This is a genomic window from Bifidobacterium tibiigranuli (assembly GCF_022655035.1).
GTDB classification, from domain to species: Bacteria; Actinomycetota; Actinomycetes; order Actinomycetales; family Bifidobacteriaceae; genus Bifidobacterium; species Bifidobacterium tibiigranuli_A.
Genome location: NZ_JALCUA010000001.1, coordinates 114,348 through 229,690 on the forward strand (window position 1 = coordinate 114,348; position 115,343 = coordinate 229,690).

The window sequence follows — 115,343 nt, forward strand, 5'->3', positions numbered from 1 at the left end:
TTCGAATCCTGTCTGGCGCACAGCACGTAAGCCCTACAGCCACAATGACTGCGGGGCTTTTGCATATCTGCTTCAGGCGGCGAAAATCCTGAGCATGTACACCAAATGCATATCGGGATGCAATTCTAAAGAATTCCCAAGCACTGACCAGCAACACCATGATGTACGACACGCCGCGCCTTGCCTTCGAGCGCACTCGAAGCTTTACGCTCGGCAGCATGAACGAACACGCACCAAACTCAACAATCTGGCTCATCACTGGCGCTTCATCCGGATTTGGACGCGCACTCACCGTAGCGGCACTGCGTCGCGGCGAGAAGGTCGCGGGAACAGCGCGGCATCTCGAACGTTTCGCCGATCTCGTCAACGAATATGGTGATCAATTCCTCCCGATCGAGCATGACATCCGTAATCGAGACGTGGCTGCATCCGTGGTCGACCAAACGATTAGGCAATTCGGCGGACTCGATGTGCTCGTCAACAACGCGGGTGTCGGCCAGGTCGGCACAGCGGAAGAGGTCACCGATGCGCAGCTGCTGGGCATGCTCGCGCAGCATATTCTTGGACCCGCAGCGATGGTGCGCGCGGCATTGCCGACCATGCGAGCGAATGGCCACGGGGCAATCGTTCAGATGAGCAGCCAAGGCGGGCGGCGCTCATTCCCGGCTGTCGGCAGCTACTCTGCCGGAAAGTTCGCACTCGAAGGCTGGTCCGAGGCGCTCGCTGGCGAGGTGGCGCCGTTCGGAATCAGAGTCCTTATCGTCGAGCCAAGCCGATTCCGGACAGGGTTCAACCGCTCGGACGTGCTGCAGCTCGCCGAGGAAAACGCAACGTATGACGCTGTCGTGGGCAGCGTACGCGCCGATATGACAACATCCGACGGGCAGCAGGAAGGCGATCCCGCCCGCGCCGCCGAAATCATTCGCCGCGTCCTTACTGCCGATAATATGCCTTTGCGGCTGCCACTCGGCACGGAAGCGGCGCACAGCCTCGCAACGCTCTACGAAACGCAGCTGACGAACACGCGGGCAATCGCCGAGCTTTCCGCCTCGGCTGATTTTCCCGACGCGTCACACTCCGGACGCGGGTTCTGACGGCGATTTGGCGGTCAATCTCCCTCTTGTACACTCATTGATATGCCGACTCACGAACTCATCACTAGACTGCTCGACGCCGCCGATGCAACTCCTGCAACGGATACTATCGAGGTGCTCCACGAGCTGCTTGACGATTCTACGATCGAAGCGGTCGGTGCGCCTGTCCGCATTTCGGATGCGGCCGCGCTGACCGGCCTCTCTGCATACACGCTGCGCTACTACGAGTCGAAGGGACTTGTGCACCCTCGCCACAACATGGCTGGATATCGCGAGTATTCGGCGTTCGATCTGCGCAGGATCGTGTTCATCGCACGGATGCGGCTGTCCGGCATGACAATGGCGGATTTGCAGCGTTACATTGGCCTCGTCGAGCAGGGTGACACGACGATGCCACAACGCCGAGCGCTGATGATTGCCCAACGCGAACGAATTGAACGCCAGATGCGGGAGCTCTCATTGGCGCTCGAAACGACAAACTACAAGATTAAGACCTATACGCCGGAAATGACCTCGGACTAGACAGAGTAACGATAAGCGCGTCACAACACTTGAGCGCCACCGACTGTTGTGCAACCTAAGCGGAAGCATTTTGGCGTAAAACCATCAATAGCCACACTAGGCGTATAACTTCCCCTTTCCCCGCTCCGGCGCAGCTTCCCAACGCCTTCTTATCAGACAAGCCACACCGGCTATCGGGTGTCTGCGATACATATTGTCGCGATATGCATTGTATATTCGACAGCGCGTATGCATCGCAACGCATTCCATGAGATCGACATCTGCCGATACCGATATTTCGCAAACGAGGTAGCCATATTGAAGGCAGACACTGTGAAGGACGACACTGTGGAAGCAGCCACGGCGCACGAGGAAACCCGCGTCTCCGCCAGAACCAAACTCTCTATCGGGGCGACGGCACTGCTCTCGTTCGTCGGCGTGCTGACCGAGACCTCGCTCAATGTCACCTTCCCGACCATGACCAAGGAGTTCGGGCTGCCCCTGTCGACGATTCAGCTGCTGACCTCCGGCTATCTGCTCATGGTGACACTGGTGATGAGCACCTCGTCATTCCTACTCAAGCGCTTCGACGCCCGGCTGCTGTTCCGGCTCGCGATCGCCACCAGCCTGGCGGGAACCGTGCTGTGCAGCATTCCGGCGGACTACTGGGTGCTGCTCGTAGGCCGACTGCTGCAAGCTGCGGCCACCGGAGTCTCGACACCGCTGATGATGCATGTGATTCTTTCGCTTATCCCCCAGCGCCGACGCGGAACCTACATGGGCATCGCAGGCATGGTAATCTCCCTCGCTCCCACCCTAGGGCCAACATATGGCGGACTGATCAACTATTACTGGTCATGGCATATCATCTTCGTGCTGACCGTGCCCTTGCTGCTGCTGTCCTACGTTCTGGGCGAACTCTATCTGCGTCTTTCGCCGCGCAGCAAAGCGGCGCAGCATTTCGATGCGCTCGGGCTCGTATTGCTGACGTTTGCCTTGGTCTCTTTGACCCAGATATTCGACCGGCTCGGCGCCAGCGGCACCTTCAACGCCCCGGTGCTCATCGCCATCGCGGCAACCGTGGTCGCATTCGCTCTGCTGATATGGCACAGCATATCCAGCCACGCACCGCTGCTGAACGGCAGGCTGCTCAAAACGCCGACCGTGGGCTTACGTGCCATCAATTTCTTCATCCTGCAGTTCATCAATATCGGCAGCTCATTCCTTATCCCCGTATTCGCCGAGCTCTTTTTGGGCGCGAACTCCATGCACGCCGGCCTGCTGCTGCTTCCCGGCTCGCTGCTGGGGGCGCTCATCACGCCGTTCGCCGGATCATTGTACGACCGGCATGGAGCCGCGCTGCCGCTGCTCGTCTCGAACATTTCGATGCTGATAGGCGTCGGCGCTTTCTGGTGGCTCACCGGCAACCTGACCCTGCCACTGATCACCGGACTCTATCTATTCCTGAAGCTGGGATTCAACCTCGGTTACAGCAACACGATGAGCGATGGAAGCAAATATGTCACCGCTGAGCAGCAGACCGATTTCAACTCGATGTTCAATACTTTCCAGCAGTACGCCGGATCTCTGGGCACCAGCGTCCTAGCCTGCTCGCTGGCCATCAGCCAGATCGCGCTGCCTGGCGACCCCAAGCACGCGGCAGTCGAAGGCACCAGCCACGGCTTCATGCTGCTTATCGCCTTGGCATTTGTGGCGCTGGTCGCAACACTCGTCTCGGTCGTATTACGCCATAAGCCACCGATTCGCCTCACGCCCGTCAAGGTGTGAGGGTGTTGACCGCGTGACCGCTATGGGCCGCGAGGCCGCCATGAGACACGGGGACAGCGGAAACTGCTACGCGAGCTGAATCTCGCCGACGATGGTGGCGGGGCCGGTGAGCGTGACGGTGTTGTCATCACGCACGATGACGCGCAGACGGCCGCCGCGCACGGCTATCGTCCACTGGTGGATGCCAGTGAGGGCCTGCAGAACCACGCCCGAGGCGCACAGACCGGTGCCGCAGGACAAGGTCTCGCCCACGCCACGCTCGTTGACGCGCATGAACGCCGAACCTTGATCCTGCTGCGAGTCCAACGCGCGAATCGCAAGAAACTCAACGTTCTGGTCGCTTTCGATCGCCGGATTGACCACCGGCTTAGTCACCAAATCAAGCATCTCCACATCCGGCAGGCTTGCAGCAGCCAGTTCACTATTCAAAGCGGCGAATTCCGGCCCGTCAAGCTCCTCACCAGCGCTAGCCGTGACGCCAAGAACCGCGGCGACATGCGGATTGCCCATATCCACGAAGGTGCCGTTGGCCTGACCTGGCGTTCCCGGAATCGTCACGCGGTATTCGCCAATGGCCCCGCGTGAAAAAGCGCCCATCTCCACTTGGAACACGTCTTGGCCCAGCTCAGGCACATCGCCCAGCGACGTCAGCGTTTTCACTCCGGCGCGGGTCGCAAGCGCGAATGGGCTTCCTGCGGCGGCAAGGCCGAGTTTCTGCGCAAATAGAGTGATTGCCCGGGTCCCGTTGCCACACATCTCAGCAATGCTGCCGTCAGCGTTGCGATAGTCCATGAACCATTCGGCTCCAGCGGCTTTGCAGGCTTCAACCAGAGCGCTGTCCAATCCGCGCATATCCTCGGTACGTGCGAGCCGCAGCAGGCCGTCGCCACCGATGCCGAAATGACGGTCGCACAGCCAGCGCGTTTCCTTCTCGCTCGGCTCGTACGCACCGTCCGGGTCCCAGTACATGACGAAATCGTTGCCGGTGGCGTGGCCCTTGGTGACTTGCGTAGGAAGTGTCATACGCCATAGCCTACTCGCTGGCCCGCACCCTGCCCCTTCCCTGCTTAACTTCCCGGCAGCAGCACATGAGCAGTGGCGATAGCGTCTGATTAATCTGATTAAATGGGAATGACTGCTTTGGGTGGGAAGAATCGAAAGAAAGGGCATTCCATTGAGTGACGACATCGAACAGCAGCCGACGTCCGAAGTCGTGCTGTACCAAGCCAAGGGCAGAAACGTGCCAGTGCAGGTCACGTATGCAGATGAGACGTTTTGGCTTTCGCAAAAGAATATCGCTGATCTCTTTGCCGTGGATGTCAGGACGATCAGCGAGCACCTGAGGAACATCTACGAAACTGAAGAATTGCAGGAAGAGGCAACTATCCGGAATTTCCGGATAGTTCGCAACGAAGGCAGCAGAACGGTTCGCCGCGAAATCGCGTTCTACAATCTCGACGCGGCTGAATTCGCGAAGTTCGAACGGACGCAGCTCTCCGACTTTGATCGGCAGGTCAGAGGCATCACCCATGGTGTCGATTCATCGATGGGCATGGGCGGGAGGCGTTAGTCGCACTGCGCACTACGCGCGTGGCATTCTGCGTAGTGCGTACGAATCGAACATGGCGGGGCAGGTGCTCAATTGGCGAATCGCTGCAATGGCGCGGTTTCGGCACGAATCATGCGATGCGCGCATGTTCGATTCGTGCGCACTATGGAAATCGTCTGGCGCGTAGTGCGCACGCCGCCAAGCATGCGAGTATGGTATTGCCCGTATGTCTAGGCAGGTTGGCAGCAAGTCTTCAGGAGGTTCGGTCCATGGTTTCGCGTGCAGCGATCGGCGTGTTCGATTCGGGGCTCGGCGGCATCTCCGTCGTGCGGCAGCTGCGGCGCGACCTGCCGAATGAGCACGTGCTGTATTTCGGCGACTCAGCCAACGCCCCCTATGGCCGCAAAACCCCGGAGCAGGTGCGCGAATTGTCCTTCGACATTGTCGACCGTTTCGTGAGGCAAGGGGTCAAGGCGGTCGTCATCGCCTGCAACACTGCGACTTCCGCTGCCGTAGATGCGCTGCGCGAGGCGTACGACATTCCCATCATCGGCATGGAGCCGGCGCTCAAACCGGCCTGCGATCGCGGGCATGGAACAGCACAGCGCATCATTGTCGCTGCCACTCCCCTGACGCTGCACGAGCCGAAATTCAAGCGCCTTATGACCCGATTTTCGGATCAGCACACCATTTTTTCGCAGCCCTGCCCCGACCTCGTCGAAATTCTCGAACATGGTCAGCTAGAAGACCGCGACCGCGTCATCCGCACCTTGCATGGCTATCTCGATCAGTATGACCTCGATGCCATCGATTCCGTAGTGCTAGGCTGCACGCATTTCCCGTTCTTCCGCAGCTATTTCCGCGAGTTGCTGCCCGAAACGACAGCAATCATCGACGGCAATGCCGGAACGATCCGGCACTTGCAGGTCATACTCGAATCGCTGGGCAAGCTCGCCCCCGAGGACGCGGCAGGCGGTGCCGAGCTACGTAACTCGGACCCCAGCGAGCGCGTCGCCGCGTTGGAGCGCAGTCTACTCGAACGATAAAGGGCATATAGCTGTCAGCGTACGTTTTATGACATGGTCACGGAGCCTGTATCGGAAAACGTACGATAACTGCAGCTCAGCGTACGCTTTCCGATACGGGCCCGTGCCAGAATTTCAGCGCATAGGAGGTTGCCCGTCTTCATCCCTGCCCAATGTCCCGACACGACGGGTAAGCTCGGGCGCATTAGTAGGAAAGAGGCGCATTATGACTGCAAGCGCACTGATTGACGTCGGCGGAGGATTCCGTTCCATATTCGGCGCGGGGATCATGGATCGATGCCAAGAGCTGGGCATTGATTTCGACCACTGCTACGGGGTGTCAGCGGGGGCGGCGAATATGACCTCGTTCATCGCCCGGCAGCACGGCCGCAACCACCGCTTCTACACCGAGTACGCCTTCCGCAAGGAATACGCGAGCGCCACGAACTTCATCAAGGACCGCAACTTCGTGCACCTCGATTACGTGTACGGCGATCTGTCGAATCACGACGGCGAGTTCCCCGTCGATTACGCCGCATTCGAGGCCAATCCGACCGAATTTACTGTGGTCGCCTGCAACGCGTTGGATGGCTCCACCAAATACTTCGACAAGTCCGACATCGGCTTCGACCAGATGGATCCAGTCAAGGCTTCGAGCGCCGTTCCAGTTGCTTGCAAACCGTACGTCATCGACGATGTGCCGTATTATGACGGCGGCATCGCCGACCCGGTGCCGGTGCAAAAAGCGCTTGACGACGGCTATGAGCGCGTAGTGCTCATCCTCACCCGGCTCAAGGACGTGCTGCGCGAGCAGCGCAAGGACATCGCGCCCGCGCGCATCCTCAAGCGCACCTATCCGGCAGCGGCCGAACGCTTGCTTAACCGCTACCAGACCTACAACGACGAGGTAGCCTTCGCCAAGGAATGCGAGCAGGACGGCCGTGTGCTCATCCTCGCGCCCGAAAGCCTCTACGGCCTCTCCACCCTCACCAAGACCTACGAAGGCCTGGAACGTATGTACCGCGCCGGCTACGCGCAGACCGAGCGGATCGCCGATTTCCTCGCGTCGTGAGCGCTGTTTGCGCGGATACACTGCGCTAACTATGACTTAATGGAACGAAAGGGCCACTGACTCCAAGCGCAGTGGCCCTTTCGTTCCATTATCTGCAGTCTGACGCTACAAAACGGTCGTTGAAACAGTCCACGAATCCCGGTACCCGCTAGCCGACTTTGAGCCGGTTATCATTTTTTGCAATCACCACGCCCGAACCAGCGCATGAACACCGTGATAAGTTCGTGTCGTCAAGGCCGGATTCTTTCCGGCAACCTTGTATTACTGGCGGGAAGACTAGTGCGCGATTATATTCAGGTTTCCATCAATGAATTAAACGCCTTCCTTACCGGCATATTCGAACAATACGGTTTCGGCCATGCCGATGCCGGCTTCATCACCTCGACCCTGATTGATGCCGATCAGCGCGGCATCGCATCGCACGGAGTGCAGCGCATGAGCATGTACGATCATAAGCTTCGCCATCATATGATCACGCCGCAAGCCCACGCCGTTGTGATAAGCGACGTCAAAGCCTGCGCCGTAGTCGACGGCAACAGCGGCATGGGTCAGCTCATCTCGCGCGATGCCATGAACCTTGCCATAGCCAAGGCACGCACGCACGGCGTCGGCATCGTGTCAGTGCGCAATTCCAATCACTTCGGCACAGCAGGGTTCTACGCGAGAATGGCGGCCGATCAAGGATTCATTGGTGTGGCCAGCACCAACAGCAACCCGCTGACGGTGCCCACGCATGCCCAGTCTCCCGCAATCGGCAGCAATCCCATCGCCTTCGCGGTCGGCTCGGGCAGCGATCAGATAGTCTACGACGCCGCGACAAGCACCGTTTCATTGGGCAAGATCGAACTCCTTGCCAAACTCGATAAACCCATCGAAGGCGAATGGGCACTCAGTGAGAACGGTTCCGTCGAGCACAGTGCGGACGCTGTGATGGAGCGTATGCACGCCGAGCCTCGCACCGGCGGACTCACACCGCTTGGCGGCGCTGGCGAACTCAACGCCGGATACAAGGGATACGGTCTGGGACTCATCGTCGAGATACTTACCGCGATACTGTCTTCCGGCACGCTTTCGCTGAATATGCACGGCCAGCACATCTGCCATTGCTTCGCTGCCATCAACGCCGAGGCTTTCGGTGGGGGCGCGGCGATTAACGAACGAGTCGCCGACCTCGCCCATCGATTGCGCACGCTGCCATCATCGGATGGCCATGACGTGCTGGTGCCCGGAGACAAGGAACGCATCGCCGAGCAGCACAACAGCGAGAGCGTTTCCGTCGATGCCGCAACATGCAGGCAATTGGCTCGCATCGGCAGTCGCGCAGCAATCGCTGTGCCGCGCTGCATCAATGATGCCGTCACGGCAGATGCACACAATGACGCAAGAAATGACGTCACCCAGTCCTCAGAGTCAGAGCAAAACTCAGAGAAAGAGAGCGCACGATGAGCACAAGCACACCGTCCCATAGTCAAGCTGCGCAAACTGCAGCGGCAGCGGCCGATTCCATCTTTCGCCCCGAAGACGCCGTCCTTCCACAGCTGCATACGCTCGCCACGTCGATTATTCGCTCGTTTGACACGGAGGCGTCAGCGATTGAGGGCATGCTCAAGCTCACTCTGGGCGAACCTGATTTCGCTACGCCCGATTTCATCAAAGAGGCAGCCCTGCGCAGCCTTGCCAACAATCGCACGCATTACGCTCCGAATGCGGGGACGCCAGGGTTGCGGCAGGCGATTTCGGATTATCTCGCACGACGCCGCAGCCTACACTTCCCCGCCGAAGACATCATCGTCACCGAGGGGGCGAGCGAGGCGATCAGCAGCGTGCTCACCGCATTGCTGCATCCCGGCGCGGTTCTGCTGTATGCGACGCCAGCATTCGGGCTGTATGCCAATGTCGCCAAACTAATCGGCGTCGAATCGATAGCAATCGACACCGAATCCACTGATTTCATACTCACCCCAGATGCCCTTGATGCTGCGCTGCGCTCGATTCGCGGGCGCGATGCGGTGCTTGTGCTCAATTCGCCGAACAACCCCACCGGCGTGACGCTCAATGAGGCGCAGCTGCAAGGCTTGGCCGAGGTCGTGGAACGTCACGCTGTGACGGTGCTCAGCGACGAAGTATATGCGGAGATCAGCTATGACGAACGTCCAGCCCCGTCAATCGCCCAGTTCGCCCCCGACCGCACCATCGTTGTGGACAGCGCATCGAAAAGCTACGCGATGACCGGGTGGCGGCTCGGTTTCTTCGCGGCGCCGCACAATCTGGCGGCTCAACTGGCTAAAGTGCATCAGATTCACGTCTCCACTGCAGCCATGTTCACCATGGATGCGGCTCAGACCGCCTACGAACAAGGAGATGCCTCCATCGACCTGATGGTCGAGACCTACCGCAATCGTCGTGATTATCTGGTGGATTCGCTTGTCGGCCTCGGTTACGACATAGTCCGCCCCACCGGTGCCTTCTACACATACGTTCACGTGCCAGACGAGTTCGATGGAAGCAGCTTCGATTACGCGCGGCTCATGGCACGCGAAGCCAAAGTCGCCGGAGTGCCCGGGGAGGCATTCGTCGACGGCCCTTCGCGGTATTTCCGTTTCAGCTACGCGGCCAGCTCGGACGATCTGCATGAGGCGGTAGCACGATTGCGTCGTTTCCGTAATCGTTGAAATTACGGCGATGCCGAACCATTCCTGCTTTGCCACGCCCATCGCACGCCATCATCAGTATCCACAAGAAAGACAAGCTATGACATCGATCGCTTTTTACCACACCATTGACGAAGAGGAGCCGTTCGCCCAGCAATGGGCGCACGACCATAACGTCCACGTCGAATGCTTTCCCTTCGAGCTGCACGAGGACACGCTCCACACCATTCAGGGATTCGACGGCATATCGTACAAACAACGCAGCGCGCCCAGCGATAATCCGGATTTCTATCGTCGGCTGGCTGAATACGGCATCCGCCAGATCGCGATTCGCTCGGCCGGGTACGACACCATTGATCTGCATGCGGCGCACCAGAATAATATTCGCATCACAAACGTGCCTTCGTACTCCCCCAGCGCGGTGGCCGAGCTCACGCTGACGCATATCATGCGGCTCATCCGGCACATACCGCAATTCGACGATCAAGGCTCACGGCACGATTTTTCGGTGCGGGGCCTCATCTCCCGCGAAATCAGCGAACTGACCATCGGCATCATCGGCGTAGGCCGTATCGGCTCCACGGTGGCACGCATCTTCCATGCGCTCGGCGCACGGGTGCTGGGCAACGATATCACAGAGAATCATGAGCTTGATTCCATCCTCACCTGGGTCAGCAAGGACGATCTGCTCGCGCAGGCCGATGTCGTCACGATGCACACCTATCTGGACAGCACCACGCGGCATCTCATCGATGCGCATCGACTCGCGCAGATGAAGCCAAGCGCCTATTTCGTCAATGCCTCACGCGGACCAGTGGTCGACACCCCGGCGCTTATCGAAGCACTGCAGCATCACCGCATCGCCGGTGCCGCCATCGACGTACTCGAAGGCGAAGCGACGCTGTTCGGCAACACTTTCGACGCGGACAAGCCTCTTGCCAATGAGGCCTACAACACGCTCTACGCGATGCCGAACGTCATCATCACTCCGCATATCGCATTCTTCACCGACATCGCTATCAAGAACATGACCTGCCAATCGCTTGATGACGCTCTGGCAATCATCAATGGCGGCACCAGCCCGCATGAGATCAAGGAAAGGAACTGATTCACCATGAGCGACCAGCCGAACAACGCTCGCATTCACCGCATGCTTCCCGAGGACTACGAGGAGGCATATGCGCTCTGGCAGCGCACACCGGGCATGCATCTGCATTCGCTGAACAATACGTACGGCGGCATCACGCTGCTGATTTCGAAGAATCCCGAAAGCTGCTTCGTAGCAGTCGATGACGAAGGTCATGTCATCGCCACGGCGCTTGGCGCCACGGATGGACGCAAAGGATACCTGTATCATGTGGCCGTCGACGAGCAATGGCGCAGCCAAGGCATCGGCACCCGGCTGATTCAGCGCATCATGGACGTATTCAAAGCCTTCGGCATCGTGAAAATAGGCATTCTCGTCGTAGCAGACAATGCCGCAGGCCAGGAATTCTGGAAGAAGCAGGGCTGGAATACGCGCCCGGACGTCGTCTACTTCGACCACGACCTATGAGCCCAGTGGTTATCAGAAGACGGTAGGCGGCTGGCGGCCAGATGCATAACGGCCGCCAGCCCCTTACGGAATCAACACGTACCTGATTTGGGTTATTGAATCGTTGCCATCGTTGCCATCACATCATCTGCGAGCAGTGTCCTCACGCCTTACCGCTGCGCGACGATTGCGACGTAATTGCCCGCCGTATACCCCTCAATCGGGTCTTCAGCACGGTCGTTCTGGTAGGGAGGATTCGCCAGCACGGTCTGGAAGTATTGCAGATCGTGGAATCCGATGCCCTCAAGCAGCTTCGCATACCACGCGATCTGATGCCAGTTCGGCTTGTAGGCGTGGGTATCGAGATTGAAGAACGAGGTGCCGACGAGCAGATCGTCCACATCCTCTCGCGCGATGTCGTACTTCTGCGCCAGCCGCAGCACGGTGCCCAGCGCGCTTTCCCTAGGCACATCGGTCAGGACCAGCCGGCCCCCTTCGGCGAGGACATCGCGGTTGCGCGCGAAGGTCGCTTCGATTTCGTCGTCAGGGATGAAACCGAAGCTTGACCCGTTGTACACGATGGTGTCGTAGGGCGCTCCCGAGTAGTCGTAGTCCTGCGCCGTGCTTTGCACGACGTGGATGCCTTTCTCGCGCGCCTCGGCGCCTAGGCTCGCGGATGGCTCCACGGCCTCGGCAACCTCGATGTCGTATCGGTCGCGCAGCAGCGTTTCGAAAATGCCCGACCCGATGCCTATGGACAGTATCTTCCCGGGATCCTTGGTCGTGAGCGCCCGATGCAGCAGACGCAGCCGCGATTCGTAGATGTTCTCACGCGCGTGCCAGGTGTCGTCCAGTACGCGGCCGTTGCCTTGGTATCGGTCGATGAATTGCTCTGCCATGATAGTCCTTCTTTATGTTGTTGTGCTCTACAGTGCTGTGTCGCGTGACGCGTGATGTATGACATGCGGCACAGCCCGTATGCCGGCGCCGCGCATAGCAATCGGCACGCTGGCCAGTGCTGGTCTGGCGCTACTTTCTTGCCACCAGCGCGACGTAGCTGCCTTCCTGGTATCCTTCGACAGCCCGCTCGGGGGCGTCATTGTGATAAATGAGATGCCTGCGCAGCGTCTGCCATGTAGCGAACGAAGTGAATCCGGCCGCCGCAAGCAGTGAGCGGTATTGCTCGGTCGTACGCCAGTAGGTCTTGCGTGGCGTATCGGCCGCATACCAGCTTTGGCTGAGCACATCCGAGACGTAGCTTTCGCCAGAGAGACTGAATGAAGCCTGCACGGCAAGTCCCAGCGCACTGGCCGGCGGGACGTCCAGCAACGCAATCACTCCGGAGGGTTTGAGCTGCTGATAATGCTGGCGAAATACAGTTGCGAGCGTCGTTTCGTCGATGAAGCCGAATGCGCTGCCGTTATAGAACACGGTGTCGATAGATTCGTCTTCGAAGACGACATCCTGAATCAGCCCCTCGGTCACGTTGAACCCGCGGCGCCTCGATTCAGCTGCAAGATTCGCGGAAGGCTCGACGATCCGCTGCACGTCCAAGCCTTCCTCGCGTAATGCGGCCTCATAGGATCCTGTGCCTGCACCGACAGATATGGCGTAGCCGATGTCGCGCGTGTCATCAAGCGTGATGGCGGTTTTCAGCAGTGCAAGCTTCGAGGCAAAGATATTGGGATGTTCGCGCTCGAAATCGTCGAAGTACTCGTGATTGAAGATATCAGTCATTTCACGTTCCTCGCCAGCTCGTCCGCCTTGTCGGTGCGCTCCCATGTGAAATCGGCGTCATTCCGGCCGAAGTGGCCGTATGCCGCGGTCTTGCGATAGATCGGCCGACGCAGATCGAGCTCGTCGATGATGGCGAGCTGGCGGAAGTCGAAGGTGCGCGCAACCGCCTGCTGGATTTTCTCGCGGTCGATGGTTTCAGTGCCGAAGGTCTCCACGTCGATGGTGATCGGCTTGGCGACGCGGTTGAAGTAGCCCAGCTGCACCTGGGCGCGGCGTGCGAGCCCTGCGGCCACGATGTTCTTGGCAGCCCAGCGCGCGGCGTAGGCGGCGGAGCGGTCGGGCTTGCGCGGGTCCTTGCCGGAGAATGCGCCGCCGCCGTGGCCGGCGATGCCGCCGTATGTGTCGACGATGATCTTGCGTCCGGTCAGTCCGGCGTCGGCTTTCGGCCCGCCGTTGTTGAATGGGGCCCGGTTGATGACGATCTGCGCGTCGGACGCATCGACAGGCAGCGTTTCGAGTACTGGGTTGAGCACGTTTTCACGCACCTGTTCGCGCACCTCATCCAAAGACAGTTCCGGAGAGTGCTGTGTGGAGATGAGTATATGCCGAATCGCCTGCGGATCAGTGACATTGTCGTTGGCGTATTCGACCGACACCAAGGTCTTGCCATCCGGTCGGAGCAGCGGGATGATGCCGTTCTTGCGCACGTAGGCGAGGCGTTCGGCGAGTCTGCTGGCCGCATAGATCGGCAGCGGCAGCAGGGCTTCGGTATCGTCAGAGGCATAGCCGACCATGAGCCCCTGATCGCCGCCGAAGGTATTATAAGCGTCTTCGCGGCTAATCGAAGTGTTATCGCCGTAATTGCCGTATGATCCGCCATCGTTGCTGTCGAACTCGCGCGGTCGGATGTTGTTGATCACGCCGGCGCCTTGCGCGTCAAGCCCGCTGGCCGCATCGGTGTAGCCGATGTCCGCAATGGCCTTGCGCACGATTTCGACATGATCGAGCGTTTTGGGAGCCGACACCTCGCCCTCTACGACTACGAGTCCGTCCTTGGCGGAGGTTTCGACGGCGACGCGGGAATCCGGGTCCAATGCGAGATATGCGTCGAGTATGGAATCGGAGATGATGTCGCATACCTTGTCGGGATGCCCCTCGGTTACGGATTCCGAAGTGAGAAGTCTGGTCATGATATTGCCTTTCTTGAAATTGCCTATGGTGGTTGGTCGAAATAATGGTTGGTTGGAAATGGTGGTTGAGCAGCGCTATGTGATCGGCCTTGTGCATCCAGCACATAAAATCGGTGCGGGATATGACCGTTTTTAGAATGTTGCGATGAAGCGCTCCAGCGTCCGCTCACCGAAGCGCAGTGCGTCAACAGGCACGTGCTCGTCGATGCCGTGGAAGTTGGCGATGTAGTTGAATCCTTCCGGTATCTGCAAGGGAATGAAACCGCACACCTCGATATCAGGATTCAGCGAGAGAACCGCTTTGCTGTCGGTGCCTCCCGAGGAGAGGAAAGGCAGGACCTTCGTCTGTGGGTCAACCTCATGCAGCACCGATTCGATTGCGGTGAACAGCGTCCCGCCCGGGTCGCACAGGTAGCCTTTGCTGCGGTGAATCACGTTGACGTGCGAGCTCCCTGCGGTCAGTCGCTGCAGCGTGTCCATCAAGGCGTCTTCCCGGCCGGGAAGCGCACGACCATCCACGAGAGCGCTGGCATTGGCCGGGATAATGTTCACCGTGCTGCCGGCGTCGATGGAGGTGACATTGAAGGTGTTGCGCACGGAAGATGCAATCCATGCCCCGGCGAACCCGGTGGCGTCGATCAGCCGCTGCACGGCGTTTGCTGAATCGAGGGCGATGCCGGTGATGTCGGAGAGACGGCTCAGCAGTAGCTCGGTCACGGGATTGAGGTCGACCGGCCACTGGTATTCGGCAATGCTGACGGCGCTGCGCGCGACGCTTACCACCGCATTGTCCGGATTGATCTGCGAGCCATGCGACTGCGTACCTTCCGCCTGCAGAGAGAACCACTGCGTGCCTTTTTCGCCGGTCTGCACGTAGTAGACGCGTTGGCCGTTGACATAGTCGGAGAATCCGCCCGTTTCGCTGATGATGAAGCCGACGTCCTCGAAAATCTCAGGATGGCTGACCACAAGCCACTCCGATCCTTTGAAGCCGCCCGCCTCCTCATCTGCGAACAGCACCAGTTTGATTGTGCGATGCGGGCGCGTTCCCGAACGCGACAGCGAGCGCACGGCGGCGAGCAGCATCGCCACCATGTCTTTCATGTCAACTGCGCCACGACCCCACACGCATGGCAGCACGTATGGCAATGCGTCGTCATTGTGGATATCGCCGCCCAGCGGGTCGACGCTCCAATCGTCCTCGTTGGCCGGCACCGTGTCGAGATGGCCATGCACCAGCAGCGCGGGTAGCGAGGGGTCTTCCCCCTCGATTTGCGCCACCAGATTCGCACGTCCTAGTTCGCTCTCGATGATGGACGAAGAGATGCCGACCTGAGCCAGCTGCTCGGCTGCCCATTCGGCAGCTGGTCGTTCGTTGCATGTGCCGTCGCCGTTGTTGCGCGTATCGAAGCGAATCAGACGCTGCGTGAAGGCAACCGCCTCCTGTTCGGCATCGACCGTCGCGGCATCGGCTGTTGCCCGATGCGCCGTTTCCAAGTCTTGCGCTGTGCTGCCTGCCATTGCGCCCCCTGTCGTCTGCGAATCACCTATTCCCAGCTGGGAATATGCCTGAATGCAACGAATACTATGGGGTGCATTCCCGCTCGTCAATCGCTGAAAACCTTGCGTTTCCAATGTTTTAGGGCATAAGCGCAAGCTTGAACGAAGTACGGTTCCTTGCCATTGCTGGCGTGCGCGATGCCTCTGCACTGCACGCTATAGACTGAAGTATCTCCCGAGTATAAGCAATAGGTATAGTCTCTTTCGGCATCATAATTCTTAGGTTGATGTCATCATAAGTTTTCGCGATTACGCAGTCGGAACGGCCAGTCTGCAAGCATGTTAGATTGTGTGGCACGCGGCGGGAACGGGGAATATCCGCAAAGCTTCGCATCATTCATACCCCATATCCATGCGGCCGTAGTTCAAGCGACTACGGCGCAGAAAGACCGGAAGATCATGCCTATTGAGCAATTCGACACCACGCAAGTACACGCCGGCTTCGACCCGGCAGCCAACGCCGATTCAGTGGCGCCCGTCATTTACCCGAATGCCGCGTTCTGGCTGGAAAACTCCCAGCGAGGCCATAACGTCGCCAATGGCGATGAGCCCGGATATCTGTATTCGCGGGTGGCCAACCCCACGCTTACCGTACTTGAGCAACGCATCGCGCAACTGGACGGGGCGGCGGAGGCCGTGGCTGTAGCCTCCGGCATGGCAGCGATCACTTACGCGCTGCTCAACGCCGCCGAGGGAGGCGGCCGCATCATCGCGCCGTATGACGTGTATGGCGGCACCTTCGATTCGCTGCGCACGCTGCTGCCCAAATTCGGCGTGACCACGACATTCGTGGAGGACATCAACGACCTGTCCCACGTGGAATCGCTGATTCGCGACGATGGCAGCGTAAAGGCAATCTTCGCAGAATCGGTATCCAATCCGACCACGCACGTCACCGATGTCGATGCTCTCGCTGCGCTGTCACACCGCCATGGCGTCCCTCTCATCGTTGACAACACGCTTCCCACGCCATACCTGTACCGCCCCATCGAACACGGCGCCGACATCGTGGTGTACTCGGCCACGAAGGCGATCAGCGGGCACGGCAACGCGATAGGCGGCCTGGTGACATCCGGAGACAGCTTCGACTGGTCCGCACAGCGCTACCCGCAGTTCAGCGAACCGGAATGGGTGCTCGGCGAAGCCGCCGGGCGCGCACCTCGCAACTTCATCGAAGCGGCCGGGCCGCTCGCCTTCATCAAACGGCTACGGCTGAAATATCTTCGGCTGACCGGTGCCGTGCTCGGACCATTCGAGGCGTATCTGCAATTGCTTGGTCTGGAAACGCTGCAGGAGCGCGTATCCAAGGAAACCGCCTCGGCCCTCGAAGTGGCCAAGTTCCTCGCCGCGCAGCCGCATGTGGCCGCCGTCCACTATGCCGGGCTCCCAGACGGCGCGCAGCACGAACTCGTGTCACGCGACTACCCGCGCGGCGTGGGCTCCGTCCTGTCCTTCGACCTCGAAGGAGGCGCCGAGCAGACTGCCGCATTCATCAACCATGTGCGGCTGTTCCGCTATCTGGCGAATATCGGGGACGTGCGCTCGCTGATCGTCGACCCGGCGAACACCACCCACCGCGAATTCACCCAGGAAGCCCGTGCCATCGTCGGCGTGAACGCCTCGACCGTCCGCCTTTCCATCGGGCTGGAAAGCCCCAAGGACCTGATTGCGGATCTCTCCCAGGCATTCGAGGCGGTGTATCTGCGCTAGCCAGGCAATCGCGGCAGTTGCCGCAGAGGCAGCAATCGTTAGTCATCAAACAAATAGTGCGGTGGCTTGCCCAGGATTCGTAGCAAAATTCTTGGGCAAGCCACCGCACTATTGTTGCGTTTATTTACCGCTCTTTATCGTTCTTCGGCACTCGTTTGCGGTTCGAAGTGCAGTTTGGTCAGCAGCAGCTTGCGGTATGCCGCGAAATCGTCGGACACACGGTCGCGGTGCGCAAGATCGATGGACACGATTTCCTTGATTCGCCCGGGCCGCGGCGTCATGATCACCACGCGATTGCCGAGATAGATCGCCTCGTCGACATCATGGGTGACCAGGATCATCGTCATATGGTACAGTTCCCACAAATCCAGCAGCGTATCCTGCAAATCGGCTCGGGTGAACGAATCCAAGGCACCCATCGGCTCATCGAGCAGCAGCACTTCCGGGCGGTCAATCAGAGCGCGGGCGATGGCCACGCGCTGCGCCATGCCTCCGGAGATCTGATGCGGGTAGGACTGCTCGAATCCCGTTAGACCGACTTTGTCAAGGTACTCGGCGACTTCTCCCTTGCGCCCGCTGTAGACGCCCTGCGCCTTGAGCCCAAAAGCCACGTTCTCCTCGACGGTCAGCCAAGGGAACAGGCTGCCTTGCTGGAAGACGTATCCGCGTTCGGGATTCGGACCTTCGATGGGACGCCCCTTGAAGGTGACTGAGCCTCGCTGCGGCGCATCCAAACCGGAAATCAGCCGCAGCAGCGTCGTCTTTCCGCAGCCCGAGGGGCCTATCACCGAGATCAGCTCCCCGGGGCGAATCTCAAGATTGATGTCGGATAGCGCCGTAACGGCCACGCCGTCAGGACCGATGAAGTCGCGCCCGACGTGGTTGATGCCGATCAGCGACTGCTCATGCACGGAATCATGCGCCCGTATGTCACGTTCAACGCTCATTTCACCAGCCCCTTCTGCCAGCGCAGCACACGGCCACGCACCAGTTCGATCAGTTTCATAATCAGCGAGAACAGCACGGCCATGACTACGATTGCCGCCAGAATCTTGTTGTATGCTGACCAGACTTTCGCCTGTTCGATGTAGTATCCAAGCCCGCCAGGCTGCCCCATCATCTCCGAGATCACCAACGTCAGAAACGACAGGCTGTTGGCCATGCCGATGCCCGTGAAGATGCTGGGCATTGCATGCGGCACGGCGACATGGAAGAGAATGTACGGCGTACGCGCGCCGAGGGTACGCGATGCCTCGATCAGCATTTTCGGCGTGCTCTGGATGCCTTGCGCGGTCAGGAACGCGACCGGGAACCATGAGCAGATCACCAGCAGGAACACAGCTGCGATAAACGGCGTGGGCATCAGCGTCAGGGCGAAGGGCATCCACGCCACAGCGGGGATGACCCCGGTGATCTTCAGCAACGGAAAGACCCAGTAATAGGCTCTGGCGAACCATCCGATCAGCACGCCAGTCGCCACTCCCAGGATGACGCCAACTATGAACCCTGTGCAGAAGAGCCGCAGCGAATAGAACGTGTTGATGGCTATGTAACCGCCTTCGGTCAGAAATGCTTCGAGCACTTGCGCAGGGCCGGGAAAGAACGGTTGCGGCAGCACTTGCAGCTTGGTACCCGCGATATCCCAGAGGGCAAGCGCCAAGCCCATGGCGAAGCGGAACTGCGCCCGGCTGCGGAAGCGACGCGCGGTCCCAGGCTTTCTGCCATCGAGAATGCCTGCGATGGCGTATGCAGCAGCCAGCACGACGAGAAGCATGCGATACGCCTCTTCGCCGTTCAGCAGGACAATCCACAGCCTGCCCTCTTCGAAGGTGACGGCTGCCCGCTGCGGAAAGGCTGCATTGACTGCTAAGGCAATGATGAAACCGGCGATAGTGAACAGTACCACCAGCGGGTATGGCGGCGCAGCACTGAACCGGGGCACTGCATCAGCGCGCGCCCTGCTCTTGGAGCTGATTTCATCACCCGTCTCAGGGCTGATCGCCAATTCAGGATACGCCGCTGGTGTCGATGCGCTCCTGTCGGAAAACTTATCCATGAAACTCTTTTCCTATAAAGGGCGCGAACGAAAAGCATCTTCAGTCTGCCGTCTTTGCCCCTGAATGATTATGAACGAGAATGCGTTTCCCGGTCTCTTTGAGGTTTCCTTTGGAACTCAACCGCACCGGGCGGCAAGGCGTTTACCTTCGTCTCGCCGCCCGGCAACCGGCCTGCTCATGAATCGATGTGTCGATATATTTTCTTGGAGAACGCCGCAGGGTCGTCGGTTTTGAGGAAGCCGATTTTCTTCAGACCGTCGGAGAAATAGCTGACATCGCTTTGAATACGCTGATCCTCATTCGGCTGCACTGCGTAGTCGTAGTCCTTGAACAGTTGCACGGCCAGCTTCTGATCGGTTATCGTCGAATATTTCTTTTCGGTGATAATCTTGGCGGCTTCCTGCGGATGCTGCGCTATGAAATTGCGCGCATTGTTCAACGCGCGCAAGATGGCGCTCATCTTCTGCGGATCATCAGCGATGACCTTGTCGGAACCATACAGGAAGCAGCAGAAGCGCTTCGCGAATTTCGGATCCGTGCCAAGATCGAAGATGATGTCGACGGTGCCCTTCTGTTCCTGGATGGTCGGCAGCGGATCCCACAGGGCGGCAGCATCGATCTGGCCGTTCTGCAGAGCCTGGAATTCAAGATTCGCGTCATCGAATGGCAGATATTTCACGTCTCCGTTCTTCTGATCGACATTGAGTCCGGCATCGCCTAGCCACAGATTCGCAGCCATGTACGGCGTGCCGCCTATCTGGTCAACGCCTATGGTTTTGCCCTTGAGATCCTGCGGCTTCTTGATTGAGGAACCCTTTTTCACCGCGATCTTGATGCAGCCCTTGTGCAACGCGCCCACGACGCTGGTTTTCACGCCTTGCTCGATGGACGGGAAGAACTGGAAATCGCCGTTGGTCACTGGGAAACGCCCGGTGTCCAAGCCGATTTTGCGTGTTTCGTCATCCGCGGTCACGAGTTTGGGATTGATCCCCTCTTTCTGGAAGTATCCCTTTTCAACAGCGATGGCGATAGGCGAACTGCATAACGACCCGGACTTCGGAAACTCCACGGTGCCGTATTTGTATGTGGTCGTCTTCGCGGATGCCGACTTGTCATCGGACGCCCCGGAGACTCCGGTCTGCTCGGTGCTGATGCTGCATCCGGCGGCAGGCATGAGCGCAAGCAGCGTGCCAAGAATCGCAGCTCCTTGCATAATGCGTCGGTATTTGGTTAACATATTTTCCCCTTCCCTCAGTACGACTAGTTTGCGCGAATATGCAACGCATCTGAACCGGCCGGCCGATGGCGATGAATGATTGATTCCCTCTGTTATGTCAAGACCGGAATGATTGGCTTTCGCATTGCTTGTGCATTGTTCCGTTGAAGTTGTGCAAGCCGATCCCCCGAACTTGCTGCCAGCATAGCGACTGTTTCGCGCTCGCATGACGACGTTGCTATAGCAGTTGCTTATGAACGGATATCAACCTGCGGCTCCGCCCGCGTTCGGCTGCGTTGACATACGACAAAAAGGCGGCTGCATCGTTGGATGCAGCCGCCTTGGAATCAGAGCCTATAAGAGGAACCGCTCTACTTCGCTTGCGTCTCGTTGGCCGTGAGCATGGCGCTAGTGACCTGGTCATACATGTTCTGGTAACCGGCCGGTGTGGAGGCGGGCAGCACGACGGTTTTCGCGTTGTTCGACTCGCTTAGGGTGCGCAGCACGTCGAGGTACTGGTTGAAGAGCACCACGTTGTTCACGTCGGAGATGTTCATGCCGACGGCCTGCAGGCTCTTGATCTGGTCGACGATGCCGTTGGCGATCTCGCGGCGGTAATTGGCCTGGCCCTCGCCCTGCAGCCGGGTCTTCTCAGCCTCGGCGGCAGCCTGCGTCTCGATCTGGATGCGCTGCGCGTCGGCGCGGTTACGCGTGGCTTCCTTCTCGCGCTGGGCGGCGTTGATCGAGTCCATAGCGGCCTTCACCGCATTGCTCGGGTCGATGGCGGTAATCAGCGTCTTCACCACAGTGAAGCCGTAGCGCACCATCTCGGAGCCTACGGTCTTCTGCACATCGGCGGCGATGTCGTCCTTGCGCGCGAAGGCGTCGTCAAGCGTCAACGCCGGAATGGCGGAACGCAGCGCATCCTCCATATAGGAGCGCAGCTGACCCGAGGGGTCGCGCAGCTCGTAGTAGGCCGTCGCCACGTTTTCGGGGTTCACGCGGAACTGCGTGGATGCCACGACCGTGACGAAGACGTTGTCGAGCGTCTTGGTCTCGAGCTTCACGTTGAGCTGGTTAACGCGCATATTCGTCTTCATGACGATGCGGTCCACCAGCGGAATCTTGACATGGATGCCGGCGAACTGCACCTTGTGCAGCTTGCCGAAACGCTCGATGATATACGCCTGCTGCTGCGGAACGACATACAGCGCCGATACCAGCAACGCGACAACAAGCACCAGAATGACAACGAAGAACACAACGGACCCGATCATGACAACCCCCTTTGGGCTATGTCGCAGAACGGCCATCGTCCGGCGGCTTTATTCCATCGTATCAGCCGGGTGGCATGTTATCTGAACGCCTAGAAGCCAGCCATAGGATAACCCACCATTATTTATATGTATATCAACAGGGATGTCGTGGCGCGTAAGCGAACTTACACTGGGTGACCACCAGCTTCAGTCAATTGACAGCAAAGGTCGGGGTTATGACTTTCACCTATTACACGCCAAGCGAACTCGTTTTCGGGCCCGATGCGCAGGCGCAGCTCGAACGGCTGCTTGCCAAGCATCATGCGACCTCCATCCTGTTCGTGTACAGCGGCGACTATGTCTTCGAACTCGGCATCCACGACATCGTCGAATCTGCCGCACGATCGATCGGCGCGCAACTCATCGAGAACGGCGACGTAGTACCCAATCCTCGCATCGATCTGGTCCGCAGCCTCGTCACGCAGGCCAGGGAGCACCAGGTGGACTTCGTGCTTGCCGCAGGAGGCGCCAGCTCCTTCGACACGGCCAAAGCCGTGGGAGTCGGAGTTCCTTATCATGGCGACGTCTGGGATCTGTTCGATGGCACAGCCACGCCATCAGACACCCTGCCCGTCGGCGTGATTTCGACGCTGCCCGGCAGCGGCTCCGAGGTGTCGGACTGCGCTGTGCTGCAACAGGAGCACGACAAGCGGGCTTTGGAAACTAGGCTCATCATTCCGCGCTTCGCTATCGTCAATCCGGAATACTCACGCACCGCTCCGTACCATTACCAGGCTGCCGCAGTAGCCGATCTTGCCGTTGGATTCCTCGAACCGTATTTCACCGCCAAGCCACATATCGAGGCAGCGGACCGATTGTTGGAAGGAGGTTTGATCGCAGCAATCGCCCAAGGCAGGCGGTTCGCCGAAGACCCGCAGAGTCTCACGACGCGCACGGAATTGCACTGGCTGTCAGCCACGATGTTCAATCACTGTTTTCTGGCGACCGGATCAGACAACGATTGGACGACACATCGTATCGAGCACGAGATCGGTGGGGAATTTGACGTGATCCACGGCGAAGGCATCGCGGCGATTCTGCCTTTCATCATCCGATATGTGGCTCGTCGCAGACCTGAACGTTACGCGCAGCTTGCCGTCCGAGCATTCGGAGTCGACCCCTACGACGTCGATGAATACCATGCAGCGAACATACTGGCCGATGAGCTGGAGCGGTATTTCAAGCTCCTTGGACTCGCCACGAGCCTGCATGAGCTAAGCGTCGGCGCGGAATCGTTCGCTCACATAGCCGATCGACTGACCCATAACGGCGCAACGAGCGTAGGCAATTATTCCCCGCTAAACCGCGCGGACGTGCTTGCCATCCTCGAACTCGCCCGCTGATTCAAACCACGCTACACCAACCAATGCACCCGGTAAGGAGACGACATCGATATGCCTGCAACGATTGATACTGCGACAATTGCCATAAGCAATCTCGTCAAACGATACAAAACCGAAGATGGAGAGAAAACCGCCCTCGACGGCATCAACCTCAGCATCGAGCAAGGCGACATCTATGGCATCATCGGCTTGTCCGGAGCAGGCAAAAGCACGCTGGTCCGATGCATCAACGGCCTCGAACGCTACCAGGAAGGCTCTCTTCACGTGCTGGGCAAAGACGTACGCCAACTTAGACGGCAAGAGCTGCGCGAACTTCGACGCGAGGTAGGCATGATCTTCCAATCGTTTAATCTTATGCCTTCGCGCACTGCCGCAGGCAATGTGGAGCTGGCCTTTCGCGGCAAGGATGACAGAGCTGAACGCAGCAAACGTGCTGTCGAGCTGCTCGATCTGGTCGGGCTTGCCGATAAAGCCGACAGCTACCCCAGTGAGCTTTCCGGAGGCCAGCAGCAGCGCGTCGCCATTGCAAGGGCGCTGGTCAACAACCCGAAAATCCTGCTCAGCGACGAGGCCACCAGCGCTTTGGACCCGAGCACCACGAAATCGATTCTTGCCTTACTGCGCCATCTGCATGATGCGCTGGGCCTGACCATCGTCATCATCACCCATCAGATGTCGGTTATCAAGCAGATCTGCAACAAGGTGGCAGTCATCGACTCCGGCTCAATCGTAGAAGAGGGCAATGTGTTCGACATCTTCGTCAATCCGAAGGCGCCGCTGACCCGGGCCTTCGTGAAAACCACTTCCAATCTCGGCAAGGTCCAGGACCTGATCGAGGCCAAATCGCCGTTAGTCGAGATTCAGCCGGGTCAGGAGCTGCTGCGCATGCGCTATGTCTCCAAGCAGGTGTCCGAAGCGCTAATCTCGCATATTTCGCGCGATTTCAACATCGATGCGAATATCATCTTCGGCGATGTCGATATCATCGACGACGCCCCATTAGGAGGGCTTGTCGTTGCACTCAAAGGAGACCCTCACGATATCACCAATGCAAACGCATATCTGCAAGGCCGCGGCATAGGAATCGAGGTGCTTAACCATGATTGATCTATTCGCGCGGTGGTTTCCCAATGTAGCGTCGAGACTCCCTGAATTCTTCGACAGTTTCGTGCAGACTTTGATCATGCTCGGGATTGCAGGCGTTATCTCATTCGTCTTCGCTGTGCTGTTTGGCGTGATTCTGACCGTCACACAGCCTCACGGGCTGACTGAGAATGCACTCGTATTCAACGTAGTCGACAAACTTGTCAATCTCTTCCGTTCCATACCGTTCATCATTCTCGCCACTGCGTTGGTTCCCGTGACCCGTGCTGTGATTGGCACGGCAATCGGCACCGTAGGCGCAATCTTCCCGCTGATCATCGGCATCGTCCCGTTTTTCAGTCGACAGATACAATCGGCTCTGGCCAGCGTCGATCCGGGTTTCATTGAGGCGGGGCAGGCCATGGGACTCGGCACCTTCGAAATCATCATCAAGATCTATCTGCGCGAGGCCATTCCGCAAATCATCCGAGTCAGCGTCATCACTCTGGTCAGTCTCGTCGGCCTGACAGCGATTGTGGGCGTAGTGGGCGGCGGCGGACTGGGAGACTTCGCGATTCGCTATGGATATCAGCGATACATGCTTGACGCGACCTATGCGACGATCATCGTGCTTGTTCTGCTCATAGGGCTTATCGAGTTCATCGGACGGCTGCTGGTCGAAGTTACAGAACATTAGCAGCTGCCTTCATCCATTCACCACAACAATCAATCCAACACACCGATCACCGCAAACACCATCAATAGGAAAACCAACAAGAAAGAAGACACTATCATGGCAACTCGTTCGCGCAACAAGGCGAAGCGCACGCTCATCATCGTTCTCGTCGCAGTCATCGTGGTTGTCGCCGCAATCGCGGGGACATTTATTTACCAAAACTCGAGATCCTCGGGAGAAACGGTCGTCAGACTCGGACTCGTGGGCAATTCCGAGGAGAATATATGGGACGCCGTACAGCAGCAGCTTGATAATGAACATGCCAACATCAAACTGGAATACAAGACATTCCAAGACGGCATTCCCGCCAATCAGGCCCTTTCCAATGGAGATCTCGACATCACCGCCTTCCAGCATTACGCATTCCTCAATCAGGAGATCAAGGACAAGGGATACAAGTTCACCGTCATCGGTGAAACCTTTCTGTCTCCACTCAATCTGTACTCCGATAAGTACAAGAGCGTGAAGGACTTCAAACCAGGAGACAAAGTCGCCATCCCCAACAATGCCACGAATCTTGGGCGAGCACTGAAAGTCCTTGATTCAGCCGGTCTGATCACGCTCAAGGACAACACGACCGCCAACCCGACCACCGACGACATCGCATCCAATCCGAGCGGCATCGTCATCGTCCCGAACGATGCCCCCTCGATTGTCAGCCTGCTGCCCGACTATGCAGGAGGCATCGTAAACACGAACTTCATCACCGATGCCGGCAAAAGCCCTGAAGACGCCCTGTACGCGCCCCTGGTCAAGGCCGGAGATAAGACGTTCCAGCCGTACATCAACGTGATTGTCGCAAACACCGATCAGAAGGACAATCCGACTTTCAAGAAGATCGTAGATGCCTATCACACCAAGCCTGTGGCTGTGCAAGTGGAAAAAGACCATAACATCCCAGTCTTCAAATACTAAAAAATCGTCGATAGTGAAAGGATTTACAATGAGTTCACCTACTATAACGCCGCGAGCACGGACCACGACAGACCTCTACGTGCAGCAATGGCATATCTGGCACCAGCAGCGACTTGAGACGCTCACTGCGCCCCATGGCTACCTCGCCCCCACATCCATAACCTGGGTATCGAATGGCGAATCAAAAGGGATCGAGGCAATTCCCGGCACGTGGAGCGCCGATGGCGACGTGCTGACGTATACGCCGGATCCGCAGAACATCTCCTTCGATCATCCTGTGCTTAACACGGACGAACCAGTGAATGGTCCGCTTTCCTTTGCCCCTACCGCATTCGGCGAGCAAGCCCTAGGATATCTGCAATATGGCGACATCCTCGTGGAAATCAACTCCCAGACCGATCTGGTCAGGCAGGACACGCACCGCTTCTGGCTGCGGGTCAAAGACCCCAAGGCGCGAAGCCGACGCGATTTTCGTGGCATCGATTACTATCCCGTAGACCGGAAATGGCGCATACCTGCCACTTTCAGACGACCTGAGACGAATGAACTCGACATCCATGACTCAGTGGTGACGACGGTTCTGCAATCCTACCCGGTTGTCGGGTTCGTGGAATTCACTTATGGAAGCACTCCATATTCGCTCGTCGTCTCGAATGTCTTCGGCCACGCCAGTATCTTCTTCTCAGATGAGACGACTGGCAAGGAGACCTACGGAATCGGCCGCGTTCTGCAGCTGGACGCGCTCACCTTGGACAGTCTGAACGCCATCGATTTCAATTACGCGATCAACTACCCGTGCGCATTCTCCACATTCTGCACCTGCCCGATTCCTTCGAAACGCAACCATCTGCCCTTCGCCATATCGGCCGGGGAAAAGACACCTGCGGAAAACGCACAATATCTGTAAGGCGCAAAGGCAAACACGAACTATGAGCACCATATTCGACGACGATATTCGCAGCGGTCCCGACCGTTATATCAGCGAACCGGGGGTAGCCAAGAGACTGCCTGAATACTTGCGCGAATATCGCAACCCTCTCATCATTACCGGACGCAAGTCAGAATCTGCATTCTTTCGCTACACGAAATTCTCGGATTTTCCTGCGCCGGTATTGCATTATGACGGCAGCGCAACACTCCAAAACGCGCACGACTTGGCTCGGGAGGCCGACGGAGCCGATGCAATCGTAGCTATCGGGGCAGGCAAATTATCCGATACGGTGAAAAATGTCGCCGAGGAAATAGGCTGCCACCTGATCATAATTCCCACGCTGGCAGCTACCTGCTCCGCCTATTCCGCTCTTTCGGTCAATTATGACGGTGAGCACCGTTATGTCGAATCGCATCTGCATGAACACAATAGCGATCTTGTGCTGGTTGATGCCGGACTGATATCTACGGGGCCAATCGAATATCTGGTTGGCGGCATCGGAGACACCCTCGCCAAATGGTACGAATCCGACCCGGTATTCGCCAGAGCGAATGCATTACGTGCATTCGATAGACTTTCGCAGCGTTCAGCGGCATTGATCCGCGATATATTACTTGAACATAGCGAGTCCGCCCTGCACTCGGTGCATGCGGGCCAGACGAGTGAGTCTCTGAGACTAGTGATTGATACCATCATCGGGCTTGGCGGCACAGTTGGAGGTTTTGGCGGGACACGAGCCCGAGCGTCCGGCGCCCATGCCATACATGATGCACTCACCCTGCTGCCCGGTTCATCGCATACGGTGCACGGGGCGAAAGTAGCCTATGGCATCATCATTCAGCTGCTTGCGCAGGATGATGCCGCAGAAGCTTTAACCTTGCTGCCTTTTTACCGGTCCATAGGGCTCCCCCACACGTTTGCTGCCATGCACTTGGAGCCTACGCATAAGGCATTCGCAACGGTAGCCACGTTTGCGGCAAGTCCTCAAGCCGCGTTCGGTCTGGCAGTGCCGGAAATAACCCCGGAACGAATCGTAAAAGCGATGGAACAGGCCGAGACACTATAAACGTCACAATCAAAAGCACTCGGTTTCCGCCATTCCGCCCAACGACAGTGACCCCATTCGAGCAATCGGTGCTGGATGCCGCTGCGGAGACTCCAATGTATGTCAACAATCTGGATGAAATGAAGGAAATAATCCGCAATGCTTAGGCTGGCCTATTCACCTGCGTTTCTGCGCGATGTACGCTTCCTCACCTCACCCAATCACAAAGCCCAACAAGGTTGCGGCCAAGCTGAGCACGAGCATGCCACCGGTGTGCTGCAGCGCGCGCAGAGGTTCATGCGCCTTGATGAGGCGCACGCCTTCGACGCTTGCGGTGCTGAAGGTCGAGTAGCCGCCCAGGAATCCAGAGCCGAGTAGCAGGCGCACGGTGTCGGAGCCGATGTGCGAGGTCACCCAGCCGGTGAGGATGCCCATGAGCAGGCAGGCGGTGATGTTGACGACGATGGTGCCCAAGGGGATGGTCAAGCGGTTGCGCTTGTTGACCCACGTATCGACGAGGAAGCGGCTGGCAGCGCCAAGGCCACCAAGCAATGCAGCAAGAATGAGCATCATGACTGGTCTCCTTTCTGCGCGTCCGCACGGGCAGTTGCATTAGCTTCGCCAGCCTCAGCAGTCCCGTCAACTTCGACGATTGGCTGTGCTACGAAGTCAGCAGAGCCAGCGGAGTTTGTTGACGCAGCAAGCTTCGTTTCGTCTGCGCCCTCTGTGGCAACGGTTTTGCGACGATGCCCGAGCCATTCTCCCGCACCGATTCCCAAGCCGGCGCACATCAAGCCCACCACCACGCTGATAGCGAGATATGCCAACGCCAAGGCGACGGCGTGGCCGGTTATGCGGGTATCGGTTTCCAGAATGAATGTGCTGTAGGTGGTGTATCCGCCGATAGTGCCAGTACCCAGGCCGAGTCGCCAGATTCGCCTTGCGCCGACGTCTTCGCCCGTAGTGGCCAGATATTCCAACAGGCAGCCGAGAATGAACGACCCGGTCAAGTTGATGAGCAAGGTCATCCACGGCCACGACGCGTCCGGGGCCTGCAATTTGCTCAATGAGATGCGGATGAGGGAGCCGACGCTGCCGCCTGCGAAAACAGCGGCGACGGATTGCAGCAGTACTCTGGTGCGCGAGTTCACTCGTCCTCCTCGCTTTGCTGCTTGCCTTCGCTGCCGGTTTGCGCGAAGATTCCCGCAACGACGCCATTAGCGTCAGCGCCGCCAGCACTAGCAGCATCGTCATATTTTCCCAGCGGAATCACCACGACCGGGACGCTCTGACTATGTTCAAGACGCACCGAAATCGAGCCGCGCAGCCACTCCTCGACTGCGGCGACGGGACCGTGCTCGCGCGTCCCCACGATAATCGCCTTGGCATCCGCACGCTTCGCCTCATCAGACAGCCGACGCATGGGGTCGCCACCGAGACGTCTGAAGGTCACAGGGAACCCGGAACGCCGCGCCATGCGGTCAATGCGCTGCCCCAGCTCAAAGGCCTGCACGCGCTGCTCCTCGTCCAAACTGTCGGGGTCGAGCGGTTCCCAATGCCCATCGACCTGTATCAAGGTGGGATCGACGTAGACGGCGATCAGCCTGTCAAACAGGCCGGTCTTGGCCCAGCGCAATGCCGTCTGCATAACCAAATCGGGCTGGTCAGGCGCGATGCCGACAATCGCTACGCGATGAGATGCCGCGCCACGAAGAGCACCAGCTTCAACTCCCCGCTCCCCTTGCGGCTGCCCCTGTTGAGACGCCGCACCGGACGGCTCACGCGCAGTCGAATTCTGAGAACTACCAATAGCTTCCGCCATGCCAAAGCTCCTTTCAGCAATATGCCTAGCGGCATGGCACAACGTCACGCCGCTACACGACAGATTGAGTAGGAACCATCAGCATGATTGGTTATGAATGCAATGTTCATAAACATTGTGTTCATAACAAACCGTGCGGTTCGGACATACGTCCAGGCGGGGCCCATCACCGTTCTGCCCGACAGCCTACCACTTCTGCGCCCGTATTGCATTCGGGTGCATACGATTCAGGCAGATGCACGCCGACAAACCCCGAGCCACACCCCACTAGTCTGCTCAGTATGCGCCGGCAATCGCCTGATCGAGGTCAGCGATGAGATCGGCCGGGTCTTCAAGGCCGATGGAGAGGCGCAGCAGGTTGTCGTTGACGCCGGCCGCCAGGCGGTAGCGCTCCGGGACCTCGCGGTGCGTGATGCGGGCCGGGTTGACGATCAGCGAGCGCGAATCGCCGATGTTGGGCACATAGGAGAACAGTTTGACGCCGTCGACGATGCGGTTCACATGCGATTCGTCGCCCTCGACCTCGAAGGAGAGCACGGTTCCCACGCCCTGCGGCAGGTATTGCGCGACCAGTTCGCGCTGCGGGGCGTCGTCCAAGCCAGAGTAGTTGACGCGGACGATATGGTCCACGCCGCGCAGATACTGGGCGATGAGCTTTGCCGTGGCGACCTCCTGGCGCACACGCTGCGGCAAGGTTTCCAAGCCGACCATCTGCAGGTAGGCATTGAAGGGCGAAAGCACCGCGCCGAAAGTGCGCACGTATTTGGTTCGGATGCGCCTGATGAAGGCCGCGTTGCCGAAGGCTTCGGCGAAGCTATGCCATACGCCGTTGCGTTCGTCGCTGATCACCAGCTCCTTGCGGGTGAGATGCGGGAAGCGGCCATTGGTCCAATCGAAGTTGCCTGCGTCCACGATGACGCCGCCCAGCGCATTGCCATGCCCGGAGATGCCTTTCGTGGTGGAATGCACGACGATGTCGGCACCGAATTCGATGGGGCGCAGCAAGTAGGGCGTCGGCACGGTGTTGTCGACGATCAGCGCGATGCCATACCGGTGCGCCAAGTCGGCCAGCGGCTTCAAGTCGGTGATTTCAGTCGAGGGGTTAGCAACGGTTTCGGCGAAGATGGCCCGCGTATCCGGACCGATCTTCGATTCGACTTCGGCCAGATCGTTGATATCGTCCACGAAATCCGTGTGGATGCCGAACTGCGGGAAGAAGGTATCCATCGCATCCACCGAAGCGCCGTACAGATCGGTCGGTGAAATAATGCGCCCGCCGCCTTCGGCCGCGCACAGCAGCGCGAAGGAGACCGCGGCCATGCCAGAGCCGACGGCGACTGCGCCGATGCCGCCTTCCAGCTGCGCGATGCGCTGCTCCAACGCATCCACGGTGGGATTGGCGACGCGGGAGTAGGAGAAGCCGCGTTTCTCGCCGCCGGCAAGCGCATTGCCATGCTCGGCGGAACGCAAGGCATAGGCGACGCTGGGATAAATCGGCGCGCTGGCTGAATCGTGATTCGCGGAAGGGGCATACCCGCTGTGGATACTGCGCGTCGCAAACCCGAATTCACTGTCCGGAGCATTCGCTCCTGCCTGAGCGTTCTCTCGAACGTCTTCGCGGCATCCGTCCTCCGGCGTCCTGTTCTGCGACATAATATCCACTCCTACTTCCTCAATCTTCGCGACGCTTAGCAACTGGCGACTAGGCAACCAGCATCTGAGGCCTCGCGCTACAGCAGCACGCTACATAGCTACATAGGCATGCAGCACATTCGCACCATAATGCCCGCACATTGCATCCATATGACTTCATAGCATACGTATCACTACGAAGCTAACGTCTTCGAAGGCTGCAGCCACGCAGCGCCCTATATCAAAAACTTATATGCGGTTCACAACCTCAAGCAAATAGCGTAGTCTCGCAGCGGTTCTAACTTCTATGTATAGGCCTGCCGATGCGTCGTGCAGGGCAGTTTTCTACCATATAAGTTCATCACCGTGCAGAAAGGCAGATCCCTCTGCACAGAAAGACACCACGAGGAGACACTATGAATTCCATGCTACGAAAGGCCGCAGGCGCAGCGGCGATCGTTCTCTCGGTCGCACTCGTCGCCGGATGCGGTTCAGCGCCAAGCTCGACATCCTCCAACACGAAGTCCATCAGGGTGGGCACCTCGCCGGGGCCGTACAGCGAATTGTTCAAGAAGGGTGCCGCTCCGGTTCTGCAAAAAGAGGGCTATACGATCAAATACACGAGCTTCAGCGACCTGCAGACCGCTGACGTCGCCTTGAACGAAGGCAGCGTCGACCTCAATGTGGACCAGCACACGGCTTATATCAACGCCTTCAACAAGAACAAGGGCGGCGATCTGGTGCCGCTGCAGGCGATTCCGACTGTGCCGGCCGGCCTGTATTCGCAGCGCCACAAGTCACTCAAGGATGTGGCTAGCGGCGATCTGGTCGCCATCTCGCAGGATCCCTCGAACGAATCGCGCGGGCTACGCTTGCTCGAAAAGATCGGCTGGATCACGTTGAAGCCCGACGCGGACCCGGTGACGGTCACGCCCAACGACATCGCGACGAACCCGAAGAACCTGCAGATCAAGCCGATGGATTCGGCCACGATTCCGCGCTCGCTGGGCGATCTCGATTACGCGGTGATTCCTGGCAGCGTCTCCTATAGCTCGAAGGTCGATCCGAAGCTGCAGCTGGCTCAGGAGAAGCTGAAAGACGAGTATCTGCTGCAGGTCACGGTCAAAAAGGCCAACAAGGATGCCACTTGGGCCAAGGATGTCGTCAAGGCTTACAAGTCCAAGGAATTCCTTGACTATCTTGGCAAGAACAACACCAACAACTACTGGTTCGTCCCCGAAAGCCTGAAGCAGTGAGCGAGCTGGAAGACCCGGTCGTGCGCTTCGAGCACGTCTCGAAGACCTATCATGCGGACGGACAGGATCAGCATGCGCTCCACGACGTATCCTTCGATGTACCGGCGCACTCGTTCTTCGGCGTCATCGGCTCCTCAGGTGCAGGCAAAAGCACGCTGATTCGTACGGTGAATGGGCTGGAACGCCCGACCAGCGGCACGGTTACCGCGCTGGGCAAGAATCCCGCAGCCATCACGAAAACGGAGCTTTCCTCGCTGCGACGCGAAATCGGCATGATCTTCCAGCACTACAATCTGCTGCAATCGAAAACGGTCGCCGAGAATGTGGCAATTCCGCTGCTGCTCGCGCACACCGCGAAGGACACCATCGGGCAGCGCGTGCAGGAATCCCTGCGCATGGTCGGGCTGAGCGAGCATGCGCAGTCGTATCCCTCGCAGCTTTCCGGCGGGCAGTGCCAGCGCGTGGGCATCGCTCGGGCGCTGGTCACCAATCCCGCGATTCTGCTCTCCGACGAGGCGACCAGTGCACTCGACCCGGTGACCACGCGGCAGATTCTCGATCTGCTCAACGATATCAACAGCCAATACGGCATCAGCGTGCTGCTCATTACGCATCAGATGAGCGTGATTGCGCGCTCCTGCCAGCAGGTCGCCGTGCTCGATCACGGTGATGTCGTGGAGCGGGGCGCGGTCAGCCAGGTCTTCTCGCATCCCAGCAACCCGCTGACCCGGCAGTTCGTGGAGACCGTGGTGCCGCGCCAGCTTCCCGAAGCGCTCGCCGCCCGCATCGCCCAAGGCGAGGAAGGCACAACCGTGCTGATTCGCTACCGTGACGACGCCGCCAAGCATGTGCTTGCGGCTTTGCAATCGAGCACTGGCGCGCATGAAGTCGCACTGCTGCATGCCAATGAGAATGCGCTGCGCGATGTCTCCATCGGCCAGCTTGTCATCTCATTGCAAGGCGCTGATGGTGCGACCCTGGGGCCGAAGCTCGGCGAACTCGCCACCGACGATTTGGAATTCGAGGTGCTTCATGAGTAACTTTCTCGATAGCACGGTCACTTTCGACCAGTATGTGACCGCCTTCCGCGAGACGCTGTACATGGTCGGCATCGCGCTGGGCATCGGCGCACTGATCGGCATTCCGCTCGGCGTGGCGCTGGCTTTTACGCGACCAGCAGGGCTGACCCGCAACCGCCCGGTCTACGCGGTGCTCAATGCCGTGGTGAACATCATCCGCTCGGTGCCGTTCATCATCCTGATGGTGGCGATTATGCCGTTCACGCGTCTGATCGTACATACCTCAATCGGCACCAATGCAGCGCTCGTGCCGCTGGTCGTCTATGTCGCGCCGTACATCGGCAGGCTTATCGAAAGCGCGATCCTGGAAGTCGATTCCGGCATCTACGAGTCGGCAGCCGCCATGGGCGCTTCCACGCTGCAGACGATTCGCTATTTCATCCTGCCCGAAGCCAAGGGCTCCATCGTGCTGGCACTGACGACCGCCACAATCGGACTGATTGGCGCGACCGCAATGGCTGGCACCATCGGTGGCGGCGGCGTGGGCGATCTCGCGATCTCCTATGGCTATCAGCAGTTCGATACGATTGTCATCTTCATCACGGTGGTCATTCTGGTCATCGTCGTGCAGGCCGTGCAGTCCTTCGGCAATTGGTACGCGCGGCGCTCGCGCCATGTCGCTGAGCGGTAGGGTAGCTAACTCCTACGGTGCCAAGAGGGCCGGGGCAATTCTCAATGAATGGGAATCGCTCCGGCCCTCTTGCGTTCGTTCACAACACTCTGCTCTACAGCTCTTTCAACGTGCGCAACGCCACCGTGGCCAGCAGATCCGCGCCGCTCGCCAGCGCATCGAGCTTGGGGAAGAAGGTCGGGCCGTGCATGGGGCGGTCGGCGTTGCCGACGCCGATGTGAATGAATGCGCCGGGTGCCTGCTGCAGGTAGTACGAGAAATCCTCGCCGCCTAGGGAAGGATGCGGGGCGGCAACCGTGAAGCCTACATCGGTCGCGGTCGATGCGGCGAGCGCCGACCAGTGCGGGTCGTTCATCACCGACGGCGAACCGTATTCCCACTCGAAATCAGCTGTGACGCCGTACGCGGCGGCGACGCCATCGACTACTGCCTGCAGCCGGTCGTGGATTACTGTCCGGTCTTCGGGGAACGCAGTGCGTGCAGTGCCTTCGAGGAAAGCCTGCGCCGGAACGACGTTCCATGTGCTTCCCGCCTCGACGTGAGTGACGGTGACTACACGCGGATGCGCCGGATCCACATCCTGCCCGGCGATGGACTGAATGCCTTCGATGATGGCGACGGCCGGGCGAATCGGGTTGAGACCACCCTGTGGATGCGCGGCATGCGTGCCTCGACCGTGCACGGTGACGTGGAACTTGTCGACCGCGCCGCTGTCCGGCCCCGAGCCGATGATGACGGTTCCCGGCTCAGCCTCGTTGGTGTCATGCGTACCGTAGAACGCCTCAACATCAGCGAGCACGCCGGTGTTGAGCACGGCGACGGAGCCGGTGGGCGTATCCTTATCGGCCGCGACCTCCTCGGCCGGCTGCAGAATCACCTTGATAGTGCCCGCGAAGTCCTTGCGCCGCTCGTTGATGATGAGCGCCGCGCCGATTGCGGTCGTCATGTTGTAGTCGTGTCCGCATCCGTGCAGATAGCCTTCATTGAACGAAGCGTATGGCAAGCCGGTTTGCTCGGTGATCGGCAGGGCGTCGATGTCGCCGCGCACGGCCACGACATGCCCCTCCCCAGCACCCGTTCCTTCGCCGTGAATCACAGCAACCAGACCGGTTTTCAGTCCGGAATCCAAGATCTCGATGCCGTGCTCATCGAATATCTGCCGTATCCGCTTGGTGGTCTCGAACTCCCGATACGAGGGTTCAGGATGCTGATGGAACCATTTCGCATACGTTTCCAGTTCCTGCTGCAGATCGCGCTGAGGCATATGATTATTCCCTTCGATTATCGTGATTCTTTTTCTCAACCCAAGCACATACGCGACGCTCCCGCGCCGAGAACACATACAGAAAATCTATATCGCATGAAAAGCGCCATGCATAGCCACGAACAGCAATATGCATAGTCGACTTTCATACGCCCGCTACCGGAGCGTGCGATATCGCGGATGGCTTGCCGGAATGGAGCTGAGCAGCTGCTTGGTATAAGGGTCTTTCGGATGGTTGAACACCGTATCCGCCGACCCGGATTCAACGATTTTGCCGTTATGCATCACCAGAATCGATGAACAGATGTGCTCCACCACGCTGAGGTCATGCGAAATGAACAGGAAGGATACGTTGCTCTTGCGTTGCAAATCCGCAAACAAGTTGATGATCTCAGCCTGAATCGAGACGTCCAAAGCCGAAACCGGCTCATCGGCCACAACGAGCTGCGGGTGCAATGCCATGGCGCGCGCTATCACGATGCGTTGGCGCTGGCCGCCGGAAAACTCATGTGGATAGCGGTTGACGCAGGAGGAATCCATGCCGCACAGCTCCAAAGTCGCCACAACCTGATCCATTACATTCTTTTTGGATGCAAGCTTGTGCCGCAGCAGTGCCTCGCCTACGGCCATGCCGACTTTGAGCCGGGGATTGAGCGCGCTGTATGGATCTTGGAACACATACTGCATGCGAGGGCGCAGCCGCGCAAGTCTCGTCTTGTTCAACGCATATACATCCGTGCCGTCGAATTCGACTTCGCCAGATGTTTTGGGCAGCAGCCGCAGCACCGTCTGCCCGGTAGTGGTTTTGCCGGAACCGGATTCTCCGACCAAGCCGACGGTTTCGCCCCGAGGCACGTCAAAGCTCACATCGTCGACCGCTTTCTTTTCGCTGCCGGCATGACCGATTCCGCCCGCCCGCTCGAAGTACTTGCTCAGGTGACGCACGCGAAGGATGCAATCCGAACCAGCTTGTGAAGCGTCATTGTGCTGCGTGTTGCCGTCCGAAGATTTTTCATGTACGCCGCTAGGCGCTGCAATATCCGCAACAGCCGCAATATCCGAAGCCTGGCGATTCGGCACCTGCAACTCGGTGCCCTCTCCCCGCACCTTGCCCATGACGTCCTGCACTGTCGGCAGCCGATCAAGACGCTGCCCAATGATAGGGCGGGTCATCAGCAGTGCCTTGGTGTACGGGTGCTGCGGGCGATCGAAGATATCCTCGACCAGACCACGTTCCACAATATGACCGCGATACATGACCAGCACATCATCAGCGGTTTCCGCTACGACGCCTAAATCGTGCGTAATGAGCAGAATCGAAAGGCCGACCTCATTCTTGAGCTTGATCAGCAAACGCAGGATCTGCGCCTGCACTGTGACATCAAGGGCTGTGGTCGGCTCATCGGCAATCAACAGCTGCGGCCCGCATGACAGCGCAATGGCAATCATCACCCGTTGCAGCATGCCGCCACTGAGCTCATAGGGATACGCCGTCATAATCGCTTCCGGATCGGCGAGCTCGACACGTTCGAGCCAGGAAAGAGCAGCCTGCTGAGCTTCGTGACGTGAGGTATCGCCATGGGCGAGAATCGTCTCGATCAATTGCTCGCCGATGGTGAAAACCGGGTCGAGCGAGTGCATTGGCTCCTGAAAGATCATGCCGATCTGCGCGCCTCGCACCTTTCTGAGTTGCTTGGCGTCCAACGAGAGAAGATCCTGTCCGTTGAATATGACGCTGCCCTGGACGACACGACCGGGGTGGTCCACCAGATTGATCAGCGACATCGCAGTAGCGCTTTTACCGCTTCCCGATTCGCCGATCAGGCAGCAGACCCGTCCCTGTCGCACCTCGAAGCTCACATCGTCCACCGCCTTGCGCACGGAGTCGTCATTCATGAAAAAGTGCGTTGATATGTGCTGGGCACTGATTACAGCATCATCATGCACAACCTCACCGATCTGCTCTCCAACAGGCTGGGCAGGCTGGGCAGGCGTTGTTGTTGCTTCGGGTTGCCCTTGATCCACGCGGGATGTGCGTTCACTCATGCGATTGTTCCTTACAGAATCCATGTCTCATCGAATCCGATTTCGTTATGCCATTCACGTGTATTGCTTAGGGTCAAAGGCGTCGCGCAAGCGGTCGCCAATGGTGTTGATGGCGATTACCGTAATGAACACGGCGAGGCCCGGAGACACCCACAGCCACCAATGCATCTGAAAATCGATGAGATTATTGGCGGCGGAAATCATGTTGCCCCACGAGGGCGTAGGCTGCGTTACACCCAGTCCAAGAAAGCTCAGCGCCGATTCGTTCATGATGCCGTTCGCAGTGGCGAGCGTGGCCTCGACGATGAGTATGGGGTATGCATTAGGCAGAATATGCCGGAAGAGCTTGGACCCCAAGCCCAAGCCGAGCACGTCGGTGGCGCGTATATACATGCGTTCACGAATGGACAGCACCTGCCCTCGAATCATGCGGGCGATGCTCGGCCAGCCGACGAACCCAAGCATGATGATAACAAAATAGACCTTGGCGTCGCTCGAAACCTTGAATGCGCTCAGGAGCGCCGCGATAATGAACATCAGCGGCATGCTCGGCACCGACATGACGATATCGGCCACCCGCATGATGACTCCGTCCACCCAGCCGCCGAAGTATCCCGACAGGACGCCAAGCACTGCGCCGAACAGCACAGAAACGACCATGGAAATCAGTCCGATGGCGATGGAGATGCGGCCTGCGTACATGACGCGGGTCAGGACGTCGCGCCCGTAGCTATCAGTGCCCAGCAGATGGCTGAGCGACGGAGCAGCTTTGATGTTCATCACGTCATAGTCCTCGAAGCCATACGGGGAAAGCAGCGGCCCGACGTAGCTCAGCAGCACGATGAAGACCAGAATCGCAAGGGCGGCGACCGCCGTTTTCCTGCGGATGAAGGAATGCATCGCGTCGCGCCAGAGCGAACCGCCCTGCCGTGACGCGAGGGATGCGAAGAGGCGCTCATCGCGCTGAATTTTGGCCTTGCGCGTGGGAAGTCTCAGTTTCATATGCATATGATCATGCCTTCGATCGAGTCAGGCGAACACGCGGATCGGCCATGGTGTACAGCACGTCCGCAATGAAGTTTCCAACAACCGTCAGCACGGCTAGCAGCAGAGTGATCGCCATGAGCAGGGAATAGTCCCTGGTCGTCACCGATTCATACTGTATGCGTCCTATGCCCGGCCAACTGAATATCTGTTCAGTGATGATGGCTCCGGAGAAGAGCGCCGGAAGCCGGAATCCCAGAAGCGTGATGGCCGGCAGCATGGCGTTCTTCAATGCATGCTTGTAGACCACGCTCGATTCGGGCAACCCCTTGGCTCGCGCGGTGCGAATGAAATCCATGCCCAAGGTGTCGATCATACTGACACGGAAATAGCGCGTCAACGGACCGAAATTGACGAATACGATGACCATCATCGGCAGAATGGCATGGTGGATCACATCGAACCAGTACTGCGCTCCCGTGTAGTTCGAGCCGGTGTCAATCAGGCCGCCAACCGGCATAATGCCGAGATTGATGGCGAAGACCTTGATCAGTACCAGACCGATGAAGAACGAAGGCAATGACATCAGCGCGAACACAACGAAGGTCAGCGTGCGATCGAATGGTGAATACTGATGTCGTGCGGAATATATGCTGGCGAGAATGGCCGCGATCCACGCGATCAGGAACGCTCCGAACGAGATGATGAAGGAGTTCCAGATATAGGTGCCGATGACCTTGGACACGGGCTGATTGTACTGCAGGGAAAATCCCCAGTCCCCGTGCAATAGCTGCCCGAGCCACAGGAAGTACCTCGTCATGACGGGCTTGTTGAGCCCATATGACTCGCGCAGCTGTTCAAGTCGCATAGGAGTGAGCTTGGTGTCTCCGGAGAAGAAGTCGCCCGGCATCATGGCGAACAGCGCGAACACCAGAATCGAAACGCCCAGCAGCGTGACGATCATCAGGAGAAAACGACGTAATGTATATCGCAACATGGCAATGCACAGCCTTATCGGACACGCATCGGATTCACAGACACTGCGGATCGGCTTTCACCGAACCCCGCGATGGTCTGCGCGCCGAGGCAACCTGACACGCAGACCATCATTTATGCTCATATCCGATACGAAATCGTTGTTATTTCTTGATCGAGAGCTTGGCCATCTGTATAGCGCTGTCTCCGGTGCCGCGGAAGAAGTTCTCGCCTCCCTGAATGCGTGCATTCCACGCGTTGAAGCCCTTAACATAGCCGATGAGGAGGTATGGCGGATCATTGCTCAGCTCTTGGTAGAGATTCTGATAGACCGGTTTGCGCTGCGCCCGATCAGACAGGGAAATTCCCTGCTTGATCAGCGAGCGAACCTTGGCATTGTCATAGCCAGAGAAATTGATGGCCGGATCAGTCGTGCCGAAAGCCTTGACAGCTTCGTTGGGATCATTGATCACCGGGGTGCGGAACGTGATCATATCGTAATCGCCATCCTGTTCTCGGGTCGTTTCGGTGTTCTGATCGGTGACCTCGGCCTGCAGATCGATACCGATCTGCTTGTATTGCTCCTTGCCGATACTAATGATCGGGTCGGTCTGGTCCTTGGTGACATACGTCAGCGTGAGCTTCTTGCCATCCTTCTCTCGTATGCCATCGCTGCCCTTCTTCCAGCCCGCATCGTCAAGCAGCTTGTTCGCCTTGTCGGGATTGTATGAATACTCGTTCACACCCTGCGTGCTGTATGCCCAGTTCGTTGGCGGGACATACGCATTGGCGACTTGCCCATACCCCTTGTACCAGGCAGCTACTATCTGCTTGCGATCAAGACCGTAGTACAGCGCCTGGCGAACGGCCTTGGTGAGGTATGGCTTCTTCGTATTGAACATGGAATAGGAGAAGTACGAATTAGTGCGGATATTGACGTTCGACCAGCCGAAATCCTTGAGCTGCGAGAGCACGTCTGGATCCGGATTGAACACATCGGCGTCGGTATCGCCATTCTGATAAGACTGCAAAGCGGTATCATCGGTCACGACTTTGAGAATCAGATGCTCGATCTTCGGCTTGCCGCCATAGTAGTTCGCATTGGCCGTATAACGCACTTCCTGGCCAGGGATGTACTTGTCAAGCACGTACGGACCCGCGCCAAGCGGCTTGTCGTACAGTTGCTGCAGATAATCAAGATGCCCACGGCGATAATCCTTGCCGTAATACGCTTTGGGCAGCACGTAACTGCCTAGAGTGGTCAGCGCTATCGGGTTGACCTTCTCAGTGGTGATGGAAATAGTCTTGCTATCGATGACCTTGATGCCCGAGATGGAATCGGCCTTGCCTGCCTTATAGTCCTCAGCGCCCTTGATCCCGATATCGGTGAAGTCAGCGAGGCCGAAGTTGTAGGCGGGATCGTTTTCAAGCGTCAGCGTGAACGCGACATCATCAGCCGTCACCTCAGACCCGTCAGAGAATTTCGCGTTGTCCCGCAGATGATATGTATAGGTGAGATTGTCCTTGGAAATATCCCAGGATTTCGCCAGATCCCCCACTGGATTGCTGTCTTTGTCATAGACGACAAGTGACGCGAAAATAGGTGCATTGATGTTGGAATCCCAGGCATTGCGATAGAAATACGGCAGGAACACCCCGCCAGGATTCTTAATCGTGCCAATGAATGTATCCGTGCGCTTGCTCGCATTAGCCGGGCTCTTCGAAGGATCGGACGCCTTTACCAACTCGTTGGAAATGGCCTGCACATTGCCCGAGGATTGCTCTTTCTTATTGGCTGCAGCCGTGCCGCAGCCTGCAAGCATCGTCGCCATAAGCGCAACCACCGCCAGCGGTTTGACGCTGCGCTTGAATGTATGCAGCGCAGTTACGCGTGTATTGGATTTTGCCATTATTGTTCCTTCTTCTCTCTGGATTGTGTGATGTTGCTGCGTCGATGCTCTGCCGAATTTTTGTGCGCCCCCTACGCCCGAAGATTCGGCAGGTTCTCATGGTTACTGCCGCACAGCATTTCGCTGCCGCAGCTGCCACCGTGCCTCAGCATTGCATGAGTCCTGCCGCACAACGGCTAGCGGCTGGACGCTTTGTTTACGCGTTTTCCCCTTTACGCAAACGCGCCGGAGCGCAGCTGGCTTTCGACCTCTTCGGCCGGAAGCTCCTCATACGCCTTGTCCAAGGCCTGCCCTAGGTCTTCGACGAGATCGTTGACATCTTCGATGCCGACGGACAGGCGAATCAGCTCGTCGGTGATGCCGACTTTGAGGCGTTCCTCGCGCGGCAGCTCGAAATGCGTCATGCGACAGGGCAGCTCGGCGAGGCTTTCGACCGCGCCCAGGCTGACGGCGAGTCGGAAGACGTGCAGGCTGTCGAGCACGGTCGACGGGTTGACGCCCGGCGCCACCTCGAAGGAGAGCACGCCGCCGAAGCCGCGCAGTCCTTTGGCTGCCGCGTTCTCCCCGCTGCTGGGAAGGCCTGGATAGTTGACTTTGCGCACCAGCGGATGGGCCAGCAGATACTGCGCGATGGCCAGGGCATTGTCCTGCTGACGCTCCATGCGCAGCGACAGGGTCTGCATGCCGCGACGCACCGCGTCGCATTCAGCCGGGGCAAGCACGCCACCGATGCGGTTCTGCGCAAAGTAGATGCGCTGCGCGAAGTCCTCGTCCCGAGCGACAACAAGCCCGGCGATCACATCGGAATGGCCTGCGAGGTACTTGGTCGCCGAATGAATCACGACATCCGCGCCCAGATCCAGCGGCTGCTGCAAATACGGCGTGACGAAGGTGTTGTCCACAATCACGCGAGTGCCGTAGCGCTGCGCAATCCGCGCGATAGCCTGCACGTCGTTGACCTGCAGCAGCGGGTTGGTCAGCGTCTCGAAGTACACGGCCTTCGCCGGCGCGGCTTGTTTGTCGCCATCACTGCCATCACCGCCATCGCTGTCATTCCCTGCGATAATCCGCTCCAACGACTCAAGATCGGCGGTGTCAGCTGCCTCGATGCGCAATCCCCAACGACTGAAAAACTCATTGAACAGCGAGTAGCTTCCGCCATAGATGTTTTTGCCTACAACGATGCGATCCCCCGGCGAAAAAGTTGAAAGCACCGCGTGAATCGCCGCCAGCCCGGAGGCGAAGGCGAAGCCGCGCACCCCGTGCTCAAGCTGCGCGATCTGGCCTTCGAGAAAATCACGGGTCGGATTGCCGCTGCGGGCGTAGTCCCAGCGGGGCATGGCGTCAACCGATTCGAAAGCATAGGTTGATGAGTTGTAGATAGGCGGGTTCACGGCGCCGGTGGTGTTGTCATGCACCGGCAGCCCGTGGACCAGTTGCGTATTGAACCTCGTCATAGGCACCTCCTGGGACTTGTTCATGCGGAATCCTGTCTGGATATGACCGCGACTTCAGCAACGCTAGGTCTCATAAGCCGCATGCGGCAAGCTGGGAGGCATACACGTTATTTATAGGATGCTCAAAATCGTTGGAAATACTTGGATATGCTGCTCTCTAGCCGGCTGGTTCAGTGCCCGGCAAGAGCCCCGCGACACGCCAGAAGCGCACGCACGGAACACAGCACGCGGGAAGATGGGCGTACGACTGCGAAGGGCAGGGGGAAATCTTGAACAGAGACGGCATGCTTGGCGCGGCAGCGGTGACGCTTACTTCAATCCTGTGGGGCACGACGGGGACTGCGGCCAGCTTCGCACCAACTGTCGGCCCTCTCGCCATCGGCGCGGCGGCGCTTGGCATCGGCGGCATGCTTCAGGGCGTCATCGCCATCCCCAGCCTTATCAGCCAGCGCGAACTGTTGCGTGCCAACTGGAAGACGGTGGTTCTCGGCGCGCTCGCAGTCGGCCTCTATCCGTTGGCTTTCTACAGCTCCATGAGGCTCGCCGGCGTGGCCGTGGGGTCGGTGATCTCGTTGGCGACCGCTCCCCTATTCTCGGGCATGCTTGAACGCATCATCGAACGACGCCCGCTGAGCAGCACTTGGATGCTGGCGGCGGCGCTTGGCATCCTAGGAAGTGTGCTGCTGTGCGTCTCCGATCTCGCCAGCGGCGCGCACAATGCGCACAGTGCGCACGGTGCCGGCTCGGCAGTCATTCCCGGCATTCTTCTCGCCCTCGTCGCAGGAGCGACCTACGCCAGCTATTCATGGGCGGTCAAGCATCTGCTTACCCAAGGATTGCCTCGTCCGGCCGCGATGGGTTCAGTATTCGCGCTCGGCGGAGTACTGCTTATGCCGGTGCTGGTCCTGACCGGCGGCCCTATTCTGGCGAGTCGCAATTCACTGCTGGTGGCTGTGTACATGGCGCTCATCCCCATGTTCCTCGGCTATCTGCTGTTCGGCTATGGGCTTGCCCGGCTGGAAGCCAGCACCGCCACCACCATCACGTTGCTCGAACCCGCCGTAGCCGCCGTCCTCGCGGTTCTGGTCGTCGGCGAGCGACTCTCGATTCTTGGCTGGGTGGGAGTGTCATTGTTCGCAGTGGTGCTGATTCTGATCATGCGAGGCTCGAGTACGCAACGCCTGCCTTCCTGAGGATGCCGCTCATGCCTTCGCGCATGGCCGAAAACTTATGCGAACGCTGACGTCCCATGTGATGCGGGCTAGGATGGGGTGAACTCGAACGCAGCGGGCTTGACTGTGGCATAATGCGGCAATGAACAAGGGACTTGAGAGCTTGAGTTCCTGCGTTACACGACCAATCACAACAAACTTGCTGCACGAATCAACTACTCAGCTGTGTAAACCAACAACGCGAGCCAACAACACAATCACACAAAGGGAGCATGACATGACCGCAATCGCTGTTATCGGAGCCAATGGGCGCGCCGGAAGCCGCATCGTCGACGAGGCACTGAACCGGGGCTTTGACGTCACTGCCATAGTGCGCGGCGAGAATCGCACACGCGCCGGCAAAGCCATCGTCAAGGACCTCTTCGACCTTGAGGCTGAGGATCTTGCCGGCTTCGACGCGGTCGTGGACGCCTTTGGCGTGTTCGACCCGAATAAACTATCCGAGCACTCCACCTCGCTCGCCCATCTTGCCGATATCCTGTCCGGCTCGCCGGTCCGGCTGCTTGTCGTGGGCGGCGCGGGCAGCCTGTACACCAATGCCGAGCACACCGCGCAGCTCAGCGACGGCTTCCCCGAGGATATCAAGCCGGTGCCGCTCGCTATGGGCAAGTCGCTGGATGAACTGCGGCAGCGCAACGACGTGCGCTGGACCTACATCAGCCCGGCCGCCGATTTCCAGGCCAACGGCGAGCGCACTGGCGCGTACGCCCTCGCGGGCGAGGATTACAGCACCGATGCGAACGGCGTCAGCGCAATCAGCTACGCGGACTACGCCATCGCCGTGGTTGACGAGATCGAGCACGGTTCGCATATCGGCGAGCGCATCTCTGTGCGCTGGTGAAGTATCGCGTTTATGGCTCACACTTTTTTTAGCCACGTCTGAAAAGTGTGAGTCGCAAACTTATGAATCGGACTTTTGCGTATCATCCGCCTGAGTCTCAGCGGCGTCTTGGCCTTCGGCACCGCCCGACTTATCCGGCCGAAACGCATCCTTCGCCGCTGCCATATGCTCGGCCTCTCCTGCGATCATCGTACGCATATCCTCGTTGATGCGAGCGAACAGCCGTATGCCGCTGCGCGTCTTGAACCCATACTGATGACGGGCCTGAGCAATGAAGGCCGCGCAATACATGATCACCTGCGCCATAAGATTGAACCAGAGCAGCACGCCGATGATGGCCGCGAACGGTGCCAGCAGCGGATTCGTAGCCGCCCCGGCGATGAGTCGGCCGCCGAGCAGCTGCATCACCGAAAAGGCGAGCGCGCCGACCATAGAGCCCAGCAAGATGAAGCGTCCACGGCTGATGTGGGCCACCACGCGCATCAGCACGACGAACAGCATGAGATTGAGCACGAAACCGCTCAGGAAGCCGACCAGATCAAGCAGCAGCCAGCTCGCAAAGGAATCCGTGGGCGCACCGACGAGCTGCAGGCCAGCGCGGACTACCCCGCCGGAGACCGCGCCAGCGACGGTTGACATGATCAGCAGCAGAAACACGAGCAGCATACCTAGGCTGTCGCGCAGCTTCGTCCTGATGACATCTGAGGAGCTATCCTCTCCGTCGAACATGGCATGCACGGCGCTGCGCAGCGAGTCCATCCACCCGGTGATGCTCCACCAGAATGATGCAAGCGTCACCAGGCCTGTCCAAGTCAGGGTGCCGGAGATCTTGCCGAGTGCATTCGTCGATTCCAGCGTATGCGCCAACCCGGGCACCAGATTGCCGACGACGGCAATCACCTTGCCTTGCAAGCCGCTGCTGCCCGACACCACAAGACCGAGCAGGCTGAACAGAGTCCACAGGCCGGCAAAGAACGCGAACAGCAGCCCGTATGCCAAGCCGTTGGCGAGCAGCCCGCCCCGGCGCGAGGAGTAGCGCCCGATCATGCCGCCAAGCAGCGAACGGTTCCACACGCCAAGCAGGGCATCGATGAGTTCTCTGATTCGCTTCATATACCGACTATACGCGGGCGGCAAAGCGCAAGCTTGATTCGCTCACCACTAGCCGAATGGCACAGTCGTGCAGCACAGTCAGTTGTGCGGCACAGCCGTGCAACACAGTCGTGCAAGTAGTGAAATCATGCGGCAACCAATCAGGCTTCCTGAATCTGCTGAACCTGCTGAACCTGCGACGGCACCGGCTCGGCATCCTGCGCCTGCCGCAACCGGGTCTGCAAACGTCGGTCATACAGCCGTGCAGAGGGGACGGCGAACATCAGGATGGCCGCGAAAATCGAGCCGATGCCCGAAATCGTGAACAGCCATTGCACGCCGACCGCGTCCGCCAGCGGGCCTGCGAACAGCAGCCCGACCGGGCCGGCAAGCCCCGAGAAGGCCATCGTGACGCCGAAGACGCGCCCTAGCTCCTGTGGAGGGAAGGACTGCTGAATCATCGCCATCGACAGCGCCATAGGGAACGCGACAGCCAGGCCGGCGAAGGCGTTGAGCACTGTGAACATGACGAATCCGGCCATAGTAGGCGGCAGAAAACCGCATACCGCGAATGCCACGCCAAGCACGGCTATCGAAGCGATAATGGCCGGCATGCGGTCCTTCCACACGCCGAATATGCCGATGAGCGCGCCGCCAATCAGCGAGCCGGCCGACCAGACCATCTCGACGATGCCCGCCTGGAATACGGTGCCTTTGAAATACCCCAGGGTCATGAGCGGGTACAGGCTTCCGGCCGGCATGAACATAAGCGTGAACAACGAGCTGATGAGCAGCACCGACCACAGGCCACGCACCGTGCCGATGCGCTTGAAGGCGAACACCACATCGGCGACTATCTGCGGCTTCTCATCCACCTGCGCGATGTTGGAAGGAATCGCGATGAACATAAGCAGGCCGATGCCGAGCGCCGCGCCGAGCACATCCACCAGAATCAGCATATTGATGGGGATAAAGGCGTACAGCATCGCCCCCAGCGCGGGTGAGACGATCATCGTGGCCGATTGCACCATGCCGAGCTGACCGTTGATCTTGGTGATTTCCTCGTCCGGCACGATGGTCGGCAGAATCGATTGGATCGTGGGCATTTGGAAGGCCTGCGCAAGCGAGCGTACCAGCAGCGACACGAATACGAGCCACAGCGGGAAGCCGTGATTCAGCGTGCCGACCACCGAGAGCACCACGGCGAAGGCCGCCGCCACGACGTCCGGCACGATAAGCAGCGCCTTCTTGTTCCAGCGGTCGATGAAGGTGCCGATGAACGGGCTGACCAGAATCATCGGCAGCATCGCCAACAGCGTGGCCATGCTCAGGATGGTCGCCGAGCCGGACTTCTGGGTGAGATACCAGATGATCGCGTACTGCACGATCATGGAGGTGATGCCCGTAGCGAACTGGCTGAACAAGAACAAGTAGCTGTTTCGTCGCCAGTTCAGGCCGATGGCCGGAGTGTTCCCTGTCATGGTGGGGCCTTTGCGATGTCGAAGGGGCAGTAGAACCATGATACGTGACGGCAGGCGACGAACTGATCAGCTGCGGGAATCCGCATGCCTCACATCGCCATTGGCGTAACACGACAGGTCAGGCCCGAAAGTCTTCAGCATTCACAGGTTCACGAATTCATTCCGCTGCTGATATTCGCACCATCGATATACGCACCGCCGTCAACATGCATACTGTCAATATGCATAAAATCCTCAACCCGGTTCCATTTGACCGTATATCCGGCTCCGTGTGCGCAGAATACGGAATCCGGCGTGTTGTCGAGGTCGCTTTCCGGATCGTAGCCCGCTTGCGCGATGACTTCGGCCTCGTTATGACATGGCCGATAGCCCGCGAATACGCAGGTAATGCTGCCCTGCCCGTGACTGTAGGCATTGAACTGGGCCGTGTAGTCGCGCATCTCGCTGACCGGTGCCTCGCCTTCCAGCACGGCGTAGTCGCCATCGGCCTGTGGCTCCTCGAAACTGCCGCTCATGCGCTGGATGTCGGCCATCGCGCGTCCCAGCAGGTCCTGCGGCAATTCGAGCCGGAAACGATACCACGGTTCGAGCAAGCGGCACTGCTGTCTGCTGTTGGCTTTCATCAGGCCCTGGCGCACGGCGCGGTAGGTGGCCTGGCGGAAATCGCCGCCCTCAGTGTGCTTGAGATGGCCGCGCCCGGTCAGGAGCGTAATGCGCATGTCAGCAATCGGCGAGCCGGTCAACACGCCCAGATGCTCACGTTCGCGCAGATGGGTCAGAATCAGCCGCTGCCAATTGCGGTCGAGCACGTCCTCACTGCATGAAGAGGCGAATTGCAGCCCACTGCCACGCGGCGCGGGTTCGAGCAGCAAATGTACTTCGGCATAATGGCGCAGTGGCTCGAAATGCCCCACGCCTTCCACAGGCTGAGTGATGGTTTCGCGGTAGAGAATGCTGCCCGGGCCAAAGCTGACGTCAAGCCCGAAGCGGGCGTGCATGAGCTGCTGCACGACTTCGAGCTGCACCGTGCCCATGAGCTGCAACTGAATCTCCTGCAGCCGCTCCTGCCAGCGCACATGCAGCATCGGGTCCTCGTCTTCGAGCGTGCGCAGGGCGACGAGCGCCTTATGCGTATCCGTTTCGCCGGGAATCACGGTGTACGTCAGCACGGGTTCGAGCACGGGAGCTTCAGCGTCCGGTTCGCAGCCCAGGCCTTCGCCAGAGAAGGTCTGCGTCAGCCCGGTGACCGCGCATATCGAGCCAGCTTGCGCCACGTCGCTCAGCTCAAATTTGGCACCGGAATACATGCGTATCTGGTCGGCCTTCTCATGCCACGGCTCGGCTTCAGGCGTCTGATTCATGCGCTTGGCAGTAGCTTCGGGAGACGTGCGAGCGTTCGTCAGCGTCGTCTTCACCGGCAGCACTCCCCCGGTCACCTTGAGCCAGGTGAGCCGGTTGCCTTGGCTGTCATGCGATATCTTATAGACTTTGGCACCGAAATCCTGCGGATAATCAGGCTGCCACGTGTAGCGCTGCAGCCCATTGAGCAGCGTATCAATGCCGTCGAGTTGCAGGGCCGAGCCGAAATAGCACGGAACCAGCAGCCGACGTGCGATCAGCGATTGCACCGTGGCGTCGTTCAGCGTCTCGCGGTCCAAGTACTCGTCCATCGCATGCTCGTCAAGTGTGGCGATGTCCTCGTATTGTGCGGCGAGTTCGTCCGAATCATCGAAGGCCATGCAGCCATCGCTGCAATGCCGTCTGAGCTGGGCAAGCATGGCGGCACGGTCAGCGCCCGCAGCATCCATCTTGTTGACGAAGATAAAAGTCGGCACCTGGTAGCGTTCCAAAAGCCGCCATAAGGTCTGCGTATAACCCTGCACACCATCGGTGGCGCTGACGACGAGAATCGCGTAGTCCAGCACGCCAAGCGTGCGCTCCATTTCGGCGGAGAAATCGACATGCCCGGGCGTGTCCAGCACGGTTATTGCAACATCATCATGCTGGATAATGGCCTGCTTCGAGAAGATCGTGATACCGCGGCGCTTCTCCATCGCATCGGTGTCGAGGAAGGCGTCGCCGTGATCGACTCGTCCCAGCGAGCGCAGCTGGCCGGAGCGATACAGCAATCCCTCGCACAGCGTGGTCTTGCCAGCATCGACATGCGCCAGCACCCCTACTATCACATGTTTCATGCCAAGCCTGTCATTATCGTTGTCTTTCAGATTGATGGTGGGATGCGCACTACGCAAGTCGCGATTCGCGTAGTGCGCACGAAACGAACATTATAGACTCTGGCGGTTCTGCCCAAAATGGCGCAATCGCAAGGCTCGTGGAAAGGTCTGCGTCACTAGATATGTGCGATTCGTGCGCACTACGCAACAGGAGCAGCGCGTAGTGCGCAGTAGCGATAGCGTTCTTACGCCGCGCGACGCCGGGAGGCGGCCACGAGCTTGGGTTCGCTTACGCCTTTGACCGAAGCAGCGTCGACGATGGCTTGCTCGACGTCGTCCAGCTGGGGCAGGCGGAACATCGTGGATTCGAGGGTCTTCTCGATAATCGAGCGCAGCCCGCGCGCGCCAGTCCCCTGACTCATCGCCGTCTGAGCGATGGCTGTGATCGCCTCGTCGGTGAACGCCAAGTCCACCGAGTCCTGCGCGAAGAGCTTGCGGTACTGCTTGGTCAGGGCGTTGGCCGGCTTGACGAGGATATCCTCAAGATCCTGCTCGGTCAGCTCTTCCAGCACACTGACTACGGGCAGGCGCCCGATGAACTCAGGCAATAGTCCGAATTCGGACAGGTCGTCCGGCCCGGCCTGTGCGAGCAGCTCGCGCCGCGATATTTCGCGCGCACGCCACGAGGCGGAGAAGCCGCTTTCGTGCGTACCTAGGCGCTGCTCCACGATGTCGTCAAGTCCGACGAATGCGCCGCCGCAGATGAACAATATGCCGCTGGTGTCTAGCTGCACCGTGTCCTGATCGCGGTGCTTGCGCGTGCCCTCCAACGGCACCGAAGCGATGGTGCCTTCGAGGATTTTCAAGAGCGCCTGCTGCACGCCTTCGCCGCTCACATCGCGAGTAATTGAGGTGTTCTCGCCGCTTTTGCGCGCGATCTTGTCGATTTCGTCAATGTATACGATGCCATGCTGCGCGCGGTCCACGTCGCCGTCGGCCGCCTGCAAAAGCCGCTGCAGCACCGTTTCGACGTCATCGCCGACGTAGCCAGCCTCGGTCAGCGTCGTGGCATCGGTGATGACGAAGGGCACGTTCATCACGCGCGCCAAAGTCTGCGCCAAGTAGGTCTTGCCTACGCCTGTGGGTCCCATAAGCAGGATGTTGGATTTCGCCACCTTGACGTCGCGCAGCGGATCGATGGCATCCGCATTCGAGCGTGCATTGCGATCGGAGAGCTGGTTCGCGGCTTCGCGTAGCTCCATGTTGACGCGCTTGTAATGATTGTAGACCGCGACCGATAGCGTGCGCTTGGCCGCAGCCTGCCCGATGACGTATGTATCGAGATAATCGTAGATCTGCGCGGGCTTGGGCAGTTTCAGCACGCTGACATCGGCGTCGCGCTGTCGCTCCTCAGAGATGATGTCGACACACAGCGCGATGCACTCGTCGCAGATGGCCGCGCTGGGGCCGGTCACGAGCTTGCGCACCTGGCGTTCCGTCTTGCCGCAGAAGGTGCAGCGAGGCGCATCCTCGTTGTAGCTGATCACGCGTCCCATACGTCGCTCCTTGAACCTTATTCCCTCGGTCGCATTCGCCCGTCCGCCTGCGTCATGCGCATGACGTACCACATCACATATCGCATACGCACATCTGCATCACACGGCAGAGAGCCACTTACGACGATACCCCCGGCAGCAGCCTGTCGGGGGTATCGGATTGTGGAGATTGCTGGGATACTGGGCGGAGTGGCGGATTGCTAGGCGATGATACGCGCCGAAACCCTGCCGCGCCCGCTCTCCCCGAACTACTGCTTGCGCTACCTACTGCTTGCGCGAAGCAAGCACTTCGTCGACGATCCCATATTCCTTGGCTTCCGGAGCCGTGAGGAAGGTGTCCACTTCGATGTCTCGGCGGATCTTCTCGACCTCCTGGCCGGTGTGCTTGGCAAGCGTGTCTTCCAGCCATTCGCGCATGCGCAGCATCTCCTTGGCCTGAATCTCGATCTCGGTGGCCTTGCCGAAGCCCTGATCGATGGCCGGCTGATGGATCAGCACACGGGCGTTGGGCAGGATGAGCCGCTTGCCCTTGGTGCCGGCCGCGAGCAGGATGGCGGCTGCGGAGGCGGCCTGCCCCAGGCACACGGTCTGCACGTCGGGCTGAATGTATTGCATGGTGTCGTAAATCGCAGTCATCGCAGTCATGGAGCCGCCGGGCGAGTTGATGTACATCATCACGTCGCGGTTCGGATCCTGGCTTTCCAGCACGAGCAGCTGCGCCATGATGTCGTCGCATGAGGTGTCGTCCACCTGCACGCCCATGAAGATGATGCGATCTTCGAACAGCTTGGTGTACGGGTCCTGCGTCTTCATGCCGTACGGCGTCTTCTCGCTGAACTGCGGCAGGATGTAGCGATCCTGCGCCTGCAATCCGCTTATTCCACGCGGCCCGGCCAAACGCTCGGCGCGGGATATGAATTGTGCCTCCTGTGAAGCCATGTCACTCCCCTTCCTTGCCGGACTTGTCGGCGCTCATGGTCTCCGACGTGGTCACCAGCTTGTCGATGAAGCCATATTCCAGCGCTTCCTGCGCGGTGAACCAGTGGTCGTACTCGTTGTCGCGGTAGATCTCCTCGATTGTATGCCCGGTCTGCTCCGCGGTGAGCTCGGCCATGGTCTTCTTCATATCCATGATGAGCTCGGCGTTGATGCGCACATCGGTAGCGGTGCCGCCAATGCCGCCCGAAGGCTGGTGCATGAGCACGCGCGCATGCGATGTGAGGAAGCGCTTGCCTTTGGTGCCGGAGCTCAGGAGGAACTGCCCCATCGAGGCGCACATGCCCAAGCCTACGGTCGCCACATCCGGCGCTATGAGCTGCATGGTGTCGTAGACGGCCATGCCTGCGGTGATGGAGCCGCCAGGCGAGTTGATGTACAGCCAGATATCCCGCTTGGGGTCCTCGGCGGCGAGCATGAGCATCTGCGCGCAGATGACGTTCGCGTTCTCATCCTTGACCTCGTCACCAAGCCAGATAATGCGTTCTCTGAGCAGTCTGTTGAAAATCGGGTCCGTGATGGACGGCGCATCGCCCTCTTGCATTGCGGGCGATGATGTCAGAAAATCTGCCACCAATATCTCCTTGATCGTGCGTTTTCGTATATAACGCGTTTCGTACCGTTAGAACAATACCGCCTTTAAGCGACGGCCTGCTTCGTTTTGCGCTCACTGCGAGAAAAGGCGGCATTGCAACGTTTCAGCACCCAGCGCGAGACGACCACAGCAGCAGACGAAGCCAGCCCAACCGGCACGAAATACGATATCGGGGCCGCGCACAGCTCCATCACCAGGCACATCGCCATCAGCGGAGCCTGCTGCGAGGCCGAAAGCAGCGCAGCAGCGCCGACCAGCGCGCATGCCGCAATAGGAATCGAAGCCCCGGGGAATACAAGCATCCACAGCAGGCCAAGCATCGCGCCGGCTATGGCACCCAGCGCGATGCCCGGCTGCAGCACGCCGCCCGACGCGCCGGAACGTATCGTAATCAGCGTGACCAGCGCCTTGGCAATCAGCGACACGGTCAGCACAACGAGCGCCACGACGAGCGGCTGGCCTGCTGAAGTGCCGAATAGCGACAGCCCTTGGCCCTTGGCAAGATTGGAAATAAGCGAAATATCGAAGGACAACTGCGCCGAGGCGCGGCCGTTGCCCATCACCTGCGGAATCCAGATCGCCACGACGCCGGTGAGCAGCGCCGCCGCAGGCATCTTCCACAGAATGCCGGCGTCGTTGCGCGGCCCCTTCTCGGCCCACTGCGATCCCAAGCGGAACAAAGCTCCAAGCGCCCCGAAGACCACGCCGCCCACCAGCGCGAACAGCATCAGGGTCGGCGTGTTCTCATGCAAGAGCCCTGGAAGATGGTAGAAGACCTTCTGCCCCTTGATGAGCGAAGCTACGTAAGCCGCCGTCGCCGACATGCCGAGCGAAACCGCGACCTTTTCCAGCGTGACATCGGCGAGCAGAATCTCGACGGTGAAGAACAGCCCGGCGAGCGGCGCATCATAGACGCCGGCCAGACCTGCGCCCGCGCACACCGCCACCAGCATGCGCTTATCGGCACCGGTGAAGCCGATCACACCACTGAAGCGCTGGCCGAGCATCGCGCCGAATTCGCGCGGGGCGACCTCGCGGCCTATCGACGAGCCGGAGCCGACAATGAGAATCTGCAGCAGCACATGCACCGTGGTCTGCCACACCGGCATCGGCTCGCCGTTCACAGCCTTCTTCACCGAAGGCACGCGCGCGCTTTTCGTGCGCAGCAGCCACCAGATGATAGCCGCGATAAGCGAACCGCCGACGACGCCCGCTATGCGCCTCAGCGCCGGAACCGTGAACGGCCCTGGCAGCGAGCTGCTTTCGGTGTAGCCGAACGCGAGGTATTCCACGCCGTAGAGCATCTGCGAAAGCAGACCGGCAGCTATGCCAATCGCTATGCCGAGCGTCAGCACCGCCACGATGAGTCTGGCGGTTCTCGTGCGCGTGGAATTGGCGTCTGCCATCATCGCTCCTTGACGTAGGGATTCAAGTGTTATCAGTATGTTGTGCTGTAAGTACCCTGTGTTGGCAGTGTCGTACATGCCTCAGGAATAGCGGTTTCGACACTGCCGCCGTTCTGCCCAGCAATCAGCATGCCCGGCGATCGGCATGGGCATAAGAATACGGCCCGAAACCCTACGCAAGGTTTCGGACCGTAGCATTCACGATGTGCGGGATGCCTGGCGCCTCAGCCGTGCATCAGCGCCGCAAACCGCATATCAACGTGGGGACACTCACTCGCTGTCTGCGGCGGCGTCGATGTTGGAGAGCTCGTCGGCGACGGCTGCGGCTGCGGAAGCCGCCTCGACGCTTTCAGATTCCTCTTCCTGCGCCTCTTCGCCGAGGAAGGCGCTCAGGTCGAGCGTCTCGCCTTCGGAGGTGAAGGTGACGGCGCGCATGCCGGCAAGCAGGCCCTTGGAGCGGCCGACTTCCTGCACGGCGGAGCCGAGCTGGCCATTGTTGACGATCGCGTTGATGAACTCGCTGGGATCCATGCCGTACTGCTGGGCGATGGAGGCCAGGAAATTGGTCACATCGGCCTGGGAGACCTGGACCTCAAGCTTCTCGGCGAGCGCATCGAGCACCATCTGATCGCGCAGTTCCTTCTCGGCGCTCTCTTCGGCTTCCTTCTTCTGCTCGTCGGTGGCCTTCTCAGGGTCGCCGGACACGCCCTTGAGATGCTCTTCGACCGTCTGCGCCTTGACGCCCTTGGGCACCGGAATCTCGGCGCCTTCTTCGAGCTTGGCGATGAACGCGTCGCGCGCCTCGGTGGCCTGGCGGCCTTCGGCGTCCTTCTCGCTGGTCTTGCGGATGTCGGCCTTGAGCTCGTCAAGCGTGTCGAATTCGGAGGCATCCTGCGCGAAGTCGTCATCAAGCTCGGGCAGCTCCTCGGTCTTGACCGAGTTGACCTTGACCTTGACCTGCGCCTTCTCGCCTTCGTGGTCGCCCGCTTCAAGCGTGCCTTCGAAAGTGGTCTCCTCGCCAGCCGACAGGCCGTCGAGTGCCTCGTCAAGCCCGTCGAGCATGGTGTTGGAGCCCAGCTCGTAGCTCACGCCCTCCTGGGAATCGGCGACTTCGCCATCGATCGTCGCTTCGAGATCGATGTTCGCGTAATCGCCCTTGGCCGCCGGGCGGTCCACGCCCACGAGCGTGCCGAAGCGCTGACGCAACGCCTCAAGGCGCTTGTCGATGTCCTCGTCGGTGATTTCCGGCTTGGCGACCTCAAGTTCCAGGCCTTCCAGCTCGGGCAGCTCGATGTCGGGGCGACGCTCCACGGTGGCGACGAACTTGAGCTTGGTCTCGTCCTTCGCGGAGGCCGGAACCTCCTGCACGTCGAACTCAGGCTGGGCCATCGGGCGAATCTTCTTCTCCTCAAGCGCCTTGGAGTACAGATCGGGAACGGCGGCATTCACCGCTTCCCCGGCCACCGAGGCGAAGCCGATGCGCTGGTCGATGATTTTGCCGGGAACGTGTCCCTTGCGGAAGCCAGGCACGTTGACCTGCTTGGCGATTTCCTTGCGGGCATCATCAAGATAGGGGTCGAACTCTTCCTGGTCGACGGTGACGGTGAGCTTCACCTTGGTGGGCTCGAGATTCCTGACGCTGATTTTCACGCTTGCGCTCCTGAACTACGGTATGCAACTATTTCTGCCATAAGGCAACCGTTATATGATAACGCGACTCAGGGACTCGGCCACAAGCCTGATCTGCCACCCTCTGGCACCTTGCTCCGCGAGGAATTGCGCCACATCGCGGCGCTGCGGCTCATCGGTCCAGCACAGGTTGCGCACGATCTGCGGCTTCAAGATCATTTCGGCGGGCGTGCGCGTGTCTTCGGCGATGGAGTTCAGCGTCTTGCGCGCGGCCTGCAGATGACGGAAGCGCTCGGGGTGGCGCGTGGACCATAGCTTCATCGATCTTGGCGCGTTGCCCTGCGTGTCCGGCGACGGGACCGGCATAGTCGGCCACTGCTCCTCGGGCAGCTCAAGCGCCTGCTGGATGACGCCCTTCCATACGGATGGCTTCACTTCGCGCTGAATCGGCGCATAGCGTTCGAACATCTTGTCCTGCTCGCCGCCGGTATGCACGCGCACACGCTCGTTGAGCGCACGCACGGCTCTGAATTCCTTGGCATTATGCGGCTTGCGCCGTGCGGCTTCGATAATCGCCGAGTCGGACAGCAGCAGCGTTGGCGCGATGTCGTAGTATCTGGCAAGTCTGTCGCGTTCCTCCCATAGCGCTTTCGCCACCGCCTGACCCTGCCCGTCATGGTTCAGCGCGGTGATATGCGAGATGCGCAGCCACGGCACTGGATGCGGCTTGCGCGGCGTCATGCCTTTGGCTAGCGCATGAGCGAATTCCTCTTCGGCCCATTCGACTTTGCCCTGCCGCTGCAGATCCTTGCGTATCGCTGCTTCCAGCTCGATGAGCAGCTCGACGTCGAGCGCCGCGTAGTTGCGCCAATCCCTCGGCAGCGGGCGGTATGACCAGTCCGCAGCGGAATGCTCCTTCGCCAGCGTCAGCCCTAGATAATGCTCGGTGACTGCAGCCAGACCGAAATGGCGCATGTTCAGCAGCCGCGCCGCTATCTCCGTATCGAACAGGCGCTGGGGGCGCATGCCCAAATCGGCGAATCCGGGAAGATCCTGCAGCGAATCATGCAGAATCCACGTCACGTTGCCGACAGCGCTATTGAACTCGTTCCAATCAGCGCTGCTGTGGCCTAAAGCAATCGGGTCGAACAGCGCGATGCCAGCACCCGCGCGCTTGAACTGCACCAGCCAGTCCTCATGGCCGTAGCGAAATCCGGATGCGCGTTCCGCGTCGGCCGCCACAGACCCGTCGGCCGCGGCGAAACGCTCGCAGGCCTCGTGAAATCCCTTAAGCGTGTCGATGACGTCAGGAACTCCCCCGCGCGGTTCCGCCTGCAATCGTGGTTCGTCATCCAAGCGCGATTTCCTCCTCATTGCTGCTATTCCCAGTCTCCGCCGTGGACATGGAATGCAGGAGACCGGCCCACGCCTCGATATGCGTGCCGATCTCGTCGGCGATTTCCACGCCCGGCGCGCTGGCAGGCGACCACGATACACGCAGCTCACAACCAACCGCAGTGCGCTCAAGCATCTGCTCCGGAATTTGCTCAGACATTTGCTCCGGTCTGCTCGCTTCATTTGATTCAGCGGCTGCATTCAGTTCAGTCGGCTCAGTCGGTTCAGTCGACTCAGTCGGTTGAGTCGACCCAGTCGGTTCAATTAGCTCAATTGACTCATGCAGACCGAAGGACCGGTCCCGCGTCACACTGACGGTGCCCGACGGCAGGCCAGTCGCCAGCGGCCCCAAGGCCATGCGCATCTCGTCCCAAACGATCTGCGCCGCCAGTTCGTCATTCACGCAGTCGTCATAGGGCACACGGGCGTACGCCGTGCAGCGCCAGTGCGATTCCCATTGCGCATTCGGGTGTTGCGCGTACAACGCCATAATCCATCCCGAGGCACCAAGCGAGTCTTCAGAACGATCTTCGGAAGAATCTTCGGAGCAGCGCAGCGAAACGCCGATGCCGAAATCCGCCAACGAGCGCGGCACTTCGATCTCCCGGTATGCAATGCCGTCAAGGCGCCGCATCGCCATCACCGACAGCACCGCCGACCACACCGCATCGGGCACGCCGGCAGGACGGAGCAGATCAGTTTTTTCACCAGCGTGCCGCATGCCATTCATACGCCTGATGCCACCCGCGCGCTCACAATCCTCGATACGCCCAATGTCCTCGATACGCGGGGCATCGGGGAACGCGTAAATATGATTCATGTCTCTAGGCTACGAAACCGCAACGCCGCAACCCAGCATCGCCACGCCCAAAAGCCAGCGAATTATGCCGCACCGCCGGTTTTCACACCGTGAATTTAATACACCGTGAATCCGTGCGCCTCGAACTGCTTGACGACGCGGTCCTTCAGCGCCGCCGAAGGACCCTTCTGGTTCTCAAGCGGGTACGGGATGCGCAGCTCGTGCCACTTCGGGCGGCCGAGCTGGTGGAAGGGCAGCACATCAATATGCTCCACTGCGTCGCCAAAGGTCTCGACGATGTTGGCGATGTTCTCGATGTTGTCTTCCGGGTCGGTCAAGCCGGGAATCAGCACGAAGCGCACCCAGATCTTCTTGCCGCGCGCGGCCAGGCGCTGGCCGAACTTGATGGTCGGGGCCAGCGTGCCGCCGGTCAGCACCTTGTAGCGTTCCTCGTCGCCGGCTTTGACGTCGAGCAGACACAGGTCGATGTCGTCAATCATCTCGTCCGTGTAGTTCTTATTGAGGAAGCCTGCGGTGTCCAGGCAAGTGTGCACGCCCATCTCCTTGGCCGCGCGGAAGACGCGCGAGACGAAGGCCGGCTGCATCATCGATTCGCCGCCGGAGAAGGTGATGCCTCCGCCTGTCGCCTTGAACAGGTCTGCGTAGCGCGCCACTTTGTTGATCATCGCATCAAGATAGACCGGCTGGCCGTCGCGCATTTTCCAGGTATCGGGATTCTGGCAGAACTGGCAGCGCAGCGGGCACCCGCTCATGAACACGGTCATTCTGGTGCCCGGGCCGTCCACGGAAGTGTTGATATCCCAGGAATGCACGAAGCCGATGTCGCCGGTTTTCAGAGCTGCGATGCGGTCGTGGCGATCAAGCCCGATAGGCGATTCGAACCCGGAGAGCCCGCCCATCAGCGTCTGGCGCGCATACTCGCGCGAGCCTTTGAGCATATGCGGCTTGGTGGTATGGAACGCGGTGTGGATTGCCTCATGGAATGTCGCTGTGTCAGACATCGTCGTCCTCCTTTGGATTCCCTGCGGATTGTAGCTCTGCTTCCATGATACTGAAAGCAGGTGCGTCAACAGACCGCAGCCGGTGTGCCGTCGGCAAAACATGACGTAGGTCACGCTTGTACAGGCCACTAAGCCAATGTCCCGTGCAAGTGACGGAAGTGAGGCCAGAATTATGGAACCTGTTGTGCCCGACGCCCGGGCAGCATACGGCTATGGCCATGAATAAGGGGCGCGGCCAGCAGCCACGCCCCTTACCTTGTGTTCGTTCAATTCCGCCGTTTACTCAATTCCGTTTCAGGCGGAATATGGCATCAGTCGACGACGGAACCTTGGTGGAAGGTACGCGAGATCACGTCGAGCTGCTGCTCGCGGGTGAGCTTGACGAAGTTCACCGCGTAGCCGGAGACGCGCACGGTCAGGTGCGGGTACTTGTCCGGATGCTCGACAGCGTCTTCCAGCTGCTCCTTGCGCAGGACGTTGATGTTCGCGTGGTACAGGCCGTGCCCGTTGCCGGCGTCGAGGATGCCGACCAGGTTGTTCACGCGCTCATCTTCGTCGCGGCCAAGGCCATCGGGGGTGATGGTGTTGGTCAGCGAGATGCCGTCCAACGCGTCGTTGTAGTCGATCTTGCCGACCGAGAACATCGAGGGCAGCATGCCGTGGGCGTCCATGCCGTTCTCCGGGTTCGCGCCCGGGGCGTACGGCGTGCCCTTCTTGTGCCCGGACGGGAAGGAACCGGTGTTGGTGCCGTATTCCACGTTCGAGGTGATGGTCAGGATGGACTGCGTCGGCACCGCGTCGCGGTACACCGGCAGGCGCTTGATCTGGCCCATGACGGTGCTCACGACCCAGGTCGCCAGCTTGTCGGCGCGATCGTCGTCGTTGCCGTAGATCGGGAAGCCGCCTTCGGTGCGGTAGCCGACCACCAGATCGTCTTCGGCGCCTTCGACGTACTCGGCCTCGTGGCCTTCGAGATTCTTCGCGTCCTTGTTGTAGATCGGGTAGACCTTCGCATACTTCAGCGCTGCGAGCGAGTCGGCGGCAATCGACAGGCCGGACATGCCGCAGCCTAGAGTGCGGTAGATCTCCTTGTCGTGCAGCGCCATCTCGATGGACTCGTAGGCGTACTTATCGTGCATGTAATGGATGATGTTCAGCGCTTCGACGTAGGTCTCCGAGAGCCACTGCAGGGCCTTCTCGTAGTTGTTCTTGACCTTCTCGAAGTCCAGCGTGCCGTCGGCTTCGGGTGCGATCGGCTCGATCACGCCCTTGTCGATGACCTGCATGCCGGTCATCTCGTCGCGGCCGCCGTTGATGGCGTACAGGAACGCCTTGGCGGAGTTGACGCGAGCGCCGAAGAACTGCATCTGCTTGCCCACGCGCATCGGCGAGACGCAGCATGCGATGGCGGCGTCATCGCCCCAATGGGCGCGAATCTCCTTGTCGGACTCATACTGGATGGCCGAGGTGTCGATGGAGATGCGGGCGCAGAAGCGCTTGTAGCCTTCTGGCAGCTTCGGATCCCAGAAGATCGTGATGTTCGGCTCGGGGCCAGGTCCAAGATGCTCGAGCGTCAGCGTGTTAAGCAGACGGAACGAGGTCTTGGTGACCATCGAGCGGCCGTCGTCGCCGAAGCCCGCGTCGGACCAGGTGGCCCAGTACGGATCGCCGGAGAAGATCTTGTCGTAGTCCTTGGTGCGCAGGAAGCGCACGATGCGCAGCTTCATGACGATCTGATCGATGATCTCCTGCGCGCCGGTCTCGTCAAGCGTGCCATTCTTCAGGTCGCGCTCGAAGTAGGCGTCGAAGAAGGCGGAGTTGCGGCCGAAGCTCATGGCCGCGCCATCCTGGCTCTTGACGGAGGCAAGGTAGCCCATGTAGGTCCACTGCACGGCTTCCTGCGCGTTCTGCGCGGGGCGGGTCAGATCCAGGCCATACTCGTTGCCGAGGTTGACCAGTTGCTTGAGCGCCTTGAGCTGATCGGCATGCTCCTCGCGGAAGCGAATCCAATGCTCGATCTCCGGCTCGGTGAAGTCGTTGCGATACGGCACGGACTCCTTGTCGCGCTTCTTGAACGCGATGAGCTTGTTGACACCATAGAGCGCCACGCGACGGTAATCGCCGATGATGCGGCCGCGGCCGTAGGCATCCGGCAGGCCGGTGAGAATCTTGTTGTGGCGGGCGATCTTGATGTTCTTGGTGTAGACGCCGAACACGCCGTCGTTGTGGGTCTTGCGGTAAGTAGTGAAGATCTTCCTGATCTCGGGGTCAGGCTCCTTGCCCGCTTCCATGATGGCCTGCTCGACCATACGCCAGCCGCCATTCGGCATCATCGCGCGCTTGCACGGCACATCGGTCTGCAGACCGACAATCACATTGTCGCTCTCAGGGCCCTCGATGTAGCCGGCCGGGAACGCATCAATGCCGGCCGGGGTGTGCGTGTCCACGTCGTAGACGCGCTGCTTGCGCTCGACGGCAAGGTAGTTGTCGTCGAGGTACTTCCACAGATGCTTGGTCTTCTCCGTAGCGTCAGCCAGGAAGGACTCATCGCCGTCGTAGGGCGTGTAGTTCTTCTGGATGAAGTCGCGGACGTCAATGTCCTTCTGCCAGTTTCCGCCTGTAAAGCCATCCCAAGCCTTCGCTTGGAGTTCCTCAGGGGAGAGAGCGGTTTCGTCAACTGCTGTCATGGTCACTCCTTCGTGTTTTACTGCAACGCGATTGCACAGCTGTGCATCTGCGTTTTCCTTCATTGTATGCGCAGGGTATTAAGACCCGTCCGCGTTTCAACGTGAGCTATATCACATTCATTGAGTGTCCACAAGGGGGCATTGCCGCGAATTTCTAACAGTCTCGAAAAACCACTATTTTCTGCGGATTGAGCGTTGATGTTCAGCATGGAGCCAGCTTCCCTTTACGCCGATAAAAGAAAAACAATACAAGCTCTTGACGAAACGGACACTATGTCGCAAAAGAGCCCTACGGCCTACAGCCGTTGGATCAGTTCGAAGCGCTCGCACACGACCACGGTGTCGTCGTCAAGACGAAAATCAGGGTCGTCAAGTTCGGCGATGAATTCAGGACTCGACCAGAAGCTTTCGTGCGCTTTGCGCCACTGCGCAACTGTACGATACCCTTCTCCTTCGTTGATTGCATGTTCGAGAGTCACATCGGCCAACCGGCATGTATACGCCGCCTCTTGGCGCAGCACGCAGACGGGTTTACCTTGCGAATCAATGGGGACGCAAAGCGCACCGACTGTCGAAGGCTCGTCGCCATCCTTGAGATATTCGGCGAGCAGACTGGTCGTCGTGGTTTTGGAGCCGTCGAGAATCGACGCAATAAGTTTGTCGCGCAGCGGACCAGGATAGGCGAATTCGTCGCGCGGCAGCGCATCGACGTCGATGGTGCCGAGAGCGATGCGTGCCCGTACGGCAACGGCTTGTGTAGTCTGCGATAGTTTCTCGCGGCGTTTCACAGGCGTCATGGCAGCAGCGTCATTTTTTCTCATCCCACTGATTCCACTGCCTGTCCTCGCTGTCCCATTCCCTGTTGCGCCGCCTGACGATATCCCAGGCGTGCAGCGCGTCCTCGCGCGAAGCGTAAGGGCCCATGCGATGCGATGAGGGCGAAATCATGCCCTGCTCGGGTTGCCCGGTGACCGTATTGAAATACCACTGCTGCTCGTCTGCCACGGCAGGCCTCCTTCGTGTCGATTCCTCTGCTGTATTGCTGTATTGCCTATGCGATTGTGCTGTGTGCGTTGCACTGCGAACTCTGCGCCGCATGCCCGCGGCACCTGCTTTCGCCCGCCTGTACCTGCTACTCCCGGAAGGCGTTGGTAATCGGCAGTCGGCGGTCGCGGCCGAAGGCGAGCGCCGTGACCTTGGGACCCAACGGGTATTGCCGACGCTTCCATTCCGCTCGGTCGACCAAGCGCATCACCGTATCCACCGTCGTCTCATCGAAGCCGTCCGCCAGCAGGTCGGCGCGACCATGCGCATGCTCGATGTAAGCCGCAAGCACCTGATCGAGCAGCGCGTACTGCGGCAAAGAGTCGGAATCCTTCTGACCGGGGCGCAGCTCGGCGCTCGGCTCCTTCTCGATGCTGCTCACCGGGATGAGCACGCTCGATACCGCCTTGGCAGACGCCACAGCCTCATTGCCCACAATCGGCAGCATCCCAAGGCCAAGCCCATCCTGTGCCGCCTTGTTGCGCCAGCGCGAAAGATCCCACACCCGGGTTTTGAGCAGATCCTTGATCGGCGCATATCCGCCGACTGCATCGCCATAAATCGTGGAATATCCGCAGGCGAGCTCCGATTTGTTGCCAGTGGCCAGGGCGAGCAGATTCCTGCTGTTCGAGTACGCCATGACGATGACGCCGCGAATGCGCGCTTGCAGATTCTCCGCCGCGACACCGCCCAAGGTGAGCTGCTGCTGGAAGGACTGGAACAATGGTTCGATGGCCTGCACTTCGTAATGGGCACCGAGATTCTCGGCCAAATCGGCAGCATCATCCTTGGAGCCGTCGGACGAGTACTGGCTCGGCATGGAGATGCCGCACACATTCTCGCCCCCGCAGGCGTCAGCGGCCATGGTGGCGACCAGCGCCGAGTCGATGCCGCCTGACAATCCGAGGCACACGCCGGTGAAGTGGTTCTTGGCCATGTAGTCTTTCAGACCCAGCACGCAGGCGCAGTAGACTTCCTCGTCGCGCTCCATTTCGGCAGCTATGGTGCCAATCTGCTGATGCTCTGCTTGCTTGTCGAAATCGAAATAGCTCAGATTCTCAACGAACATCGGCGAGCGCTCGAGCAGCGTGCCGTCCGCGTCGACCACGAAGCTGCCGCCGTCGAAGACCAGATCATCCTGACCACCGACCTGATTGAGGTAGATCATCGGGGCCTTGACTTCATGCGCTCGCCTGACTGCCAGATCGTAGCGCGTATGGGTTTTGCCCTCCTCGTAGGGTGAGCCGTTGATGGTCAGCAGCACGTCGATACGCTGCCCGGCAAGTTCATCGACCGGGCCGCCGTCCTGCCAGATATCCTCGCATATCGCTAGTCCGACGCGCGTGCCATCGATGTCGAGCACGACGGAGCGCTGTCCGGAGGAGAAAATGCGGAATTCGTCGAACACGCCGTAATTGGGCAGGAAATGCTTGTCATAGCCGGACCAGACCACGCCGTCGTGCAGCACCACGAGTCGGTTGCGCGGCTTGTCGGACTCCGTATCAGTGCCGACTGTGCCCGCCACAACATATAAGCCGCCCAAATCATCCGTCGCGAGCTGCTTGGCCATAGCGTTCGCCTTGTCCCATGCGGCCTTGCGGAAGGTGGCGCGGAAGGCGAGATCCTCGATCGGGTACCCGGTCAGCGACATCTCGGGGAATACCACGACTTGGGCATGGTGTGCGGCAGCACGGCGCGAGTAGGCCATAATCGCCTCAGCGTTGGCGTCGAGATCGCCGACGCGAGTGTCGATTTGGGCCAGAGCAAAACGCAATTGAGTCATGGCTTCATACTAGCGCCACCCGGTTCACAGGCGATTTGCGCAACTCATCCAACACCCGCAGCGCAGCATTCGCATAGAACTCGGCGGCGGGCTGCAGCTCGCCATCCAAGCCGACGAAGTGCGGGCTGTGCAATCCATAGTGTCCAGGCGCACCGTTCGAGCCGACGAATGCGAACAGGAGCCGGGTGCGCTGCGCGTATTCACAGAAGTCCTCCCCCGCCATCGAGGGATGAATCGGCTCAAGGCTCGCATATTGCGGCACATCCTGCGCCACGGCGGTTGCCAGCGCGGCGTCCGAAACCAGCGGATCGGCGAAGTCGTCCCATTCGACGTCAGCCGTGATGCCGTACGCTTCGGCCGTCGAGGCGATAATCTGCCGGAAGCGGCGTTCGACCAGCTGCCCGTCGTCCTTGTAGAAATACCGCGCAGTGCCGAGGAAACCAGCCTCGGCCGGCACTACATTCCATACGTCGCCGCCATGCACCTCGGTTATCGAGACGACCAGCGGATGGAAGGGCGTGGCGTTGCGGCTCACGATGCTCTGCACCGACAGGATTATCGAGGCCAGCGCCTCGATTGGACCGGTGCCCATATGCGGGTAACCGGCATGCGTGCCCTGCGCGTGAAGGGTCACGGCGAATTTCACGCATCCGGCCATCATCGGCTCGGCCCCGACCGCAATCTGGCCAGGCAGATAGTCAGGGTTGTTATGCGTGCCGATTATCGCGTCGACGCCGTCGATGATCCCGGCGTCGACCACAGCCTGCGCGCCCTGGCCGGTTTCCTCGGCCGGCTGGAATAGCAGCATGATGCGGCCCGCGATGCGTTCGCGGTGCTCAGCCAACCAGAACGCGGCGGCCAGCAGCGAGGTCATATGCAGATCATGCCCGCAAGCGTGCATCACGCCCTCGTTGTGTGAGGCATAGTCCAGCCCGCTGCGCTCCGCGACGGGCAGCGCGTCGATATCGGCGCGAAGGGCAATATATGGTCCTGGCTGTTCGCCTTCGATCAAGCCGATGACGCCGGTTTGCGACGGCAGCGGATTGTCGAGGACCGCGATGCCGTGGCTGCGCAGCTGCTCGGCGATGAATCGGCTCGTGCGCTCCTCGTGGAAGCCAAGCTCCGGGTCGGCATGCAGATGCCGCCGGATGTCAATAAGCTCCGGTCCGATAGTCAGACGCTCAACCATATATCCTCATTCCTCGAATTGCCTCGGGGCGACAGGCGAATGCATCGCGCTATGCCCCGTCTGTCACTGCCCGCTGCGCCGCTTCGCCGACCAGCCAACTCGCCAAGCTGTTCCCGTGCGGCCTACGCACAGCGCGCTCAGGAGTGCTGCCGCCTGAGCAGGCGCTTGGCGAAGGCGTTTGCGATGCCCTGCACCACTTGCACAAGCACGATCATAATGACGACTGCGGTCCAAGTCACCGTAGGATCGAATTTCTGGTAGCCATACGCGATGGCGAAGTTGCCCAACCCGCCGCCGCCGATATAGCCGGCCATCGCCGACATGTCGAGCACCGCGATGAACAGGAAGGCGTAGGCGAGAATCAGCGGGGCAAGCGCCTCCGGAATCAGCACCGTGCGGATGATGGTGATCTTGGATGCGCCCATCGAACGGGCCGCCTCGATGACGCCGGAATCGACCGGCACGAGGTTCTGCTCGACCAGGCGCGAGGTGGCGAAAGTGCACATCACGGCCATGGGGAACACCGCCGCCATCGTGCCGATCGACGTACCGACGACCTTAATCGTCAGCGGCTGCATCGCCGCCAGAAAGATAATGAAGGGAATCGGCCGCACGATATTGACCACGATATCGAGCACCCGGTAGACCGCCGCATTCTCGAACAGATTCCCCGGGCGCGTGCCGTACAGGATCACGCCGAGCACCAGCCCGAACGCGCCGCCGACAATCAGCGTGATGAACACCATTTCCAGCGTCTGCGCAATGGACTGGAAGAGCATCGGCTTGAGCACGGTCCAATCGCCTTGCCCTGCCAAAGCCATGCTGATGCGTCCGGCCGCAGTGACTATCTCGCTCATCGGTCGCTTCCCTTCGTGTCGCTGCCGTCAGTGCGCTCAATGTCAGCAAAGCCTGCACTGCCTGCAATGTCTGTGACGTCTTCAGCCGTCGTTCGCCTTGCTGCTGCGGAATCGAGCGATGCAACGGCTTGCTCATAGGCAATCGGATGACTCGCCGTGCCGAAATCAACTACATCGCTGTCGTGCTTCAGCTCGTCGAAGAACGCTTCGAAGCCTTCCTGCTGATCGTCGAATTCATAGGTGATCGCACCGATGGCGGAGCCACCGACCGTGTCGATGCCGCCGTAGAGCATACTGCTGGCGATGCCACGGCTTGCGATGAGCTGCGAGATGCGCTGGCCGGAAGCCGGCACGGCGGAGGACCGTTCATCGCTGTATTCTTTACCGTTGTTTTCTTTACTGCTCAGCACATCCCGCTGGCGGATGAGCACCGTCACAATCCTGCCCGACCAGTCGCTGCGCAGCTGCTCGACGCGTTCCTCCTGCGGCACGCCGGACAGCGCGGTGGCGATGAAACGCTTGGTGACCGGCTGGCGGGGCGCGGCGAACACATCGTAGACATCACCCTGCTCGACGACACGCCCCTGGCTCATGACGGCAACCCGATTCGCAATGTTCTGCACGACGCTCATCTGGTGCGTGATGAGCACGATGGTGATGCCGAATTGCTCGTTGACCCGCTTGAGCAGCGCAAGCACCTCGTCCGTGGTCTCAGGATCCAGCGCGCTGGTCGCCTCGTCGGCCAGCAGAATCTGCGGATTGGTCGCCAGCGCCCGAGCGATGCCGACGCGCTGCTTCTGCCCGCCGGAAAGCTGCGATGGGTAGTTGTCGGCATGATCGCGCAGCCCGACGAAATCAAGCAGTTCGGCCACGCGCCTCTCCTGATAGTCCTTGCGCCAATGATCGAGCTGCAACGGGTAGGCGATGTTCTGGCTGACCGTTTTGGTGGAGAACAGGTTGAACTGCTGGAAGATCATGCCGATTTTCTGGCGTATCGGACGCAGCTTGGACTCCCCCAGCGCAGTGATGTCGGTGCCCAGCACGCTCACAGTGCCGCTTGTCGGCCGTTCAAGCGCATTGATCATGCGCACCAGCGTCGATTTGCCGGCTCCCGAGTAGCCGATGATGCCGAAGATATCGCCGCGATCCACGCGCAGACTCACATCGTCGACCGCGCGTGATGTGCCGGATTGCCTCCCCGAGCCGCCGCGCTTATGGAATTCCTTGACCACATGGTCAAGCGTGATAATCGCCTCTGCCATTCCTGCCGCCCTATCCGTCGTTCTCTGTCTCGGTTGCCGAGGCTGCCGAGTCTCGTATTGTCATGTCTGCGGCGGCCAGTCTGCGCGCAACCAGTCATGCACCAGTCAATCGGCGCATAACCGAAGTCACGCAGCAGGCCCAGCCGCCGCAGACATGCTACCCGCCCATGCTGAGCAGAAGCACCATGCATATCAGTGAACCTCAATGCAAATCAGTCAGCCGAACTCACTTGCTCGCCTTGGCTTCCTTCTCGATGGTGGCGAGGAAGCCCTGCAGCTCCTGGGCACTGTACTTGTCGGCGAAGGCCGCGGTGCCACCCGACTGGCTCTGCAGCGCGGCAAGCACTTCCTTGGACTGGAATATCTTGACCAGCTTGAGGTAGGTCGCGTTGTTCACATCGGCTTTGCGGGAGACGAACACGTTGATGTAGGGCCGTGCCGACACGGTCTCCGCGTTATCCGAGTAGATGGCATCCTTGGGGTTGAGGCCCGCGTCCTTGACATAGTCGTTGTTGATCACGCCTGCTGCCACCTTCGGATCCTTGAGCGAGTTGGCTACCTGCTCGGCCTTCAGCGGAGCGACAGCGACCTTGGAAGTCGCGGTGTCGATGTCGGCGGGCGAGGTGAATGGCGTCCACGCGCCCTTGAGCTTGACGAGGCCGGCCGCCTTGAGCACGCCGATGGCGCGGGCCTGGTTGGTCTCATCGTTCGGAATCGCGACCGTGCTGCCGGCCTTGATGTCCTTGACATCCTTGACCTGCTCGGAGTACAGTCCCAGCGGATAGACCGCAGTACCGCCGATGGGCTGCAAGTCCTTGTTGTTCTTCACGTTGTAATTTGCCAGATACAGCAGGTGCTGGAACTCGTTCAGGTCGAGGTCGCCCGAATCAAGCGCCGGATTCTCCGAGGTGTAATCCTGGAAGTCGACGATCTTGACGTGGATGTTCTCCTGCTCGGCCTTCTTCGTGAAGGCGATCCACTGCGGCTCGGTCGCGCCGACGACACCGATCTTGACCGGGTTGGACTGCGAGCCTTTCGCAGCTGAATCGGACTTGCCCGCGATGGCGCGGTATCCGAAGAAGACCGCCACGGCGAGGACGGCGATGACGACCACCGTGATGATGATATTGCGCGCGGTGTGGTTGACGCGCACCGGCTCCTGGCTGCTGCCCGTGTCAGCTGGCTGCTGGTTTGAAGAAGTCATGATATTTCCCTCTGTTTCTCTTGATGTTCACTTGTTCTCTTGCATTCCGCACCACGCAACCTCGTGTTGGCTGAGCCCCATGCAGCGTTTGCCGCACACAGTCCCCCACGCTTCTTGCAGTGGCCGGATGGCCCTCACCACGATACGAGGACGAACGCGGTCAAGCGAGCAAAAAATAGCAATCCCTCTATACATATTCGTTATAGCCTGTATTCGATCCGCGGCATTGTGCGCCTTAGCCTGCGGGACTCAACAGGGCGAAACGCGCGGAGGGACCATGTGTATAATGGCAATCCATGCAGGTGGACTGCATGTATAGATGCAGACACATTCGTTGCCTTCTTTCGCTGCCGCCTTTCGCTGACCGGGCAAGCGTGCACCGCTCCCATTACACTGTGTGATTAGGAATAAACGTGATATTAGAAACTGTCATATTAAAATAAACGTGATATTAAAAATAAACGTGTATTGAATCCGAATTTGTTTTGGAAATACACTTGTCTTGGAAACGCACGGCATTGGGGACCACAGGCCTTGGCACATCAGGATGGTCCATTGCCGGCCGCTGGAACGACCGAGCAGCATTCGCACCGTATGAAAGGCTAGACAGCATGACAATCAGTGATGCCATCGCAGCGCAACCCGCATCCGTATATGCCGATTCCCGAATCGCGCACGGAAAGCCCGCGCCGCAGCCGTCTCACAATGCAAGCCTCGGCAGTCCCGATACCAAGGCCGCGTTCTTCGACATCGATGACACGCTGACCAGCTTCGCGACGCATATCGTGCCCGAATCCACATTGCAGGCGCTGCAAGGCCTGCGCGACGAGGGTGTGAAGATCTTTATCTGCACTGGGCGCTCGCCCTCCCAGATGGGCGTGGTACTCGACACCATCCCGATATCCTTTGACGGCGTGGTCGCCATGAACGGGCAGTACTGCTTCGACGATCAGGGCTTCCTTGAGACCGAGTCTATGAATGGGCATGATATAGGAATCATCACCGCGTGGCTCGACGAGCATCCGGACGTCGTGGCGAGCTTCTGCGAATGCGATTACGTCTACTTCAACCAAGTCACCGAGACCATGCGCGAGACCTGGCGCCAACTGGGCAAAACCGCGCCAAAGGCATTCATCGACAACCCGCACATACGTCCGCTCGACCACCCGACCTTCCAGATCAGCCCATTCATCAGCAAGGAGCAGGAGCACGAGATCACTGCGCTGTGCGACAACGTCAAAGGCGTGCGCTGGCACCCCTCCTTCACTGATCTGATTCCTGCAGATGGCGGCAAGCCTGTTGGCATACGGCGTTTCCTGCGGCATTACGGCTATACCCGCGAGCAGTGCATCGCTTTCGGCGACGGTGGCAACGACATGACGATGCTGCAGTTCGCCGGCATCGGCGTGGCGATGGGCAATGCCTCGGACTTCGTCAAATCGGTCGCCGACTACGTGACCGACGATGTGGACCACGACGGCATCATGAATGCGCTGCGGCATTTCAGGATTTTATAGAGCGCGATTCTGTAGGGCGGGATTCTGCTGGGCGCGCATGCATATAGTGAAAGCTGTGGCATGTCCAGCTTTAGGCTGGACAGAACTTCTGCCCCCGCACATAGTTCCCCGTCCGACTCGCATGACAGACTGGGCATATGAGCACAGTTGTTATGCACACCTCCGAAGGTGACATCACCATTAATCTGTTCGACGACGAGGCGCCTAAGACCGTCGAGAACTTCCGTTCCCTGGCCACTGGCGAGAAGGAGTGGACGAACCCGCTTACCGGCGAGACCTCCCACGACCCGTTCTACGACGGGCTGACCTTCCATCGCATCATCAAGGATTTCATGATCCAGGGCGGCTGCCCGCTGGGCACCGGCACTGGCGGCCCCGGATACGACTTCGACGATGAAATCGACCCCGCGCTGACCTTCGATCGGCCCTACCTGTTCGCTATGGCGAACGCGGGGGTGCGTCGCGGCGCCGACGGCAAGATCCACGGCACGAACGGCTCGCAGTTCTTCATCACCACGGTGCCTACGCCGTGGCTCAACGGCCATCACACGATCTTCGGCGAGGTCGCCGATAACGAGTCCAAGGCCGTCGTCGACAAGCTCGAGGCCGTCCCCACCGACCGCTCCGACGCCCCATTGGAGCCGGCCATCATCATCTCCGTCGAGGTGCAGTAGGCGCTGGCGCTGCCTTAGCGCTACGAGGCGCTTCTCGCGCTGCTTCATTCCAATCAATCCCCGCTCTGGTTTTCTACGCCAGAGCGGGGATTTTGCGTTATTGATCAGATCCAGACTCTTCTAAGACCCGGGGCCCGAACTGCCTGAATCGATCTCTTTCACCGTTGCGCCTAAGCCTTGAACGGCTAGGAGGACTCACCGTGCCGCACCTTGCGCAGATGCGGCTCGACGGAATCCTTAGTACCGGAGATGCGGTAAAGCTCAAGAGCGCCGATAAGTAATCTATGACAAACTGTTAGTAGCGTATATGACATTCTGTTAATAGAATCTATGCCAGATTGTTATATGACGATGTTTCTGGAACCCGAGCAGCTGCCTGATTCGATGCCCTTTAATGTCGATCTGAGTGTCTTGAACAGCTAGAGCAGGGCACCGCCGCTTGATTAACGGTCGTTATTCGTTCGATCGATGCGCGTTGCGAGGCTTTGCACGGCCCGGTTGAATCTGGTGAGTGCCGCGGCGAATTGGGATATCTCCTCCGGACTCCAATCGGAGAGCACTGTGGACAGCGCCCCGAGGTTCCGCTTGCGCTGCTGGGCAAGACTGCGCTTGCCCTCCTGTGTGAGCGTGAATTTGCGCGCCATCCCGCCATCGGGGTCGGGAATACGTTGAATCATGTTCTGCCGCCGCATCGCGGCCGTCTGCCGGTTGAGCGTGGAAGCGTCCAAACCGGTTATCTCGCTGAGCTCGCCAATGCTCATCGGCCGGTCCTCCAAGCTGACAAGCAGTATGTAGGCGCTGCGGTCAAGCATGCCGAGACGGGATCCGCGGAAACCAGCTACCCGGTTGATGCGCTTGCCAAGCAACAAGGCTTCATACTCGATGGCGACAATGTTCTCGGCCACCGCTGCTGGCGGATCCGCAGCGCTTCGCTCCACTGCAGACAGCCTAGCCGATCTGCCGCCGCGTTCGCCAGCTTCATCCGCCGCAGTATCGCGCATCGCGTCCTTGCGATTGTCGCTCGCTGACATGCATTCCTCCTCATTCACCATTCATCGTCATCAACCATTGACCGATTCGATCATGACGGATGACGAACTCGCCGTTCGCAGCGTCTGACCAATTCTTAAGTCGTCTCTCAACAGCTGCTCATCAGTATAACTCGCCGATATGCAGAATACACAACTTGTGCAAATACCTATGATGTGTATTATACATATTGATTGTATGATACACATAATAGCTTTCTACTCATTGGAGGATTTTATGGAGCTAACTCAGACTTCACCATCACTGACACAGCCAGCAACATCACGAAAAGCCACAAGCGACACCGTCATCGTCGCGGTGCTCGCCGCCGCAGGCATCACGTCATCACTGACTCAGACGCTGGTGATTCCGCTTATCGGCCAGCTCCCGACCCTATTTCACACCCAATCATCGGTAAGCGCTTGGGCGGTCACGGTCACGCTGCTCACCGGGGCGGTAGGCATGCCGATACTCGGCAAACTCGCGGATTCCTATGGCAAACGGCGGATGCTGCTCATCGCCTTGGTGCCGCTTATCGTCGGCTCGCTCGTCTGCGCCGTAGCCCCGAACATCGCAGTGCTCATCACAGGACGGGCACTGCAGGGCATCGCTACCGGCATGGTCCCGCTCGGCATCAGTCTGCTACATGACATTCTTCCCAAGGACAAGGTCGGTACAGCAATAGCCCTGATGAGTTCGTCCATGGGCATCGGCGGGGCGCTTGGCTTGCCCGCAGCCGCCGCAGTGATCGAATACATCAACTGGCGAGGGCTGTTCATGGCGGACTTTGCGATAGCGCTGGCTATTGCTGTCCTTATCGCCGTGCTCATCCCCACTCCTGCAGAGCAGAAATCCTACGACATCTTTGACTTTGTCGGCGCGATCGGATTGGGCGTCGCACTGCTGTGTCTGCTGCTGGCGATTATCGACGGGGGCTCATGGGGTTGGGGAAGCCCGGAAACCATCGGCCTGTTCGCCGCCGCGCTCATCGTGACGCTTGCCTGGGGCTACTGGGAGCTGCGCCACACCAATCCTCTGGTCGATCTGCGCACGACCCGCAAGCATAATGTGCTGTTCACGAATATCGCGTCGATTTTCATCGGATTCGCCATGTATTCGCAGTCGCTGCTGCTGCCCCAGCTCATGCAGCTGCCTACTGCGACCGGATACGGGCTGGGCCTGAGCATGCTGGAGATGGGGCTGTGCATGGCTCCCAGCGGACTGGGCATGATGGCGGTTTCATCGCTGGGCGCGCGCATCACCAAATCCCGAGGAGCGAAGACCACGCTGATATGCGGGGCGCTTGTGATGGCCGCGGGCTATGCCTGTGCTGCGCTGCTCATGCATTCGCTGGTTGCGCTCGTTGTCGCCTCGGTCATCGGCAGCATGGGAACCGGCCTCGCGTTCGGAGCCATGCCGACTCTCATCATGAACGGCGTGCCCGCCAACGAGAAGGCCTCGGCAAATAGCTTCAACACCGTGATGCGTTCGATTGGCACGTCGGTGTCCTCGGCAGTCATCGCCATGATTCTCGCCGGCATGAGCGTGCACTTCGGCGGCGCAACGATTCCCAGTCAGTCAGGGTTCCGCGTCGGACTGCTAATCGGCTGCTTCGTAGCAGTCGTAGCGGCGGCAATCTCCCTCAACATCAGGCACACAAGGCAATCCTGACGCACCAGATTCATCCCTTTGCCACACCGATGCTAGGGAACCAGCACTGATGCGATGCGTGCGTCTTCAAGGCGCACCGAGGGAAGGCATACAACAGTACGTCGACCAAGGAGCAACGAAGAAGACGCCCTGTAAATATTGGTGCTGGGAACCAGCACTGACATGACGCGTGCGGCCCCAAGGCGCAAAAAGCGAAGGCGTACAAGGGTACGTCGAGCTTTCTGCAACGCAGGGAACGCCCTGTAATACTCGTGCTGGGAACCAGCACTGATGCGATGCGTGCGTCTTCAAGGCGCGGAAAGCGAAGGCGTACAAGGGTACGTCGAGCCTTCCGCAACGAAGAAGACGCTCCATCGCATCAGTGCTGGCCGTAGACGTGTTGGTAACGGTCGTTGAGACTGTCAATATCCGACTGCTCAATAGGGATGATGTCGCCGAGCTGCCGGGCCGCCCACATCGTATGCGCTACTTCTTCGGTCATCGCCGCCGCCTTGACGGCGTCCTCGGCATCCTTGCCGATGACGAATGGGCCGTGGTTGCGCATGAGGACGGCGGAGGAATGCGGGTACTGCTTGAGCGTGTCCACCACGCCCTGTCCGATCGCTTCCGAGCCGATGAGCCGGAAAGGGCCGACCGGCACGGGGCCACCGAATTCGTCGCCCATCATCGTCAGGCCGCAGGGGATGTTCTGCCCGGTGGCCGCCCATGCGGTCGCATAGGTCGAATGGGTGTGCACTACGCCGTATACGCCGGGCATGTGCCGATAGATGTAGGCGTGCGATGCGGTGTCGGATGACGGCGCTTCGGCTCCGTCGACCACATTGCCATCGAGGTCGCACACCACCATCGAGCTCGGCGTCAGATACTCGTAGCGTAGGCCGGATGGCTTGATCACCAACAGATCGGCGGTGCGCAGGCGCTGCGAGACATTGCCTGCAGTCCACACGACCAGATTCCACTTGATGAGCTGCTTGTGCAGATCGGCGACGACCTGCCGCACCTGCTTCACTTCGGCTACTGTTTCCGGTCCAAAATCAGCTAGAGTTGCCATGATAATTACCTCTTTCCCATACTGTTTTTCGTTTTCCTCGCCCATCCGGCTGGCTGCGCTGCACCCTGCAGAGCCGCTCCACTCGGAGCGTCGCAGCCTGCAGTCAGCCGAATGAATCACCGTGGGCAGCGAGTGTCACAGGCTTTCGAGATTCTTGCCTTTGGTTTCCCGCGCGAACAGGTAGGTGATTGCGCCAATGGTCAGGCATGCGCCGAAGAAGGTGAATGCCGTGGTGATGACGCCGATGTCGATGTGCTGGGCGATGAAATTGCCGCCCACCAGAAGTCCCATGAAGGCCGGGCCGACGACTTTCGCGATTGCGCCGATGCCATACCCGACTCCCAAGCCGGTGGAGCGAACATCGTTGGGGAACTGCTCGCCGCCGAAGGCGTTGAGGATGCCGAACGCGCCGTCCGCGAAGGTCATGATGATCAGCACCGCTATGTAGAACTCCCAGCCGGAATCGTGGAAGAACGCCGCGTAGAAGCATCCGGCCGCGCCGATGATGCCGAAGAGGAACATCGTCCACCGGCGGCCAATGACGTCGGCGAGCCAGGCGGATCCGAAGCGGCCGATGCAGTCGGCCACGGAAACCCCCATGAACAGGTAAGCGACCGTCTGGATGGGGAATCCGAAGGCGTCTTTCAGCAGGGTCTGGCCCCAGGACTGAATCGCGAAGCTGCCCAGAATGAAGCAGAACGACCCGAGCGAAATGATCACCAAGGACTTTAGATGCTTCGAGAACAGCACACGGTAGTTGGCCTTCTTCATAAGCGCCACCTGCGGCAGCTCGCCGACCTGGTCGACAGGCATCTCCAATGCCCATGCTAGAGACCTGCGCGCATCGGCATCACGTCCCTTGATCTGGTAGAAACGAGGAGACTCAGGAACGAACCTCAGCCAGACGAGCAGGAACACCGGCAGCACGCCCAATGCGATGAGCACGCGCCAGTTGTCGCCGACGATGCTTTGGGATATGGAGCCAAGCAGCAGACCCAAGGGGATGAACACCGACGCCAGCCCTGAAAGCAGGCCACGCGACTTGGATGGCACGAACTCCTGCACGTAGGGAATCGAGGTGATGTTCAGGCCGCCGACGCCAATGCCGACACCGACGCGCAATATGGCCAGCAGCAGCCATGCTCCGGTCGGCAGGAACACGGAAAGGGCCGTGAACACGACGAAGCAGGCCACGCACCATTGGAAGGCGCGTTTGCGGCCGTACCGGTCGGCCAGACCGCCCCACATAATGGAGCCGATGACCGTGCCCAAGCCGGAGCATGCCAGGATGACTCCGGCCTCCACTCCTGTCAAATGCCAGGCGACGGTCAGCAGCGACACCACGAACCCGATCAGGAACATGTCGAAAAACTCCGAGATGTTGCCGACGATGACCAACGAAATGATGCTTTTCTGGTGGCCGGTGAGCGGCCTTGCGTCGATTTGCTCGTATGCCGTCACGGGGGCATGCGTCGTAACGGCTGCAATGCTATTCATAATCCCATCCTTACAGTGAAGGCGATATATACGGCCCGTATATACGCTCAGCGATCAATGTCGGTTCCCAGAGGGATGCGCAGCTCTCCTGTCCGTATGCGCGTCAGATCGCCCATATGGGTGATGGCGAATTCGGAGGCGCGCTGGCCCCACTGCACGCCCGAGGCGATGTCACCCGACAGGTATCCGTGAATCGTCGCCGCGATGAACGCGTCGCCCGCGCCGGGCCTGTCGATGACCGGCACCGCTGTGGTCGCGTAGGCGGTGAAGCCTTCGGGACCACGCAGGTACGGCCCATTCATGTGGTCGGTCGACACGACGTATCGGCTGCCGAAGCGCTTCATGAGCCTGGCGGTCACCTCCTGGGGCGTTCCTTCGATGCCGAAGACCTTGCTGGCATCACCGATCGAGCAGAACAGCACGCTGGCGCGCTCGGCGATGGGTTCGAGGACCTTGCGCGCCCGTTCGCCGCTCCACAGCTTGCGCCGGAAATTGACATCGAGAATCACCTCGGCGCCTCGCCTGACCGCCTCATCGGCGGCGTAGCGCACTACCTGCGCCGTGGTGTCGGTGAGGGATGCGGTGATGCCGGTCAGGAAGACGACTTCGGTGTCCAGCATCGTATCCCAGTCGTATTCGTCGATGCCCGTGGAGCGGAACGGCGTCCATTCGCGGTCGTAGATGACGTTCGCCGGCATAGGCCCTGCCCCCGGCTCCATGAAGTAGAGCGCGGTGCGGCCGCCGGGCTTGCGCACCATAGTGTGCATGTCGACGCCGACCGAACGGTACTCGGACAGGATATAGTCGCCGAGATCGCCTTCGGGCAGCGAGCTCGTCCACAGCGTGCGCCATCCGAGCTGCGCGGTCAGGCCGGCCACGTTGGCCTCTGAACAGGCCGGATTCATGCGGACGTTGCGGGTGAACATAAGCCGTTCGCCGCTGTCGACGGTGAAGCGGATTTGCCCCTCGCCAATGGTCGAAAGATCATATGTAGTCATGACAATACTTCCTTGTATCTGTTGATGGTTGATTTCATTAACTGGTTTGCGATTTTTCCTGCACAGCAACGGCGCTTATCAGTATCGTCAGCACTGTCAGCGCGATACGACCTGTATGCCGGCTGCGTTGAGCCAGCCTTCGATCTTCACGCGCGCATCGACGCTGATGGCGCTGGAGTGCAGTGAATCGTCGTTCCACATCTCGATCATCATGCGTCCGGACCAGTTCTGCCGTTCAAGCTCCGCGAACGCCGCAGGGAAATCAGCGGCTCCGGTTCCCATAGGAATGCGTCTGGGATGGCCGGGCAGCACATCCTTGAGATGAAGGGCGAGCATGCGGCCCTGCCCTGCTTTCAATTCCGCAACGGTGTCGAGCTGCTGTTCGGCGAGATTGCCGACGTCCGGGTACATGGACAGCCAGGCCGAGCCGACCTCGTCGCATATCGCCAATCCCTTGGTGATCGAGGTGACGTCGTTGCCGTCCACATTCTCAATGCCGAGCATGACGCCGGCTTGGGCGGCGTATTCGGCGGCGACGCGCAGCGCATCGACATAGCGCTCGCGCTGCCCCGGATCCGCCTGCTCGTAGTAGGCGTAGTACCCGGCCACTTGCACCACGGGGATGCCAGTGTCGTAGCACAGCTCGATCGCCTTGCGGAATATCTCCTGCGCTTCTCGGCGAATCGCAGCATCGGCCGAGCCGGGGCCGATCTTGCGGTGGCAGCTTAGGCACATGCCGCCAATCTGCACATGTGCGTCTTCAGCCGCGCTACGAAACTCGCGCCGCTGCGTCTTGGTCCAGTCCAAGCGCGCCATGCGCTCCGGCGTCTCGTCGATGGACAGGTCCATGAAGGTGAACCCGCCTTCGACGACCTGCGCGAAGAAGGCACGCCAGTCGTTGGCGCCTCGCAGCGCCTTCTCGTAGATGCCCAGAGTGACGCTGCTCATTGCGGCCACACTTGGTCGATGGCCTCGTTCAGCTCACTCGCGGCGACAACCGGGTCCTCAGCCTTGACGATGCCACGGCCCGAGATGATCACACCCACTGGCGAACCCTTGAAGAAGGCGATGTCCTGAGTTTTCACGCCCCCAGTGATGGTGACGGTGAATCCCATGTCGTGCAGCTCGCGGATGCGTGCGATGTCATCGGCACCCCATGTGAGCTTGCCTGCCGCTTCGGCATCGCGCGAGCGATGGACGATGACATGCTTCGCGCCAAGTCTGCGCCAGATTCTGGCCTTGTCCGGGTCGTACTCCTCGCCAAGTTCGATCTGCACTTCGCCATCGAACTCCTGAGCGACTTTGACCACCTGCGCGACGGTGGTGAGCGACGCCCCGGCCACGACCGAGACCCAGTTGGCCCCCGCTTCGAAGCAGTTGCGCGCTATCAGCGCTCCTGCCTCTGCGATGCGAACGTCCGCAAGGATGGTCTTGTCGGGGTAAAGGGCGCGAACCTCACGGACGGCCCGCAAGCCTTCGGCGATGATGAGAATGGTGCCGCATTCGATGACGTCGATCTGGCTGATGGCCGCATTCAGTGGCCTGAGCGCGCTCGGCATATCCGTGGTGTCAAGCGCGATCTGCAAGCGCGGGCGCTGCAACGTCGATGTCCTGCTGTGCTTGATCTCAGTTTGCTCAGTGGTTTGCTTGGCTTCAGTTTGCTTGGTAACTTGTGAAATCATGCTCATTGCGATCAGTCCTCCCCACGAAATGCGAAGAAGGTGCGCGCATTGCCAATCAGCAGCTTGTTCACATAGTCCGGGTCGAACCCCTCGTCGATCATGCGCGGCCCATCGACGGCCGGGTTGTAGTCGATTCCGGAGACGGAGCCATAGGCCTTCTGATACGAGCGCTTCCCGGAGTCGGTCCCCAGCAGGATGCGATCCTCGAATCCATCCTTCTTGAAGGCGGCAAGCTCCGCCATCCGGTTCGAGTCGGGCTGGTACTTGATGCGGTTCGTGCCGTCGATTTCCAGATACACGCCGAGGTCGAGAATCTGCTCCAGGTAGTAGATGTCGGCGTTGCGCTGGATATGACCGATGGCAATCCGGTCGGCCGGCACGCCCAGCTCGATGAGCGTCTGCGCCTGTTCGAGACCGCAGGTGCCGAAGGTGGTGTGCGTGTTGATCGGGCAGCCGGTCTCAATCGAAGCGATGGCGGCGGCCTCCATGCACTTGTGCTCGAAGGGCGTGATCGCGCCGTAGGCGGTGCCGATCTTGATGATGCCTGCCTTGTACGGCGTGCGCTCCACAATCGGGCCAGAATAGTCGTTCTTATCTATGCCCTCGCGCACATCCGCGATGACCAGCTCGGCGATGGCGTCGAGCGAATAGCGGTTGATCCAGTGCGACTGCGTCTCCAAATAGACATGCTCGCGGTGGAAACCCGTCGCGGCGATGACCTGCAGCCCTTCGACCGTCCTCGCCACTTCGGCGAGCTTGTCGGGATTGCGGCCGCAGTTGATGGGGCACATATCGACGATGGTGCCGCCGTTGGCGCTCCACTGCTGACAGGCCTGTGCGAAGTAGCCGCCTTCTTCGACGGCCTTTTCGACGGAATCAAGCTGATGGTCGCGGTCGATGTAGACCTCCCCCGCGCCGACGCGGATGAGATGGTCGTGCGCGTCGACGACGCCCAGGGAATCAGGGTCCACATCTCCTAGAATCGTACGTGCAAATGCCATGATGACAACTCCTTTGTTATTCCGTTTCGTTGCCCCGTGCCCACAGCGCTCGGGGAACCTGACAGTTGAGAAGATATGCCATCACCGGCATCGCCCGCATCATAGCGATGAACAAATGTTCATAGTAAGAAAATAAGCGTGGCATATTCTTCATATAATTACCGCAAAATAACAGCAATTTATTGTTTATATTGATATAATATGAACATATGTTCATAGATGAATCACTTGTCACTGCTGGATCGCGAGAGCATATCGGCCTGGTGCTCAAGGTGGCGCGCGCCTATTACCAGGACGATAAGACGCAGACGCAGATTGCCAAGGAAATCGGCTATTCGCACTCCACCATTTCGCGGCTGCTCAAGGAATCTCGCGACCTGGGCATCGTGCATATCACCATCGGGCATCCTTTGGAGCACCTACGCTCGTTGGAGGATGCGCTGTGTGCCAAATTCCACCTCGTACACGCCCGAGTGGCGCAGATGCCGCATGACGACAGCCCGGAGCTTATGGTGCCTCGCTGCGCCGCGGCGCTGTTCACGGAAATCTGCGCGCCGAATTCTCTAATCACCGTGTCGAATGGCTACGCCGTGGCCGCCACCGTGCGCGAAGTGCCGGTATGCGACTGGCCGAAATCGAACGTCGCGCAGATGATCGGCTGCCTGAGCCCGGCCAATCCGATGATCGACTCCCCCGCCGTGTGTCACATGCTGGCGCAACGGCTGGGCGGCACCTTCACCGCCCTGCCCGTGCCGATGGTCCTGTCATCCAGCCATATCGCCAACGCCATGCGCAAGGAGCCGCAGATCGCCACCGCACTGGCGCTCGGAGGCGGCGCCGACACGGCCATCGTGGGGGTCGGCGCGGCCACCGGGCAGCGGCTGGGACACATCTTCGATGATTACATGGATGCACGCACGCTGCGCGAGATCCAGCACACCGGCGTCGTCGGCCATATCTGCGGCCATCTCATCGACGCCGACGGCAACCATATCCACACCGAACTGTGCGACCGGACGATATCCATCGACTTCGAACGCCTCAAACGCATACCAATGGTCATCGGCATCGCCTGGGGAGCCCGAAAGCTCAAGGCGATTCATGCCTGTCTGGTCGGCAGGCTCATCAATGTGCTCGTCACCGACCGCGCAACCGCCGAGGCGCTGCTGGAAGTCTGAAAACATGCCCTGGTTGTGCCTGGAACCGCTTCACGCTACATCTTGCGCAGGCGCGGCTCGGCGGAATCCTTGGCACCGGTGATGCGATAGACGTCGAACACGCCGTCAATCTTGCGCACCGAGGCCAGCAGTCGACTCAGATGCTGCGGATCGGCCATTTCGAAGGAGAACTGGCTGGTGGCGACGCGATCCGTGCCGGTGGAGACCGAGCCGGAGATGATGTTCACGCCGTGGTCGGAGAGCACGCGGGTCACGTCGGAAAGCAGATGCGGACGGTCAAGCGCCTCGACCTGGATTCTGACCATGAACGAGCCCTTGGTGCTGGTCCACTGCACTTCGATGACACGCTCGGGCTGGTGCTTCTCCAAGTCGAGCATGTTCTGGCAGTCGGCGCGGTGCACCGAAACGCCCTGATTACGCGTGATGAAGCCGACAATCTCATCGCCAGGCACCGGCGTGCAGCAGCGGGCCAGCTTGACCCACACATCGCCGACGTCCTTGACGGCCACGCCGGAGGAGCTGGTCTTGGACTTGCCCTGCTCGATCTGACGCAGCGGCAGGGCTTCCTGCTCGACCTCCTCGCTGATCTCGTCCGAGCCGGCGTCCTTGACCAAGTGGGCGATGGCGTTCTGCGTCGAGATCTGGCCGTCGCCTATCGCGGCGAACACGGCATCGGCATTGTCGAGATTGAGATCGTCCGCTATGCCGATGAGCGCGCCGGGCGTGAGCATCGAGGCAACGGGAAGCCCGCGCTTGCGCATGGCGCGAATCAGCTCGTCGCGGCCCTCTTCGATGGCCTCGGAGCGGCGCTCCTTGCTGAACCACTGGCGTATCTTGTTGCGTGCCTTCGGGCTTTTCGTGAAGCTTAGCCAGTCGCGCGACGGTCCGGCGTTATCGGATTTCGAGGTGAGAATCTCAACCGTATCGCCATTTTCCAACACGGTGTCCAACGGCACCAGACGGCCGTTGACGCGCGCGCCCATCGTGCGGTGGCCGACCTCGGTGTGCACGGCGTAGGCGAAATCGATCGGCGTGGCGCGGGCCGGTAGCGAGATGATCTTGCCTTTCGGCGTGAACACGTAGACTTCGGCCGAGCCCAAGTCCTCTTTGAGCGAGCCGAGGAACTCGTCGGAATCCGGCGTTTCGCTCGTCCAGTCGGCGAGCTGCTGAATCCATTTGAGGTTATCGGCCTCGCTCAGCTCCTGATGGTCGCTGTCTTCGCGCTGGCGATCGGCCTTGCCCGGCGTGCTCAGCGGCCGGCCGGCCTGGCCGTTCTCCTTGTAGCGCCAGTGGGCGGCGATGCCGAATTCGGCGCGCCGATGCATGTCCCACGTGCGAATCTGGATCTCGACCGGCTTGCCGCCCGGTCCGACGACCGTGGTGTGCAGGCTCTGGTACATGTTGAGCTTGGGCATCGCGATGTAGTCCTTGAAGCGGCCGGGCACCGGGCTCCACCGCGCATGCACTGCGCCAAGGGCCGCGTAGCAGTCCTGAATCGTGTCGACGATGATGCGCACGCCCATCAGATCATAGATGTTGGAGAAATCGTGGCCGCGCACGATCATCTTCTGGTAGATCGAGAAGTAGTCCTTCGGCCGTCCGCTGACCGCCGCCGTGATGTGCTGCGATGCGAGATCCTCGTTGATCTCGGCCAATATCTGCTTGAGGTACACGTCGCGCTGACCGGCACGGCGGGCCACGAGCACGACGATTTCGTTGTAGATCTTCGGGTAGAGGACCTTGAAGCTCAGCTCTTCAAGCTCGGTTTTGATGGCGTTCATGCCCAGCCGGTTGGCCAGCGGCGCATAGACGTCGATCGTCTCGCGGGCCTTCTTCTGCGCGCTTGCCTGCTTGACATAGCGCCACGTGCGGGCGTTATGGACGCGATCGGCCAGTTTGACCACCAGTACGCGCACATCACGGCTCATGGCCACGACCATCTTGCGGATCGTCTCAGCCTGCGCCGAATCGCCGTAATCCATTTTCGTCAGCTTGGTGACCCCATCGACCAGGCCGGTGACCGTATCGCCGAATTCGGCGCGGCACTGCTCCAAGCTGTAGTCGGTGTCCTCAACCGTGTCGTGCAGCAGGCCCGCCGCCACGACGATGGGCCCCATGCCCAGGTCGGCGAGAATCTGGGAGACCGCCAGCGGGTGGATGATGTAGGGCTCGCCGGACTTGCGGCGCTGCGAGGAGTGCTGCTTGACCGCCCGTCGGTAGGCCCGCTCGAGTATCTCCATATCCCCGTCAGGATGATGGTATGAGCACACTCGCACGATTGGGGCGAGCGGATCGAGCGGATCGCCGCTGATCTCACAACCCAGCATACGAGCCGATCCGCTTTCGTTTTCCTTGCCGGACATCGATCCACCTCCCTCGCATTGCTTCCTTATCCTACCTTCGCTTCGAGCGTTTCACTGTCGGCACGCCGCAGCATGGTCTCTCCGGCTGTGATGCCGTCGTACAGCGACTCGCAGCACCCAGTGTTCACAGCGCCTGACCGGCTGAAACGCCAATCACGACGAGATGCCGGTCGAGCCGAAGCCGCGCTGCGCCCGATCGGAGCCGGGCAGAGTTTCAGCCTCGACGAAACGCGCCTCGACGTACCGCTGGATGACGAGCTGCGCGATGCGATCGCCCGCGTGGAACACCGCAGTATGCTCCACATCAAGGTTGATGATCGGCACCTTGATCTCCCCCCGGTAGCCGGCGTCAATCGTCCCTGGCGCGTTGAGCACCGTGACGCCCTGCTTGGCCGCGAGACCCGAACGCGGGTGCACCAGGCCGACATACCCGGCAGGCAGCGCGATGGCGACGCCCGTGGGCACCAGGGCCCGCTGGAAGGGCTTGAGCGAGAAATCCTCAGTGGTTTTCAGATCCGCGCCGGCGTCCCCCGCAATCGCATAGGACAATGTCACCGGCTGCGACGAGTCGATGGAGCGCACCAGCACCTCGACCTGCTCCGGCTCGTTGTATGCCTCGTCGTAGGCCATCAGGCAGCGCACTCCTTGCAGACCGGCTGACCATCCTCGTCCATATAAGCCAGCTGGCTGCGGTGCTTCACCAGGAAGCACTGCGAGCAGACGAACTCGTCGCCCTGCATGGGAATGACCGTGACCGAGGCATCCTCGTTGCTCAAGTCCGCCCCAGGCAGCTCATAATCCTCGGCGATGGCGTTTTCGTCGTCGTCGATCTCATTGGAGGAATTCTGCGAACCCTTGCCAAGCTCCTGCAGCGATTCCTCGTCCTCGTCCTTGTTGCGAGGGGAATCATAATCCTGAGCCATCGCAATCCTTTCATCCGTGACGTCGTATTATGCGCCATAGAATACATGACGTTTACCCCGCATAGGATACACGATTCGAAAAGCTCGTAAAATACGACACGTGGGGCACAATGGAAATAAGTAATACGATAGACGAGAAACAATGAGGAAAGCGGTGCGCAATGCCGGAGAAGCCACTCACGCAGGCAAGTTTCGTCACGGTGAGCCCGTCGGGCGATCTTGTCTTTTCGGCTGACGGCTCACAATTCGCTCTCGAGGTGAATGACACGCTGGAACGCGCGATCCTCGAGGCCAAGCAGATCAAGTCCGAATCCCTTGACGTTCAGCAGCCTTCGAGCGGCCAGAGCCTGCCGATTTCGCAGATTCAGACGCTGATTCGCGCCGGTGCCGAACCCGCGCATGTGGCCCAGCGATACGGGCTGAGCCCTGCGCTGGTCAGGCGTTTCTCGGCTTCGGTGCAGACCGAGAAGCAGTACGCCATCGAGCAGTTCCTCATCGTCCCCGCGCCGAAGGAAAGCCGCGTGCACACTATGGCCGAGCTCATCGAGCGTACGCTGGCCACCGCGCGCATCGGCATGGAATCGCTGAAATGGACTGCGACACGCCGGGGGCTTGAGCCGTGGCGGATTACGGCCGCATTCGATTCGGCGGGTCGCCATCTGCGCGCCGAATGGACGTGGAATATGCACGACAACGCGGTCACCTGCCTCAATCCGACTGCGACACGGCTGCTTGGGGGCCTTAATCCCCATGATCGCGATGCGGATGATACGGCTGCGAATACGGACGGCGAGCTTGACGACGCATTCTCCATCGTGCTGGGCATACCAGGCGATTCGATTCGCTCGGCGCGCATCGAACGGGCGGTATCCGCGTGGGGGGCGGGCGAAGGCGAGGCGCAGCCGCAGAACAGGTCACAGGACGGGTCGCGGGATATGCTGCGAGGTTCCGCACATTCGGCAACGCCTGCCTCAGGCGGCGCTAAGGGCTCGCCGGCATCTGCTGGGCATCCGGCTGGCGACGAACGCGACACGCAAGGTTTTCCGGGAACAGTCGTTCCTGGGAAGCAGGCCAGCGCCGACGGGCGCGTTGGTGCGAGCGTGTCGGCATCGGCTGACGCTTCAGCGCTGAACCTTCTGCCACTGGACGTTAGCCCGCGCGACGCCGCGTCGGCTGGTTCCACTGCCTCGGATGCAGGCATCGATGCCGACACAGCCACGTCGCACGCCGAAGGCTCTGCTGCCGTCGCTGCTGATTCCGTCGCTTCCGCTGCTTCTGCCGAAGAGCATGGTACTGCCTCTGCCAACGACACGGATGACGCTGCTGCACAATCAGGGCGCAGGATATCCAAAGAGTCGAAGGCCAACGCGGCAAAGCCGTCGAAGCGCAAATCCCGGCGCTCGGCGGTGCCTAGCTGGGATGAGATTCTCTTCGGCGACTGAAATCAGCTCAGCTGACTCTCAGGTACATGTACCGGTATTTCGCCGCCTTTTGTACGCTAACTCATGGCTGGCGTACGAAACGCAACGCAATAGGGCCTTCATACGTAACATTTCACACGTCAGCATCGTCGTAGCGTACGAAACGCAACGCATGGGTGGTGCAGCATTGGCTAATCGGCTAATTAGCTATCAGCGTGGCTTCTGCAAGCCGTCAGCCGACACCAGTCAGATGACGTCGATCAGGCAGGGCACATCCATCTCCATCATGGTCTGCGAGCCGTGCACGCTCGGCAGCCGCGTGGCCTTGTCGGTTTGGGTGCTCGAGTCCACGAGGGTCATATTGCCCGAGGACTGCGCCACCACATCGCCGATCATCGGCTCGACACGCGAATCGACCGGCCCGAACAGGCCTTCCGCTATGGCTTGGTCGCGCGTGCGCACCAAGGCGCGGGACCCAAGATAATCCCGCCAACGCCCGGCAATCTCATCGGCCGCACAACCCTGCTCGGCATACAGCATCACGGCTCGCGGCTCCCCGCCGACCAGCGCCACGCCGTCGCTGAGCTGCGGCGTCAGCGCGATGTCGATGCGCTCCTCGGGCAGCGCAGAAACCATGCCGTGGTCGGCCACGATCACGATAAGCGTGCCGCGCGAGGCGTTGCGATGCAGCATGCCCAGCTGTGCGTCGACGCTTTCGAGGGCCGCTATCCATTCCGGCGAATTCCAGCCATACGCATGCCCCACCTTGTCAGTGTCGCGAAGATACAGATACGTCAATCCTGGATTTCGCGCCGCTTGGCATGCCGCCCTGACCCTGTCCCCTGGCTTCGTATTGCCAACGTATCGCGCGCCGCGCAGCGCCGCCTGAGTCAGCGGCGAATCAGCGAACTTGGGTAGCCCCGAGCTGGTGACCGGCACATCCTGCTCGGCCAAGCGCTCGAAAACCGTGGGCTGGCGCTGCAAGTCATGCGGCGCGATCGCCTGCCTGAACTGGATGAGCTGCGACAGCTCCCCCGTCTGCGGATTGCGCTGCGTGTAGCCCGCCATGCCCGTGAGCCCTGGGCAGGTGCCGGTGCCGAAGGTGGCCATCGCGGCCACCGTAGTGCTCGGCGCGCAGGTCGAGATGGGCCGCTGGTTCACGCGATCACGCAGCAGCGAGCGCAGGTAGGGTACATGCCCGATGCGCAGATTGAGATTCCAGAATCCCAAGCCGTCCACAAGCACGATGATGGCCGAACGTGCGTCGGGAATGCCAAGCGCACCTTGCAATGCGGCGGGATTCTTATGCACAGCGGTAGTTATCGGATGGCCGATGGCGCTGGACAGTGCTGGAAGCACGGATGACAGATGCCTTGCGCCGCCTCGCTGTGCGGTGACATCAGCAGGATTGTTGTCCGCGTCACTTGCACTTGCAGTGCCATCGAAGTCCCCATACTGCGCCGTCGGCACAAATCCTAGCAACGTCTTGCGATCCGGCACTTCAACACTCATACGCACCATTCAAGCACCGCAGCACGAAAATGGCTTGGAATTGAGCGAAATCGCAGTATCGCATTCGTATCTCCGCATATCTCCACCCGAATTTCGCACTGCCAAACAAGACTGACGAACAGGACTGATGAACAAGCCCGATGAACAGGCCTGCTGCAACCGAAAACGCTGTTGGCCGACCGTTTGGGATATCATGGGGCGGTTCACACTCAATCGCACTCAACAGGCAAGGGAGTTCCGGCATGGCACGTGCTCGCAAATCGGCTCAGGCGGCTTTCGACCCTCGCACGGTCAAGGAGCATATCGTCGAGACGCCGCTGAACGAGGAGATGAGCAAGTCCTACCTCGAATACGCGTACTCAGTGATTTACGCGCGTGCGCTGCCGGATGCCCGCGACGGGCTGAAGCCGGTGCAGCGGCGCATTATCTACCAGATGGGCCAGATGAACCTCACGCCCGACCGCGCCTACATGAAGTCGGCGCGCGTGGTCGGCGAAGTGATGGGCAAGCTGCACCCGCACGGCGATTCGGCCATTTACGAGGCCATGGTGCGATTGGCGCAGCCTTTCGCGATGCGATTGCCGCTGGTCGACGGCCACGGCAACTTCGGCTCGCTTGACGACGGGCCCGCGGCCTCCCGATACACCGAGGCGCGGCTGGCTCCGGCAGCGCTGGGGATGAACGCCAGCATCGACGAGGATACCGTCGACTTCGCGCCGAACTACGACAACAAACTGCGCGAGCCATCCGTGCTACCCAGCGCTATCCCGAACCTGCTGGTCAACGGAGCGTCAGGCATCGCGGTGGGCATGGCGACGAATATGGCCACGCACAACCTCGGCGAAGTGGTGGCCGCAGCCAAGCATCTCATGCATCATCCCGACGCCACGCTTGAGGATTTGATGCGCTTCGTGCCAGGGCCGGACTGGCCCGGCGGCGGCATCGTCATCGGCCGCGACGGCATCCGCGAGGCCTATGCGACCGGCCGCGGCACGCTGACGACCCGCGCAGCCACGCACTTGGAAAACGTGACAGCCCGCAAACGCGCGATTGTGGTGACGGAGCTGCCGTTCATGGTCGGCCCGGAGCGGGTGCTCGAACGTATCTCCGAAAGCGTGAAGAACCACAAGCTCGAAGGTATTTCCGGCGCGATCGACCTGACCGACCGGCATAACGGCACCCGGCTCGTCATCGAAGTCAAAACCGGCTTCGACCCCAACGCCGTGCTCGCGCAGCTGTTCAAGTTCACCCCGCTGCAGGACAATTTCTCGATCAACAACGTCGCGCTGGTCGACGGACGCCCGCATACGATGGGCCTGAAAGAGATGCTTGAGGTGTGGGTCGGGCATCGGCGCGCCGTCATCCGCCGCCGCAGCGAATACCGCCGCAGGAAGGCGCAGGAGCGGCTGCACTTGGTCGAAGGCCTGCTGCTGGCCATGATCGACATCGATGAGGTCATTCAGGTCATCCGCACTTCCGAAGACGCCGAAGGCGCCAAGACGCGGCTGATGGCCGTGTTCGACCTCGACGAGATTCAGGCCCAGTACATCCTCGATCTGCGGCTGCGCAGACTGACGCGCATGAGCCGCATCGAGCTCGAATCCGAGCGCGATGACTTGAAGCGCAGCATCGAGGAATTGGAACGCATTCTGGCGTCGAGCGAGGCGCTCGATCGGGTCATCACCGACGAAATGGACGAGGCTGTGGCGTCTTGGGGCACGCCGCGCCGCACGGTGCTGCTTGATGAAGGACCTTCCGGCGAGCTGGCCCCGGTAAGCGCCGAAGGCGACGAAACGTTGTCTGCTTCGGCGCTTGCGGCCATGCACGCCGCTTCGTCGGTGTCCTCGGCGGCTGCCGGTGTCGAAGCGGCTGCTGCCGCACGCAAGGCCGGGAACGCCGACGAGGCGGCTTCGGCGCTGCAGCTGGACGACGAGCCATGCACGGTGCTGATGAGCGCCACGGGGCTGATCGCCCGCAGCACACCGAGCGCCTTGGACATCTGGCAGACGCATTCCGCTTCGGACGGCCGCGCAGCCGACGACCAGATCGTCACCGTCTTCCCCACCACGACTCTGGCCTCCTATGGCCTCATCACTTCGGCTGGACGGCTGGTGCTCGCGCAGGTGGCCGACTTGCCCGCCCTGCCAGCCTCGGTCACGTTGTCGCTCAGCGGCGCAGTCAAGGCCGATGAACTGCTGACGCAGACCGAAAGCACGGACCCGGTTGCCGGCGAGCACGTCGTCACCGCCGTGTCGTTAGGGGACGATGAGCCGCCGCTGGCTATCGGCACCGCTGCCGGCGTCGTCAAGCGCTGGAATCGGGAGTCGCCTACGACCATGGATTCGTGGAGTGTCATCGATCTCAAAGACGGCGACCGCGTGCTGTTCGCCGCGCCCGCAGCTGACGACGACCGGCTGGTATTCATCTCCTCGGATTCCTCGCTGCTGACCTTCGTCGGCTCAGTCGTGCGCCCGCAGGGCCGTTCGGCGGGCGGCATGGCTGGCATCAAGCTTGCCGAGGGCTGCCGGGCGCAGGCGTTCAACGTGGTGCAGGCAGGCAAGGTCGCCTGGACCTACGAGGAGGGCGAGAACGGCCTGTTCTCCGCCTCCGGAGCCGTGGTGCTTACCGTGGCTGGGGACTCTGACGCACTTGAGGGCACAGAGAACGGCGCTGCGAAGGTCACTCCGCTCGAAATGTATCCGATGAAGGGCCGCGGCACCGGCGGGGTGCGCTCTCAGCGCTTCCTCAAAGGCCAGAACACCCTGATCGCCGCATGGGTCGGCTCCTATCCGCTGCGCGCCAGCACGGCTTCCGGCTCGCCCATCGACCTGCCGAAGCCGGATATGCGTCGCGATGCGTCCGGCGTGGACCTCGATGCGCCAATCGGATTTGTGGCGTGAGATTGCGCGGTTGCGCGGGTTTTAGGGCTTGCGTGTGCGCGTCTGCTGTTTATGGGCAGGGAAAGGACTCGATCTTCCGCTGTAGGAGAATTGCGCCTCATTGTATGCTTGAGCTATCGAAAACGAAGGAGGTGTTGTTATGACTGTGTTGACTTTTGATGATGTGAAGTATGCGAAGGCTGAGGCTGAGGCGCGGCGTCGCGGTGTTGATTTGCGCGCGAAGCTGAGCCACGAGGTTGAGACGTATGCGCATGATGCCGAGGTACGGAACAGTGAGTTCAGCGATGATGATGAGATAGCCGGGGTGTTGCGCACCCATGAGGATGTGCGCAGATTCTTCGAGGGTATCTTAAGCGAGGCGGCTGCTGGTGATTGATGTCGTCTACTCGCATGGTTTTCTTAGGGACGCGAAACGCCTCGCACGCCAATGGCCCAATCTTGTCCGTGATTTATACGCGATCGTCGATGAGGAGCTTCGCACTGATGGTGTTGTAAGCGATGCGTACGATCCTCATGTTTTGGAGAATCGTGGCGGGCATTACAACGGTTGCATGGAGTTTCATCTTGCGGATGACGTGCTGGTGTTGTTTTCGCCGCCCTATCCGAAACGCTCATTGACGATGCAGCGTATCTGCACGCATGCCGAACTGTCATCGGGCGTGTTTGGACGAGAATGGCCCGACGATTAGCCAAAAATGCAACCGGTCTGAATTCGAACTGAGTACATGCGGCAATGCAGCCACTATGCTCATATTCAAGATTGTTTGATTGGTTTGGATTGCCTTTCGAGTTTTGTTGAAACCAATAGGACTATCGCGGCTGCGGCGGCGAGTGCCGCGCCGATCCAGAGTGCGCCTTGCGCGTTAGTGCCTCCCGAGCCGAGGGGGATGCCGCACAGCCATGCTCCGATGGCGTTGCCGACGTTCAGCGCGGCGATGTTCATCGAGGAGCCGATTGTGGGGGCGTCCTTCGCATGGTTCATGAGCCGCAGCTGCAGTCCGGGCGCGGTGGCGTATCCAAGCACGCCCCATAGCACCAGCGCTACGAGAGATACCCAGAGCATTTGCCCAAGAGATGCAAACAGCGCCAGCACGACGGCGAGACCGACGATGAAGGCGAGCAGCGAGCCGTCCAGCGAGCGGTCGGCGGCCCGCCCGCCGACCATGTTGCCGATGAAGGTTCCTACGCCGTAGACCACCAGCAGCGCCGGCAATAGCGTGGAGCGGAAGCCGGCCACTCCGGTGAGGATGTACGAGACGTAGGTGTACGGGCCAATCAGCGCGGCGAAGGTGAGCATGCTGAGCGCCACGGAGGCCCATAGGCTCGGACGGCGCAGGGCGGCGAGCTGCCCGCGCAGGTCCGTCTCGCCCCTGCCGGCGTCTTGTCCACCAGCAGCCATGTGCTGAGCAGCACGAGGAATCCGATGCCGGTCAGCACCCAGAAGATGGTGTTCCATCCCCAGCGCTGCCCTAGGAACGCTCCGAAGGGCGTGCCGATCACGTTCGAGACGGTCAGCCCGGCGAACATGAGGGAGATGGCACCCGCCCGCCTGTTCTCGCTGACCATGTCGGCGGCCACAACCGAGCCGACCGAGAAGTAGGCGCCGTGGCACAGGGCGGCGATGATTCGCCCGATCATGAGCACCGGGAAGCTCGGGGCCAGGGCGCACACCAGGTTCCCGACGATGAACAGCCCTACCAGGCCCACCAGCACATTCTTGCGATCTATCCTTCGGACCGCCAGCGTGAGGAACACGGCCCCCACTGCTACCGCGATGGCATATGCAGAAACCAGCGTCCCTGCGGTGTCCGCCGCGACGGAGAACCTTCGGGCTATCTCGGGCAATATGCCCATCACCGACAGCTCGGTCAGCCCGATGCCGAATCCTCCCAAGGCCAGCGCCCACAACCCCAATGGTCGTTCCGACTGCTTCATATTTTCCATGCTTCCCATCTCCCGATACCAGACATTGCAAATCGCATCTTTATATTTAAATATTACAATATAACTATATATAGATATTCGATGTTGCTACTCAGTGTCACGACCAAAGGCATCGAAATCCAGACAATACATTTCAGCCGCAGGCTAGCAATTTGCTCTTGCCCACCTTGCCAAATAGACTTATAGAAATATTTCGATTAATCCGTATTGTTATGAGGCGAAACGGCTATGGATCAGACTGGCATACGTGGGAACGCAGCAGCGAGGGGCCGCACGCCGGATTCTCTCATACCTGCGCTGAAGGCCATCGCCAACCCCGTGCGTTTGCAGATTCTCGTGTGGCTCAAAGAGCCTCGGGCCAATTTTCCGATGGACAACGTCATTGCAGACCCGGACGAATACGGAATCTGCGTCACGCAAATCCAAACCAAAACAGGACTCGCCCAGCCGACCGTTTCAAACCACATGTCGGTGCTCGAACGAGCAGGCCTGGTGATTTCGACACGGGTGCGGCAATGGACCCATTATCGTCGCAACGAAGCCAACTTGGCGAAGCTGGTTAGCGAACTCGGCAACACCATCGGCGAATAACCGATATACCATGCTCTTCTTCAAGCAAGATGTGGTCGTTTGCATCTTCGTATCACATTTATCGTATATGTGAAACAGCCACCTCAATGAGATAGCCGTTTCGCACGGGCAAGAATGAAGATTCGCTTACAACAGCGCTTGACGAAGTGATGCCCGCGCCTACTCACCGGTATAAAGTCATGCCCTGGGGAGCGGGAACAAATCCGACGGTGCGCAGCAGGCGGGTGTAGCGGCTTGTGGAGGTTAAAGGCTCGCCGTTGACGTCGGCGATGACGATGCTGCCACGGTGGCTGCGTTGCAGCGCTGAGATGAGTTGACGCAGTGCGGCGATGAGAATGGTGTCGTTGGGTTCTTGGATGTCGTGTTCTTGTCCGATTTCCTGGTCACCGCTTTGGCCATTCTGCGCGAAGACCAAAAGGTGTCGCTGAGACATGTAGAGCACGGCCTCGCCTTGCACTATAACAACGATGCTGCCTTCGCGGCGTGAAGGCTTGCGGCCGCCTTCCGACAGGGCCTGCGGCCATGGGACGGCTCCCCCGGCGAGATTCGCCGGGTCAAGTGCATCTAGGGCCACGGCTTGCAGCGCGGCCTTGTCCTGCTGATTATCGAAGGGTTGCGGTGGCTGGGACTGCCTCGGCTCGGGTTGGGATTGCGCTGATTCAGCATGCTGTTGCGTTGCCTGCGACTCATTGCCTTGCTGCGCGTCAAGCTCGCGCTGCTGGGCGCGCAGGGCATCCACGGTCTGGCGCTCGGCGAATTGGACGCCGGACAGACCGGTGACGAACATGCCGCGCACGAGTTTGCCGGCTTCCTCCATCGCTTTGAGTACCGGATAGATGCCGGCGAAACCGCCCGGAATCGATTCCCGGTCGATTACCGGCTGCGCGATGACTCCGTACCGTTCCAGCAACGCCTCTACACGGGCTACGGCTATGCGTTCGGAGCCTTCATGATTCTGGCTTCCGGAAGATTCATTACCATAGCTTTGATTATCGGAATCCCGCGGCACTAATGACCACAACCCGCTCAGCGCCGGCGGCACAGTGACACGCACTCGCGCCCGAGAATTCCACCCATGACGACGAGGCATGGCGCGACGAGCGGAACGAGGAGCGCTCAACGCGCGGACGGGGGCGAATGAGCTGTTCGTCACTGCGCCGGACCATACCAGATTCCATAGTGACTCTTGAAACTCGCCCTCAGTCCACGGGACGGAAAGCTCGCCAGTTGATTCGTTTACCATCAACGATGTGACACTACTACTGGCCATCACTTGTTCAGCGGTTTCGGTACACAAGGCTGCCAATCGATGGACCGGATAGGCACCGCTCGATTCCAACACCTGCATAATCGCGTCATTGGGCGCAATGCGTGATGTTGTTGGATTTGTCGATTTGACATTGTCACGCGTTCGCACGATATCGACGGCAGCCGCCGCAAGTAGCGGAGAATCGGCGAGACACCAAGCGATTTGTCCGGCTTCACCGTGTGCGGGACTGCCCGAGCCAACCCAGACGATATCGCCGCTGGAAAGCAGCTCGTCAAGCATGGATCGCTGGTAATCGCGGATACGTGCCGGGAATATCGCGGATTCCCACAGCGCTGCTGGCAATGACAGCCCTTCCAGCTGCTCGATGACGTGCAGGAGGCCGTCAACACCTTCGAAAACCGTGCCTTCGGATGCTCTGTTATCGGCAATATGAAAGCCAACAGCCGCGTGACCAGTAGAGTCAGTTTCCTCGCTCGCAGCAGCGCCCGCGCTCATTGCTCCCTGCCTGCGAATCAGATACGACTGATAAGCCGCACTGCTGACAGGTTTGATAGCGGCTCGCGCTTTGGCGAGCGAACGGTTACGGATGCGCCGGAACACGTCACGATGCAAATACTGTGCAATGTCAGCAACATCAGTCCCCTCCCCCGTGAAATGCCCGTTCAGCAGATCACCTCGGGCAGCCAAGGCATCCAGTTCGCGCACCACACTGACAGCGTCAAATCCCAGCGCCGCAATCGCTTCATCGGCAGTAAATGGGCCATGAGTTTTGGCGTAACGCGTGACCCGCCCAGTCACATCATCGCTTCCTAGCTCGTTCCAGAAATGGGTCTGCGCCAGCTCCTCTTCGACGTCGTGGGTGGTCTGCTCATCAAGCACCTCTGCAATGCGATTGCCGCCTATCAGGCGCTCAAGCACTTCCGGATCCATCGACAGCAGCGAGGCGGCGCGCTCGGCTTGCGGCACGTCGTACTGGTACATGACCGAGCCGACGAAGCCGAACAGCAGATTGCCTGCCAGCGGCGACGGCGTTTCTGTGCGCACGTCATGCAGCAGCATGTCGCCGCTGTCCAGCGCAGTCATGATGCGGCGTAGCGCTGGCAGGTTGTAGACGTCTTGCAGGCATTCGCGCGCAGTTTCCAGAATCAGTGGGAAGTTGCGCTGCGTTCTGGCGACTTGCAAGAGCTGGGCGGAGCGCAGGCGCTGCTGCCAGAGTGGGACGCGCTTGCCGGGCTTGGTGCGCGGCAGATACAGCGACCGCGCCGCACACTCGCGGAATCGCGCGGAAAAGAGTACCGATTCACCGACCTGATTCTCGACGTCACGTTGCAGCTCGTCCGGGTCAAACAGGAATATCTGGTCCGCAGGAATATCAGCATCAGTCTGGGGTATGCGCACCACGATGCCGTCATCAGCGGCATAGCACTGCCCGTCGAAGCCGTAGCGTGCCTTGAGCCGGTTGGCAACGACCATCGACCACGGTTCATGCACCCGCCTGCCGAAGGGCGAATGCAGGATGACGCGCCAATCGCCTTCCTCGTCTTCGCAGCGCTCGACCACGAGCTGCTGGTCATTGGCGACTACATCGGTCGCGGCAACCTGTTCGCTGAGCAGGCCAGCCAAATTCGCGCAGGCGTTGTTGTCAAGCCCGTCATCGTGCAATCGCCGTGTTATTGGCTCATCAAATCGTGCGCTTTCGCCGTCGCGCGCCGACACCAGTCCTTGCGTCACTTCGCGGATGAAGCGGCCCTTGGATATGCCGAAGCCGACATCGCGCCCGTTGCCTTCTCCATGCCAGAACGGCAGCCGTGCGGTACGGCCGGGGGCTGGGTTGACGATGACGCGGTCGTTGGTGATCTCCTTGATCTGCCATGTGGAGGTTCCCAAGGTGATCACGTCGCCGACTCGCGATTCGTAGACCATTTCTTCGTCAAGCTCGCCCACCCGACGCGGCCCTGGCCCTGCCTGCGCTTCGGGCAGCACGACGGTGTACATGCCACGATCGGGGATGGTGCCTCCTGAAGTGACGGCCAGGCGTTGTGCGCCGGGGCGCGCCGAGATGACATTGCTCTCATGATTCCATTGCAGCGGCGGGCGGAATGCCGAGAAATCCTCGCTATCGTAGCTGCCGGTGAGCATGCCGAGCACGGCGTCAAACATATCGCGCTCAAGCGTGACGAATGGCGCTGCCCGGCGCACGGTCGCATACCAGTCGCCGGGCTTGAGATCATCCATTGCGGCCGCAGCGACGGTCTGCTGGGCGAGGATATCCAAGGGGCTGCGAATGACGCTCAGCGGCTCGATATCGCCTTTGGTCATGCTTTCGATGCATGCCGCGGAGCCGATGAGCTGCTCACGAGTCAAGGGATAGAACAGGGCGTGCGAGACGCCGCCCACACGGTGGTCGGCGCGACCCACACGCTGCAGCCCCGATGACACCGAAAGCGGTGGCGCGATCTGTATCACCAGATCGACCGAACCCATATCGATGCCGAGTTCCAGGCTGCTCGTGGCGACGACGCAGCGAAGCCGACCGTGCTTGAGATCTTCCTCGATTCGTTTGCGCCGATCTTTGGAGACCGACCCATGATGAGCCATGGCGATGGTCGTGTCACCGTCATGGGATTCGACAAGGTTTGTCGAGGAGCCGACCACCGAATCATAATGGGCTGCGGAACCGTAGTCATGCCGCGATGATGATTGGACTTGGGAACCAGCACCGCCAAGACTTTCGGCGTAAAGGTCGTTGAGCTTGGCGGTGAGACGCTCCGCCAGCCCGCGCGAATTGACGAACACCAGTGTGGTGTGGTGCCGCAGAATCTCATCGAGCACATCGCGTTCGATGGCAGGCCATATCGACCCCGAGAAATCCTTATCGGTGCCGCTAGGAAGCTGCCCAAACTGAGACGAACCACCGCGAGCAGACTTCTTCGCTACGATCTCCGAGCGTTCAGCGAGGCGCTGCATGGCAGGGCTCACTCCGCTGATGTGCCCGCGCGCCCCAGAACTGGCCGATACCACAGCTTTTGTCGTGTGGATATCGCGCATGTCAGCCAGCGGCTCCACGACGCGCAAATCCATAGCCGGCCGCTCTTTCGGCTCGATAATAGCAACGTCGCGACCACCGCCGATGAACCGCGCTGCCTCCGCGGCCGGGCGCACCGTGGCAGACAATCCCACACGCTGCGCTGGGGCAGCCGTAAGCAAATCAAGTCGCTCCAAGCTCAGCGCTAGATGCGCACCACGCTTCGAGCCGGCCAAAGCATGTACCTCGTCAAGAATCACCGTCTCGACAGTGGACAGGATGCTGCGGGCCTTCGAAGTAAGTAGCAGGAAAAGCGATTCGGGCGTGGTGACAAGAATATCCGGCGGATGCGTGGCGATTGACCGGCGCTCTTTCGGCGTCGTATCGCCGCTGCGGATGGCTACGCGAATATCGGGCGGCGTGGCTCCTTCGCCACGGCATTCCTCGGCGATTCCGGCCAGCGGCGCATTGAGATTGCGCGCCACATCGACAGCGAGCGCCTTGAGCGGGGATATATAAAGCACGCGGACACCACGTTTGACGCGGCGTTTCTCATGCTTTGTCTGGCTAGCCGAGACAGCATGGTCTGCGACAGTCTGCGCTGTGCCGTTAGACTGCACCGTATCATTGGACTGCACCGTGTCTTTAGACTGCACCGCGTCATTGAACTGCACTGTGCCATTAGACTGCGCGGTCTCGTCTGCAAGCTGTCGTGCGTCATCGCCCATACCCTCATGAACATCACCATGCGTCAACAGCCGGTCAATGGCCGACAAAAACGCCGTCAGCGTCTTGCCCGACCCGGTAGGGGCAATCACCAGCACATTGCCGCCCGCGCTGATCACCGGCCATGCCTGCTGCTGCACCGCGGTCGGCTCGCGGAATGCATGCTCGAACCACGCCCGGGTCGGCGTCGAGAACAGATTCAAGCATTCGTACATATGTTCGATTATGGCAGAGTGTGGCGACTGCTGACTGACTACACGACACGCCTTGCGCTGTCACATGGCAGGCTCGCTATACCGCTCGCCGCGCCGTGCTTCGCAGCAGCTCATGCATCATGACCATGATCACCAGTATGAGCAGCAGGAAGATCGGATACAGCGAAATCGAGGTGTGGTCGGCAATCAGGCCGAACAGCGGCGGCATGGCGAGCGCACCGACGTACGCGCTGGCCATTTGTACGCCGACGATGGCCTGGGATTTGTCCGCGCCGAAATACGCAGGCGTCGAGTGGATGATGCACGGGTAGATCGGCGCGCAGCCCAGCCCGACCAGAATCAGCCCGACCAGCGCCATAATCTGCCCCGGGAAGGGCACCATGAGCAGCACAATGCCACACAGCATAATCGTCTGACCGATGCGAATCATCGTCGGATCGTTGAATCGCATCGTCATGAAACCGCTCAGCGCGCGGCCGATGGTGATACCGACGTAGAACAGACTCGCCCAACTTGCTGCAGTTTTCGCATCCAGCCCGTGATGCAGCACCATGTAGCTGCTCGCCCACAGACCGGCTGTGGATTCGACAGCGCAGTAGCAGAAGAAGGTCACGAATACGGATTTGGCACCGGGGATGGCAATGATCTGCCGAAAGCCGAGCGGTTTGACAGCTTTGCCAGCGTTGACAGATTCGACAGGTTTGTCCGATGCATGGGACTTGCCCGCACTCTCGGGAGCGTCACCCTTCCCCGTAGCCGCCGACTCCCGCCCTTTCCACAAAGGCAGCGAAAGCGTCAGCACCACCGTGAGCACGACCTGCAGGATGGCGATATAGCGATAGCCCCACGACCAGCCTTGGCCTCGAGTCAGCGCGAATCCCATGATGTAGGGGCCAAGCGAGGCACCGACGCCCCACATGCAGTGCAGCCAGCTCATATGCCGGCTCGCATAGTGAATGGCTACGTAGTTGTTCAGCGCGGCATCCACGCCGCCCGCGCCCAGACCGTAGGGAATCGCCACCAGCAGCAGCGTCCAGTAGTTCGGCGCGAGGGAGAACCCCAGCAGCGCCACGGCGGTGGTGGCCACCGAAATCAGCATGACCTTGCCGACGCCGAAGCGCAGCGTCATGCGGTCAGAGAGCAGCGCGGAGATAATCGTGCCCGCCGAAATCACCATCGAGATGCCGCCCGCCCATGACAGCGGAGCGCCAAGATCATGGCTCATCGTGGGCCAGGCCGACCCCAGCAGCGAATCAGGCAATCCCAGGCTGATGAAGGCGATGTAGATCACGGCAAGCAGCAGATTGGCCACATGAGCTCCTTTGCGGGTAGAATCTGGCGGACTCAGCGACTGGTCAGGCCGCTGCGTTGCGAGCACGCCAGAGAGAGTGCGTTCCGCCGCCCTCACTCATGGTGTACGAATGTTCCTATAACTCCGCTATTCAATCACGAACCGGTCCACGACACGCGATAACCCAGCATTTCAGCGGCGCGGCTTTCCCTCCATCGCGCACACGAGCATATGGCTTGTAACGCAACCACCAGCTTCCTCATTGCACCTCGCGCTAGCCACGTACCCTTCTGCAAACGTTACAACTCCCGCATTACCACGAACACAGTGCGGGAGTTGTAACGTCTGGAAGCGTTCAAACATCACAACTACCGCACTATGGTGATCTCAATGCAGGGGTTGTGACGATTCGTGACCCAACGACTGCCCAAGGGTGAACTCCGTTGTTTCCTCGGGCCCTTGGTAGGCCCTCGGCGTCGGCTACGCAGAACCCACTGGGTTCTGCGCTTAACGCTTCCGCCCGCACACGGGTCAGGTTAGTGCGGGAGTTGTGGCGCGCAACGCATATGACTCGCGTCTGAACTCTGGCACATGTTCAGTTGCTTACGCCAGATGCGACACGCACATCCCCTCATAACGCAACACACCGCGCCGATGCGATGTTTCGTAACATAGTTCGCGATGATTGATTGCGGCAACAACGATGGAAGGTGCCCATTATGGCAGACCAAACAATGTCCTACCAGCCAACATCCACAACCGAAACGCCTGGCGCCCACAAGGCCACCCAGGCAATCGCACAATCATCCACGCAGACGCAACCGACCACACAGACTCAGCCGGCCTCAGCCAGCACAGTCCTAGCCAGCACAGCCGACGCGCCGCAGGCCCAGCCCCTTACGCGCCGCGAGCACGACTGCATAGGCGAGCTCGACGTGCCGCTCGACGCCTATTGGGGCATCCACACGCTGCGCGCCACGCGCAACTTCACCGTCTCGGGGCGTCCGGACGCGCATCACCCGCAGCTTGTCAAGGCCTATGCCACCGTCAAGCGCGCCTGCGCCCAGGCCAATGCGCAGCTCGGGCTGCTCGACGAGGGCAAAGCGCGGCTCATCGTCGCGGCCTGTCTGGAGATCGAGGGCGGCGCCCTGGCCGACCAGTTCCCCATCGACCAGCTGCAGGGCGGGGCCGGCACCTCGCTGAACATGAACACAAACGAGGTGGTCGCCAACCGGGCCTTGGAACTTGGCGGGCGTGCCAAGGGCGACTACGCGTTTATCCACCCCAACGACGACGTCAACAAATCGCAGTCGACCAACGACACCTACCCCGCCGCCGCCAAGCTCGCGCTCATCAGCGAGATCAAGCCGCTGGTCGTCGCTTGCAAGACGCTGGCCAAGTCCTTCCACGACCTCGCCGACCGGCATATCAACGATGTGACCATAGGCCGCACTCAATTGCAGGACGCCGTGCCGATGACCTTCGGCCAGGAGTTCCACGCCTTCGCCAGCTTCCTGAAAAGCGACTGGCTCACCCTCGAATCTCTCATCCCCCAGCTGAGCGAACTCAATCTGGGCGCCACCGCCGTAGGCACCGGCATCTGCGCCGACCTGCGCTTCCGCCAGACCGCCACCGCCCGACTGGCCGAGGACACCGGGCTGCCGATAACCGCCGCGCCAGACCCGATCAGCGCCACCACCGACATGAGCATGTACATCACGCTCTCAGGCGCGCTCAAGAACCTCGCAGTCCATCTCAAGAAGGCCGCCGACGACCTGCGCCTGCTCAACTCGGGGCCGCGCGACGGCTTCAACGAGCTGGACGTGCCCGCCCGCCAGGCCGGCAGCAGCATCATGCCCGGCAAGATCAACCCGGTCATCCCCGAATGCGTCGACCAATGCTGCTTCAGGATCTTCGGCATGGACACCACAGTCACCTGGGCATCCTCCGAGGCCCAGCTACAGCTCAACGCCTTCGACCCGGTCATCGTCCACTCGCTGCTCGACGGCATGGAACTGCTCGACAACGCGATGCACATGTTCAAAGCCAACTGCGTGGACGGCATCACCATCAACGTCGCCGCAGGCCTCCTGCACGCGCAGTCCTCCCCCTCGATATCCGCATCCCTGAACGCTTCCATCGGCTACGAGCGGTCCGCGCAAATCGCCCAAGAGGCCATGCGCGAGCACACAACCGTGCGGCAGGTAGCCGGCGAGCGCACCGAGCTGTCCGATAGCGAACTCGACGACCTGCTCGACCCCATCGCCCTGTCACGCAGACTCGGCCAGACCTGCCGCGAACGACGCCAATAAAGCCAACCAAACAAACACAGCCGGCATGAAGGTACGGCATACAGACATAGCATGCAGGCAAAGCATGAAGGCCAGTCAGCCGGTCCGCATGCTATCTCATTGCATTGCTCCGGCCACCCGCGCACTGACCTGCCCGTACACGCCGATATGGCGCAAGTGCTCAGGTATCGATGCGCGAGCGGTCGAAGTCGTCGGCGTTCTCGATGATGAACTGCTTGCGCGGCGGCACTTCGTCGCCCATCAGCAGCTCGAAGACGTCGCTGGCATGCGCCGCGTCCTCCATGCGGATACGCCGCAGCATGCGTGTGCGCGGGTCCATGGTGGTGTCGGCCAACTGGTCGGCGTCCATTTCGCCCAAGCCCTTGTAGCGCTGCACTTCGCTGTTGAAATCGATGTGCTGGCGGGTCAGCTCGTCAAGCCTGCCGGCCAGCTCGTCGTCTGAATAGGTGTAGATGTACTCGCCTTTGCGCTTGCCGGTCAGTGCGATGCGATGCAGCGGTGGCACGGCGGCATAGACATGGCCGAACTCGATCAGCGGGCGCATGTAGCGGTAGAACAGCGTCAGCAGCAGCGTGCGGATATGCGCGCCGTCGACGTCGGCGTCGGTCATCATGACGATTTTGTTGTATCGGGCCTGTTCGATGTCGAAGTTCGGCCCCGAGCCTGCACCGACGACCTGGATGATCGCCGCGCATTCCTTGTTCGCGAGAATTTGCGCGAGCGAGGCCTTCTGCACGTTCAGGATCTTGCCGCGAATGGGCAGCAGCGCCTGGAAGCTCGAATTACGGGCGGCCTTGGCGGTGCCGAGCGCGGAATCTCCCTCGACGATGAACAGCTCGGCCACGTCGTCGTTGCCCGGCTGGCAGTCGGAGAGCTTGGGCGGCATGGAGGCGGATTCGAGCGCGTTCTTGCGCCGCGTGACCTCTTTGGTCTTGCGCGCCTGGATGCGCGCATGCATTTCGCTGGTGATCTTCTCAAGCACGCGGGCTGACTGCTCTTTGTAGCCGCGCTTGGAGCCGGCGATCATCTCGCCGAACTGCTTGTCGGTCATGCGCGAGACGATGCCGCGCACCGCCGCCGTGCCGAGCACATCCTTGGTCTGGCCTTGGAACTGCGGCTCGGCGATGCGCACGGTGACGACGGCCACGAGCCCGGCGAGAATATCGTCACGCTCGACGCGAGTGCTGGAATCCTTGAGATTGACCTTGAGCTTGCGGGCGTTGTCTTCCACGGCCTTGCGAATCTGCTTGGTCAGGCTTTGCAGGAAGCCGTCGACATGCATACCACCGCCCGGCGTCTCCACGACGTTCACGAAGCTGCGCAGCGTCGTGTCATAGCCGTTGATCCAGCGCAGCGCGATGTCGACGCCGCAATCGCGCGTGACTTTCTGCGCATGCAGATCGCCGTTCTCGTCCACGGCCTGCGTTTCCTCGTTGTAGGTCGCGCTGCCGGTGATATGCCAGATGCCGCACACGGGTTCGCCGTGCGAAAGATAATCGACGAAGTCCTTGACCCCGCCGGTGTGCAGGAATTCCTCGACGCGCCGGTGGGTATGACCGTCTGACTGAGTGACGACCAGCGAAGTGACGGCGGCTGGCGTTGCAGATGCAGCAGACGCCGCGGGTGCCGAGCCGCCCTGTACGGGTGTAGAAGGCATAGAAGGCGCGGAAGAAGCGAACAGCTCAGGCTCAACTCCGTCGGCTGCCACAGTCTCGGCATTCCCAACATTCTCAGGGCTTTCAACCGCCGACTCGGCATCGACTGCAACACCAGCCGTTGCCTCGGCATCGACTTCCAGCAGATCGTCAACGTCGGCATCGCCGGTTTCGGGAATATGCTCATCAACGACAGTGATCTTGAGGCCTGGCACGAGGAAGCTGGTCTGGCGCACGCGGTCGATGAGCAGGTCGTAGCTGAATTCGGCGGTGTCGTTGAATATCTCGGGATCGGCCCAGTAACGCACGCGCGTGCCGGTGGTGCGCGGGCTGACCTTGCCGATGATTTCGAGCTCGGTGGGCTTGTTCTTCCTTGTGCGTTTGAAGGGCGCATCCGGCGAGGGCTGCTGCGGATCGGCGTCTTTGTAAATGCCCGGATGACCTTGATGGAAGGCCATATGATAGGTCTTGCCGTTGCGATCGACTTCGACGTCCAGCCGAGAGCTGAGCGCGTTGACCACCGAGGAGCCCACGCCGTGCAGACCTCCGGCGGCGTTGTATGAGTCGTTGCCGAATTTCGCGCCGGCGTGCAGCTTGGTCAGCACGACTTCGACGCCGGTGAGCTTGGTTTTCGGCTCCACGTCGACGGGAATGCCGCGGCCATTGTCGGCCACTTCGATAGAGCCGTCATCGTGCAGCGTGACGGTGATGTGGCTGCACGCGCCCGCCAGCGCCTCGTCCACCGCGTTGTCGATTATCTCCCACAGGCAGTGCATGAGCCCTTGGCTGTCGGTCGTGCCGATGTACATGCCGGGGCGCTTGCGCACGGCGTCCAGGCCTTCGAGCACCGACAGGTTCTTGGCGCTGTAATCCTCAGCCACTTATTCTCCTCAATTCACCCAACGAAAAGCTCTTCTCGTCGCCAGCTGACGGCGGGAAGAGCCTGAACCACGGGGCATCACCCCAGCGATATTCCTTCCGACGACCGAATCACTGATCGAGGAAGTCGCGCAGCGTCTGCGAACGCGAGGGGTGACGCAGCTTCGACATGGTCTTCGATTCAATCTGACGGATGCGTTCACGGGTCACGCCGTAGACGCGACCGATATCATCGAGCGTCTTGGGCTGGCCATCCTCAAGGCCATAACGCATCTTGATGACGCCCGCCTCGCGTGGCGAAAGGGTTTCGAGCACCTGCTTGAACTGCTCCTGCAGCAGGGAGAAGGCCACAGCGTCCGAGGGGGCGATTGCGTCGGTGTCTTCGATCAGATCGCCAAATTCAGAGTCGCCATCCTCACCGAGCGGAGTGTGCAGCGAAATCGGCTCGCGGCCGTACTTCTGCACCTCCTGCACCTTCTCCACCGGCATGTCGAGCTCGCGGGCCAGCTCGTCCGGCGTGGGCTCGCGCCCAAGATCCTGCAGCATCTGGCGCTGGACACGCGAAAGCTTGTTGATGACCTCGACCATGTGCACGGGCACGCGAATCGTGCGCGCCTGATCGGCCATGGCGCGGGTGATGGCCTGGCGAATCCACCAGGTGGCATAGGTCGAGAACTTGAAGCCCTTCTTCCAGTCGAACTTCTCGACGGCGCGAATAAGGCCCAGATTGCCTTCCTGGATCAGATCGAGGAAGAGCATGCCGCGGCCGGTGTAGCGCTTGGCTAGCGAGACCACAAGTCGCAGGTTCGCCTCAAGGAGGTGGTCCTTGGCCTTCTTGCCGTCGTTCGCCGCCCATTTGAGCTCGCGCTTGCGGCGGAATTCCATGCCCTCGCCCTCGGTGTCGAGCAGATGCTGGGCATAGAGGCCGGCCTCGATGCGTTCGGAAAGATCGACCTCCTGCTCGGCATTCAGCAGGCTCACGCGGCCGATCTGCTTGAGGTAGTCCTTGACCGGGTCGGCCGTAGCGCCAGCCGCAACCACGCGACGCTTCGGATTGCCCGAAGGCGTCAGATTCTCATCATCGTCGTCGTCGCGCACCACGAAGACGCCTTTGGCCTTGGGAACCACCGGCTCTTCGGCGTGCTTCTTTTCCTCCTCGCCGTCGTCATGGTCATCGTCGCCTGCATCGTCGAAATCGTCGCTGTCGGTGTCATCGTCCGTATCGTCGTTGTCGTCATCGCTATCAGCGTCATCATCGAGCTGATCGTCGTCGACATCATCAGCATCGATGGCGTCCATATCCTCAACGTCCTCGTCGTCGATGTGATCCTTGTCCAGAACCTCGTCGTCGTCGTCATGGGTGCTGCGGGACGCCGCCGAAGAGGCCGACTTGGCCGGGCTCTTCTTCGCCGAAGACTTGCTCGCAGCCGCCTTCTTCGCAGCAGCCGCAGAGGTGGCCTTCGACTTGTTGGAAGCGGTTTTCGCAGTGGTCTTTGCAGCAGTCTTCTTCGTCGTAGCGGCGGCACTGCTCGTCTTGGAGCCAGCCGTTTTGGAAGTCGGACGCTGCGGCGCTGCCTGCTTCGAGGAGGCGCTGCCGGTAGCCTGGTCAGCCTGTTCCGTGATCGCCGTCGTTTCCTTCGTGGCCAAACTTATCCTCCTGAGTGATCCTGCCAGAACGCGCATAGCACAAAGGCGCACTTCTGGCAAGGGCAAATCGTCAACTATTGGAGTTAACCACCTCGCACGGACGATTATTCCCGCGACCCGCCCATTCTTTTCATGACGGCTTGCCACGAACTCGCCGTTCCCCGCTGTTTGCAGGACCTATCCCGTGTTCCAGCGCGGAGCAGACAATCGCTGCCAGCGTACAGCCCTGATCCAATCCCAAGGCACGCAACGCATATTCGAGCGCCTTGGCCTCGCCCATCCACCATAGGATATACCCGGCGACGGCCAGCGGCTGCACCTTGAAGCGCCCGGGAACGACATCGGCCATGTCGCACATCATCGCGATGCCGGCATGGCAGCGTCGCCTGTCAAGCTCGGCGTGCTCGTCTTCGAAGGCGGTGCGCAGCAGACGATACATGCTGCGGGCATTGCGCGGATCGTGCGGATGGGAGGCGAATGCGACCATACGGTGCATATCGCACTGCCCACGCCCTGCCACCAGCGAGACAATCAGCGCGTCCCTGATCGCAAGCGCTTCGGCCATGCCAACGGCCAGCGCTTCCAGATCCTGCACGCCAGGGCATGGTCCTCCTTCGTCCAGATGCCGCAGCCACGCTGCAAACGGCTGTTCGACCCATGCGGCATCGGCCTGCGCAATCCCGTTTTCCCTGCGCTGCTCCCGAAAACGCTTGGCCAAGGCCTCGCAACGAGCATCTTCGGCGCTCTCCTTGCCTTTCGGCTCGTTTGAGGCCTTCGGTTTGCCCGCGCCAACGCGCGCATCTGCGCCAGCAAGCGTCACCGTGTTGCTGTCCATGATCTCCTCCTTATGCTCATGCCGTGTCTCATACCCGCCAAACAACTCCATCGCAACGAAGCCGCTGGCAGCCGGTCGCTTGGAATCGCGGCCGGTCATTCCACTATGCTGGAGTGCGCATCCGCAGCGCAAGCCAATCCGGGTAATGTGGATAAATGGTTGTAGGCCTTGCAATGACGCCATTTTTGTTTTGTCAGCACGCTGTGGATAACTCATATACATGAGCACGGATCATGATTTGCGCACCCTTGAGTCCCGTATCGGCGAATTGACGGAAGCCTGGATCGCTCCACAATTCACCCAGTCCACCCGGTCCACCCAGTCCGACGGCTATAGCGGCTTGATGCCTGCGGTGCGTGCGCAGGCGGCCGCATCGAATGCCGGTGGCAAGCGGCTGCGCGCATTGCTGGCGCTGTCGGCCTTCGACGCGGCACAAGCAATACAGCACGGTAATCCGGAAAGCCCCGAATCTGCCAATGTTTCGGCTGTTTCGGCGCGCACTGCGATGATCGATCTCGCTGCGGCCGTGGAGATCTACCAGACCTCGGCGCTCATCCATGACGACATCATCGACGATTCCGATCTGCGCCGCGGCGAGCCGAGCGCGCACAAGGCATTGGAAGTGGCATCAGGCGACACGCGCATCGGCACCGGGCTCGCCATCATGCTGGGCAACGCGCTTGCCACGCTGAGCGCGCATGTTGCGCAGGAGGCGCTGGGCATGCTGCACAATCAGGTGGAGGGCCTGCGCGTGTTCCTCGCCATGCAGCGCGATGTCGCGTACGGGCAGGTGCTCGATCTTTCCGCCGAGGAAATCGCGCTCGATGACCCGGCCCGGCTCGCAGCGGCATCGCTGGAAGTGTTCCGTTGGAAAACCGCCAGCTATACCGCCATCGCTCCGCTTGAGCTGGGCTTTCTGGCGGCGGGGCTGGCACCTGAGCGATCGCATCGCCATGCCGTGCGCATTGGCGAGCCGCTGGGAATCGCCTTCCAGCTCGCTGACGACCTGATTGACGTGCAGGGTTCGAGCCGTTCCTCCGGCAAGCCAGTCGGCGGCGACATCCGCGAGGGCAAGCACACGGTGCTGCTGGCCGATGCGCTGCAGCGTGCCGATCCCGCCGACCGCGCCCGACTCGTCGCCATCTACGGAGCGCCGTGCCGCACCGATGCCGAGGTGCGGGAGACAATCGCCTTATTCGAGCGCACCGGCGCTCTGGCACAGTCCGAACAGCGCATCGCCGAGCAACGCAGCCTGGCCTTCGCCGCCATCGACAGCGCCGTTGACGACATCGCGGAAAGCATCACAGATAGTGTCACCGGCGTCACCGGTGTCGGCAACGTCAGCGACGCCAGCGATAACGACAGCACATCCCCCTACGCCAAAGCTTGCGCCGCGAGCATCCTGATCGAAGGCTGCTCGCGACTGCTGCCGCAAAGCCAACGCACGACACGCATGCGCATGTAGACTTGACTCGGGTGATTATTTTCGCATCACCCATGAAGACATCCATGAAGAACAAGGGATTAAGCGCACACCGCCATGACTGAAGCCGCACACGCGCCCGAAGGGCAGCTGATCGAGGGACGCTATCGCATCGTGCGCAAAATCGCCGACGGCGGCATGGCCACGGTCTATCAGGCGCTTGACGAACGGCTCGAACGCACTGTCGCCATCAAGGTCATGCACACGCAGCTGGCCAAGGGCCCGCATCGCGACCAGTTCGTCGAGCGATTCCATCGCGAAGCCAAATCGGCGGCCGCCATCGCGAACGCCCATATCGTGCAGGTCTACGACACCGGCGAATACGAAGGTCTCGCTTGTCTGGTGATGGAGTACGTCCACGGCGTCAATCTGCGTCACGAAATGGACGCGCAAGGCACTTTCAGCGTGCGCGAGACGCTGCGTATCATCGCCGAGACGCTTGACGGGCTTGCGGCGGCACATCGCGCCGGCGTAGTCCACCGCGATATCAAGCCGGAGAACATCCTGCTCAACGACCGGGGCCATGTGCAGATCACCGATTTCGGCCTGGCCCGGGCCGCGTCGCAGGCCACGCTGTCATCCACCGGCATGTTGCTGGGCACCGCCGCCTATCTTGCGCCGGAGATGATCGAGCATAATCAGGCCACCGCGCAGGGCGACCTGTACTCGGTGGGCATCATGGCCTGGGAGATGCTTGCCGGCGAAGTTCCTTTCACTTCCGATAACCCCGTGACACTCGTGTTCAAGCATGTGCACGAGGATGTGCCCGCGCTTGCCGGCCCCTGCCCCGGCATCGATGCGGCGGTCTCGCAGTTCATTACCCATCTCACCGCACGCGCGGTGCAAGCGCGGCCCGAGAACGCGCAGGAAGCGCTCGGCGAGCTGCGCGGCATCATGGCGGGCTTGGGCGTGGATGCGTGGCAGTATCGGCTGGATCCTGCGCGTGTCGGCAACGCCGCCGGCGCAGGTTCGCGATCCTTAGGAGATGGCACGGCTGCCTCCGACACTGTTCATACCCCGCTCGGTGCGGCTCCGGTGCCGGTTCCTCCTACTCCGCCTTCGCAGTCGGGAAGCAATGCGAATACAGCGGACACAACCAGCACGATGGCAAATACAACGAGCGCAGGATCCCCCTCCGGCAATGATCTTTCGGCGACCAGCACGCTGCCAGAGGACGCATCACCCACGTCGACGCGCGTGATACCGGCAATCAGGCAGGCCGACAACCGCAATAGTCGCAATAGCCAGTATGACGAAGCCGCCACCGAGACTATCCAGCCAGCAGCTCAGGCGACCCAGGCAACGCAGACCATCGGTATGATGCCGGCGAGGCCGATGCAAGGTGCGCAGGCTCTCAATATGCAGCAAGGCGGTTCATTCCCTGACGCGGACACTGCTGCGAACGCTAATCCGAACCCTGCCACAAACCCCGCCACGCACAGCAGCACACGCAAGAAAACACTTATCATCGCGCTCGTCGTAGCGCTGGTGCTTGCGCTGTCCGGCGGAGGCGTGGGCTGGTGGTATCTGCGCGGCCCCGGCAGCTATTGGACGATGCCAAGGCCAAGCGATGTGAGCTGCTCGGACAACACACCCTGTGCAATCACTGATGCGGCTTGGCAGCCGTACGAAAGCACGCTGAAAGTGGCGAATATCCCCTACCGGGTCTCCCAATCCTACAGCGATACCGTTGCCAAAGGCCGGGTCATCGCCACACGGCCCACACACGTCGGAGACCATGTTAATAAGAGAGACGGCAGCCAGGTCACAGTGGTCGTCTCGCAGGGCATCAAGCAGGCGACGATTCCCGGCGACATCCTCGATCCGTCCTCGGCCAACGGCAAGGACCCGATGGCCGCGCTCAAACGCGCGGGCTTCACGAACGTCACGCATGATGTGGCAAGGGACGAATATTCGCTGAATCTGCCGCAGAACGCCGCCAGCTCGATCAGCCCGAACCCGGGGACGACGATGGCCCACAACAAAGCAATCACCATCGTGCTGTCCAAAGGGCCGATGCCGGTGAGCATGCCCGACGTGGTGGGCCGCTCGAAAGACGATGCGCAGGCCGCCTTCGACGATGCCAAGCTCAAACCCCAATACTCCGAGAAATTCAGCGACACCGTGGCGTCCGGCGATGTGGTCTCGGCCTCCGTCAAGGCCGGCACCCAGCTGCACTGGGGCGACAGTGTCGATGTGGCTATCTCCAAAGGCCCTGAAATGGTCACGATTCCCGATGTGCGCGGGCAGAAGACCGAGGATGCCAAGAAGACCATTGAGGCTCTGGGCCTGCGCGTCAAGGTCTCCGCGCCGCTTGGCGACATCACCCACACCGTGCGTCTGCAGGATCCCTCCCCCGGCCAGCAGGTGCGCGTGCGCGACGCCAAAGGCACGACCACAGTCGTCACGCTCACCGTGGTGTGAGTTTTCGGTTGCTGTGTGACTCTGCTTTCATAGCAACATAGCAACATAGCAACATAGCAACATAGCAACATAGCAAAAACAAACGTAGAATATGCTCATGCTGACAAGACAACGAGATCGAAGGCGATGACGTTGAAAGAAAGATTCCATTCCTCCCGTTCGGCACAAGGGCAGAATCTGCTATACGCCTTTTTCTTTTCCAGAGGCGTGAGTCTGCTCGCCGAATACATGGCACCTCTGGTCATCGCCTACTGCTTTCAGTTCTCGTTGGGAGGCAACGCCAAGCAGTTATCCATCGTAGTTGCCGCACGAACGATCGGCATGGCTGTAACCTTGCCGATCGCAGGATTCGTCATCGGCAGGATTGCAGTATGTTGGATTTTCCTCATCTCTGGTTTCTGCGCAGCGGCATCGCAGATTACGGCGGCGCTCTTCATCGCCAGCGGTTCCATCACGACTTCGATGTTCGCCATCGTTCAGGCGGTCAATGGCGTGTCCGCAGCGTTTACCCTTCCCCTGTTCACATCCTTGCTTCCACTGATTGCTCCCGCCGAGAAACTACGACGCGCGAATTCCTGGATAGCCATACTACGAAGCGGCGCTATGGTCGCAGGGCCGGTTGTCGCAGGACTTGTCGTTACCGAGCGGAATCCGGCTATGGGACTTTACGTTTCAGCCGCTATGTATGCGGCAACGGCACTATGCGGAATTCCAATGAACATGACCGTCTCGCAAACCGAAAAAAGCGCGCGCGTCTCATTGGCCTCTAGTCTAGGAACGCTGATGTCGTTCACTTGGGTATGGGGCATTGTTCTTTCCTTCGCCGTGGTCAACGCTGCTTTCGCAGGATTCCAAAGCGTTGCAGGACTCAAAATCGCCTTATCCACCAGCATCGGGAAAACAGGATGGTCCACGGCGTTAAGCGCGATGGCCATTGGAATGGTGGTAGGCGGGCTACTGCTGTCTAAAGTCTCTTTCAAGCGCCCGCTAGTCGTTGGCCTCATATGCTCGCTGCTCATGGCCTGCCCCATGATCGCGCTCATGCTGCATCCTTCAGCCGTGCTGCTCTTCATCGCCTTTATCCCCTGCGGCTTCGGAACCGAAGTATTCACCATCGTCTGGCAGACAGCGCTGCAGACCTCAGTCCCCGGACGATTCCTGCCCGCAGCGTCATCATTGGACACCTTCGGATCTCTGGTAGCAGTCCCCATCGGGGTGATTATCACCGGCTCCGCCTACGACGCCAGCGGCGCGAAAACCCTCATCTACCTCATCGCAATCGTAGTGCTGTTCACTCTTGCCCCGCTCCTGCTGCCATCAGTACGAACCATGCATGACAGCGAAACTAAAACGGAATCTGCGATGAAGTAATCAGCGCATTTTCATACAGCCAAGCGCATATGCTGCCTGAAAAGCGAATCCCAATCTGGGCTAGCTCAGACCTCAATCCAAGCTAGCCCAGACAAACAACTTAGAACCCGGAATCCAGAACACAGAGCCCGAAACCCTAACCTAGTCCAGTCCCAGCGCCAGGTTGCCGCCGGGGATGGCGTCGAGCAGGTCGCGGGTGTACTGCTGCTGGGGGTGGTTGAAGACCTCGTCGGTGGTGGCATGCTCGACGAGCTTGCCTTGCTGCATGACGACCACTTCATCGGCGATCTGGCGCACGACGGCGAGATCGTGGGTGATGAACAGGTAGCTCAGCGACCGCTCAGCCTGCAGATCATTGAGCAGTTCGAGCACCTGATTCTGCACGAGCACGTCCAAGGCGGACACGGCCTCGTCGCAGACGATGACATCGGGGTTCAAGGCCATAGCGCGCGCGATGGCGATGCGCTGGCGCTGGCCGCCCGACAGCTCGTTGGGGTAGCGCTGCATCACCGAAGTCGGCATCTCGACCAGTTCAAGCAGCTCGCGCACGCGCTGCACGCGGCTTTTCCTGTCGCCAATGCCGTGGATGCGCAGCGGCTCCTCGATCGAGCGGAAGATGGAGTAGGTCGGGTCGAGCGAGCCGTACGGATTCTGGAAGACCGGCTGCACATGACGCCTGAAGTCAAGCAGCTCCTTGCCTTTGAATCCGGCGATGTTCTTGCCTTCATACGTGACGGTGCCCTCAGTCGGGTCGAGCAGCTTCAAGACCATGTTGGCGACGGTGGACTTGCCCGAGCCGGACTCGCCCACGATGGCCAGCGTCGTGCCGCGCTTAAGCGAGAACGACACGTCATCGACGGCCTTGAACATCTCCTTGTTGCGCGGGAGCTTGAATTCCTTGGTCAGATGCTCGACGGTGATGATGTGCTCGCTGCGTTCCAGCACCTTCTCGCCCTTGACCTGATGCTCCATCAGGTCTTCGACGTCCTCCCCGCGCTCGTGGGCGGAGATGATGCGCTGCGAAGCCAAGGACGGCGCGGCGGAAACCAGCCGCTTAGTGTATGGATGCTGCGGGTGCTGCAAAACCTCAAGCGACGGCCCGGATTCCACGACACGGCCCTTGTACATCACGACGATGTGCTGGGCGCGCTCGGCCGCCAGCCCCAAGTCGTGCGTGATGAACAGCACGGCGGTACCCAGCTCGTCGGTCAGCATATGCAGATGGTCGAGGATCTTCTTCTGCACGGTTACGTCAAGCGCCGAGGTCGGCTCGTCCGCAATCAGCAGATCGGGGCGGCAGGCCAGACCGATGGCGATCAGCGCGCGCTGGCGCATGCCGCCGGAGAATTCGTGCGGGAACTGCCGGGCGCGCACTGCGGCCTGCGGCAGACCAGCCTCCGAAAGCAGCCCTGCGATTCGGTCGTCCTGTGTGGAGCCAGTGACGTGGCTCTTGGCGAGCGTCCAAGCCGCATCATCGCTGACGCCGGCATGGATGAGGTCGTCGGCGACGCGCCAGCGGGTCTGCGAGCCGGGAACCCAGCTCTGGCCGAAGCCTTTCACGAGCTCCTCGGCCTTCCCAGCCTCGACTCCAGCCTGAGCCAACGCCTCGGAAGCGCCCTGCAACAGCCCCGGCAGCTCGGCCGAGCCGATGAAGGTCTCGTCGTCGTCGCTTTTGATCGTCACCTCATCGCCGGCCAGCGCCTTGGCGAGGTCGGAGCGCTTCTCGTGCGCAACGTCCATATTGTTCGCCTTGAGCGACTCCTTGACCTGAGCGCCGATGCGCCAGACGGGGTTGAGATTGCTCATCGGGTCCTGTGGCACGAGGCCCATCTTCTCGCCGCGCAGCTGCTCGAAGTCCTTCTGCGTGGCACCGGTCAACTCTCGGCCTTCGAACTTGATCGAGCCGCCGACCACATGCCCGGTGCCTGGCAACAGGCCCAGCACCGCCATCGCGGAGGTGGACTTGCCCGATCCGGACTCGCCCACGATAGCCACCCACTGCCCCGGGTAGACACTGAAGGAGGAGTCGCGCACGGCGTGGACCGCGTGGTTCTTGTCTGTGGTGAAATCGATTTCGAGATTCTTCACCTCAAGCAGCGGTCCCTGCGCGCGCTGCAGGGCTTCGAGTTTGCTTTCGCTACTCGTTGCATCCGTCGTATTCGTCGTATTCATTGTTGCGCTCATCGTTATCCTCTTGCTCCTCGCTCAGGCCGTACGGCTCTTCGGGTCCAGCGCGTCCTTGACGGCGTCGCCCATCATGATGAAGGCCAGCACGGTAATGGCCAGCGCGGCCGACGGGTAGAACAGCACCGAGGGGTTGGTGCGCAGGATGGTCTGTGCGTTGGCAATGTCGCCGCCCCAGCTCACGGTGGTCGAGGGCAGGCCGACGCCAAGGAAGCTCAAGGTGGCCTCAAGCACGATGTAAGAGCCCAGCGAAGTGGTGCCGATCACGATGATCGGAGCCATGGAGTTGGGGATGATGTGATTGATCAGGTTGCGCATCGGCGTCGAGCCCAGCGCCGTGGAGGCAGTGTTGAATTCAAGGTTCTTCGCCTCCATCACCGCGCCGCGCGCGATGCGGGCCGTGGAAACCCAGCCGAACAGGGTCATCACCAGCACGATTTTCCAGATCGATGACGAGGTGCGGAACATCTGCAGCACCACGATCGCGCCAAGCAGAATCGGCAGCGCCAGGAAGATATCAGTCAGTCGGCTAAGTACGGCATCGATCCAGCCGCCGAAGAAGCCCGCCAACGCGCCGATAATCGAGCCGAGCAGCACAACCAGCACCGTGGCGAGGATGCCGACGCTCAGCGAAGTGCGTGTGCCGTAGACCGTGCGGGTGAACACATCGCAGCCCTGCATGTCGAAGCCGAAGGGATGACCATGCGAGGAAGGATTGAGC

At 60.1% G+C, this 115,343-nt stretch carries 94 protein-coding genes and 1 tRNA gene (2 of these 95 cut by a window edge); 37 read left to right on the plus strand and 58 right to left on the minus strand.

Annotation, left to right across the window (positions count from 1 at the left end; translation table 11 throughout):
• The 4 genes from LKK40_RS00495 to LKK40_RS00510 form a co-directional block, all read left to right on the plus strand.
• Positions 1 to 20: transfer RNA gene (locus LKK40_RS00495), tRNA-Arg, on the plus strand (it extends 54 nt beyond the left edge of the window).
• A gap of 198 nt (positions 21 to 218) precedes the next feature.
• Positions 219 to 1,094, plus strand: coding sequence for an SDR family oxidoreductase (locus LKK40_RS00500; RefSeq protein WP_304308280.1), 876 nt, complete (start codon positions 219 to 221; stop codon positions 1,092 to 1,094).
• A gap of 42 nt (positions 1,095 to 1,136) precedes the next feature.
• Positions 1,137 to 1,616 (plus strand): MerR family transcriptional regulator, encoded by a 480-nt coding sequence (locus LKK40_RS00505; RefSeq protein WP_304308282.1) that lies wholly within the window; start codon positions 1,137 to 1,139, stop codon positions 1,614 to 1,616.
• A gap of 312 nt (positions 1,617 to 1,928) precedes the next feature.
• On the plus strand, positions 1,929 to 3,383 hold the full coding sequence (locus LKK40_RS00510; RefSeq protein ID WP_304308283.1) for an MFS transporter: 1,455 nt from the start codon (positions 1,929 to 1,931) through the stop codon (positions 3,381 to 3,383).
• Positions 3,384 to 3,449: 66 nt separating this feature from the next.
• Here LKK40_RS00510 and dapF read toward each other — a convergent pair whose 3' ends face one another.
• The gene (gene dapF, locus LKK40_RS00515; RefSeq protein WP_304308285.1) at positions 3,450 to 4,406 is read right to left on the minus strand and encodes a diaminopimelate epimerase; all 957 of its coding nucleotides are present in this window, start codon (positions 4,404 to 4,406) and stop codon (positions 3,450 to 3,452) included.
• 121 nt (positions 4,407 to 4,527) lie between these two features.
• Here dapF and LKK40_RS00520 point away from each other — a divergent pair, with 121 nt between their 5' ends.
• From LKK40_RS00520 to LKK40_RS00550, 7 genes are all read left to right on the plus strand, one after another.
• On the plus strand, positions 4,528 to 4,953 hold the full coding sequence (locus LKK40_RS00520; protein ID WP_304308286.1) for a hypothetical protein: 426 nt from the start codon (positions 4,528 to 4,530) through the stop codon (positions 4,951 to 4,953).
• Between the two features lie 248 nt (positions 4,954 to 5,201).
• Entirely contained in the window at positions 5,202 to 5,978 is a 777-nt protein-coding gene (gene murI, locus LKK40_RS00525; RefSeq protein WP_304308288.1) for a glutamate racemase, read from the plus strand.
• Positions 5,979 to 6,183: 205 nt separating this feature from the next.
• Positions 6,184 to 7,029, plus strand: coding sequence for a patatin-like phospholipase family protein (locus LKK40_RS00530; RefSeq protein ID WP_304308290.1), 846 nt, complete (start codon positions 6,184 to 6,186; stop codon positions 7,027 to 7,029).
• A 279-nt stretch (positions 7,030 to 7,308) separates the two neighbouring features.
• Positions 7,309 to 8,475 (plus strand): Ldh family oxidoreductase, encoded by a 1,167-nt coding sequence (locus LKK40_RS00535; RefSeq protein WP_304308291.1) that lies wholly within the window; start codon positions 7,309 to 7,311, stop codon positions 8,473 to 8,475.
• On the plus strand, positions 8,472 to 9,701 hold the full coding sequence (locus tag LKK40_RS00540) for an aminotransferase class I/II-fold pyridoxal phosphate-dependent enzyme (RefSeq protein ID WP_304308293.1): 1,230 nt from the start codon (positions 8,472 to 8,474) through the stop codon (positions 9,699 to 9,701). Before LKK40_RS00535 ends, LKK40_RS00540 begins: the two co-directional genes overlap by 4 nt.
• A gap of 79 nt (positions 9,702 to 9,780) precedes the next feature.
• Complete coding sequence (locus LKK40_RS00545; protein ID WP_304308295.1) at positions 9,781 to 10,788, plus strand: D-2-hydroxyacid dehydrogenase; 1,008 nt, start codon at positions 9,781 to 9,783, stop codon at positions 10,786 to 10,788.
• Between the two features lie 6 nt (positions 10,789 to 10,794).
• Complete coding sequence (locus tag LKK40_RS00550; RefSeq protein WP_304308296.1) at positions 10,795 to 11,235, plus strand: GNAT family N-acetyltransferase; 441 nt, start codon at positions 10,795 to 10,797, stop codon at positions 11,233 to 11,235.
• 149 nt (positions 11,236 to 11,384) lie between these two features.
• Here the strand turns inward: LKK40_RS00550 and LKK40_RS00555 are convergent, their stop codons facing one another.
• From LKK40_RS00555 to metK, 3 genes are all read right to left on the minus strand, one after another.
• Entirely contained in the window at positions 11,385 to 12,113 is a 729-nt protein-coding gene (locus tag LKK40_RS00555; protein ID WP_304308298.1) for a class I SAM-dependent methyltransferase, read from the minus strand.
• Positions 12,114 to 12,243: 130 nt separating this feature from the next.
• Positions 12,244 to 12,951 (minus strand): class I SAM-dependent methyltransferase, encoded by a 708-nt coding sequence (locus LKK40_RS00560; RefSeq protein ID WP_304308300.1) that lies wholly within the window; start codon positions 12,949 to 12,951, stop codon positions 12,244 to 12,246.
• The gene (metK, locus tag LKK40_RS00565; RefSeq protein WP_304308302.1) at positions 12,948 to 14,141 is read right to left on the minus strand and encodes a methionine adenosyltransferase; all 1,194 of its coding nucleotides are present in this window, start codon (positions 14,139 to 14,141) and stop codon (positions 12,948 to 12,950) included. The genes LKK40_RS00560 and metK overlap by 4 nt, the downstream gene beginning before the upstream one ends.
• On the opposite strand from metK, the gene LKK40_RS00570 reads away from it, so the two are divergent.
• A complete protein-coding gene (locus LKK40_RS00570) occupies positions 14,140 to 14,277 on the plus strand; it encodes a hypothetical protein (protein ID WP_304308303.1) in 138 nt (45 codons plus the stop codon). The genes metK and LKK40_RS00570 overlap by 2 nt on opposite strands.
• Here the strand turns inward: LKK40_RS00570 and LKK40_RS00575 are convergent.
• Complete coding sequence (locus tag LKK40_RS00575) at positions 14,274 to 15,662, minus strand: M20/M25/M40 family metallo-hydrolase (protein WP_304308304.1); 1,389 nt, start codon at positions 15,660 to 15,662, stop codon at positions 14,274 to 14,276. The two genes, LKK40_RS00570 and LKK40_RS00575, sit on opposite strands and share 4 nt — an antisense overlap.
• 438 nt (positions 15,663 to 16,100) lie before the next feature.
• Between LKK40_RS00575 and LKK40_RS00580 the strand changes: the two genes are divergently transcribed.
• On the plus strand, positions 16,101 to 17,411 hold the full coding sequence (locus LKK40_RS00580; protein ID WP_304308306.1) for an O-acetylhomoserine aminocarboxypropyltransferase/cysteine synthase family protein: 1,311 nt from the start codon (positions 16,101 to 16,103) through the stop codon (positions 17,409 to 17,411).
• 134 nt (positions 17,412 to 17,545) lie between these two features.
• Here the strand turns inward: LKK40_RS00580 and LKK40_RS00585 are convergent, their stop codons facing one another.
• The 4 genes from LKK40_RS00585 to LKK40_RS00600 all read right to left on the minus strand — a co-directional run bounded on the left by LKK40_RS00585 (position 17,546) and on the right by LKK40_RS00600 (position 21,961).
• The gene (locus LKK40_RS00585) at positions 17,546 to 18,358 is read right to left on the minus strand and encodes an ABC transporter ATP-binding protein (RefSeq protein WP_304308308.1); all 813 of its coding nucleotides are present in this window, start codon (positions 18,356 to 18,358) and stop codon (positions 17,546 to 17,548) included.
• Positions 18,355 to 19,467, minus strand: a complete 1,113-nt coding sequence (locus LKK40_RS00590) for an ABC transporter permease (RefSeq protein WP_304308311.1) — start codon at positions 19,465 to 19,467, stop codon at positions 18,355 to 18,357. The genes LKK40_RS00585 and LKK40_RS00590 overlap by 4 nt, the downstream gene beginning before the upstream one ends.
• Positions 19,468 to 19,643: 176 nt before the next feature.
• Positions 19,644 to 20,705, minus strand: coding sequence for an ABC transporter substrate-binding protein (locus LKK40_RS00595; RefSeq protein WP_304308313.1), 1,062 nt, complete (start codon positions 20,703 to 20,705; stop codon positions 19,644 to 19,646).
• 350 nt (positions 20,706 to 21,055) lie between these two features.
• On the minus strand, positions 21,056 to 21,961 hold the full coding sequence (locus tag LKK40_RS00600) for an SPFH domain-containing protein (protein WP_304308315.1): 906 nt from the start codon (positions 21,959 to 21,961) through the stop codon (positions 21,056 to 21,058).
• Between the two features lie 215 nt (positions 21,962 to 22,176).
• On the opposite strand from LKK40_RS00600, the gene LKK40_RS00605 reads away from it, so the two are divergent.
• The 6 genes from LKK40_RS00605 (at position 22,177) to LKK40_RS00630 (ending at position 28,074) form a co-directional block, all read left to right on the plus strand.
• Complete coding sequence (locus LKK40_RS00605; RefSeq protein WP_304308317.1) at positions 22,177 to 23,343, plus strand: iron-containing alcohol dehydrogenase; 1,167 nt, start codon at positions 22,177 to 22,179, stop codon at positions 23,341 to 23,343.
• Between the two features lie 51 nt (positions 23,344 to 23,394).
• Complete coding sequence (locus LKK40_RS00610; protein ID WP_304308318.1) at positions 23,395 to 24,450, plus strand: methionine ABC transporter ATP-binding protein; 1,056 nt, start codon at positions 23,395 to 23,397, stop codon at positions 24,448 to 24,450.
• A 76-nt stretch (positions 24,451 to 24,526) separates the two neighbouring features.
• Positions 24,527 to 25,123, plus strand: coding sequence for a methionine ABC transporter permease (locus tag LKK40_RS00615; protein ID WP_304308320.1), 597 nt, complete (start codon positions 24,527 to 24,529; stop codon positions 25,121 to 25,123).
• A gap of 96 nt (positions 25,124 to 25,219) precedes the next feature.
• Complete coding sequence (locus LKK40_RS00620; RefSeq protein ID WP_304308322.1) at positions 25,220 to 26,077, plus strand: MetQ/NlpA family ABC transporter substrate-binding protein; 858 nt, start codon at positions 25,220 to 25,222, stop codon at positions 26,075 to 26,077.
• 28 nt (positions 26,078 to 26,105) lie between these two features.
• Positions 26,106 to 26,984, plus strand: a complete 879-nt coding sequence (locus LKK40_RS00625; RefSeq protein ID WP_304308324.1) for a DUF1684 domain-containing protein — start codon at positions 26,106 to 26,108, stop codon at positions 26,982 to 26,984.
• A gap of 22 nt (positions 26,985 to 27,006) precedes the next feature.
• Complete coding sequence (locus LKK40_RS00630) at positions 27,007 to 28,074, plus strand: iron-containing alcohol dehydrogenase family protein (protein ID WP_304308326.1); 1,068 nt, start codon at positions 27,007 to 27,009, stop codon at positions 28,072 to 28,074.
• A gap of 192 nt (positions 28,075 to 28,266) precedes the next feature.
• Here LKK40_RS00630 and LKK40_RS00635 read toward each other — a convergent pair whose 3' ends face one another.
• From LKK40_RS00635 to LKK40_RS00650, 4 genes are all read right to left on the minus strand, one after another.
• Complete coding sequence (locus LKK40_RS00635) at positions 28,267 to 28,626, minus strand: fluoride efflux transporter FluC (RefSeq protein ID WP_304308328.1); 360 nt, start codon at positions 28,624 to 28,626, stop codon at positions 28,267 to 28,269.
• Positions 28,623 to 29,204 carry a fluoride efflux transporter FluC gene (locus LKK40_RS00640; RefSeq protein ID WP_304308330.1) on the minus strand — a complete coding sequence of 194 codons (582 nt, stop codon included), beginning with the start codon at positions 29,202 to 29,204 and terminating at the stop codon, positions 28,623 to 28,625. The genes LKK40_RS00635 and LKK40_RS00640 overlap by 4 nt, the downstream gene beginning before the upstream one ends.
• The gene (locus LKK40_RS00645; protein ID WP_304308331.1) at positions 29,201 to 29,875 is read right to left on the minus strand and encodes a universal stress protein; all 675 of its coding nucleotides are present in this window, start codon (positions 29,873 to 29,875) and stop codon (positions 29,201 to 29,203) included. The genes LKK40_RS00640 and LKK40_RS00645 overlap by 4 nt, the downstream gene beginning before the upstream one ends.
• 276 nt (positions 29,876 to 30,151) lie before the next feature.
• On the minus strand, positions 30,152 to 31,528 hold the full coding sequence (locus tag LKK40_RS00650) for an O-acetylhomoserine aminocarboxypropyltransferase/cysteine synthase family protein (RefSeq protein ID WP_304308333.1): 1,377 nt from the start codon (positions 31,526 to 31,528) through the stop codon (positions 30,152 to 30,154).
• 395 nt (positions 31,529 to 31,923) lie between these two features.
• Between LKK40_RS00650 and LKK40_RS00655 the strand changes: the two genes are divergently transcribed.
• From LKK40_RS00655 to LKK40_RS00665, 3 genes are read left to right on the plus strand one after another with little or no spacing between them, the layout of a single operon-like run.
• Positions 31,924 to 32,763: a MetQ/NlpA family ABC transporter substrate-binding protein gene (locus LKK40_RS00655; RefSeq protein WP_304308335.1), complete on the plus strand. Its 840-nt coding sequence runs from the start codon at positions 31,924 to 31,926 to the stop codon at positions 32,761 to 32,763.
• The gene (locus LKK40_RS00660) at positions 32,760 to 33,803 is read left to right on the plus strand and encodes a methionine ABC transporter ATP-binding protein (protein WP_304308337.1); all 1,044 of its coding nucleotides are present in this window, start codon (positions 32,760 to 32,762) and stop codon (positions 33,801 to 33,803) included. The genes LKK40_RS00655 and LKK40_RS00660 overlap by 4 nt, the downstream gene beginning before the upstream one ends.
• Positions 33,796 to 34,473: a methionine ABC transporter permease gene (locus LKK40_RS00665; protein ID WP_304308338.1), complete on the plus strand. Its 678-nt coding sequence runs from the start codon at positions 33,796 to 33,798 to the stop codon at positions 34,471 to 34,473. The genes LKK40_RS00660 and LKK40_RS00665 overlap by 8 nt, the downstream gene beginning before the upstream one ends.
• 94 nt (positions 34,474 to 34,567) lie before the next feature.
• Here LKK40_RS00665 and LKK40_RS00670 read toward each other — a convergent pair whose 3' ends face one another.
• The 6 genes from LKK40_RS00670 to LKK40_RS00695 all read right to left on the minus strand — a co-directional run bounded on the left by LKK40_RS00670 (position 34,568) and on the right by LKK40_RS00695 (position 43,109).
• A complete protein-coding gene (locus tag LKK40_RS00670; RefSeq protein ID WP_304308339.1) occupies positions 34,568 to 35,737 on the minus strand; it encodes an amidohydrolase in 1,170 nt (389 codons plus the stop codon).
• 156 nt (positions 35,738 to 35,893) lie between these two features.
• Positions 35,894 to 37,684, minus strand: coding sequence for an ABC transporter ATP-binding protein (locus tag LKK40_RS00675; protein WP_304308921.1), 1,791 nt, complete (start codon positions 37,682 to 37,684; stop codon positions 35,894 to 35,896).
• A gap of 153 nt (positions 37,685 to 37,837) precedes the next feature.
• Positions 37,838 to 38,785: an ABC transporter permease gene (locus tag LKK40_RS00680; protein WP_304308340.1), complete on the minus strand. Its 948-nt coding sequence runs from the start codon at positions 38,783 to 38,785 to the stop codon at positions 37,838 to 37,840.
• A 10-nt stretch (positions 38,786 to 38,795) separates the two neighbouring features.
• Positions 38,796 to 39,764, minus strand: a complete 969-nt coding sequence (locus LKK40_RS00685) for an ABC transporter permease (RefSeq protein ID WP_304308341.1) — start codon at positions 39,762 to 39,764, stop codon at positions 38,796 to 38,798.
• Positions 39,765 to 39,906: 142 nt separating this feature from the next.
• Complete coding sequence (locus LKK40_RS00690; RefSeq protein WP_304308342.1) at positions 39,907 to 41,652, minus strand: ABC transporter substrate-binding protein; 1,746 nt, start codon at positions 41,650 to 41,652, stop codon at positions 39,907 to 39,909.
• Between the two features lie 212 nt (positions 41,653 to 41,864).
• Positions 41,865 to 43,109: a trans-sulfuration enzyme family protein gene (locus LKK40_RS00695; protein WP_304308343.1), complete on the minus strand. Its 1,245-nt coding sequence runs from the start codon at positions 43,107 to 43,109 to the stop codon at positions 41,865 to 41,867.
• 269 nt (positions 43,110 to 43,378) lie between these two features.
• Here LKK40_RS00695 and LKK40_RS00700 point away from each other — a divergent pair, with 269 nt between their 5' ends.
• Both LKK40_RS00700 and LKK40_RS00705 read left to right on the plus strand, forming a co-directional pair.
• A complete protein-coding gene (locus LKK40_RS00700) occupies positions 43,379 to 44,302 on the plus strand; it encodes a DMT family transporter (protein WP_304308344.1) in 924 nt (307 codons plus the stop codon).
• 256 nt (positions 44,303 to 44,558) lie between these two features.
• Positions 44,559 to 45,182, plus strand: coding sequence for an NAD(P)-dependent oxidoreductase (locus tag LKK40_RS00705; protein WP_304308345.1), 624 nt, complete (start codon positions 44,559 to 44,561; stop codon positions 45,180 to 45,182).
• A 60-nt stretch (positions 45,183 to 45,242) separates the two neighbouring features.
• Here LKK40_RS00705 and LKK40_RS00710 read toward each other — a convergent pair whose 3' ends face one another.
• The 19 genes from LKK40_RS00710 to LKK40_RS00800 all read right to left on the minus strand — a co-directional run bounded on the left by LKK40_RS00710 (position 45,243) and on the right by LKK40_RS00800 (position 69,353).
• The gene (locus LKK40_RS00710; protein ID WP_304308347.1) at positions 45,243 to 46,295 is read right to left on the minus strand and encodes a YihY/virulence factor BrkB family protein; all 1,053 of its coding nucleotides are present in this window, start codon (positions 46,293 to 46,295) and stop codon (positions 45,243 to 45,245) included.
• A gap of 140 nt (positions 46,296 to 46,435) precedes the next feature.
• Complete coding sequence (locus LKK40_RS00715; protein ID WP_304308349.1) at positions 46,436 to 47,755, minus strand: MFS transporter; 1,320 nt, start codon at positions 47,753 to 47,755, stop codon at positions 46,436 to 46,438.
• Between the two features lie 149 nt (positions 47,756 to 47,904).
• A complete protein-coding gene (locus LKK40_RS00720; protein WP_304308350.1) occupies positions 47,905 to 49,950 on the minus strand; it encodes an elongation factor G in 2,046 nt (681 codons plus the stop codon).
• A gap of 224 nt (positions 49,951 to 50,174) precedes the next feature.
• Entirely contained in the window at positions 50,175 to 51,485 is a 1,311-nt protein-coding gene (gene clpX, locus LKK40_RS00725) for an ATP-dependent Clp protease ATP-binding subunit ClpX (RefSeq protein ID WP_304308352.1), read from the minus strand.
• 264 nt (positions 51,486 to 51,749) lie between these two features.
• Positions 51,750 to 52,424 (minus strand): ATP-dependent Clp protease proteolytic subunit, encoded by a 675-nt coding sequence (locus tag LKK40_RS00730; RefSeq protein WP_152580879.1) that lies wholly within the window; start codon positions 52,422 to 52,424, stop codon positions 51,750 to 51,752.
• A gap of 1 nt (position 52,425) precedes the next feature.
• Positions 52,426 to 53,025 (minus strand): ATP-dependent Clp protease proteolytic subunit, encoded by a 600-nt coding sequence (locus tag LKK40_RS00735; protein ID WP_162000745.1) that lies wholly within the window; start codon positions 53,023 to 53,025, stop codon positions 52,426 to 52,428.
• A 95-nt stretch (positions 53,026 to 53,120) separates the two neighbouring features.
• Positions 53,121 to 54,485: a chloride channel protein gene (locus LKK40_RS00740; RefSeq protein WP_304308356.1), complete on the minus strand. Its 1,365-nt coding sequence runs from the start codon at positions 54,483 to 54,485 to the stop codon at positions 53,121 to 53,123.
• Positions 54,486 to 54,752: 267 nt separating this feature from the next.
• Positions 54,753 to 56,132, minus strand: a complete 1,380-nt coding sequence (gene tig / locus LKK40_RS00745; protein WP_304308358.1) for a trigger factor — start codon at positions 56,130 to 56,132, stop codon at positions 54,753 to 54,755.
• Positions 56,133 to 56,183: 51 nt separating this feature from the next.
• Positions 56,184 to 57,485: an HRDC domain-containing protein gene (locus LKK40_RS00750; protein WP_304308360.1), complete on the minus strand. Its 1,302-nt coding sequence runs from the start codon at positions 57,483 to 57,485 to the stop codon at positions 56,184 to 56,186.
• Positions 57,460 to 58,326 carry a DUF3000 family protein gene (locus LKK40_RS00755; protein ID WP_304308362.1) on the minus strand — a complete coding sequence of 289 codons (867 nt, stop codon included), beginning with the start codon at positions 58,324 to 58,326 and terminating at the stop codon, positions 57,460 to 57,462. The genes LKK40_RS00750 and LKK40_RS00755 overlap by 26 nt, the downstream gene beginning before the upstream one ends.
• 95 nt (positions 58,327 to 58,421) lie before the next feature.
• On the minus strand, positions 58,422 to 59,327 hold the full coding sequence (gene pflA / locus LKK40_RS00760; protein ID WP_304308364.1) for a pyruvate formate-lyase-activating protein: 906 nt from the start codon (positions 59,325 to 59,327) through the stop codon (positions 58,422 to 58,424).
• 311 nt (positions 59,328 to 59,638) lie between these two features.
• Positions 59,639 to 62,014: a formate acetyltransferase gene (locus tag LKK40_RS00765; protein ID WP_304308366.1), complete on the minus strand. Its 2,376-nt coding sequence runs from the start codon at positions 62,012 to 62,014 to the stop codon at positions 59,639 to 59,641.
• Between the two features lie 296 nt (positions 62,015 to 62,310).
• Positions 62,311 to 62,811 carry an ASCH domain-containing protein gene (locus LKK40_RS00770; protein ID WP_304308368.1) on the minus strand — a complete coding sequence of 167 codons (501 nt, stop codon included), beginning with the start codon at positions 62,809 to 62,811 and terminating at the stop codon, positions 62,311 to 62,313.
• Between the two features lie 10 nt (positions 62,812 to 62,821).
• Positions 62,822 to 63,019, minus strand: a complete 198-nt coding sequence (locus LKK40_RS00775) for a hypothetical protein (protein ID WP_152580888.1) — start codon at positions 63,017 to 63,019, stop codon at positions 62,822 to 62,824.
• Positions 63,020 to 63,146: 127 nt separating this feature from the next.
• Positions 63,147 to 64,841, minus strand: a complete 1,695-nt coding sequence (locus LKK40_RS00780; protein ID WP_304308372.1) for an NAD+ synthase — start codon at positions 64,839 to 64,841, stop codon at positions 63,147 to 63,149.
• A 4-nt stretch (positions 64,842 to 64,845) separates the two neighbouring features.
• Entirely contained in the window at positions 64,846 to 66,030 is a 1,185-nt protein-coding gene (locus tag LKK40_RS00785; RefSeq protein ID WP_304308374.1) for a M20 metallopeptidase family protein, read from the minus strand.
• Positions 66,031 to 66,167: 137 nt separating this feature from the next.
• The gene (locus LKK40_RS00790) at positions 66,168 to 66,851 is read right to left on the minus strand and encodes a methionine ABC transporter permease (RefSeq protein ID WP_304308923.1); all 684 of its coding nucleotides are present in this window, start codon (positions 66,849 to 66,851) and stop codon (positions 66,168 to 66,170) included.
• A 32-nt stretch (positions 66,852 to 66,883) separates the two neighbouring features.
• A complete protein-coding gene (locus LKK40_RS00795) occupies positions 66,884 to 68,149 on the minus strand; it encodes a methionine ABC transporter ATP-binding protein (RefSeq protein ID WP_304308376.1) in 1,266 nt (421 codons plus the stop codon).
• A gap of 226 nt (positions 68,150 to 68,375) precedes the next feature.
• Positions 68,376 to 69,353 (minus strand): MetQ/NlpA family ABC transporter substrate-binding protein, encoded by a 978-nt coding sequence (locus tag LKK40_RS00800; protein WP_304308378.1) that lies wholly within the window; start codon positions 69,351 to 69,353, stop codon positions 68,376 to 68,378.
• Between the two features lie 611 nt (positions 69,354 to 69,964).
• Between LKK40_RS00800 and LKK40_RS00805 the strand changes: the two genes are divergently transcribed.
• Both LKK40_RS00805 and LKK40_RS00810 read left to right on the plus strand, forming a co-directional pair.
• Complete coding sequence (locus LKK40_RS00805; RefSeq protein WP_304308380.1) at positions 69,965 to 70,870, plus strand: Cof-type HAD-IIB family hydrolase; 906 nt, start codon at positions 69,965 to 69,967, stop codon at positions 70,868 to 70,870.
• Positions 70,871 to 71,007: 137 nt separating this feature from the next.
• On the plus strand, positions 71,008 to 71,544 hold the full coding sequence (locus LKK40_RS00810) for a peptidylprolyl isomerase (protein ID WP_304308382.1): 537 nt from the start codon (positions 71,008 to 71,010) through the stop codon (positions 71,542 to 71,544).
• A gap of 443 nt (positions 71,545 to 71,987) precedes the next feature.
• Here the strand turns inward: LKK40_RS00810 and LKK40_RS00815 are convergent, their stop codons facing one another.
• A complete protein-coding gene (locus tag LKK40_RS00815) occupies positions 71,988 to 72,575 on the minus strand; it encodes a MarR family winged helix-turn-helix transcriptional regulator (RefSeq protein WP_304308384.1) in 588 nt (195 codons plus the stop codon).
• A gap of 235 nt (positions 72,576 to 72,810) precedes the next feature.
• On the opposite strand from LKK40_RS00815, the gene LKK40_RS00820 reads away from it, so the two are divergent.
• Positions 72,811 to 74,244, plus strand: a complete 1,434-nt coding sequence (locus LKK40_RS00820) for an MFS transporter (protein ID WP_304308386.1) — start codon at positions 72,811 to 72,813, stop codon at positions 74,242 to 74,244.
• Between the two features lie 358 nt (positions 74,245 to 74,602).
• Here the strand turns inward: LKK40_RS00820 and LKK40_RS00825 are convergent, their stop codons facing one another.
• From LKK40_RS00825 to LKK40_RS00850, 6 genes are all read right to left on the minus strand, one after another.
• On the minus strand, positions 74,603 to 75,295 hold the full coding sequence (locus LKK40_RS00825) for an L-ribulose-5-phosphate 4-epimerase (RefSeq protein WP_304308388.1): 693 nt from the start codon (positions 75,293 to 75,295) through the stop codon (positions 74,603 to 74,605).
• 135 nt (positions 75,296 to 75,430) lie between these two features.
• Positions 75,431 to 76,792: an MFS transporter gene (locus tag LKK40_RS00830; RefSeq protein WP_304308390.1), complete on the minus strand. Its 1,362-nt coding sequence runs from the start codon at positions 76,790 to 76,792 to the stop codon at positions 75,431 to 75,433.
• 47 nt (positions 76,793 to 76,839) lie between these two features.
• Positions 76,840 to 77,790: a sugar kinase gene (locus LKK40_RS00835; protein WP_304308392.1), complete on the minus strand. Its 951-nt coding sequence runs from the start codon at positions 77,788 to 77,790 to the stop codon at positions 76,840 to 76,842.
• A 96-nt stretch (positions 77,791 to 77,886) separates the two neighbouring features.
• On the minus strand, positions 77,887 to 78,738 hold the full coding sequence (locus LKK40_RS00840) for an L-ribulose-5-phosphate 3-epimerase (protein WP_304308394.1): 852 nt from the start codon (positions 78,736 to 78,738) through the stop codon (positions 77,887 to 77,889).
• The gene (locus LKK40_RS00845; RefSeq protein ID WP_304308396.1) at positions 78,735 to 79,478 is read right to left on the minus strand and encodes an orotidine 5'-phosphate decarboxylase / HUMPS family protein; all 744 of its coding nucleotides are present in this window, start codon (positions 79,476 to 79,478) and stop codon (positions 78,735 to 78,737) included. Before LKK40_RS00845 ends, LKK40_RS00840 begins: the two co-directional genes overlap by 4 nt.
• A 5-nt stretch (positions 79,479 to 79,483) precedes the next feature.
• The gene (locus tag LKK40_RS00850; protein WP_304308398.1) at positions 79,484 to 80,473 is read right to left on the minus strand and encodes a phosphotriesterase family protein; all 990 of its coding nucleotides are present in this window, start codon (positions 80,471 to 80,473) and stop codon (positions 79,484 to 79,486) included.
• A 209-nt stretch (positions 80,474 to 80,682) separates the two neighbouring features.
• Between LKK40_RS00850 and LKK40_RS00855 the strand changes: the two genes are divergently transcribed.
• On the plus strand, positions 80,683 to 81,651 hold the full coding sequence (locus LKK40_RS00855) for a sugar-binding transcriptional regulator (RefSeq protein WP_304308400.1): 969 nt from the start codon (positions 80,683 to 80,685) through the stop codon (positions 81,649 to 81,651).
• A gap of 35 nt (positions 81,652 to 81,686) precedes the next feature.
• Here the strand turns inward: LKK40_RS00855 and LKK40_RS00860 are convergent, their stop codons facing one another.
• From LKK40_RS00860 to LKK40_RS00870, 3 genes are all read right to left on the minus strand, one after another.
• The gene (locus tag LKK40_RS00860) at positions 81,687 to 84,014 is read right to left on the minus strand and encodes a RelA/SpoT family protein (RefSeq protein WP_273193179.1); all 2,328 of its coding nucleotides are present in this window, start codon (positions 84,012 to 84,014) and stop codon (positions 81,687 to 81,689) included.
• Positions 84,015 to 84,167: 153 nt separating this feature from the next.
• On the minus strand, positions 84,168 to 84,644 hold the full coding sequence (gene dut / locus LKK40_RS00865; protein WP_304308403.1) for a dUTP diphosphatase: 477 nt from the start codon (positions 84,642 to 84,644) through the stop codon (positions 84,168 to 84,170).
• Positions 84,644 to 84,937, minus strand: coding sequence for a DUF4193 domain-containing protein (locus LKK40_RS00870; protein WP_152580905.1), 294 nt, complete (start codon positions 84,935 to 84,937; stop codon positions 84,644 to 84,646). Before LKK40_RS00870 ends, dut begins: the two co-directional genes overlap by 1 nt.
• 161 nt (positions 84,938 to 85,098) lie before the next feature.
• Between LKK40_RS00870 and sepH the strand changes: the two genes are divergently transcribed.
• Positions 85,099 to 86,379, plus strand: coding sequence for a septation protein SepH (sepH, locus tag LKK40_RS00875; RefSeq protein ID WP_304308407.1), 1,281 nt, complete (start codon positions 85,099 to 85,101; stop codon positions 86,377 to 86,379).
• Between the two features lie 225 nt (positions 86,380 to 86,604).
• Here the strand turns inward: sepH and LKK40_RS00880 are convergent, their stop codons facing one another.
• Positions 86,605 to 87,870: an alkaline phosphatase family protein gene (locus LKK40_RS00880; protein WP_304308409.1), complete on the minus strand. Its 1,266-nt coding sequence runs from the start codon at positions 87,868 to 87,870 to the stop codon at positions 86,605 to 86,607.
• Between the two features lie 242 nt (positions 87,871 to 88,112).
• Here LKK40_RS00880 and LKK40_RS00885 point away from each other — a divergent pair, with 242 nt between their 5' ends.
• The 3 genes from LKK40_RS00885 to LKK40_RS00895 all read left to right on the plus strand — a co-directional run bounded on the left by LKK40_RS00885 (position 88,113) and on the right by LKK40_RS00895 (position 91,459).
• Positions 88,113 to 90,770, plus strand: a complete 2,658-nt coding sequence (locus LKK40_RS00885) for a DNA gyrase/topoisomerase IV subunit A (protein ID WP_304308410.1) — start codon at positions 88,113 to 88,115, stop codon at positions 90,768 to 90,770.
• A 139-nt stretch (positions 90,771 to 90,909) separates the two neighbouring features.
• A complete protein-coding gene (locus tag LKK40_RS00890; protein ID WP_304308412.1) occupies positions 90,910 to 91,146 on the plus strand; it encodes a hypothetical protein in 237 nt (78 codons plus the stop codon).
• Positions 91,139 to 91,459 carry a type II toxin-antitoxin system YafQ family toxin gene (locus LKK40_RS00895; RefSeq protein WP_304308414.1) on the plus strand — a complete coding sequence of 107 codons (321 nt, stop codon included), beginning with the start codon at positions 91,139 to 91,141 and terminating at the stop codon, positions 91,457 to 91,459. Before LKK40_RS00890 ends, LKK40_RS00895 begins: the two co-directional genes overlap by 8 nt.
• Positions 91,460 to 91,524: 65 nt before the next feature.
• Here LKK40_RS00895 and LKK40_RS00900 read toward each other — a convergent pair whose 3' ends face one another.
• Together LKK40_RS00900 and LKK40_RS00905 are read right to left on the minus strand one after the other, a co-directional pair.
• On the minus strand, positions 91,525 to 92,067 hold the full coding sequence (locus LKK40_RS00900; RefSeq protein ID WP_304308416.1) for a hypothetical protein: 543 nt from the start codon (positions 92,065 to 92,067) through the stop codon (positions 91,525 to 91,527).
• Entirely contained in the window at positions 92,046 to 92,705 is a 660-nt protein-coding gene (locus LKK40_RS00905; protein WP_304308418.1) for an MFS transporter, read from the minus strand. The genes LKK40_RS00900 and LKK40_RS00905 overlap by 22 nt, the downstream gene beginning before the upstream one ends.
• A gap of 237 nt (positions 92,706 to 92,942) precedes the next feature.
• On the opposite strand from LKK40_RS00905, the gene LKK40_RS00910 reads away from it, so the two are divergent.
• A complete protein-coding gene (locus LKK40_RS00910; protein WP_304308420.1) occupies positions 92,943 to 93,305 on the plus strand; it encodes an ArsR/SmtB family transcription factor in 363 nt (120 codons plus the stop codon).
• A gap of 163 nt (positions 93,306 to 93,468) precedes the next feature.
• Here the strand turns inward: LKK40_RS00910 and LKK40_RS00915 are convergent, their stop codons facing one another.
• Complete coding sequence (locus LKK40_RS00915; protein WP_304308422.1) at positions 93,469 to 98,541, minus strand: DEAD/DEAH box helicase; 5,073 nt, start codon at positions 98,539 to 98,541, stop codon at positions 93,469 to 93,471.
• A 76-nt stretch (positions 98,542 to 98,617) separates the two neighbouring features.
• Positions 98,618 to 99,853, minus strand: coding sequence for an MFS transporter (locus LKK40_RS00920; RefSeq protein ID WP_304308424.1), 1,236 nt, complete (start codon positions 99,851 to 99,853; stop codon positions 98,618 to 98,620).
• Positions 99,854 to 100,551: 698 nt separating this feature from the next.
• Between LKK40_RS00920 and LKK40_RS00925 the strand changes: the two genes are divergently transcribed.
• On the plus strand, positions 100,552 to 102,144 hold the full coding sequence (locus LKK40_RS00925) for an aspartate ammonia-lyase (protein ID WP_304308426.1): 1,593 nt from the start codon (positions 100,552 to 100,554) through the stop codon (positions 102,142 to 102,144).
• A 160-nt stretch (positions 102,145 to 102,304) separates the two neighbouring features.
• Here LKK40_RS00925 and LKK40_RS00930 read toward each other — a convergent pair whose 3' ends face one another.
• The 3 genes from LKK40_RS00930 to LKK40_RS00940 all read right to left on the minus strand — a co-directional run bounded on the left by LKK40_RS00930 (position 102,305) and on the right by LKK40_RS00940 (position 107,259).
• A complete protein-coding gene (locus LKK40_RS00930; RefSeq protein WP_304308428.1) occupies positions 102,305 to 104,680 on the minus strand; it encodes a DNA gyrase/topoisomerase IV subunit B in 2,376 nt (791 codons plus the stop codon).
• Between the two features lie 109 nt (positions 104,681 to 104,789).
• Positions 104,790 to 106,325, minus strand: coding sequence for an RNA polymerase sigma factor (locus tag LKK40_RS00935; RefSeq protein ID WP_304308430.1), 1,536 nt, complete (start codon positions 106,323 to 106,325; stop codon positions 104,790 to 104,792).
• A 130-nt stretch (positions 106,326 to 106,455) separates the two neighbouring features.
• Entirely contained in the window at positions 106,456 to 107,259 is an 804-nt protein-coding gene (locus tag LKK40_RS00940) for a DUF4192 domain-containing protein (protein WP_304308432.1), read from the minus strand.
• A 121-nt stretch (positions 107,260 to 107,380) separates the two neighbouring features.
• On the opposite strand from LKK40_RS00940, the gene LKK40_RS00945 reads away from it, so the two are divergent.
• From LKK40_RS00945 to LKK40_RS00955, 3 genes are all read left to right on the plus strand, one after another.
• Entirely contained in the window at positions 107,381 to 108,625 is a 1,245-nt protein-coding gene (locus LKK40_RS00945; protein WP_304308433.1) for a polyprenyl synthetase family protein, read from the plus strand.
• A gap of 75 nt (positions 108,626 to 108,700) precedes the next feature.
• Positions 108,701 to 111,067 carry a Stk1 family PASTA domain-containing Ser/Thr kinase gene (locus LKK40_RS00950; protein WP_304308435.1) on the plus strand — a complete coding sequence of 789 codons (2,367 nt, stop codon included), beginning with the start codon at positions 108,701 to 108,703 and terminating at the stop codon, positions 111,065 to 111,067.
• Between the two features lie 126 nt (positions 111,068 to 111,193).
• Positions 111,194 to 112,438 (plus strand): MFS transporter, encoded by a 1,245-nt coding sequence (locus tag LKK40_RS00955; RefSeq protein ID WP_304308437.1) that lies wholly within the window; start codon positions 111,194 to 111,196, stop codon positions 112,436 to 112,438.
• A gap of 141 nt (positions 112,439 to 112,579) precedes the next feature.
• On the opposite strand, the gene LKK40_RS00960 is transcribed toward LKK40_RS00955, so the two are convergent.
• Together LKK40_RS00960 and LKK40_RS00965 are read right to left on the minus strand one after the other, a co-directional pair.
• On the minus strand, positions 112,580 to 114,610 hold the full coding sequence (locus LKK40_RS00960) for a dipeptide ABC transporter ATP-binding protein (protein ID WP_304308925.1): 2,031 nt from the start codon (positions 114,608 to 114,610) through the stop codon (positions 112,580 to 112,582).
• A gap of 33 nt (positions 114,611 to 114,643) precedes the next feature.
• On the minus strand, positions 114,644 to 115,343 hold the 3' portion of the coding sequence (locus LKK40_RS00965) for an ABC transporter permease (protein ID WP_304308439.1). It continues 287 nt past the right edge of the window; the window shows 700 of its 987 coding nt (coding positions 288-987); its start codon lies off the right edge, out of view; its stop codon occupies positions 114,644 to 114,646.

What these genes read in the sequence shown, in the direction of transcription:
- LKK40_RS00500 (WP_304308280.1), top strand. Translation starts at nt 219, where the DNA reads ATGAACGAACACGCACCAAACTCAACAATCTGGCTCATCACTGGCGCT.
- LKK40_RS00505 (WP_304308282.1), top strand. Translation starts at nt 1,137, where the DNA reads ATGCCGACTCACGAACTCATCACTAGACTGCTCGACGCCGCCGATGCA.
- dapF (WP_304308285.1), bottom strand. Translation starts at nt 4,406, where the DNA reads ATGACACTTCCTACGCAAGTCACCAAGGGCCACGCCACCGGCAACGAT.
- murI (WP_304308288.1), top strand. Translation starts at nt 5,202, where the DNA reads ATGGTTTCGCGTGCAGCGATCGGCGTGTTCGATTCGGGGCTCGGCGGC.
- LKK40_RS00530 (WP_304308290.1), top strand. Translation starts at nt 6,184, where the DNA reads ATGACTGCAAGCGCACTGATTGACGTCGGCGGAGGATTCCGTTCCATA.
- LKK40_RS00540 (WP_304308293.1), top strand. Translation starts at nt 8,472, where the DNA reads ATGAGCACAAGCACACCGTCCCATAGTCAAGCTGCGCAAACTGCAGCG.
- LKK40_RS00545 (WP_304308295.1), top strand. Translation starts at nt 9,781, where the DNA reads ATGACATCGATCGCTTTTTACCACACCATTGACGAAGAGGAGCCGTTC.
- LKK40_RS00550 (WP_304308296.1), top strand. Translation starts at nt 10,795, where the DNA reads ATGAGCGACCAGCCGAACAACGCTCGCATTCACCGCATGCTTCCCGAG.
- LKK40_RS00555 (WP_304308298.1), bottom strand. Translation starts at nt 12,113, where the DNA reads ATGGCAGAGCAATTCATCGACCGATACCAAGGCAACGGCCGCGTACTG.
- LKK40_RS00560 (WP_304308300.1), bottom strand. Translation starts at nt 12,951, where the DNA reads ATGACTGATATCTTCAATCACGAGTACTTCGACGATTTCGAGCGCGAA.
- LKK40_RS00570 (WP_304308303.1), top strand. Translation starts at nt 14,140, where the DNA reads ATGATATTGCCTTTCTTGAAATTGCCTATGGTGGTTGGTCGAAATAAT.
- metK (WP_304308302.1), bottom strand. Translation starts at nt 14,141, where the DNA reads ATGACCAGACTTCTCACTTCGGAATCCGTAACCGAGGGGCATCCCGAC.
- LKK40_RS00575 (WP_304308304.1), bottom strand. Translation starts at nt 15,662, where the DNA reads ATGGCAGGCAGCACAGCGCAAGACTTGGAAACGGCGCATCGGGCAACA.
- LKK40_RS00580 (WP_304308306.1), top strand. Translation starts at nt 16,101, where the DNA reads ATGCCTATTGAGCAATTCGACACCACGCAAGTACACGCCGGCTTCGAC.
- LKK40_RS00585 (WP_304308308.1), bottom strand. Translation starts at nt 18,358, where the DNA reads ATGAGCGTTGAACGTGACATACGGGCGCATGATTCCGTGCATGAGCAG.
- LKK40_RS00590 (WP_304308311.1), bottom strand. Translation starts at nt 19,467, where the DNA reads ATGGATAAGTTTTCCGACAGGAGCGCATCGACACCAGCGGCGTATCCT.
- LKK40_RS00595 (WP_304308313.1), bottom strand. Translation starts at nt 20,705, where the DNA reads ATGTTAACCAAATACCGACGCATTATGCAAGGAGCTGCGATTCTTGGC.
- LKK40_RS00600 (WP_304308315.1), bottom strand. Translation starts at nt 21,961, where the DNA reads ATGATCGGGTCCGTTGTGTTCTTCGTTGTCATTCTGGTGCTTGTTGTC.
- LKK40_RS00605 (WP_304308317.1), top strand. Translation starts at nt 22,177, where the DNA reads ATGACTTTCACCTATTACACGCCAAGCGAACTCGTTTTCGGGCCCGAT.
- LKK40_RS00610 (WP_304308318.1), top strand. Translation starts at nt 23,395, where the DNA reads ATGCCTGCAACGATTGATACTGCGACAATTGCCATAAGCAATCTCGTC.
- LKK40_RS00615 (WP_304308320.1), top strand. Translation starts at nt 24,527, where the DNA reads ATGCTCGGGATTGCAGGCGTTATCTCATTCGTCTTCGCTGTGCTGTTT.
- LKK40_RS00620 (WP_304308322.1), top strand. Translation starts at nt 25,220, where the DNA reads ATGGCAACTCGTTCGCGCAACAAGGCGAAGCGCACGCTCATCATCGTT.
- LKK40_RS00625 (WP_304308324.1), top strand. Translation starts at nt 26,106, where the DNA reads ATGAGTTCACCTACTATAACGCCGCGAGCACGGACCACGACAGACCTC.
- LKK40_RS00630 (WP_304308326.1), top strand. Translation starts at nt 27,007, where the DNA reads ATGAGCACCATATTCGACGACGATATTCGCAGCGGTCCCGACCGTTAT.
- LKK40_RS00635 (WP_304308328.1), bottom strand. Translation starts at nt 28,626, where the DNA reads ATGATGCTCATTCTTGCTGCATTGCTTGGTGGCCTTGGCGCTGCCAGC.
- LKK40_RS00645 (WP_304308331.1), bottom strand. Translation starts at nt 29,875, where the DNA reads ATGGCGGAAGCTATTGGTAGTTCTCAGAATTCGACTGCGCGTGAGCCG.
- LKK40_RS00650 (WP_304308333.1), bottom strand. Translation starts at nt 31,528, where the DNA reads ATGTCGCAGAACAGGACGCCGGAGGACGGATGCCGCGAAGACGTTCGA.
- LKK40_RS00655 (WP_304308335.1), top strand. Translation starts at nt 31,924, where the DNA reads ATGAATTCCATGCTACGAAAGGCCGCAGGCGCAGCGGCGATCGTTCTC.
- LKK40_RS00665 (WP_304308338.1), top strand. Translation starts at nt 33,796, where the DNA reads ATGAGTAACTTTCTCGATAGCACGGTCACTTTCGACCAGTATGTGACC.
- LKK40_RS00670 (WP_304308339.1), bottom strand. Translation starts at nt 35,737, where the DNA reads ATGCCTCAGCGCGATCTGCAGCAGGAACTGGAAACGTATGCGAAATGG.
- LKK40_RS00680 (WP_304308340.1), bottom strand. Translation starts at nt 38,785, where the DNA reads ATGAAACTGAGACTTCCCACGCGCAAGGCCAAAATTCAGCGCGATGAG.
- LKK40_RS00685 (WP_304308341.1), bottom strand. Translation starts at nt 39,764, where the DNA reads ATGTTGCGATATACATTACGTCGTTTTCTCCTGATGATCGTCACGCTG.
- LKK40_RS00690 (WP_304308342.1), bottom strand. Translation starts at nt 41,652, where the DNA reads ATGGCAAAATCCAATACACGCGTAACTGCGCTGCATACATTCAAGCGC.
- LKK40_RS00695 (WP_304308343.1), bottom strand. Translation starts at nt 43,109, where the DNA reads ATGACGAGGTTCAATACGCAACTGGTCCACGGGCTGCCGGTGCATGAC.
- LKK40_RS00705 (WP_304308345.1), top strand. Translation starts at nt 44,559, where the DNA reads ATGACCGCAATCGCTGTTATCGGAGCCAATGGGCGCGCCGGAAGCCGC.
- LKK40_RS00710 (WP_304308347.1), bottom strand. Translation starts at nt 46,295, where the DNA reads ATGAAGCGAATCAGAGAACTCATCGATGCCCTGCTTGGCGTGTGGAAC.
- LKK40_RS00715 (WP_304308349.1), bottom strand. Translation starts at nt 47,755, where the DNA reads ATGACAGGGAACACTCCGGCCATCGGCCTGAACTGGCGACGAAACAGC.
- LKK40_RS00720 (WP_304308350.1), bottom strand. Translation starts at nt 49,950, where the DNA reads ATGAAACATGTGATAGTAGGGGTGCTGGCGCATGTCGATGCTGGCAAG.
- clpX (WP_304308352.1), bottom strand. Translation starts at nt 51,485, where the DNA reads ATGGGACGCGTGATCAGCTACAACGAGGATGCGCCTCGCTGCACCTTC.
- LKK40_RS00730 (WP_152580879.1), bottom strand. Translation starts at nt 52,424, where the DNA reads ATGGCTTCACAGGAGGCACAATTCATATCCCGCGCCGAGCGTTTGGCC.
- LKK40_RS00735 (WP_162000745.1), bottom strand. Translation starts at nt 53,025, where the DNA reads ATGCAAGAGGGCGATGCGCCGTCCATCACGGACCCGATTTTCAACAGA.
- LKK40_RS00740 (WP_304308356.1), bottom strand. Translation starts at nt 54,485, where the DNA reads ATGATGGCAGACGCCAATTCCACGCGCACGAGAACCGCCAGACTCATC.
- LKK40_RS00750 (WP_304308360.1), bottom strand. Translation starts at nt 57,485, where the DNA reads ATGAGGAGGAAATCGCGCTTGGATGACGAACCACGATTGCAGGCGGAA.
- LKK40_RS00755 (WP_304308362.1), bottom strand. Translation starts at nt 58,326, where the DNA reads ATGAATCATATTTACGCGTTCCCCGATGCCCCGCGTATCGAGGACATT.
- pflA (WP_304308364.1), bottom strand. Translation starts at nt 59,327, where the DNA reads ATGTCTGACACAGCGACATTCCATGAGGCAATCCACACCGCGTTCCAT.
- LKK40_RS00765 (WP_304308366.1), bottom strand. Translation starts at nt 62,014, where the DNA reads ATGACAGCAGTTGACGAAACCGCTCTCTCCCCTGAGGAACTCCAAGCG.
- LKK40_RS00770 (WP_304308368.1), bottom strand. Translation starts at nt 62,811, where the DNA reads ATGACGCCTGTGAAACGCCGCGAGAAACTATCGCAGACTACACAAGCC.
- LKK40_RS00780 (WP_304308372.1), bottom strand. Translation starts at nt 64,841, where the DNA reads ATGACTCAATTGCGTTTTGCTCTGGCCCAAATCGACACTCGCGTCGGC.
- LKK40_RS00785 (WP_304308374.1), bottom strand. Translation starts at nt 66,030, where the DNA reads ATGGTTGAGCGTCTGACTATCGGACCGGAGCTTATTGACATCCGGCGG.
- LKK40_RS00790 (WP_304308923.1), bottom strand. Translation starts at nt 66,851, where the DNA reads ATGGCTTTGGCAGGGCAAGGCGATTGGACCGTGCTCAAGCCGATGCTC.
- LKK40_RS00795 (WP_304308376.1), bottom strand. Translation starts at nt 68,149, where the DNA reads ATGGCAGAGGCGATTATCACGCTTGACCATGTGGTCAAGGAATTCCAT.
- LKK40_RS00800 (WP_304308378.1), bottom strand. Translation starts at nt 69,353, where the DNA reads ATGACTTCTTCAAACCAGCAGCCAGCTGACACGGGCAGCAGCCAGGAG.
- LKK40_RS00805 (WP_304308380.1), top strand. Translation starts at nt 69,965, where the DNA reads ATGACAATCAGTGATGCCATCGCAGCGCAACCCGCATCCGTATATGCC.
- LKK40_RS00810 (WP_304308382.1), top strand. Translation starts at nt 71,008, where the DNA reads ATGAGCACAGTTGTTATGCACACCTCCGAAGGTGACATCACCATTAAT.
- LKK40_RS00815 (WP_304308384.1), bottom strand. Translation starts at nt 72,575, where the DNA reads ATGTCAGCGAGCGACAATCGCAAGGACGCGATGCGCGATACTGCGGCG.
- LKK40_RS00820 (WP_304308386.1), top strand. Translation starts at nt 72,811, where the DNA reads ATGGAGCTAACTCAGACTTCACCATCACTGACACAGCCAGCAACATCA.
- LKK40_RS00825 (WP_304308388.1), bottom strand. Translation starts at nt 75,295, where the DNA reads ATGGCAACTCTAGCTGATTTTGGACCGGAAACAGTAGCCGAAGTGAAG.
- LKK40_RS00830 (WP_304308390.1), bottom strand. Translation starts at nt 76,792, where the DNA reads ATGAATAGCATTGCAGCCGTTACGACGCATGCCCCCGTGACGGCATAC.
- LKK40_RS00835 (WP_304308392.1), bottom strand. Translation starts at nt 77,790, where the DNA reads ATGACTACATATGATCTTTCGACCATTGGCGAGGGGCAAATCCGCTTC.
- LKK40_RS00840 (WP_304308394.1), bottom strand. Translation starts at nt 78,738, where the DNA reads ATGAGCAGCGTCACTCTGGGCATCTACGAGAAGGCGCTGCGAGGCGCC.
- LKK40_RS00845 (WP_304308396.1), bottom strand. Translation starts at nt 79,478, where the DNA reads ATGAGCATGATTTCACAAGTTACCAAGCAAACTGAAGCCAAGCAAACC.
- LKK40_RS00850 (WP_304308398.1), bottom strand. Translation starts at nt 80,473, where the DNA reads ATGGCATTTGCACGTACGATTCTAGGAGATGTGGACCCTGATTCCCTG.
- LKK40_RS00855 (WP_304308400.1), top strand. Translation starts at nt 80,683, where the DNA reads ATGTTCATAGATGAATCACTTGTCACTGCTGGATCGCGAGAGCATATC.
- LKK40_RS00860 (WP_273193179.1), bottom strand. Translation starts at nt 84,014, where the DNA reads ATGTCCGGCAAGGAAAACGAAAGCGGATCGGCTCGTATGCTGGGTTGT.
- dut (WP_304308403.1), bottom strand. Translation starts at nt 84,644, where the DNA reads ATGGCCTACGACGAGGCATACAACGAGCCGGAGCAGGTCGAGGTGCTG.
- LKK40_RS00870 (WP_152580905.1), bottom strand. Translation starts at nt 84,937, where the DNA reads ATGGCTCAGGATTATGATTCCCCTCGCAACAAGGACGAGGACGAGGAA.
- sepH (WP_304308407.1), top strand. Translation starts at nt 85,099, where the DNA reads ATGCCGGAGAAGCCACTCACGCAGGCAAGTTTCGTCACGGTGAGCCCG.
- LKK40_RS00880 (WP_304308409.1), bottom strand. Translation starts at nt 87,870, where the DNA reads ATGAGTGTTGAAGTGCCGGATCGCAAGACGTTGCTAGGATTTGTGCCG.
- LKK40_RS00885 (WP_304308410.1), top strand. Translation starts at nt 88,113, where the DNA reads ATGGCACGTGCTCGCAAATCGGCTCAGGCGGCTTTCGACCCTCGCACG.
- LKK40_RS00890 (WP_304308412.1), top strand. Translation starts at nt 90,910, where the DNA reads ATGACTGTGTTGACTTTTGATGATGTGAAGTATGCGAAGGCTGAGGCT.
- LKK40_RS00900 (WP_304308416.1), bottom strand. Translation starts at nt 92,067, where the DNA reads ATGCTCACCTTCGCCGCGCTGATTGGCCCGTACACCTACGTCTCGTAC.
- LKK40_RS00905 (WP_304308418.1), bottom strand. Translation starts at nt 92,705, where the DNA reads ATGAAGCAGTCGGAACGACCATTGGGGTTGTGGGCGCTGGCCTTGGGA.
- LKK40_RS00910 (WP_304308420.1), top strand. Translation starts at nt 92,943, where the DNA reads ATGGATCAGACTGGCATACGTGGGAACGCAGCAGCGAGGGGCCGCACG.
- LKK40_RS00915 (WP_304308422.1), bottom strand. Translation starts at nt 98,541, where the DNA reads ATGTACGAATGCTTGAATCTGTTCTCGACGCCGACCCGGGCGTGGTTC.
- LKK40_RS00925 (WP_304308426.1), top strand. Translation starts at nt 100,552, where the DNA reads ATGGCAGACCAAACAATGTCCTACCAGCCAACATCCACAACCGAAACG.
- LKK40_RS00940 (WP_304308432.1), bottom strand. Translation starts at nt 107,259, where the DNA reads ATGACCGGCCGCGATTCCAAGCGACCGGCTGCCAGCGGCTTCGTTGCG.
- LKK40_RS00945 (WP_304308433.1), top strand. Translation starts at nt 107,381, where the DNA reads ATGAGCACGGATCATGATTTGCGCACCCTTGAGTCCCGTATCGGCGAA.
- LKK40_RS00950 (WP_304308435.1), top strand. Translation starts at nt 108,701, where the DNA reads ATGACTGAAGCCGCACACGCGCCCGAAGGGCAGCTGATCGAGGGACGC.
- LKK40_RS00955 (WP_304308437.1), top strand. Translation starts at nt 111,194, where the DNA reads ATGACGTTGAAAGAAAGATTCCATTCCTCCCGTTCGGCACAAGGGCAG.
- LKK40_RS00960 (WP_304308925.1), bottom strand. Translation starts at nt 114,610, where the DNA reads ATGAATACGACGAATACGACGGATGCAACGAGTAGCGAAAGCAAACTC.